This window comes from Cephaloticoccus capnophilus (assembly GCF_001580045.1).
GTDB classification, from domain to species: domain Bacteria; phylum Verrucomicrobiota; class Verrucomicrobiia; order Opitutales; family Opitutaceae; genus Cephaloticoccus; species Cephaloticoccus capnophilus.
Window position 1 is genome coordinate 1 of sequence record NZ_LSZP01000044.1, and the last position, 114,176, is coordinate 114,176.

The following is a 114,176-nucleotide window of genomic DNA, read 5'->3' on the forward strand; positions in this document are numbered from 1 at the left end:
GCTGGAGGCGAGTTTTGACCGTAGCGCACACGGGAAAATAATGGAGGACTTGCGCGAGGGTCGGCAGACAGCGGACACGCTGTTTTTAGCCTACTCCACGCTGGCTAACTTCCAACCGGTCTCAATGTCGGAGTATCCGCAAACCTACCTCAACCATCCCAATGGCCGGATTCTGTACCTGCTGAAGACTTTTACGCTCAAGGCGATGTCGGCTATGCGGCGCGAAGGGATTAGCAAAATCGTGAACGGCCAAACCTTCGCCGAGAAACGGGAGGGTTTTAAGAACCTGATGCTTCTGGGCGGGCTCATGTATCTGTTGGGTGTCCCAGTCGATGCACTGAAGGACTGGATAATGGGCCGAGATCCTCAGCTCGAAGACTTGCATGTAGACAACTTGCTTAAGCTCGTAGGCGTGAACCGCTGGGCCATGTGGCGCGCGCGTGACGGGCACTTGCTCCAAGCAGGCTGGGCCATCGTGGGCCCGCCGAAACCGTGGGCAGACTACCCCGCGAGCGACTGGCAGAAAATCCAGAGGGAGCAGCGCAAGGGCTACGGGGCTGATCTGTCGAAATTGGAGAGCTGGAAACTCGTACCGATCATTGGGCGGCCCTACTACTGGCACTTGGGCGGCGGTGCGGACAAGATCAAGCAGCGCAAGCTTAAGGAGTGGGGGCTGTACTGAGCAACTAGCGCGGCAAGCCGCCTACAAAAGATTAATCCTGTAATTGGCCACGCACTACACCGCCTTGCTTAGCCCAACAAAAAACCCGCCGTTGCGGGCGATAAGGTTGCAAGCTCAGGTTGCAACCTTCCTCGGCTCGGGTGCCTGCCATCGGTCGGACTACTTGGCCTGCCAGCCCGAACGCCTAGCCGTTAAGAGGGTTTGCGGCTCACCACGGCTTCGGCGGCGGCGGCGGCTCGGCTAGCGGCCATGATGACCGCGCGAACCTCCTCGCTGCTCTGGCGGTAGGCGTCCAGCTCTGGGGGGGCTACGTAGTGGCCGGATGGGTTAAATACCGCGTCACGCAGTTTTTCCGCGAAAGTGGCGGGGGCAGTTTGTGGAGTCTCTGGGAGCATTTCGGCCATCACGTGGCTGACGAGTGCCTCGCTTAGCCGCTCGCGAGGCTCGTGGTCGTTGTCCAACCAGCCCTGAGGCAAGCCCATGATTTCCTCAACCTCTCGGGCACTCGTGCTGCCGATTGAGCGGGCACAAGACGACTTCCCGAGCCATTGGCTCACTTGCTGATCAGATTTTTTGACGGCCTTTGCTAAATCCCTTATAAATCGGAATTTAGAACGAATTTCGAGGAGGTTTTTAAGGCGGATTTGTTCGATAGTTTTCACGCTATACCACTACTCGAAGATGACGCCGCTTCCCGTAGCAAGGTCTTGATCGAGCGGCGAAACACGGGGTTACTTGCACGGTAATCGGACAGCAATTCGGCTTCGTCAGCGCTCAACGCTACGCGCGGCGGCACAGGCGCAGACGGCACCGCCGACAACAGGGAAGCCGGAAGGCGCTGGCCGGTGAGGATGTAAAGCACGTCTGCGCCGTGTTGGGCCAGTCCTGCCAAAACATCCCCGGTAGGAGTTCCATTACCCCGTTCATATTGCCCCCATGTGACGCGACTAACGGCAAAAACATCAGCCGCTTCCTGCTGTGTGCCCCACAGCCGCGCACGTTCTTCAGCAAGACGCTTGTGGCCCTGAAAGAATTTCTTATTTTTTTTTCATGACACCCCTTGACTGATATAGAAATATTTATCAATGATTCGCTCCATGCAGTCACTAACCCCAGTCACTCGCCGCGCTTACAACAAGCCGTTTTCCCGAACCGAAATACACCCCGAGCAAATCAAGGCGCTGCTGCGCATGAAAGGCATCACGCCGACGGCGCTGGCCGATGAGCTGGGCGTTGGTCACAGCTCAGTCTCACAGGTTATTAGCGGCAAGTCGGTATCTGCCCGCATCCGCGCCAGCATTGCCGAGATTATCGGCATGTCCGTCGAAGAGCTTTGGCCGCATCCGCGCCCGGCGCTGCGCCGCACCCGCGAGCAGGTGCAGGCCATGCGGCAACGCGTCCCAGCCTAAAAGGAGCCTCGCCATGACGCCCACGCCCATACTCCGCGCGCTCGATGAGCCTGTGTCCCCAGAGCTGGCGATGCTGCTCAGTCTCGATGCGCGGCTAGCTCGGATAGAGCAGCGCGTTAATGCCGTAGTCCCGCCGCAGCGGCCTTTGCGCATTAATGAATTCGCCAAGCTGGTAGGGCTGTCGCGCTACGCCGGCCTCGATTCGGATCCGCACGCTTAAGCGGGAGGGTCGCGGGCCGACTCAGTTACTCGCGGGTAATGGTGTGACGGTTAAGATTGAGGAGTTAATCGGTGGGGTGTGGGTGCAGCGTGCTCTTGAGATGTTCTGGGGCGGTGATGGGCCGCATGTGCCGCATGCGGATGCTTGGGCTATACGGTTATCGCTGTACCGTGACAGCAGTCTAGGGGAGCTGCTTGACCAGCGGATTGTGCCAATCGCGGCGGATTCGGGGACTGCTGGGCCTCCGGGTATTCCCGGGCCGAAGGGCGACAAGGGCCCAAAGGGCGATCAAGGCGACAAGGGGCCTCCGGGCCCTCCTGGAGCAAATGCGCCAGCGCCAACGCTGCGGGGGCTATCGTTTGAGGCTAACGGGGATGTGAGTTTTACCGGTCAGGGGCCTTATGTGCACGGGACTGCTGCGGCGATTTCGTGCGCGGTTAACAACAACAACAAGCTTTTCGACAAATGGGAAAAGGCGGGAGGGCCGGGTAACATCAACCAAGTGTCGAATGTTAACGCGTCGAGTACGAGTGTCCTGATGACGGCGGAGATCAAGTTACGCGCGAAGTTGAAGAATAAAGAACCGCAGACTGTGGAAGAACTGCGAGCGACTGCTCAACACCCGCCTGATCAAGTTCGTCCATTTGGCCTTCTTGGGAATCTTGCTCAGAAGACTTTGAGCACGTTCTTAGATTTTTCCCGCCGGCCTCGCCAGCCCTAGATGCCCGCGCAGCGTACCCGCCTCGTAATCCCGCCGAAACAATCCCCGTGCCTGCAATACCGGTACCACGTGGTCCACGAAATCGTCCAAACTGTGCGGCAGCGACGGCGGCATCAGGTTAAAGCCGTCGGCGCCGCCTTCGCGCAGCCATTGTTCCATGCGGTCGGCAATCTGTTCGGGCGTGCCGACCATCGTGCAGTGGCCGCCGCCTGCGGCCAGCCGGCCCAGTAGTTGGCGCAGCGTGGGCCGCTCGGTGTCGATGATGCGCAAAATGGTGGCGTAGCGGCCCTTGGGCCCCTTGAATGCGTCCAGCGGCGGCAGAGGCGGCACGGGCATGACTCAACCGAACGTGTCCCAAGTCCGCCGCAACACGCTCCAGAACATTTCGCTGGAACGGCTGATGCAGGCACTGGTGTCGTTGGATCAGCGTGTGGAGATTGTGGTGCAGCCTGCGCGGCGTACTCATTCGGCGTGCATTAAGGTTGCTGCATGAGCCGGTGGGGTCTGCATAGAGGGGGATGGGGAGAATGAAGTTTGCTTATGAAGATTTGAGCGATGATCAGTTTGAGGTGCTGATCGTGCTCTTGTGCCAACGCTTGCTTGGTATCGCCGTTCAGGGTTTCGCAAAAGGGCCGGATGGCGGGCGTGATGCAAAATTCGTCGGCACGGCGGAACTGCATCCCAGTAAGGCCGCCTCGTGGGTGGGCACGGTCATTGTTCAGGCCAAGCATACAAACGGGTACAACCGCAGCTTTTCGGAACTGGATTTCTACAGCACATCTAGGAGCAACACGGTGGTCGGCGAAGAAGTGCCACGCATCAAGAAGCTGCGCGAGGCCAAGCAACTCGACCACTACATGCTGTTTTCGAATCGCCGCCTGGCCGGCAATTCCGAGACAGAAATCCGTGACCACATCGCCGCCGAATGCGGTGTCCCTGCTTCATCTATCTATCTTTGCGGCCTGGAACAACTGGAACTGTGGCTGAAGCGCTTTCCAGAAGTGGCTCAGGAGGCGAATTTGGATGCGGTGGACTCGCCGCTTATTGTCAGTCCAGATGATCTTGCCGAGATTGCCCAAGCGCTAGCGCGTCAGAAGGATGGCCTGACAGCGTTACTCGACGACCCGCCCACCGTGCGCGTGACGTATGAGGAAAAGAACGCGCTCAACAATATGACGGCAGCGTATGCAAAGGAGCAGAGGCGTAAATACCTGAAGGAAACTGCGCAAATTCATACTTTTTTGGCGGCACCAGAGAACATCGAATTGCTGCGCATGTACGAATCTGCGGTCGATGAGTTTCAACTCAAGATCCTTGCGAAGCGCAAGGACTACCAGACCTTCGACGAGGTCATGGAGTATCTGGTGTATCTGCTGTTCAATCGTGACCCGGTTCTTCGGCAGCGCGCCCACAAGCGACTGACGCGAGCCATTCTTTTCTACATGTATTGGAACTGTGACATTGGGGAGGTGGATGATGATGCGACCAACCAAACACTCACATCCTGATCGCACAATCATTAATGTTTCTCTGCTGCTCCTGTCGCGGCTGAAAGATCGTCGCATTGATGAATACGATGTGCTGCGCAAATTTGCAAAAAAACACGTTGTGGGCGGCGACGTGCTTTTCCTGCCCGCGCTCAACTTTCTTTATCTGATGGGCTTAGTTGAATATCGTCCCAAGACTGACGCAGTGGAATACGTGGGGCCAAATGAAGCTATCTAAACTCTATTCCAACAAGCCGGATGTGTTCGAGCCCGTGGACTTTGCTCCTGGACTGAACGTCGTCATGGCTGAAATCCGTCTGCCGGAGAATAGAAACAAGGACACCCATAATCTTGGGAAAACCACGCTGGGGCGTCTTTTGGACTTCGGCTTCCTGGCGGGCAAAGACCCTAAGTTCTTCCTCTTAAAGCATTTTGACTTGTTCAAGAATTTCGTCTTTTTCCTTGAAATTGAACTGGAGGATGGCTCTTTCATCACGATCCGACGCAGCGTAGAGGACGCAACAAAGATCGCCTTCAAGCAGCATGAAGCAGGTCATCAAGACTTGTCGGCGCTGGCGCTAGCGGAATGGGGGCATCGGGACGTTCCTTTTGAGCGTGCACGCAAACTGCTTGACGGCCTGCTCGACTGGCGTGCTCTCAAGCCGTGGTCGTACCGCAAAGCGCTTGGCTATTTGTTGCGGTCACAAGAGGATTTCCGCGAAGTTTTCCAACTTCGCAAGTTCGCTTCCAAACATGCTGACTGGAAGCCATTTCTTGCATATCTTCTGGGCTTCGACGCGAAGCTGATCGCTGACCACTATGCGAAAGAGCATGAACTTGCCAAAAAGCAGGCGACAGCGCAGACCATTAAAAATGAACTAGGAGGTTCGGTCGAGGACATCAGCAAAATTGAAGGCATTCTTCTGCTTAAGCAAAAGGACGCAGAGAAGAAGCAAGTGCTGCTGGATGCTTTCGATTTTCGTGCCCAAGACAAGGATCACACCAAGAAGGTGGTTGATGAAGTCGATGAGCGAATCGCCGCACTGAATTCGGAACGCTATTCCTTGAGTCAAAACAGGAAGAAGGTGCAAGCATCCTTGCAGGAAGATCAAATCCTTTTCAGCCCTGATGAGGCACAGCGGTTGTTTGGCGAAGTCGGCGTGCTGTTCCAGGGGCAAATCAAGAAGGATTTCCAGCAATTGATCGCTTTCAATCGGGCCATCACGGATGAGCGTCGTGGCTATCTTCAAGAGGAACTTGCGGAAATCGACGAGGAGTTAAAGCGGGTGAGTGCAGAGTTGAATGCACTGGGGAAAAAGCGTTCGGAAATGCTCTCCTTTCTGAGCGGAACGGATGTTTTCACCAAGTACAAACAGCTCTCGGATGAGATGGTGGCGTTACGCGCGGACATCACATCGTTGGAGCACCAAAAAGGCCATTTGCATCGCCTCCAGGCCTTGCGTACAGAGATTCGATCCTTGACGGAAGAGCGCGATCATTTGCAGGAACGGATTCAAGCCGACGTGGACAAGCAGAACTCCGATCAGGCAAGCCTGTTCTCCATGATCCGCATTTTCTTCAGCGAGATTGTTGAGGAAGTCATTGATCGCAAGGCGCTGTTGAGCGTGGCGATCAACCAGGCGGGTCATCTGGACTTCAAAGCGGAAATTCTCGATGAATCGGGTAATGCCACCAGTGCTGACCTGGGGCATACATACCGCAAGCTGTTGTGCGTTGCCTTCGATATGGCCGTGCTGCGAGCGCACTTGGGCGAGAAGTTTCCGCGCTTTGTCTATCACGACGGAGTGTTGGAGTCGCTGGACGACAGAAAGAAAGAGAACTTGCTGACGGTTGTATGCCGTTATGCAGATTTGGGATTGCAGCCGGTCATCACGCTGATCGACTCCGATTTGCCAGTACGAGCAGAAGATAAAGCTCCTGTTTTTACAGCAGGTGAAATCGTCGTCACGCTACATGATGAGGGGGATCACGGCCGAATCTTCAAGATGAGAGGGTGGTAATTCAATCCTCATTGGTTCACGCGATCAGTCAGGCCATCCTCCTGGCATTCAACGTGATGGCTTGTCCGCATTAAGCAGGCCGATTGTCGTATCACCGGTATGACAATTCAAATGCAGAAAATCTTCCTTCTATAAGTATCCGGGCGTTCCGGTGGCCCGGCGGCGTGCCCCGTCGTTGCGTAGCCAGCGAGCACAGCGCGACGAGCAACTCACGGTCAATATTCAACGGGTTTGGCAGGAGAATCACGGCGTGTATGGCGCGGACAAAGTATGGCGGCAACTGAACCGCGAGGGCATTTGTGTTAAGCGCTGCACGGTCGAGCGGCTGATGCGCAATCAAGGTCTACAGGGCATGCGCCCTGGAAAACCCGCGAAGCCCTCGAACTGGCAACGCTGGAATGGGTCGCCTGGTTCAACCCTCAACGCCTGCATTCTGCCATCGGCGACATCCCGCCTGCCGAGGCCGAGGCAAACGACTTCAATCGACTCAACAGCGCTGAACAACAGGCTGTTTTACTTTAGCCAAATAGCCTCCGCGAAACCCGGGGCGGTTCATCTTGGGAATCTTGCTCAGAAGACTTTGAGCACGTTCTTAGGTTTTGCGTACTGGCCTCGCCAGCCCAAGATGCCCGCGCAGCGTACCCGCCTCGTAATCCCGCCGAAACAGCCCCCGTGCCTGCAATACCGGCACCACCTGATCGATGAAATCGTCCAAACTGTGCGGCAGCGACGGCGGCATCAGGTTAAAGCCGTCGGCGCCGCCTTCGCGCAGCCATTGTTCCATGCGGTCGGCAATCTGTTCGGGCGTGCCGACCATCGTGCAGTGGCCGCCGCCTGCGGCCAGCCGGCCCAGTAGTTGGCGCAGCGTGGGCCGCTCGGTGTCGATAATGCGCAAAATGGTGGCGTAGCGGCCCTTGGGCCCCTTGAATGCGTCCAGCGGCGGCAGGGGCGGCACGGGGGCGTCCAGGTCCCAGTCCATGCAGTCTTGGTCGATGAAAGTCTGCAACTGGCGCAGCGACGACTCGGTCGGCAGCAGTGCGTCGAGCTCGGCCTGCTTGGCGCGGGCTTCGGCCTCGGTCGAACCCACATAAGTGACCAGGCCGGGCATGATGGGCACGGGGTCGCGCCGGCCCGCCGCGCGCACGCGGCGCTTGACGTCGCGGTAGTAAGCCTGGGCGGATGGCAAGTCGTAGGCGACGGCGTAGATGGCTTCGGCATACCGGGCGGCCAGATCGCGACCCTGTTCCGATGCGCCGGCCTGGAACATCACCGGATGCCCCTGCGGCGGGCGCGGTACGGTCAGCGGGCCATCGACGCGAAAATGTTCGCCCCGGTGGTCGATGCGCCGCACTGCGCCGGGGCGCACGTAGTCGCCCGCGCGGCGGTCCACGATCAGCGCATTGTCGTCCCACGAATCCCACAATCGCAGCACGGCCTCGACGAACTCCTCAGCGCGCGCGTAGCGCCAGGCGTGGTCGGGCATGGCCTCAAAACCGTGGTTGCGCGCCTCAGCGTCGAACATCGACGTCACCACGTTCCAACCCATGCGTCCGCCCGAAATATGGTCGAGCGAGGCCAGCATGCGTGCGGCGTGAAACGGCGTGAAAAAGGTGCTGGATACGGTGCTGACGAGACCAATGCGTTCGGTTGCGCGCGCCATGGCCGAGAGCATGGTCAGCGGCTCTAGATACCACAGCGGCCCGTCAGAGCCCATTCCAAACGCGCCCGCCGAATGGCCGTCGGCAAAAAACACGGCGTCGAGCTTGCCGCGTTCGGCCGTGCGCGCCAGCGACTCGTACCAGGCGATGTCGCCCAAGCGCTCGGCGGCAGAGTCCGGGTGACACCAGGCGGCGCGGTGATGACCGCAGCCGAATAAAAATACGTTCAGGTGCAGCACGAGCCTACCCCTTGACCAGTCCGCCGTCAACAATCAGGTTCTGCCCGGTCACGGCGCGCGACCAGGGCGAAGCAAAGAACAGCACCGCGTCGGCGAACTGCGCCGGCGTCGTCACCTGCCGCAGCGGCGTGTTGGCCGCGATCAGATCGAACACGGCCTCGGGCGTGGCCGCCGAGGCATCGGTGGTGCGCAGCAGCCCGCCCGACACCATATTGACCGTGATGCCGTCAGGCCCCAGATCGTTGGCCAGCGTGCGGGTCAAGGACAGCAGCGCCGCCTTGGCGGCGGTGTAGTCGTGGTACGGCACTACCGGGTTCTGGAACAGATTGGTGCCGATGTTGATGACGCGACCGCCCCCCGCCTCGCGCATGCCGGGCAGCGCCGCTTGGACGACATGCAGCGCGCCGCCCAGCACGCCTTGCATCTGCTGGTTCATGCGCGCCCAGTCCAGCGCCTCGGGGCGAGGCCGGGCGTCGCCGTCAAAGCGGAAATCCGGCAACGCGTTGTTGACCACGGTGGTGACGGGGCGGCCCAGTGCGCGACGCGCCGCACTGAGCATCGCAGCGACGGCTTGCGGGTCAGTCACGTCGGCTTGCAACGCGATCGCGCGTCCCGGTGCGTCGGCGGCCAGGGCGCGGGCGGCAGTCTCGCTGTGCAGGTAATTGAGAACTACTGTCGCGCCTTCGCGCAAGAAAGCGCGGGCAATTGCCGCGCCCAAGCCGCGACCTGCGCCGGTCACGAGGACGATCTGTTGATTAATCGGGTGTGTCATACGAGGTTCCTTAATTTTTCTACCAGAGTTGATGAAAATGATGTACCGGCCCGTGGCCGGAGCCCACCGACAGTTGTCCGGCAGCGGCAATCGCACCGGTCAACCAGTCCTTGGCGGCACGCGTCGCCTGCTGTAGCGGCTTGCCTTTAGCGAGCTCGGCGGCAAGGGCACTTGAGAGCGTGCAGCCGGTGCCGTGGGTGTTGAGCGTGGCAATGCGCCGCCCCTCAAACCAGGTAAGATTAGCGCCTTGCGCCAGCAGGTCAGGACTGTTCTCGCCCTCAAGATGCCCGCCTTTGAGCAGCACGGCGCGCGCCCCAGATTTGAGCAATTGGCAGGCTTGCGCGGCCATCTCGTCTCGATTGGCGGCAACGGGTTGCCCCAAGAGTGCCGCCGCCTCTGGCAGATTGGGGGTAATGACATGCGCCAATGGCAGCAAAGCCTCAATGAGGGTCGCGACGGCAGTGGGGTCGAGCAAGGTCGCACCCCCTTTCGCAATCATAACCGGATCCAGCACCAGCGGTATCTGGCGGTGCGGCGCAAGCGCCGCCGCAACAGCTTGGGCGATTTCGCTTGAGGCGATCATGCCGATCTTCACCGCATCGACCCGCACATCGGCAAAGATCATGTCAATCTGCTGGCGGACAAAAGCCGCCGGCGGCAGGTGGATGGCGGAAACCCCTTGCGTATTTTGTGCCGTCAGCGCGGTTATCGCCGCCATACCATAGACGCCGCGCGCTGAAAATGTTTTAAGGTCGGCCTGAATGCCGGCACCGCCTGAAGGATCGGAACCGGCGATGCTAAGAACGTTGTGAAGCAAGATTTTTTCCTCTTTGAATGGCTTGAGTGATAATCTCCGCAGCAGCGCCTGGGTCTGGTGTGCTGCAGATGGCTGAGACAACCGCTATGCCTTGAGCGCCAGCGGCAAAGACGGCCGGCGCGTGGATCGCCTTCAAGCCGCCGATGGCCACGCTTGGGACCGGACTGAGCGCCGCCAAGCGCGCCAGCCCGTCCAGCCCTAATGGCGGCTGGTGATCGGGTTTGGTTGGGGTGGCAAAAACTGGACCGATGCCGGCATAATCAACCCGGACTGGGTCAATGGCCGCAGCACGCTCAGCCGTTTCCACCGAGAGGCCGAGGATCATGCGCTCGCCGATGCGGCGACGCGCTTCAGCCACTGGCATATCTTGCTGGCCGATATGCAGCCCGTCCGCTTTAGCCGCGATAGCCGCCTCGACATCATCATTGATGATGAGCAGGGCCGCACTGCCGGCGAGCGCCGCCTTCAGACGTTGCGCCGTTTCAACCATGCGGCTTGTCGAGGCCTCTTTGTCGCGTAACTGCACCATGGTCGCACCGCCAGCGACAGCGGCGAGTGCTGTGCGTACTGTAGCCTCATAGCCACCACAAAGGGCGGGATCCAGCACCAAGTAAAAGGAGAGGTCGAAGGAAGGCCTCATAAATCGACAATCCTCGCTTCAGCATCGAGCGCCTCAGGCGTGAGGGCGGCCAGCGCATCAAGAAACTGCCAGGAAAAAGATCCCGGCCCCGCCGCCGATCGTGCGGCGCGCTCACCGGCAACGGCAAACAGCGCCAATGCGGCAAGGCTTGCGGTGAAAGTATCGTCAGGGGAAACGGCGGCGAAAGCGCCGATGAGGGCGGTCAAGGAGCAGCCAAGCGCCGTGACCTGGGGCATCAGCGGCGAGCCGCCATAGATGTGTGAGGCGCGCGCCCCATCGGTGACGAAATCAATCTCGCCGGTGACGGCGATAACTGCCTTATGGCGGCGAGCAAGTTCCCGTGCCGCCGCTTCCGCCGCTGCGACTGAGTCCCCACTATCGGCACCACTGCCATGGTTGGCTTGACCGGCAAGAGCGATAATCTCCGACGCATTGCCGCGAATGATGGTTGGCGATAGCGCGACGAGCTCAGCCACCACATCGCGCCTGAAAGGGCTGACAAAATGGGCGACTGGATCGAGCACCCACGGTTTGCCGCTTGTCTGCGCCGCTTTTGCCGCCCCGCGCATGCCCTCGACCCAGGACGGCGAGAGCGTACCGATATTGATAGTCAAGGCGGCGGCGAGGCGCGCAAAACCCGCCGCTTCCGCCTCAGCATGAACCATCGCCGGCGAGGCACCCGCGGCGAGCAGCACATTGGCGGCAGTATTCATCGCCACATAGTTGGTGATGCACTGGACGAGCGGCCTTTCACGCCGCAGCTTGGCAAGCAAGCTGCCTAGTGTTGGACTACTGGGAATTAGGGAATCAAGCATCTGCACTCCTTAAGTTAAAGCGGAGCGCGAGCAGACGGATGGCGGCTTTTCAAGCTGAGACATCCGATCGACTCCCTCCGCCGGCATTATCCGGTTCAGGTTTAAAGGGTATTTCTCAGCCCGCCTTGTGAGCGGGCACCCCTGTCGTTATCTGCGCGGACCCCGAACCGTTTCGGCAGGCTTGTCAAGCCTCACTCGCTGATGATTTTGCCCCGCGCGCCAGTGCTTACAGTGCCGTTTGCTTCCAGTTCATCCAGCGCCGCTGCGTGTTCTTGTCCCCAACGGTAAAGCATCTCGACCGCTCCGGCAAAGGTTTTACCCAACGTGGTCAACTCGTATTCGACCTTGGGCGGAACCACGGTATAGACGTGCCGCGCCAGCAGGCCGCGCATTTCCATATCGCGCAGCGTTTGCACCAGCATCTTTTTGGAAATGCCCGGCAGCGCCCGCTGCAACTGGCCGGTGCGGCAGCGTCCGCCCGGCCAGCGGTCGAGCGCGTGCAACACCATGCTGACCCATTTGACGGTGAACAATTCCATCACCCGACGCGGGGCGCAGTCGGCTTCAAACACCAAGCGCTCATCAAGCCTGTTCGACATTTTATGGTTCCCTATAGGTGCCTATGTTCCGTCATGGTAACTACTTTCCAAATAATATCAAGGCCACTATATTCCCCTTTATCTATATTTATACCTATGAAGAAGCCTGTCATGCCTGCTGCCATTTGGGCGCTTGCCATCGCCGCGTTTGGAATCGGGACGACCGAGTTCGTGATTTCCGGCCTGCTGCCCGGCATCGCTGCCGAGTTCGCCATTTCCATCCCCACCGCCGGATACACCGCCACCAGTTACGCGCTGGGCGTGTTCGTCGGCGCGCCGCTGTTGGTGGTGCTGGGGTTGCGCCTGCCGCAAAAAGCCATGCTGATGGGGTTGCTGGGCTTTTTTATCGCGGGCAACCTGCTCACCGCGCTGGCACCGGGCTTTGCCTGGGTGCTGGCTGGGCGTGTGCTGACCTCACTCACGCACGGCGCATTTTTCGGCATCGGCTCGATTCTGGCCGCCGACATGGTCGCCCCGAACCGCCGCACCACGGCCATTGCCCTGATGTTCAGCGGCCTGACGCTGGCCAATCTGCTCGGCGTGCCCGGCGGCACTTGGCTAGGGCAGGCGCTGTCATGGCGGGCGACGTTTTTCGCCATTACCGTGATCGGCGTGTTGGCACTGTCGGCAGTGGCCTTGTGGGTTCCCAAGAGAAAATCACATGAAGTCCCCAATTTGCGCCGGGAACTGGCGGCCTTTGCCGATGCACAGGTCCTGCTGGCGATGGGCATTACCATCTTCGGCCCGGCGGCGTTTTTCACCGCCATTACCTATATCGCGCCGATGATGACGGAACGGGCGGGTTACTCCGATCACGGCGTGAGCGGCATCCTGTTGCTATTCGGTCTGGGGCTGTTTATCGGCAATTTGCTCGGCGGCAAACTGGCTGATCGCGCCTTGATGCCGCTGCTGTACATCACCTTGGCTGGACAGGCGTTGGTATTGTTCGTATTTTTCTTCGTCGTGCAAAGCCGTCTGGCATCGGCCTTGTGCGTGCTGCTCATGGCCGGTTTCGGCTTTGCCACCGTCGCGCCGATTCAGCGGCTGGTGCTGGACAAGGCGCGCGCCGCCGGGGCATCCAGCAACCTGATTGCCTCGTTCAATATTGGCCTGTTCAACCTAGGAAATGCGATTGGCGCTTGGTTAGGCGGCTTTGTGATTGCGCAAGGCTTTGGCTACGCCGCACCGAATTGGGCGGGCGGCCTGCTGTCTACGCTGGCGTTGGGATTGGCGCTGTTGTCTGGCTGGGCCTCGGCGGCGGCGGCCTCCCGCTCATCCCGGTCTGTGAGACTGGAGTAATACCGATCCTATTGGAGAATAATGAGTAGGGGGAAACGGGTGTTTCTCTTGGTGGTTAATTGAAATTTTACACTATAGCTAACTAGAGGCTTGTTTTCTGCGTTTGGGCTGCTACCGCTCGCCGCCTGATGTTTAGAAAAACACCCACTGCCAAACCTGTTACTGATAGGGCGAAACTCGCTGCTCCCGCTGCCTTCGCCGCGCTCGCGCTTGCGCTTACTGCTGTGCCCCGCAGCTACGCGCAGAATGACGCTGCTGCGCTCGATTTGCCCGACTTGATCATTAACTCCTCGCGCGTCGCGAACCCCGAGCCGACTGGCACTTTTGCAATGCCGGTTTCTGCCTTACGCTACGAGCCACTCGTCGATGTGCAGGGACGCAATCTCGCCGAGAGCCAAGCGGACATCATCGTGCGTGGCGGCGTGTTTGAAAACACGGGCTTTCGTATTGGCGCGGCGACACTCATCGACCCACAAACTGGCCACTACACGGCCGAGCTCCCCATTGCGCCGCAGATGCTCGGGCTCCCCAGCGTGCGCACTGGCGCGGCCAACGCGCTCGGCAGCACCAATGTCGGCGTAGGCACGATCGACTACCGTTGGCGGGCGCTCTCGCCCAACCAGAGTAACGGATCGATTTCGCTCGGCGCGGGCGAGGACTCGCTCTTGCGCGGAGAGGTTTATCAATCGGGCGCGATTGAGCTCGGCGGGCTAAAGGGGCGCATTGGCACGCTGCTGGGCATCGGCGCGAGCCTTGGCGGCGACATCGACTATGCGCGCTCGTCGAGCGATGGCCCGATTACCTACGGCGACCACGACTTCGAGCGCGTCGCGGGCCGCGCCCAGCTGCGCACCGCAAACACGCAGACCGACCTTTTTGTGGCTTACCAAGCCAAGTTCTTCGGCTGGCCGAACCTCTACACGCCCTTTGGCGTCGCCGAGAGCGATAACCTGCAAACCAAGCTCGCCATGCTCAACCACCGCCGCGCTCGCAACGGAGGTGGGCATTTTGAGGTCAGTGCCTACACGCGGCGTAACAAAGACGACTACGAATACGACCGCCTGATTCCCGGCCTCTTTAACCCGTATCTGCACACGAGCCGGATGCGCGGCTTTGCCATCGACGGGCGTGAGGTGCTGGGCGACGGCCCCGCGGCAGGCGCGAGCGCGTGGGGCGGCGAGTGGTCGCTGCGTTACCGCGCTGAGTGGCTGAGCGACTCGCTTCAAAGCACTTCCCTCAACCAAGGCCACTACAACGACCGCGACACTTACAAACTCACGCTCGGTGCGACCCGCGAGTGGGCCGCGGCTTCGGGTGGCGAGTGGCTGGCGACGCTCGGCGGCACTTGGGACGACTCGAATCGCGACTCGGGCACCGCCTCGCCCGTTGTCGAGCTGGCCCATAATTTTGCGGCGGGTTCGCTCTGGCGAAGCGTGGCACTGGGGTACAGCGAGGCGACGCAACTGCCGACCTATACTTCGCTTAACGCCTCGCCCTCGGGCGGACTCTTTCGCGGCAACCCCGACCTGGGCCGCAGCACGAGCCGTAATCTCGAACTTAGCGCAAGCGCCGCCGCGCTCGCGGGTTGGCAGGCGAGTATCGCCGTCTTTCACCGCTGGGACGATTCGCTCGTGGATTGGACCTTTAACACCGCTTCGCCCGCTGCGCGCACGGCCAACGCGGTCGATATCCGCACGCTTGGTGGCGAACTCATCCTGCGCGGCGAGTGGGGCAGCGGCTCGCTGACTCTCGGCTACACCGCGCTCACCAAGGAGGCCGACTACCGCTCCGCCGCCGTCGATGCCAGTTTCTACGCGCTTAACTACGCGCGCCAACGCTTGACCGCGGCCTTCGTCTGGCAGTTTGCCGAAGGCTGGGAACTGCGGATGGACAACGATGCACGTATTCAGGCCAAGAATACGTTGCGCACGCGAGGTGGGCGGCACGCCCTGCGCAGCGCGCTCGGCCTCGTGTGGAAGCCCGCGGGGCTGCGCGGCGTGGAGCTCGCGCTCCAAGCCGACAACCTTTGGGACAGCGAGTACCAAGAGGTGCCCGCCGTGCCCGCCGCTCCCCGCCAACTCTCCTTTACCCTCCGCCACGCTTGGTAGCGGAACTGCCCGCAGCCAAAGTGCCCGCAGCCATTTGCGCTGCGGGCACTTTGTTTTCCTCCACTGCGCGCGGTCGGCAGGCTGCGCTTAATTTGGCAATAAGACGGAAACAGAGGGTACTAACTAAAATCGCGATTTGTGTTCGGACGCGAAGCGGCCAAGCCAAATCGCGATTTTAATGGGAGTGGCAGCATGCCAGCGGTGACTCACTGCGCTTTAGTAGTCGAGGTAGGGGGCGAGCCATTTTTCGGTGCTTTCTAGGGGCTCGCCCGAGCGGGTGGCGTAATCTTCGACTTGGTCGCGGGCGAGTTTGCCCACGGCAAAATACTTCGAGTCGGGGTGGTTAAAGTAGAAGCCGCTTACGCTGCTGCCGGGGGTCATGGCGCAGCTTTCTGTTAACTGAATGCCAGTTGCGGTGGTGGCGTCGAGGAGCGCGAAAAGCGGCGGTTTTTGCGTGTGGTCGGGGCAGGCGGGGTAGCCGGGCGCGGGGCGGATGCCTCGATAGCGTTCGCGGATGATGTCGGCCATTGTGAGCGTCTCGGCGCGTCCGTAGCCGCAAGCCTCTCGCGCTTTTTTGTGCATGAGTTCGGCGAGGGCTTCGGCGAGTCGGTCGCCGAGGGCTTGGGCCATGATGGCGTTGTAGTCGTCGCCTGCGGTTTTGAAGCGTGCGGCGCTTTCCTCGACTTCGGGGCCTGCGGTGACGGCAAAGCCGCCCAGATAATCAACGCGTCCACTATCGCGCGGTGCGATGTAGTCGGCGAGGCAGTGGTTGTGCTGGTCGGCGGGTTTTTCGAGTTGTTGGCGGAGGAAGTGAAAGGTGTGGCGGACTTGGGCGCGCGACTCGTCGGTGTAGATTTCGACCGAATCGCCGATGCGGTTTGCGGGCCAAAAAGCGAGGACTGCACGGGCGGTGTAGCGATTTTCGGCGATGATATCGGCGAGCATCGTTTGCGCGTCGCGGTAGAGTTTGGTGGCTTCTTCGCCTACGACGGGGTCGGTCAGGAGGTCGGGGAAGCGTCCGTGGAGTTCCCAAGTGGAGAAGAAGGGCCGCCAGTCGATGTAGTCGGCGATTTCTTGTAAGGTTAACGCAACTACGTCTTTGCTTCGTTTCTCTGCGGACGAGTAAACGCGGGTGCCTAAAAACTCGGGGCGCGGGATGTCGATGGTGGCCCAGTCGTAGCGGGGGGCGCGGCTGCGTGCGGTGGCGAGAGGGAGCAGTGCGCGCTTGCCGAGGCGGGCGGCGAAGTCGGCGCGTTGTTTGTCTTGTTTGGCGGCGTTTTCGGCGAGGAAGCCGGGTTTTTGGGTGTCGCTCAAAAGGGCACTGACGACGCCGACGACGCGTGAGGCATCGAGGACGTGGATGACGCCGTGCGCGTATTCGGGCGCGATTTTTACGGCGGTGTGCGCGGCGGAGGTGGTTGCACCGCCGATGAGGAGCGGGATGCGCAAGTCGGCGCGGGTCATTTCCTTGGCGACGTGCACCATCTCGTCGAGCGAGGGGGTGATGAGGCCGGAGAGGCCGATGATGTCCGCACCGGTCTCGCGCGCGGTGGCGAGGATTTTCTCGCAGGGCACCATGACGCCGAGGTCGATGACTTCGTAGTTATTACAGGCGAGGACGACGCCGACGATGTTTTTGCCGATGTCGTGCACGTCGCCTTTTACGGTGGCCATGATGACTTTGCCTTGGGCGCGGGCTTCGCCACCTCGGGCGAGGAGTTGGCGTTTCTCCTCATCCATAAAAGGGGTCAGGTAGGCGACGGCGCGTTTCATGACGCGGGCGGATTTGACGACTTGGGGGAGAAACATTTTACCCGCGCCGAAGAGGTCGCCGACGACGCGCATGCCATCCATGAGGGGGCCTTCGATGACGTCGAGCGGGCGGGGGAGGCTTTGGCGGGCTTCCTCGGTGTCGGCCTCGATGTAGGCGTCGATGCCTTTGACGAGGGCGTGGGAGATGCGGGCTGCGACGGGGGCGTCGCGCCACGCGTTGGCGGCAGCGGCGGCTGAGGAACTGGTTTCGGCTGTGGTGCCGCTGGCTTTGGCTTCGCTGGTGGCTTTGAGCTGGTCGGCGTGTTCGATTAGCCGCTCGGTGGCGTCGGCGCGGCGGTCGAGGAGGACGTCGTCGACGAGGTCGCGCAGCGTGGGCTCGATTTGGTCGTAAACACCGAGGAGCCCCGCGTTGACGATACCCATGTCGAGGCCGGCCTTTATCCCGTGGTAGAGGAAGGCGGTGTGCATGGCCTCGCGCACGGGGTTGTTGCCGCGAAAGGAGAAGGAGATGTTCGAGATCCCGCCGGAGACGCGGGCGTGGGGGAGCGTCTGCTTGATGAGGGCGGTGGCCTCGAAGAAATCGACGGCGTAGTGGTTGTGCTCTTCGATACCGGTGGCGACGGTGAGCACGTTGGGGTCGAAGATGATGTCTTCGGGCGGGAAACCGAGCTGTTCGGTAAGGAGGCGATACTCGCGGGTGCAGATGCGGACTTTTTCGTCACGGGTGGCGGCTTGGCCTTGCTCGTCGAAGGCCATGACGACGGCGGCGGCGCCGTAGCGTTGGATGAGGCGGGCGCGGCGGAGGAATTCGGCCTCGCCGTCTTTTAGCGAGATGGAGTTGACGATGCCTTTGCCTTGGAGGCAGCGCAGCCCGGCCTCGAGGACGCTCCACTTCGAGGAGTCGAGCATGATGGGCACGCGGCAGATGTCGGGCTCGGCGGCGATGAGGTTGAGGAGCGTGACGATGGTGGCCTCGCCGTCGATGAGGGCTTCGTCTACGTTGATGTCGATGAGGTTGGCCCCGTTTTCGACCTGCTGCTTGGCGATTGAGAGGCAAGTGTCCCAGTCGGCGGCTTTGAGTGCGCGGGCGAATTTGGGCGAGCCGGTGATGTTCGTGCGCTCGCCGATAACGATGAAGCTCGCAGACCTATTTTGGGGCTGCGGTGTCGCAGGCGCAGACTGAGTCAGCGCATCGGAGGGGGAAGGAGTAAGCTCGGGGGAAGGCACTTGGCGGGATGGTATGCGGTCAATTCAAGGGTCGTGCGGAGTGCCTGCGTTTGCAGTGCGGCGTAGGAGTGGATGGCGGCGGCATCCCAGTACCGTTTATTGAATGGTTAGCGGTTCGAGACCGCTGAGCCGGAGGGCGTGCGAGTGGGGCAGTGGTGTGCGGGGCTTGTGGGCGGCGGTCGCGGCGGCGATTGCGCGGATGTGATCGGGGGTGGAGCCGCAGCAGCCGCCTGCGATGTTGACAAAGCCGTGCGCGGCGAAGTCGCCGAGGATTGCGGCCATGTCGGCGGGCGTTTCGTCGTAGCCGCCGAAGGCGTTGGGCAGGCCTGCGTTGGGGTGGCAGGTGGTGTAGCACTCGGCGAGCTGCGCGAGCTCGGCGAGGTAGGGCCGCATTTGCGCGCCGCCGAGGGCGCAGTTGATGCCGACGGAGAAGGGCCTGGCGTGGCGGATGCTGTGGTAGAAGGCGGCGATGGTTTGCCCCGAGAGGGTGCGGCCCGAGGCGTCGGTGATGGTGACGGAAATCATCACGGGCAGGCGGTAGCCTAGGTCGTCAAAGAGTTGCTCTAGGGCGAAGAGCGCAGCCTTGGCGTTGAGCGTGTCGAAGATGGTCTCAATGAGGAGGAGATCGACGCCGCCTTCTACGAGGGCGGCGGCTTGTTCGCGGTAAGCGGCGGCGAGTTGGTCGAAGGTCACGGCGCGGTAGTCGGGCCGGTTGACGTCGGGCGACATCGAGGCGGTGCGGTTGGTCGGGCCGATGCCGCCAGCGACGAAGCACCTGCGAAGAGGCCGTTCGGCCTTGTTTCTTGGCGACGCACTCGTGGGTGCGTCGTCGCCCAACGCGGGCGTTTGGATCGCGGCGGCTTCGGCTTCGATGCGCCGGGCCGCGCGGCTGGCGAGTTGGGCGGCAGCGCGGTTGAGCTCGGGGACGAGGTGCTCGAGGTGGTAATCGGCTTGGGCGATTGTGGTGGAGCTAAAGGTGTTAGTCGTGGCGATGTCGGCTCCGGCGGCGAAATAGCGGTAGTGGATGTCCTCGATGACATCGGGGCGAGTGAGGGAGAGCAGGTCGTTATTGCCCTTTAGGTCTTGCGGATGGTCGGCGAGAGCGGGGCTGCGAAAGTCGGCTTCGGTGAGGCCGCGTTCCTGAATCATCGTACCCATCGCCCCGTCGAGGATGGCGATGCGCTCGCGCAGGAGCGCGTCGAGCGCGGCACTTGGGGCGGGGGGCTTAGTTTCGGGTGGCGGCTCCATGGGGCGGGGGATAGACCGGGCGAGGGCGGCGGACTACAGTGGCTAACTGGCTGCGGTTCAAAGGTAAAAACGAGTTGCCAAGCTAAGCTCCTTTCCCAAGCCCCGTGCTCTTTCTTAGTTCTATTTACCCAGATCCTAGGTAAAACCTGTATTGGGAAGTCCGCTTTTTTTGCACACCCCTGTTCTGCTGCTCGCGCCTTACGTGACGGTCGCCCCACGCGCGTTTCAGCTCCGGGTTGCTGCTCATGAAGCTTTCTTCCCGCTTCAGCATGACCAATTTGATTTATTGCGCTCGGGGCGTTCGATGAGCGATGCGACCGACCAGAGAGGAAACGAAAATGAAGATCACACGAATCGACACTTTGCAGATTGGGGAATTCCCATTTCTTCTCTGGCTCCAGGTCCACACCGACAGCGGGCTGATAGGGACTGGTGAAACCTTCTGGGCGCCGGGCCCAGTCGCGAGCTACATCCATGAAAACGTCGCCTCCTACCTACTCGGCAAGGATCCACGCGACATCGAGCTCCATGACCGGCGCCTTGCGAGCGTCTATGTCGGCGCGCGCGATTCAGGGGCAGAGCTGCGTGGCAATTCCGCGATCAACATTGCGCTATGGGATCTTTACAGCCAATCGCTTGGAGAGCCTCTCTGGCGCCTTCTTGGCGGGAGAACCCATCAGTCGGTCCCGGTCTACAACACCTGCGCAGGCTATGGGCATGTGCGTGCCACCGGTAGAAATGCGCTTTTCGAGCGAACCGAGGATTGGTCGCTGAAGCCCGGCGACATGGACGAAGGGCCTTACGAGGACCTTCTGGCATGGCGCTACGATGCGGGAGGACTTGCCAAGAGCCTTCTTCAGGAAGGCATCCGCGCGATGAAGATATGGCCTTTCGATATTGCCGCGGAGGCGTCGAACGGCGCTCGAATTACCCTGCGAGACCTCGACAAGGCACTGGAACCGTTTGCGAAGATCCGCCAAGCGGTCGGAAACGAGATGGAAATCATGGTCGAGATGCATGGCCTCTGGACATTGCCGCCTGCACTGAGGATCGCGGAGGCCTTGAAGCCTTTTTCCGTCGCCTGGCTGGAGGAGCCCATCCGCTATAACGAATTCGACGCGATGGCCGAACTGGCTCGCCATACGAATATCCCTCTCGCCGCAAGCGAGCGACTGGCCACGCGACAAATGTTCAAGCAGCTCATCGACAAGCGGGCCGCCTCCATCATCATGATCGATCTCGCTTGGTGCGGCGGGCTGAGCGAGGCCCGCAAGATCGCCAACATGGCTGAGGCCAGTGAATTACCGGTCACCCTGCACGACTGCACCGGTCCGGTTGTCTACGCCGCAAGTTGCGCACTGTCTGCGACTCTGCCGAACGTGACGTACCAGGAAATGGTGCGCGCATACACCACCGGCTGGTACAGGGAGATCGCCGACAATATCCCTGAGGTCGCCGATGGTGGAGTTTCGCCGCTGCCCGGACCCGGACTGGGGCTCCGACTGAAGCCCGAACTCTTTTCGCGGCCCGACGCCATCGTGCGCACGACCCGGCTCTAGGGGCGGCGAAATAGCGGTAGTGGATGTCCTCAATGACATCGGGTCGAGTGAGGGAGAGCAGGTCGTTATTGCTCTTTAGGTCTTGCGGATGGTCGGCGAGAGCGGGGTTGCGAAAGTCGGCTTCGGTGAGGCCGCGTTCCTGAATCATCGTGCCCATCGCACCGCCGAGGATGGCGATGCGCTCGCGCAGGAGCGCGGCATTTGGGGCGCTGGGCTTAGTTTCGGGGGGCGGCTCCATGCGGCGAGCGATAGGCCGGGCGAGGGCGGCTAACTGGTTGCGACTCAAAGGCAAAAAACGAGTTGCCAAGCCAAGTTCCTTTCCCAAGCTCCGCTCCCCTTACTTAGTTCTTTCACTTAGATCCTACGTAAAACCTGTACTGGGAAGTACGCTTTTGTCGCACACCCCTGTTCTGCTGCTCGCGCTTCTTTTTTCCTATAAAAAAGAGGCATCTCCGGGTGGCGGTTCGCGGCCCGCGCGTCTTTCCGGTGCCTTAACACAGCAAACAAACCTATGACCAAGCAACTCTGGCTGCCGAAACTGGCCGCCTCTCTCCTCGCGTTCGCGCCGCTCTCTTACGCGCAGACGCAAAAAGCTCCTAGCGAAGAGCCGCAGCCCACGCAGCTCTCGCCTTACGTGACGGTCGCCACGCGCGCGCCGCACTCGCAACGCACACTCGCCACCGTGGTCGATGTGATCACTCCCGAGGAGGCGCAACGCCGCCAACTCACCACCTTTGGTGATGTGATCGGCCAAGTCGTCGGTTCGCCCACGGTCGCCACTGGTGGCATAGGGGGCGTTAACTCGGTCTTCTTGCGCGGCGCCAACTCGAACCAGACGCTCTTCCTCGTGGATGGCATCCGGATGAACGACCCGAATACGGACTACAACGCGTTCCTCGGCGGTGCGGCAATCGGCGGTGGCGACACTATCGAAATCGCGCGTGGCCCGCAGAGCACGCTCTACGGTGCGGACGCGATTGGTGGCGTGATCTCGCTGCGCGCAGAGCGCGGCACGGCGGCTCAATCGGTGAGCCGTGCGGGACTAGAGGCTGGCACCTTTAAGAGCGTTGGCGGCTACTTCCACTCGCAAGGCGAGTCGGCGGGTGTCGGCTACAACTTCTCGGTGCGCGGAACCCACACGGACAACGAGCGTGAAAACAACGACTTCAACAGCGTTAACCTCTCGGGGCGTGTTGATATCGATGTCGATCCTTCGATCACTGTCGGTGCGACCGTTCGCTGGTTCAACGGAGACTTCGAGTCGCCCGGCGACCGTTTCGCCCCGACGCTCGACGAGGAAAACAATGAGCAAAACTTCCTTGGCACGCTCTTCTCCGAGTTTCGCAGCAGCGAGCGTTTCACTTCCCGCGTGACCCTCGGTGGGCAGAGCCGCCGCTTCGTCGCCGAACAGGCGGGCGCGACCACCAACGTCACCAAGAGCCGCCGCCTCGTCCTTGACTGGCAGAACATCTACCTCGCTTGCTGCGACACGTTGAAGATCACGGCGGGCGTCACCGGCGAGAACCTGCACGTGAAGAACAGCGGCTTCGGAAACATCAACAAGCACCAGGACCTCTTGGCCTTCTACATTAACCAAGAGTTTCACCCCGTGGAGAACTTCTACCTGACCGGTGGGCTCCGCCACGACGACTACGACACCTTTGGCGAGAAGACCACGGGCCGCGTGAGCAGCGCGGTGCTCTTTGCCCAAAAGACCATCAAGCTGCGTGCTAGCTATGGCAGCGGTTTCCGCGCTCCCTCCTTCCTCGACCTCTACGGCGTGGGCTTTGGCTACCAAGGAAACCCCAACCTCAAGCCCGAGAGCTCGCGCGGCTGGGATGCGGGTGTGGACTACTACCTGCCTAGCGACCGCGGCGTCATCGGCGTCACTTGGTTCGAGAACCGGATCACCGACCTGATCGCTTTCGACTTCTCCGGCTCGTTCGGCACGACCTACAACATCGAGCGCGCCCGCACTCGCGGCGTTGAGGTCAAGGGCGACGTGATGCTCGCCGAGCGCACTCGCGGTCAACTCGGCTACACCTACCTCGACGCGCAAAACCGCAGCCAAGAGGCGCGCCTCTTGCGCCGTCCCCGCCACGCTGTCACGGCTGACCTCGGCCAAGACTTCGGCAACGGGCTAAACGTCGGCGTCGGCGTGCGCTGGATCGTCGACCGTCAAGACATCGACGGGCAGACCTTCGCGCCCTTCAACGCAGAGGACTTCACCACGCTTCGCGTCTACGTCTCCTACGCCGTGACGGAGCAGCTCACGCTGCGCCTGCGCGTGGAGAACGCCCTCGACGAGCGTTACGAGGAAGTGCACGGCTACCCGTCGCTGGGCACCGGCACCTTCTTCGGTGCTGATTGGAAGTTCTAAGGCGCGTGTTCGCCTCTGGCACTAAATAGCTTCTTCTACTATGGCGGCGCACTTATGAGTGCGCCGCTTTTTGTTGGGACACTGGGTCGATTAAGCGACTGCCATTGCGGTTCCGGCGAGGTGGGCGGTGGTCCACGCGGCTTGGAAGTTGAAGCCGCCAGTCACGCCGTCGATGTCCAACACTTCGCCTGCAAAGTAGAGCCCCGGACACAGGCGGCTTTGCATGGTTTTGAAATCAACTTCGCTTAGGCGTACTCCGCCGCAGGTCACGAACTCGTCTTTGTTGGTGCTTTTGCCGCGTACGCGAAATTCTGCTGCGGCGAGCGTTTCGGCGAGTGTGGCGATTCGGGCCTTTGAGAGTTCTGCGCAGGGTTGAGTTTCGGGGATCCCAGAGCTTAAGACCAAGCGTTCCCAGAGCCGGGCAGGCAGTCCGAAGGGGTTGTGCGCACGGGCGATGCTGCGTCTCGGCTGGGTGCTGCGCAGCGTAGCTAGTTCGCGTTGGAGGGCGTCGCGATGCTGCGCGGGCACGAAGTTGATTTGCAGCGTAAAGGCGTACTCGCAGGCAGCGAAGGCGCGGGCTCCCCACGCGGAGAGTTTGAGGACGGCCGGGCCGCTCAAGCCCCAGTGGGTGATGAGGAGCGGGCCCTCGCTGGTGAGTTTCTTCATGCCGGCGTCGCCGCCTAAGATGCTTAGCGCGACGGGCTCGACGCTGAGCCCGGCTAGATCGCGCAGGCGCGAGTCATCGATGTGAAAGGTAAATAGCGAAGGGACGGGCGGCTCGATTGTGTGGCCGAGTTCGCGCGCAAACTTGAGCCCGCCGTTTTCGCTCCGGCCGCCACCGGTTGCCAGCAAAAGTCGGTCGCATTCGGGCTGCGTGCCGTCGCTTAATATGAGTCGGAGGGGCGCCGAGGCGGGGCTTGTTTCTGCGCTTGGCGGGCGGCGCTCGACGGAGCGGACGCCTGTTTTTATCCGGAGCACGACACCGGCCTCAGCGGCGGCTCGGCGCAAGCAGCTTACGATGTCCATCGAGTCATCTGATACGGGAAATACGCGCCCATCTGCCTCGGTTTTGAGCGGGACACCGCGTGTGGTGAGCCACGCCATCATGTCTCGTGGTTGCCAGCGGTGAAAGGCACCGAGGAGTTCTCGCGCGCCGCGCGGATAGTGACGGACGAGGTCGCGTGGCTCGTAGCAGGCATGCGTGACGTTGCAACGGCCTCCGCCCGAAATTCGCACTTTGGCGAGTGGGTGCGCAGTCGCTTCGTACAGGGCTACTCGCGCGTGTGGGTTTGCCTGTGCACAAGTGATCGCGGCGAAAAATCCGGCGGCTCCACCTCCGATGATTGCGACTCGTGGCACCTGGTTTGTTTGCATGGAGCTGGGATCTTGGGGCGCGGCTGAGGCGCAGTCGAAGTCTGTTTTGGCAGCTCAGGGCCGACACTCGCCTTTGCCCGCTCGACTCTACTGGTGAAGCCGCTATCGCTCTCGCGCATGACGATACGTTTTGAGGAGCTGGCACGGCGGGCGTCGCGAGTGGTCGCGCGCTTGCAAACGCGACTGCCGCCGGAGATCGCTCCGCTGGCGCGCGGCGTGCCTGTGCATTACGAATCGGCACCGAGTGAAAGTATCTTAGCAGAGGGATTCGAGCCGGACATTCTCGGGCTGTTTAGCGGGAATCCGTACGGCAGCGACTTTCGCGAGAGTGACCCTGCGCCGCCGCAGATTTTCCTCTACCTTGAAAATTTGTGGGACTTTGCCGAGGGAGATTTACGCGTGTTTAGGGAGGAGTTGCGGGTCACGTATTTGCACGAGTTGGGGCATTACTTGGGCTGGGATGAGGAGGAGTTGGCTGTGCGCGGGCTGGATTAGGCAGTTTGGGGGCGGGAAGCGCTGTCACTGGCTTGGCGGGGGGGGGCGCATGGGCAAGTGTAGCGGGTAGGGCTTGGCGTAGATGGGTGCAGCGTTGTTTGGAGTCGGCATTGCGCACGGCCATCGCGTAGGCGGCGGGATCGCCCACTAAAAAGACTTTTTTGCGACCTCGGGTGATGGCGGTGTATAGGAGGTTACGCTGGAGCATCATGAAGTGCGCCTTGAGCAGTGGGATGATGACGATGGGGTATTCGCTGCCTTGGGATTTGTGGATGCTGATGCAGTAGGCGAGGGCGAGGTCGCCGAAGTCGCTGCGGGTGAGGGTGTGGATCTCGCCGTCGAAATCGGTGGTGAGCGTGCCTTCGCGTCCGTCGATTGCGGTGATGGTGCCGATGTCGCCGTTGAAGAGGGATTTGTCGTAGTTGTTGCGCAGTTGGATGATTTTATCGCCGCGGCGAAACTCGGTGCTGCCCCAGCGCAGGGCTTCGCGTTGGGGGTTGAGCGCGGCTTGGAGCTGGGCGTTGAGGGCGGCGACTCCAGCAGTGCCTTTGTGCATGGGGGCCAGCACTTGAATGTCGCGGATGGACTGCGGCCAGCGCAGCGCGCGTGGGATGTGGTGGGTGCACAGGGCGAGGATTTTGGCGACGCAGTCTTGTGCGTCGGTCGCGGCGACAAAGCAGAGGTCGGGCCAGGCTTGGAGTTCGGCCGGGTCGTGGAGCACGAGTGGGAGCGTGGGGTCGCCGGCGTTGATGGTGTGCGCCGTGGTGACGATGGCGCTTTGGCCTTTTTGGCGGTAAATCGCAGAGAGCCGCGTAACGGGTAGAGTCGCGGACTCTTTTTTTTGCGCGCTGCTGTTATCAGCATGTCGCGCAGCCGTGTTAACAACAGGGCGACTCAATTCCCAATTGCTGGTTTCTGTGCTGAAAGCGATGAGGTCGTTGAGGACGTTACCCGCGCCGACGCTGGGGAGCTGGTCAGTATCGCCGACGAGGAGCAGGTGCGCGCGGGTGGGGACGGCGGCGAGGAGTGCGGCGGCGAGTCGCACGTCGAGCATGGAGGCTTCGTCAACAACGAGGAAGTCGGTCGCGAGGGGGTGGTCTTCGTTGGCGGCGAAGCGGCCTTTGGCCGGCTCAAATTTGAGGAGGCGGTGTAGCGTGGAGGCGTAGCCGCCGGTGGTTTCGGCGAGGCGCTGGGCGGCGCGGCCCGTGGGCGCAGCGAGGTGCACGCGGACTTTTTTTGCGCGGAGGATATCGACTAGTGCGCGCAGGATAGTCGTTTTCCCAGTTCCCGGGCCGCCGGTGAGGATGGAGACTTTGTTCAGAAGCGCGGCACTGAGCGCGGCAGCCTGGAGCGGGTGAAATGTGAAGCCGGCTTTCTCGGCGGCCCAAGCAATCGCTGCGTCGGTCTTGATCGGCGGGAGCCCACTAGGGCTGCGCGTGAGGCGAGCGATTGCCGCGGCAATCCGCGTCTCGGCGCGGTGGTTGAGCGGGAGCTGGATGATTTGGCCGCGTGCGTTTGCGAGCGGCGCGTCTGGCCGCGCGGGCGAAGTGTCCGGATGCGCGACGATTGCCTTGCTCGTAATGAGTGCGTCGATACGCGCTTCGATCCGGTCGAGTAAGGTGTTGAGGAGCGAGGCGGCGTGCGCGGCGAGTTCGGCGCGCGGGTAGGCACTGTGGCCTTCTTCTTGGAGCGTCTCTAGCGAGTAGAGGAGTCCGGCGTCGAGGCGCGGGGGGGCGTCGTTGGCGAAGCCGAGGTTGATGGCGATTTGGTCGGCAGTTTTGAAGCCGATGCCGTCGATTTCGCGCGCGGCGCGATAGGGGTTTTCCGTAAGGATTTGCTTAGCCTCGCTGCCGAAGCGGTTGACGAGTTTTAGGCAGCGCGCGGGGCTCACGCCGTAGGTTTGTAGGAAGATGTACAGCTCGCGCTCGGCGCGTTTGTCGTCCCAGGCCTGCTTGATGGAGGTGGCCCGCTTTTTGCCGATTCCTGGGACGTGGCGGAGGCGGGCGGATTCCTCGCTGAGGATCCTAAAGGTATCGGCGCCGAAGGCATCTACGATTTTGTTCGAGTAAACCTTTCCGATGCCGGGGACTAGCCCGCTGCCGAGGTACTTGCGGATGCCGTAGACGGAGGCGGGGAGCTGGCTCTTGAATTCGGCGATGCGAAATTGCGGGCCGTGTTGGGCGTGTAGGGTCCACTCGCCGCGCAGGTGGAGGGTCTCGCCGCACTCCACGCCGGGGAGCGCGCCGACGATGGTGACTTTGGGCGCGGACTCATCGGTGGCGGCGTTTGCGGCAGCGCGTCCACTCTGGCGTGTCCCGCCGTTTTCTGGGCGCAGCTCTGCGATGGTGTAGTGGTTTTCTTCGTTGAAAAAGATGATGCGCTCAAGGACCCCGACTAGGGTTTCGGTAGCGTGGGAAGCGACGGCGGACATGGGGCACAGGGTGAGGCGAGGGCGCGTCGGCGCGGTGGCAGCAAGTTGGCAGGTTGAGCGGCTGCGTCACGCTGGCGGACCTTGCCGCTTAGATAAACGGGGCCTCTGAGTCGGGCAGTGCTCGGCGCACTTCTAGGTGCAGCACGCGCAGCGATAGGTAGATGTCGCGCAGGAACAGGATGAGGGCCGAGATGAGCATCAGGATGCTTGCAGTAAAGAGCATCAGCATCAGCACGACCAAGTCTCGCTCTAGTAGCGCGGTGATGAAAATCACGATGACGAGGCAACAGGCGATGAGCATCGTCATCCCTGCGAAAGTGACGGCGCGGCGGATGAGTTTCGAGCGCGTCCACAAAATCACTAGCTGGCTTTCTAGGTACTTACGCTCTTCACCGGAGGCGGCCCACGCTTGCGCGGCGAGGTTGCGCGTGCGGTCGACGATGCGGGCCATCCGGTTGGTCAGAGTAATCATCAAGGCTCCGATACCCGAAATCAGAATCACCGGCGTAATCGCCAGTTGGATAATGGAAAGGACGGAGTTGCTGTGTAGGTGATCCATAAAACGCGCGTGTGATTTTCGCCGAAAGAGCAGGTGTGCGAAGTCCAAGGCCTTCGCAATCAATCTCGCGTGGATTTGCTATCCGATGCGGTAAAATGGGGGCGTATACCCAGTCCTCCGTCTCCCAGATTATGCGTAGGGCTTACCCCTTGATTCGCATAATCGGGCTGTGCGTCGTGAGAGCTGTTCGCACGTGGACGGCGCAGTGCCGCCCGCATGTTGACCTTAACCAACCAAACCCTGACGCGGGGCCTAAGGCGATTGCTGCGGGCTGCGCGCCAAAACGGAATAAATCCCGCCCAAGGGGTTTTTCTCCCAACCCTCGTACTATCCCCTCATGAAGCTAAGTTTTTGTAGTTCGCGGTTGCTAGCACTCGCAGCGGCGAGTGCTGCGGCTGTGCCGTTTACTCTCGCGCAGTCCGTGCCCGACTCGCCGCCGGCTGACGCTGTCGAGATCTCCGTCGCCCGCCCCCGGGCAGAGGCCGACACCGTCACGCTGTCGCCTTTCGAGGTTTCCGTAAACCAGCCGGCCCGCTACCAAGCCGATGAAGCGGCTTCCGGTGGCCGCATCCGTACTCAGGTCATGGATACGCCCTCGACCGTCACGGTGCTGACCAACGAGTTTTTGGAAGACGTGGGCGGCAACCGGATCATCGATGCCGCGCTCTATGTCGCGGGTGTTTCCGAGGCGACCTTCCCCAATGGGCTCGATGCGGTAAACATCCGCGGCTTCCAGTCCACGGGCCGCCGTATCGACGGCTTTTCGACCTTTGCGCAGGCAAACTTCGATCCCGCCGTCGTTGAGCGCATGGAGATCATCATGGGGCCTGATGCGCTGCTCTCGCCGACGGGCGTCCCGGGCGGCACGATTAACCTCGTCACCAAGCGGCCTCAATTCACTTCGGGCGGCTACCTCAAGCTGCGCGTTGGCCAATACGACGCCAACCGTATCGAGACCGACCTTACGGGCCCGATTGGCGAGCGTTTCGCTTACCGCGTCATTGCGGCTGTGCAGGACAGCGAGGGCTACGTGAACGATACCTTCACCAAGAGCTACCTCTTCTCGCCTTCGTTTACTTGGCAGCTCGCGCCGCAGTCGCAGCTCACAGTGCGCTACGAATACTACGATGCGGAGACCTCGAACCTCGAGGGGATTCCCGTCGATCCTGCGGTAGGGACGGATAGCGATTTCCGCACGCTGCCCGGCGTGCCGCGTGACTTTAACTCTGCGCCTGACGACAAGTACTCCTTCCGTCGCGGACTGACGCACGCGCTGAATTTCCTTTTCACCTCGACCGTGACGGACCGGCTCAGCGTGCGGCTTGCAGGCCGTATCGGCGAGGTCGATACGCCCAACTCAGATTTCCGCTGGGGGCTCTCCACGCCCGGCGGTAGCTATAATCCGTTTACGGGGCGTTGGGAAGGCGGCACGATTTGGACAAATACGTCGAGCGATCCCGCCGCGCCCAACTGGGTCTCGGCTCCCGCGCCTGCGCTCAGCGATACCATCCGCCACCAGGGTACTTACAGCGGTGCACGCCGTCGCGAGCGCGATTTGCAAAACGATTGGTCGTACATCGTGGACGCCGCCTTCGCCAAATCGACCACGCTCCTTGGCTTTGCCTACAGCTACGGGCACCAGAATTCGTACAACAACACGCAGAGGCTGCCTGACTTCACCGTGCCCGGCTTCGAGCGCCCGAGCGGCCCGCCCATCAGCAACCCCATCACGACAGACAGCCGTGGTGCGACCACGCGCTACCAGGCCTACCTCAGCGAGGTGCTTGAGCTGTTTAACCGGCGACTCGTGCTCTCCGGCGGTATCTCGCACGTGAGCTTTAACGGATTTAGCGGCAACAAGCTCGCGGCGGCGACCTCGACCACGGTCGCGGGCCAAGCCTTCCCCACTTCTGGCAGCAAGGCGACCTACAACTACGGCATCGTCCTAAAGCCGTTCAGTAAGCTCTCGGTCTATTACGGGCACAGCGAAAGTGCCGTCCCCTCCGGAGGCCGCGCGGTCTACGAAGGCACGCGCCCGCCCTTCTCGACGGGTAAGCAAGACGAGGTCGGCCTAAAGGTGCAGCTCTTCGAGAACCGCCTGCTCGCCTCGGTCGCCTACTACGAAATCGATCAAAGTGCCTATAGCGTCTTCAATCCAGAGAACCTCCGGGTGCCGCCTCCCCCAGTGCTGCTTCCCGACTTGGTGAGCTCGCGCGAGGCTAGCGGCTGGGAGTTTCAAGTCACGGGCAACATCACGCCCAATCTCTCGGTCGTCGCTAGCTATGCAGACACTAGGAATCGCACCCCTTACGGAGTGGTTCTGCGCGGCTCGCCCGAGGATAGCGCTGCAGTTTTTGTGCGCTACGGCGTCACGCACGGGGCGCTCGCCGGACTCTCCGCTGGCATCGGTGCAAATTACAGCAGCAAGCGTGCGGGCGATAACCCACCCAATCGCTTTGCGGTCGGCTCGACTCCCGAAAACCCGATCCCCTACCAGCCCTCGTTCTACTTGCCCGCGCGCACGCTGACCAACGCCTACGTGAGCTACCGCCGCGGGTCTTGGGACTACCGGCTCGAGGTGACCAACCTCACCGACGAAGACCACTACGCGAGCCTTTCGCGGTCAATCGTCCAAGTCGGCGCACCGCGTGCGTTCTCCGCTACCGTGACTTACCGGTTCTAAGAGGCTGGGGCTTTCTGCGCTATTTGGTAAGTGGGCTGCCCGCGCAGCTCCACTTTTTCCCCGAGGCCGTGTTGCGCTAACGCAATGCGGCCTTTTCGGTTTCAGTGACGTGCTGGCCGATGCTCAGCGGGCCGCAGTTCGCCCAGCCTGGGCTGGCCGATGGTTAGCGGCTGCTGTCGGGCGCGTGCCCACTGCTGGCTTGGGCGATCCTTTCGTCGAGCCGGGCGAGTACGGTGGGGATGTGTGCGGCGATTTCGGTGTCGGGGAAGTCCTTGGGGATGGCTGAGAGGAGCTCGATGGCGCGCTCTGCGTCGCCACGAAGCTCGAACAGCATGAAGGCACGAGCGAAGGCGACGTGGGCGACACCCTCCGAGCGGTCGCCCGCGTATTTTTCTAAAAGTTGGTCGATGCGTCCAAAAAATTCATCGACTAGTGCTCTACTCGCCTGCCCTTCACTCGCCTCGCGATTTCCGAATTCTTCAATAATAGCTTCTAGCTCAGCGACTGGCGGAGGGATTTCTGAGGTGTCGGCGGCTTCACCGGCCCCATCTTGGGCAAAGAGAGCGGGCGCACTCGGGCTGAGCAGCAGCGCCAGCACGAGGAGGAGCTGGGGGATGAGTTTTTTCATGGGGAGAGGAGGGGCGTTGAAGAGAGTTTTCTCGGGGGCGGCTGCCGTCGCTCAGGGTTTATATTTGGCAGCAATCATTGCCAGCAGCCAGCGGACGAGAAGAAGGGAGGTATTTGGCTTCATGTTAAGAACTCCTTTGCTGGGGCGAGGTGGATACTGAATCTCTGGAACGCGGGTGCTGGCAGGCATCGATGGCGGTGATGACGGCGTTTTCACTTCCGCCGTACTTCAATCTGATAACTGCCAGTGTTCCCGTTCCCGGATGAGGCTTCGATCACATACCCGCCCGGAGTCAGATAACGGACGATGCTGGCATCCGGTCCGAGATCATAGAGGCCGTAGATATGATCGTCATCAAGGAGGCTGGCGAAGAACTCGCTCTCTTCCGCGCTCTTTCTCTGGTGGCGAGTACCGTCTTCAGCGATTAGGGTACCATCCCCTCGGAGCAGGCGCAGACCACAGTTGATCTTATCAGAGCTCCTCTCGATCATATCTCTGAACGGCCCGGGCAGACCACTGTCGATCTTATCAGAGTTCATCTCGATCACATATTCGCCCGCCTCGCGCACCACAAACGAGTACTTATCAGTGGATGGGAACTTAATAAGACCGTCGCGCCCTTCGCGCGTCACAATTTCGCCCGTTCTGCGCTGGCCGATGGTCAGCAGGATGCTGTCGGGCGCGCGCCAACTGCTGATTTGGGCGATCGCTTCGTCGAGCTGTTTGAGTGTAGTGGGGATATGTGCGGCGACTTGGGTGCCGGGGAAGTCCTTGGGGATGGCTAATAAGAGTTCGCGGACGCGCTCTGCGTCACCACGAAGCCGGAACAGCATGAAGGCACGAGTGGCGGCGACGTGGGCGACACCCTCCGAGCGGTCGGCCGCGTACTTTTCTAAAAGTTGGTCGATGCGCTCAAAGAATTCATCGGCAAGTGCGCTACTCTCCTGGCCTTCACTCTCCGCGCGAGTTTCGAACTCTTTCATAAGAGCTTGTAGCTCAGCGACTGGCGGAGGGATTTCTGAGGCGTTCGCGACTTGGGCAAAGAGAGTGGGCGCACTCGGGCTGAGGAGCAGCGCAAGCACGAGGAGGAGCTGGGGGAGGCATTTTTTCATGGGGAAGGCGGGGCGTTGAGGAGAGTTTTCTCGGGGGCGGCTGTAGTCGATCAGGGTTTATATTTAGCAGCCATCACTGAGGATTTTGAGTTGTTGTTTTGGTGAACCAGAGTTGAAGCGCAGCTCACATTCTTTCAGGAACAAAGGGGGACGGTGTTCATGAATGCCATTGTTTTAGTGCCATTGTATCAGCACACGCTTGGCTTGGTTTTAAAAATTCTCAATCCCGTTGATGTATTTTTTCTTCGGCAAAGTCCGTGGAGTGATTGCTGCGTTCATGCTGCAAACGGCTCACATCAAGGTTGTTGTAAGCGCTGCATCTATACGGCGTATCTCGCGGCTGATCGGCGAGACCCAACGATTCCCGCTATTTAAGTTCCAACCTCAGCAAGGGACGGTCAAAACGACGACGACAGACCTCCTTAAATCCTTGCGCAAGAAAAACAGAAGTCTTGCCGACGAAAAGATCACTGGCCCCACTGCTGGCGATCGCATCACGCGGGCAGGCTTCAATCGCCCAAGCTCCCTTCTCCACCGCGTACTCAATGGCGTGACACAACAAGTGACTCATCGCACCTGATCGTCTGTGGCCGGCCTTGACAAAAAAACAGGAAATAAACCAATCATTTTTAATCAAGGAAGGTTTTGCTATGGAGGAACGACAGATCACTGGATAATCCTGCGAGGGAGCAAGCGCGCACCAACCATACGGCGCATCGCCATCAAAAGCCACAATTCCAGGCGACTGCCCTGTGTTCACAATGTGCTGGATGTATTGTTTTCTGCCATCGCGTCCCAGCTTCTCCCATTTGGGCCTCGGCAATCGCCACCAAGTACACCAGCAGCCGCTATTGCCACCTTGATTAGAGCCCATGACTTGCTCGAAATCTGACCAAGTTGCAGGCGAAAGCGCTTTAAAAGATGATTGCATCGCTATTGTTCTTTTCGTCCGGCATAAACTGCGACAACGATTAGCACCATCCCTGCCAGCATGGTCACTGTCGGCACCTCTCCAAGCCAAATAAAAGCGCCGGCAACGCCAAAAACGGGAATTAAAGTGAGCCACAGTCCTGCTGCGCCTGGGCGTAGATATTTTAATCCAATCAGATATAGCCAAAATGCCAGCGCATATTGAATAATCCCAGACAATGACGCATAAATAATCGTTCCCAGCCTCACCTCAAAGATGGACTGGTTGATCATCCCTGATACCGTTCCTGCAATATAAATAGAGATGGCGCACATTAATCCAATGAACTGTTGGCTGCTGGCAAGTACCGCGGCTGGAAAGCGATTTGCCCATTTTGCAGAGAGTACGACATAGCTTGCCGCAAATAGTGTTGATAAAACAATCAACAAATCCCCTGCCAGGCTCTTGTTGGCGTTGCTGGTGGCAGAATCATAAGAAACCAAGAGCAATCCTGTTACAGCAAATAAAATACAAGCAAAGAGATTCGCAGACGGTTTCTCTTTAAAAATTATCCATGCCAGCACCAAGATAAAGATGGGTTCTGTTGAGCCAATAATAGACGCACTGCCAGCCGATGTGAGACTCAAGCCCCACAAGCCCACGCTATAGGTAAGGCCGGGTTCCAAAATTCCGGTTAATGACGCTCTACCCAAAGAAGGCGAAATATATCTCCAAGGTTTATGAGGCATCGACAGTAGCAAGAGCGTCAATACACTTGCGATCAACTGGACAACCAAGAGCAGAGGCGCTGTAAAACTGTTTAGCAGATCTCGGCTCATAACGGTTGCGAATCCCCAACAAGCAGCAGATCCAATCATTGCTAGCGTTGCAATGACACCTACACGTTTATTTGCAGATTCTGTCGATGCACTCATTTTATCTAGGGATACGCTGGGATAAGCTATTCCGCGCATTTTCCCAAAAAGATCAGATATTCTTTAGATCACAAACAATATCTTAGAAGAAAAAACTGCCGAGGATGAGGGTAATGGTTATTCCGGAAAGCATAGTCGTCCAGGTTATGATGGAGGCCATCGCCTCAGAGTCACCGCCCATTTGCCGAGCAAGAATATAGGCGTTACCCGCACAGGGAACCGCCGCATACAATAGTGCGATATTTGCAGGCACGCCAGAAGCACCTTGAACTTTTAATAGAACCATTGTGCAGATTGGCATGATAAGCAGTTTTAGTGAAACGGCATAAATGGTGGCAATCGTCCGGCTGGCTTGCATGCTTAGCATCAGACCACTACCCACCGACATGAGGCTGAGCGGGGTCGCCGCGCTGCCGAGGTAGCTGAGAAACTGCTTTATAGCGCCTGTTATATTAAGGCCAATCACATTGATGGATAACCCAAGCAAGGCAGCAATAATCAGTGGATTTTTTACGATAGCGACCAGTGTGCCTTTGAACGATTTTTCCCCACCGTTGCCGTAGTGATTCATCACTAATACACTCATGACATTGGTTATAACTATCATGTAAGCGATGAAAATGCCTGATAGTGCTACGCCCTCTGCCCCAAATAAAGATTGAGAAAGGGCAATAAGCACATAGGAGTTGTAGCGAACTCCTCCTTGGGAAATAGAGGTAAATAAATCATTTCTTACTTTGATAACGTGCTGGCCGGCAAAGATAAGGGCAGCGACCATAAGAGTCCCGCCAATGGTGGCAACAATAGCTGTTGATGTGCCGGTATTATCGAAGTTTGCTCGGCTTATATCCAGCAGCAAGAGCGAAGGGAAAAATACATAGTAGACCAGCTTGTCTACCGATTTCCAGAAGCCGTCCTCCAGCAGGAAATAGTTTTTGCCAATATAACCGGCCACGATAAACAGAAAGATCGGCAGAATCGATAGAAAAGTGTTTAACATGCTACTGCCTCCACTCTTATGAAAAAAAGGGTCTTAGGAAGTAAATAGGTTTGTATGACATGTTAACTTTCTGATATGGGTAGTAAAAACAGGTACTTCAAGCGTTATTGACTATCTTAGTCTCAGGAGTGAATAACCCCGGCCTTGTTCCGGGGCTTCTCCGCCCCAGTTAGGGGAGCCTTTGGCTCGCTTGCTCTCGCCGTGAGTGGCGAGGCGTGCGCTTTGGCTCCTGAGACTAAGCGCAAAACCGATGTTTACCGCTCATCGGGCGCGGATGAGCGGTACGTCAATAAAACCGAAAAGGCCGGGTTGCTCTAAGGCAATGCGGCCTTTTGTATTTCAGGCTGATTACGCTACTCAAGTTCTGCCCATGACCGTTGCTCCGTCCGATAGCTCTCAAGCGCGCGCTGACTTCTCCCTCAATGAGGCGGCGGTGGGCGGGCGCGTGGCCACAGTCACGTTGTCAGGCCGGTGGAGTGTCATGGCGCGCAGGCCGAGTGCAGAGGACTTGCTCGCTGAAATGGCGCGGTCGTCGCCTCAGGTGACTACTTTAAAAGTGGTAGGCGCGTTCGATACGGAACGAGTGGCGGGGCCGGGTCTGCGCCCGCGACCCGCAGCCGAAATAAAAAGGGCTGTGGCTTGCTGGGACTCCTCGCTGCTCCTTTTCCTCTTTGACCTCAAGTGCGGCTGCGAGCGCGCAGGGATTGGCTGCGATCTTTCGCAAGTGCCGCCGCGCTTGTGCGAGCTGGTCGCGCAGTTTGCGGCGGCGCACGAAACGAGTGTGCCGCGCGACCGCTCGGAGCCTTTTCTAGCGACCGTGGGGCGCGAGACGCTTGATGCGCTGCGAAAAGGCAGGGAGTTTTTCGCGTTTGTAGGCGAGTGCGCGATCAGCCTCGGCGGGCTTGTCCGCCGTCCGCGAAGATTTCGCTGGGCCGACTGCCTAGAGCAGATGCAGCACTGTGGGGCGATGGCCCTGCCGATCGTGAGCCTCGTGAGTATCCTCGTCGGCATGACGCTCGGCTACACGGCGGCGCTCATTTTGCGCCAATATGGGGGCGACATCTACGTGGCCGACCTTGTAGGAATCTCGATGCTGCGGGAAATGGGCGCGCTGATGACAGCCATCGTTTTGGCGGGCCGCTCAGGTGCGGCCTTTGCCGCGCAGCTTGGTAACATGAAGGCGAGCGAGGAGATCGACGCACTGCGCACGCTCGGGCTCTCGCCGATCGACTTCCTCGTCATGCCGCGGCTGCTCGCGCTGTTTGTGATGATGCCGCTGCTCGCGCTCTATGCGAACTGCCTCGGCATCCTCGGTGGGATGCTAGTGGCCTCCGCGGTGCTCGATATTTCGCCCTCGGCCTACTGGGTCGAGATGCTGACGATTGTCGACTTATCCGACCTCGCCTCGGGCCTTATCAAGGCGGCGACTTTTGGCGTCATCGTGGGGCTGGCGGGCTGTTTGCGCGGGCTCCAAGCGGAGCGCAGCGCAGTCGGCGTCGGCATGGCGGCGACCTCCGCCGTCGTGACCGCAATCCTCTTCATCATCATCGCCGATGCGCTTTACGCGGTCGTTTTCGACATTTTGGGAATTTAAACAATGAGCGTTCCGGCTTCCAAGATTGGGTTCTCGCCAGAGTTGCTGCCGACCATCGCTGAAGCGCCGCCCGCGGTCGAAGTCGTCGGGCTGAGTTGCGGATACGGTGCTGAGGCGATTTTGGAAGACCTGCACTTCGCGGTGCGCACGGGCGAAATCTTTTTCATTATCGGCGCTTCGGGCTGCGGTAAGAGCACCCTGATGCGCAGCCTCATCGGGTTGAATCCGCCGCTCGCGGGGCAGCTGCGTTTCTTTGGGGAAGTGATGAGCGCGACTGCATCTGAGGCGCCTCGCCTTGCGGAAACGAACCCCTGCCAGCGTCACCATTTGGGGACGTCTTTCGGCGTGCTTTATCAAAGCAGCGCGTTGTGGAGCTCGCTGACGCTGCGCGAAAATGTGGCCTTGCCGCTGCGCGAGTACGGGCAACTGAGTCCGCGCGAGATCGACGAAATCGCGACGCTTAAACTTACCCAAGTCGGCCTGTGCGGCTTCGAGGATTATTACCCGTCCGAAATTAGCGGCGGTATGAAAAAGCGCGCGGGGCTCGCGCGCGCCCTCGCGCTCGATCCGCCACTCGTCTTTCTCGACGAACCCTCGGCGGGGCTCGACCCCATCAGCGCGCGCAAACTCGACGAGCTGATGCTGCAAATCCGCGACCTCTTTGGCACGACGCTCGTGGTGATTTCGCACGAGCTGGGCTCTATCTTCCGAGTTGCCGACCGACTCATCCTCCTCGACAAAGCCGCATGCGGGATAATCGCCGAAGGCGCCCCGCGCGAGCTTGCGCGCATGAGCACCGACCCAAGAGTGCGCGAGTTCCTCGGGCACGGCACAGCACACCAATGACACCGAATCAAAATCCCGCTCCCTCTGCCGCGGCGGCTCAACCTGCGACCGCGACACCGCGCCAAAAGAAAGGGTCCTCGACCCTGAAAACCAAGCTAAGCCCAGCCACTGTCGGAGCCTTTGTTATGGGAGCCTGTGCGCTCGGTATCATCGCGCTGCTCTCCTTTGGCGGGATGAGTTTCCTGTCGAAGCCGCAACGCTTTGTGGTCGATTTTGACGAAAGCATTCACGGGCTTGACCTCGGCTCGCCGGTCAAGCTGCGCGGCGTGCGTGTGGGCCGCGTGGCCGACCTAGGGGTGCGCTTCGATGCGCAGAGTGGGCGCGCGATAGCGACCGTGATTTGCGAGCTTAACCGCGACATCGTGAACGATGCCCAAGGTCAACCGCTCGACCTCTCCAGCCGCGCCGCGCTCGAAGCGCTTGTTGCCCAAGGGCTGCGCGCACAGCTCGGAATCATCGGGCTCGCGACCGGGCTGCTCTACGTGGAGTTGGATTTTTACGATTCGCCCGCCGCCGAGCAGTTCGCCTCGACTCGTCCGGATGGGCGTTATGCAAAGGTCCCCGCGCTGCGCTCCACGATTTCGGAGCTTCAAGCGAGCTTGAGCGACATCTTCGCCAATCTGCGTGAGGTCGATTTGGCGGCCCTGTCGAGCGAGTTACTCGCACTGAGCGCAAGCGTGCGTGGCCAAGTCGATACGCTCGACCTCGCCGCGCTCTCCACTGAGTGGGCGCAGGCGGGGGCCGCACTCAACGCGCTAGTGAGCAGCCCCGAGGCGGCGCAACTCTTCACCTCGCTCGACGAAACCTTGGCGGATTTGCGCGGAGTCCTCGACCGACTCGATACGCAACTCGAAGCCAGTGGGGCAGGGCTCGACACGACACTCCAGGAGGCGCGCAGCGCACTCGAGGGCTTCGGTGCCGCCAGCCGCGCTGCCGAAAAACTCATGACCGCGCCGAACGGCCTGGGCGAGGAAGCGACCGTCGCGCTGCGTCGCCTCTCTGAGGCGGCGAGCGCAATTGAGCGATTGGCTGACATGTTGGAGGAAAACCCGCGCGCTCTGATCTTCGGCAAAAAGAAGAAGCGACCTGCGGCGCCGCCAAAGCCCTAGGGTCTGTTCGCGTTTGAAACGCGAGGCATCTGGCTCGCGGCTCGCCACTCACGTGTGCTGCGCACGCTCGCCGCTGGCTGATACGCTTTTTTCCCACTGCGCGTGGGGCGGCAGCGTGTCGCTGCACCCATTTACCGAACGCTTGGCTGCCGTGCATACGCACGGCAACCAAGCGTTCGGTAGAAAGGAGGCCAAACTTGGAGGCGGGCGTTTATTAGTGATTTTCCCCATCTCACCCGAACGGGTTATCACTCTACTTTCCCCTCCCTGTCGCGACGCGACAGGGAGGAGTGCTTTCCAATTTGGGATTTCGCTTTCGCGCGATAGCGCGATGAGAAATCCCAAATTAAATGGAAGCGGTCACTGACCGCCGCACCACGCGTAGTGGAGGTGTCTGTGAGCGCTGACATTTACTTTGCGCGCAGCGCGGCGTGTAGGGCCGGTAGGCCGTCGAAGACGCGGGCGGCGCCCGCAGCGAGGAGTGCGTTGGCGGAGTGCGTGCCGGTTGTTACCGCCCAGCAAAGGAAGCCGCCGTTGTGCGCGGCTTCGACATCGAAGGGCGAGTCGCCAACCAAAAGCGTCGATTTGGGACTCGCCCCCAGTTCGCGCAAAACGTGCGCAGCGAGTTCGGGCTCGGGCTTTAGCCAAGGCGTGTCGCCCGCCGCATAGATGCCGGCGAGCAGTGGCGTCAGCCCGAGGTGCGCGCAAACGCGCCGCGAGGTCGCGCTATCTTTATTGGTGTAAACGGCGAGTTGTACGCCACGCGTATGCAAGTCGCGGACCAACTCCAGCGCGCCGGGCATCGGGCGCAGGTCGTCGAGCAGGATTTTTTGGGTAAAGGCGCGGTGGATGGGTAAGGCTGCGTCGATTTGATCTTGGGGCAGGAAATGGCCCATCGCATCGCGGAGCCCGCCGCCTACTGCGCGGCGGACTTCGTCAAGTGTCGGTGCAGGTTTCCCAAACTGCGGCAGCGTATGGCAGTAGGCGCGGTGAATCGTCGTAAACGCATCTACGAGCGTCCCATCAAGATCCAGTAAAATCGTTTTAAAGCTCATAGTGTTTTCCTAAAATTATTTTTTTGAAGAAGGGCGGTAATGTCTTTGGCAAGATAGCAGCCCGTATCTTGTGGGATTATTTGATAAAGTCGCTGATTCGTCGTTTCCGAATCAAGCGGGCCTCTTTCTTTTATATAGGGGCCGACTTTAATGTATTCAAAATACGCGAAAATTTCCTGGGGTAACTCGCTTCGCCCTGAATACCAGGCTCGCTTAAGCTCGTGTGCGAATACCGCGCGTGATAATTTCTTAAGTTCGTCCAAGCTTCGGTCTCCACCCATGAAACAGACACAAGTGATACCCGGATTTTGGGCGATCAACTCAACAAGCCTCTCGACAGTGAGCGGTTCGCCCGAGTCTTCCTGTAGCTCGGGCGAGTGGCAGCCTTCGCAGCGAAAAGGGCAATTCGAGAGATTAATCGCGAGAGTGACCTCGCCGGGAATTTCGCGAAATACGATGTCGTAGGTCGTATAGTTCATTTCTCTTTTCCGAGTGAGACTCTGCCCTCTCCTAAATAGTATCTGCGGCGAGCCTCGGTTTGGCGGCCAACTGAGAAATTACTCACGCGTTTCAGGTAGCCGATTACGCGGGTCAGATAATCGACGTCGTGGCTAGCGCATTTGGGGCACGTGTCGAGATACCGTTTGTCGATATGGTTACAGTTATTACAAAGCGTATTTGGGATATTGAATGTAAAGTAATTAGTCCCGTAAACGGTCGCGATACGCAAGATTTGGCGGTATTGCTCCTTCGAGAGGTGATGATCGAGATTCATATGGAGCGCGGAGCCTCCATCTAGATATTTGGTGAAATCTCGGCCATGGAGTCGGAATTTGTCGAGTAGCGTTAAAGACTCATCTTCGCTGGCGTAGTAATAGGAGTTATAACAATTTCGTGTCGGGGGCACCACATAGCCCGCCTCTTTGTCCCACTTGTAATGTTTGACGCCCAAGTTTTCTGCCGGGACGAACTCGGTGTTAAACATTAACTCTTTCGTCCGGGCTTTCCGGTTTTCTTCATAGAAAACCTTAAGAATGCTGTCTGCAAATTGCCTATACTCCTCGCAGGGTTTTATTGGAATGCCCAAGAACTCTGCGGCCTCGACCATGCCGTTGATTCCGATGGTAAGGTATTGTTTCTCCATACTAATCAACCCCGCCTTATAAATCGGAAGTGCATCGTCCTCATAGTATTCCTTAAGAATCTCATTAAAGGCGCTTTGGTATTTGTGGATTTTTAGCACCTGCGCGCGCAGATAATCGACATGATTAAGATTTTGGCGCGTGGCATTTTGAACGAGGCGGTTGATATTGAGCGTCATTACCGATTTTGAGCCCGTTGCGATGCCACCTGCGCCCAGCGTGTAGGAGAAGGTGTTGTCCTGGATTTCGTTACGCAAGCGGCAGCACGACGCGAGCGAGTCGGGATTATCGGATAGGTAGGTAAAGAAGGAATGCCCTTTTGCATACATTTGTGCGCTAAAATCGGCATACTCGGTGTCGATAATATCCTGCCCATCCGTGAGCATGGCCATCGTTTCTACCGGGAAGGTGAGGACGTTTTTTCTACGTTCCTCGTTAAGCCACTCCATGTGTCGTTTCTGAAGCCAAGAGACAGATTCCCATTGCGGAGTGCTCCCGTCGGGAAATACGAAGCTCTCAAACATTCCCCTAAAATAATTCTTATCGAAATACGAAATGTTCCAAAAAGTGCTTTGGTAGTTTCGCGCGGCGGCAGGCTGGTTGAGTGAATAGACGACCTGTTGGAACTTTTGAGTGAGGTGCGAATCGATTGTGCGCGTGCCATCACTCAAAGTGCCGGGGTGGATTTGGGCTTCGTATAGGAGTCTCTCTTTGAGTGTATTCAGCTCTTTTTCGGCGAAGTCGTGATTTTGCAGTTCACTGATGTTTTTGAACCATTTGCCCGAACGGGTTATCAGCTTTCTAAGTTCGCTGCCTACGATAAGAAAGTTATCATGACTTTTGTGATAGTCGGGGCCGAGGTCTTTTCGAGCGAAGTAATCAAAGTAGAGTAGATACTCTCCGGTGGCGACTGCGCCTGCGAACTGGGCCGATACGGCGAAGACCAGATTAATAAACGTCCCGCAAAATGAATCGAGGTTTTTAGGTTTTGCGGAGAGCCCTCCAATCTCTTTTAACCCGTTATTAAGATACGGATACATGGAGATAGTGACGCAGTAGGGGTAAATAGAGGACTCGTCGTGTTTGTAGAGTTCGTGCGTTTCGAGTTGGCGGAGATATTCTTTGGCGAGTGATTCGCCATATAGCGCTTTGATCTTTTGACTCAGCCGGTAGCGGTTGAGCTTGATTATTTCTCCTTTGAAAAGTTCGCCGCTAAGTGTGGCTAGGTTCTTTTCTGTGACGTTAGCGTTGGCATCGTATTTACTGCCGGAGGCCGCATTTATTGCGGATAAGTAGTCGCCAATAAATTTAACCTTATGGCTTAGGTAACTTTCGTGAGTGGCGTTATGGCGGGGGAGCGAGTGGCTCGGCTGAGCTTGAGGCGGCATCTGGACGGCGTAGGGACGGTTTTGGTTTTAGGCGAAACGTTACCGGATAGGAGAAGTGTTTGCGCCGTCCTAGAGAAACTCACCGCTGCTGCCGAACTATGGCTGGGGCTCATCCAGCAGATAAGGGCCGACGATTATTTGAGTATAATCGTCGGCATTTTTTGCGCAGGGCTGTGGACAAGAACGATGCCGCCGTGCGCAAAATAATAACGCTTATGAGGCCAATGCCTTCGCGATGCGGTCGAGCGCGGTCTCGACATTTTCGCGCGAGTTAAAGGCACTGATGCGCACATGGCCTTCGCCGCATTTGCCGAAGCCTGCGCCGGGCGTGCACACGACTTGTGCTTCGTTGAGGAGCTTGTCGAAGAAGGCCCACGAGTCGGTGCCGGTGTTGATCCAGATGTAGGGCGCGTTGTCGCCACCGATACAGGGCAGCCCCAGCGATTCGAGGCGGGAGCGAATGAGCTTTGCGTTGCCCAAGTAAAACTCTGTCAGCGCGCGGGTTTGTTGTTGGCCTTCCGCGCTGTAAACGGCGGCGGCGGCACGCTGGATGGGGTAGGCGACACCGTTAAACTTGGTCGTGTGGCGGCGGTTCCAAAGTGCGTGCACGCTGTGCGGCGCACCGGCCGAGTCGTAGGCGTGTAGGGACTTAGGCACTACGGTGTAGGCGCAGCGCGTGCCGGTGAAGCCGGCGATTTTGGAGAAGCTGCGAAACTCGATGGCGACTTCGCGGGCTCCCTCAATTTCGTAAATAGAGTGCGGGATTTGCGGGTCGCGGATAAAGGCTTCGTAGGCGGAGTCGTAGAGGATGATGGCGCGGTGCTCGCGTGCGTAGGCGACCCAAGCGGCGAGTTGATCGCGGGTGGCGACGGCACCGGTGGGGTTGTTGGGAAAGCACAGGTAAATGAGGTCGGTCGGCGTGTCCGGGATGGCGGGCACGTAGCGGTTGGCAGGGGTGCAGTCGAGGTAGGTGATTCCTTCGTAGCGGTCGTCGATGTTTGCCCCGGTGCGCCCGGCCATGACGTTGGTGTCGACGTAGACGGGGTAAACGGGGTCGGGAATGGCGAGCCGGATGTCGGCTCCGAAGATTTCTTGGATGTTGCCCGAGTCGCACTTTGCGCCGTCGGAGACGAAGATCTCGTCGGCCTCAATCGCGCAGCCTCGCGCCGCGTAGTCGTGGGCGGCGATCGCCTCGCGCAGGAAGGGGTAGCCCTGCTCGGGGCCGTAGCCGCGAAAGGTGTCGCGCGCGGCCATCTCGTCGGTCGCCGCGTGCAGGGCGCTCACGCAGGCGGGCGGGAGCGGCTCAGTGACGTCGCCGATCCCGAGGCGGATGATTGGCTTGTCGGGATGCGCGCTGGCGTAGGCAGCGACGCGCTTGGCGATGTCGCTAAACAGGTAGGAGGCTTTAAGCTTAGTGAAGTTTTCGTTGATGCGGATCATGGCTAATAAAAGAGCTCGCCGTGGGCAAAAAGGATAGACGCCCAAGGGCTCGCAGCACCTTTCTAGGCGCATGCAAATCGTCGAGAGTATTTCGGACATGCAAGCACTGGCTCGTACATGGCGCGCAGAAGGACGGCGCGTCGCACTCGTGCCTACGATGGGCAGCCTCCATGCGGGCCAAGCTGCACTCATCCGTGCTGCGTGCAGCGCGGCTGATGTCGTGGTCGTGGCAACGTTTCTCAACTCGCTGCAATTTTCGCCCAACGAGATTGTGGAGCACTACCCGAGCGACCCTGCAGGCGACCGGCAGCTTTGCGAAGAGGCCGGTGCCACCGTGATGTTTGCGCCGCGTGCTGCGGAGATTTACCCGAGTGACTACTCGACCTATGTGAGCGAAGAGCGCATTGCCGCGCCGCTGTGCGGAGTGTCGCGCCCGGCGCATTTTCGCGGCGTGGCGACGCTGACCACCAAGCTGCTCAACATCGTGCAACCGCAGGTCATCTACTTTGGCCAAAAGACCGTGCAGCGCGCCGCTGTCGTGAGAAAGCTGATACGCGACCTCGGTTACTCAATCGAGGTGGCCGTCGTGCCGACCGAGCGCGAGCCCGACGGCCTGGCCTACGGGCTCGTCAATCGCGAGTTTACCACCTCGCTTCGCGCTCAAGCCCTCGCCGTTTATCGCGCGCTGACTAAGGCGCGCGAAATGGTCGCAGCGGGCGTCCGCAGCCCTGACCGGCTGATTGCCGAGGCGACGCACATCCTTGGCGAGGAGCGGCGGTTGCGCGTCATTTACATCGCAATCGTTGACCCTGAAACGATGGAGGCCGTGCGCGAAGTGCTGCCCGGCAAGAGTCTCCTAGCGATTTCTGTGTGGGTCGATGAGCACCGATTGCTGGATAATATCCTCTTGTGAGCGTGGCGAGTTAGCTGGTGCATCGTGCGGGCAGCTAGCGCGTGTGCGTCCACTGCGAGTCACTCTGCGAACCCGCACTGTCAGGCCTGTGTGCGTAGTGTCACCGATTGACAGGGTTTGGGCGGAATCTAGCAAAACCGCCTACGCATGCCTCGCCCCGCAAACGCCCCCGAATCGACGCTCGAACCGCTTTTAACTCTCGCTCACGAGTTGGGGCGCGAAGCGCGAAACCTCGCGATTCTCGGCGAGGGAAATGTGTCCATGAGGCGCTCGCAGTCCGCCCTTTCCGAAACCCGTGCGGGCGAAGAGGCGGGACGCACGTTTTTTGTAAAGGCGAGCGGGTCTTGCCTCGCCACCTTGGGCGCTGAGGGGGTGGCGGAGTGCCGTGCGTGCGAGCTGATTGCTGCGCTCGACTCACGCGCGATGAGCGATGCGGAGGTCGAGGCCGCGTTGCTCGGTTCGCGCGTTGCGGGCGACGCCGCGCGAAAGCCCTCGGTCGAGGCGATGTTTCATGCGTGGCTGCTTACGCTGCCGGGGGTGAATTTTGTGGGGCACACACATCCGGTCGCAGTGAATGCGATTTTGTGTTCGGAGCGTGCGCGTGACTTCGCCGCGTATCGGTGTTTCCCCGACGAAATCGTGTGCTGTGGCGCGGCATCGGTCCTCGTCCCCTACGTCGATCCTGGGCTAAAACTCGCTCAGGCGATTCGCCGCGACGTGCTGGCCTTTATCGAGAAAAACGGCCGCGCGCCGCGCGTCATCCTACTCGAAAACCACGGTCTCATCGCACTCGGTGCCACCGCGCCCGCTGTGCTCGCAGCGACACTCATGGCGACCAAGGCCGCCGAGATTTTCCTCGCTGCCGCTGCGCTCGGCGGGCCGCGCTTTCTTAAACCCGAGCAAGTCGCTCGCATCGCTGGTCGGCCCGACGAGCACTACCGCGAAAAGGTGCTCGGATTGCGCTGATTGGCATGGATTTTGCCCACTCGCCCAAACGGAAGCCCCCCTTTTTCGTCTCGCGCCCTTACCTCTGCTTTTACGCACACCACCTTTCATGAAGCCCTACACGCATGTGAATTATCTCTGGGACGAGGCGAAGGCCGCTGCACTCGATCCGGTGGAGCGGCTCGTTTACCGCTCCAATCTGCTCGGTAGTGACCAGCGCATTACAAACACAGGCGGCGGTAACACGTCGTCGAAGCTCATCGAGCGCGACCCACTTACGGGAGAGCCTGTCGAGGTGCTTTGGGTGAAAGGATCGGGCGGCGACTTGCGCACGAGTAAGCGCGAGAATTTTGCGTCGCTCTACCAGTCCAAGCTTCTCGGGCTTCAGGCGATCTATGCGGCGGCGAACCCAGAGGGCGAGCGCGGGCTAAAGTCGCAAGCTGAGGACGACATGGTCGGCATGTATACGCACGCGACGTTTAACCTAAACCCGCGCGCCTCTTCGATTGATACGCCGCTGCACAGCTTCTTGCCGGGCAAGCATGTCGACCACATGCACCCAAATGCGATTATCGCGATTGCTGCGAGCGAGCGTTGTGAGGAACTCGTGCGCGAAATCTTTGGCGGCGAAATGGCCTACGTGCCGTGGATGCGGCCCGGCTTTGAGCTCGGGCTTGCTATGCAGGAGATCGCCCGCGCGAACCCAGGGCTGCAGGCGATCATGATGGGCCAGCACGGTTTCATTTCGTGGGCGGATGACGACCGCGCGTGCTACACTTACACGCTCGATTGTATCGAAAAAGCGGCCGCCTACATTGAGAAAAAGTATGCCGAGAAGGGCGGCGATGCGGCCGCGTTCGGCGGGGCGAAATACCACGCACTGCCCGAGGCCGAGCGGCGTGCGACGCTCGCCGCACTCTTGCCTTGGCTGCGCGGGCAGGTCTCGCAGCAACGCCGGTTCATCGGCACGATTCAGGAAGACGCAGCGATTTTGCGTTTCGTTAACTCACACGATGCGCCGCGCCTCGCCGAGCTTGGCACGAGTTGCCCAGACCATTTTTTGCGGACGAAAATCAAGCCGCTCTACGTCGATTGGAATCCGCAGGCCGAGGATCTCGCTGCGCTCAAAGCGAAGCTGGCGGAGGCCTTGGAAAGCTATCGCGCGGACTACGCGGCGTATTACGCGGCCTGCAAACGCCCGAACTCGCCCGCCATGCGCGACCCGAACCCGACGGTCGTTCTTATCCCAGGGCTCGGGATGATTGCGTGGGGCAAGGACAAGTCGGAGTCGCGTGTGACGGCCGAGTTTTACAACTGTGCGGTCGAGGTCATGCGCGGGGCCGAGGCGATTGACCGCTATATCGCGCTCCCGCAGCAAGAGGCATTCGACATTGAGTATTGGCTATTGGAGGAGGCGAAGCTCCAGCGCATACCTGCTGAAAAAGAACTCGCGCGGCAGACGATTATCGTCGTCGGCGCGGGCTCCGGCATTGGTAAGGAGACGGCGGCTCGGCTTTCTCGCGAAGGCGCAAACATCGTCTGCGTCGATATGAGGGCGGAAGCCGCGCAGGCGACCGCTGCGGAAATCAGTGCGCGGCTCGGGAGCGGAATCGGCGTTGCGGGCAGCGGGATTTCCGGCTGCGGTCCGGCGATTGGGCTGGCTGCAGACATCACCGACCGTGCGAGCGTCCGCACGATGCTCGATGCCGTTGCGCTCGCTTACGGCGGTTTCGACTCGATCGTGGTCACGGCGGGCCTCTTTTGGCCGAGCGATACCAGCGGGCGCATCCCCGACGACAAGTGGGCACTCACCTTCGGCGTTAACGTGACCGGCAGCTACATCGTCGGTGACGAGGCGGCGAAGACGTGGCGCGAACAGGGGCTTAAGGGCCAACTCGTGCTGACCACCTCGGCGAATGCGGCGGTGGCGAAAAAAGGCTCGCTCGCCTACGACACTTCGAAGGCGGCGGCCAACCACCTCGTGCGCGAGCTGGCGATCGAGCTTGCGCCACTCGTGCGCGTCAACGGCGTCGCGCCTGCGACAGTGGTGCAGGGCTCGGCGATGTTTCCGCGTGACCGCGTCATCGGCTCGCTCGCCAAATACGGGATAGCTTACGCGGAGGACGAAGCGACCGAGTTGCTTGTCGCCAAGCTCGCTCAATTTTACGCCGACCGCACGCTTACCAAGTCACCCATTAAGCCCGCTGACCAAGCCGAAGCGTATTTTCTCTTAGTAAGCCAACGGCTGAGCAAAACGACCGGTCAAATCATAACCGTCGACGGCGGCCTCCACGAAGCCTTCCTCCGCTGAAGCAGGTCGGTGGTGAGCTGTGCCATTTGCGTGTGAGTGATGCAGCAAGGGCCTCCCCGTCGCTTGGCGGCGGGGGCTGATTAAATAATGAGTATTGTGGGTATCGATTTTGTATCCTGACGAGTCGCTTGCTGGCGATTCGTCAGAATACGAAGACTAGCGGTTATAATTAACTGCGTTCAGTCTCTGCCTCTCTCAACGGAATAACATCGCCCGCCTGCCAAATTACCCAGCCATCGACCTCATAACTCGTCCACTCTTCGGGATCGTAGTCCTTAAAACTTTCGCGGATGATAGGCGCACGCTCAAGATCTACCCCTTCAGCTCTCATCGCAAAGGCGAGCCGGGGCGCTCGCCCATGCCTTTCTATCGGATTTACTATATCGATTAACATGAACCGCGTTGTCGGGTGGCGACTCCGATTTGTAATTAAAATATCTCCAGGGTCAGTTGCTACGATTATAGAGTTTTCCTCTCCTGCGAGGCGTTGTAATATTTTTTGTACCGGCTGAGGTAAGTCGCACATTATATTCTCCGCCTTGGCATACGATAAATGGGTTTGGGGTGATGCCATATTCAGGTGTCGCTGCAACAGGGTAGCACAGCCAAACAGTACGATCGACGTGAGAATTACCCGGCTTCCCCAAGAGAGTAGGCGATTGGGATCGGTAAGTCTGAGCCCAAGCGCTAGCAATAACAGCATAGCTACTGGCTGATAATGACGACTTTCATAGCTGATAGCCCCTCCACTCCATAAGAGAGCGAAAAATATCAAACCCACTATTAAGGCAGTGATGCCTGCAATGCGATCTACCAGCGCTCGCCTCAAAGTGAGCCAAACATAGAGTGCAAGTGGGAGAGGCGATAGTAAGCTCAATGTTGGGCTGAACTCGGTCCATGCATCCTCACTTTTTATTCCGAAAAAATGATACGATAGGTAGCCTACGATTCTATCGATTCCCAATAGCCCAAAAATCGGCCCGAAGAAACTAAAGCCTAAGGACTCCCAGAAGTTTCGATCTGTCATTCCCTGCGTTCCTGGAGTATGGCTAGTGTCTATCAAGAAGTGTCTTCCAAGTATGAACAAAATGCCGACGCACACTATGGGGTAACTCGCTGACCATAAGAGTCTGAGTGATGTCGGCGAGTAACCTCTGGCTTTTGCATCTCTGAGTGCCTCAGCCCACAAGAAAACAAGTATTGCCAAGGAATAGATAGCAAAAGAGTGCTTTCCAAATGCGCCAATAAGAAAAACAAGAGGGAGCACTATAATGAATGGGATCGTGCGTTTGCGCAGTGTCCATGCAGTAAAGGCTGCCCAAGGCCAGACCGCAATCTGTGCGGTCTCACCGCCGATAAAATGCCCAAATGAATAAAGCATGTAATGGGTGGAGCACGCTACCGCTGTAACCCAAGGAAGACTCTGGTTTGGAATCTCCATACTGCGTGCCAGCGCGGCGAAGCCTAGCCCGAAGAGTAATAGCCCGAGGGCAGAAACGATGATGCTCGCTGTTCCGAGTGAGAATCCCAAGGTGTGGAGAATCCCGATTGGGATATACTGCCCCGGTGCCCACCAAGTGACGGGATATTCGATATTCTCAGCGATGTTGTTGGAGTCTGGGGTAAGAATCGTGTTCCAAGTTCCTCCTTCAACAAAGTTTAGCCACGACATGAGCCCAATAGCGGGGTCAGCGTTGATCACCGGCGGGGCGATGAAGAGTGCGCAGGCACTGCCCAATAAGGCAGGAATAAGTACTGCCAAAAGTACTGCGCGCAGCGGAAAGGGTTCTTTTGAGGTAGGCGGAAGCGGTTCTGTGTGTGCTGTCGCTGTGGCAATCGTGTGGGGCATGCGTGGTGGCGGTTTTACGGTCAATTGGGGAGGCGGCTCTTCTTCGTATTAACTTGTAGTAATAGTGTTTGCTTGTGGCTGAATCAGATCGAGGTAGAGGTGTAAACCCTAGCTTCCCTATTTCTATGCGCGTTGCTGTTTTTTCTGATACTCATGATCGGTTCCCTTTGGGGCTGGCGGAGCGGTTTTCAGTGGGGTCGGCGGACGAGATTTGGCATTTGGGCGATGTCTGCGAGCCGAGTGGCTTAGTGGAGTTTGAACAGCTCGGGGTGCCGTTGCGTGTAGTGCAGGGAAACTGCGACTGGGATGTGCGGTGGCCGCTTTCGCTTACCTTGGAACGAGCGGGGCTGAGGTTTTACCTGACGCATATCCCGCCGAGCCCGAGTGAGGTGAGGCGTGATGTGCATGCGGTTTTGCATGGTCATACGCACCAGCCGCGCGACGAGATGATCGGAGGGCTGCGTTGGCTAAACCCGGGGAGTGCTTCTCAGCCGCGTGGGGGAAGTCGTGCGGGTTTTGCGTGGCTGGAGGTCGAGGGAGGGCGGTTGACGCGCTGGGAGCGGGTTCTCATCTAAGCTCTCGGAGTCATGAGCATGCTCGGGCAGAACACTGTTAATCTTTCGCCTGAAGAGGCGGTGCAGGGAGACTTGTTTGAGTTGTGGAGACAGGGCGACGCAGAGGTGAAGGCAGTTGTGGCCCCTGATGGGCGAGCTGCTTCGGGGGGGCAAATAAAGGGAGCTGCGGGGGCAATCCGTTTTGAGCGCAGTGTGCGGGCGCGGCACTACCGGCTGACTTTGCGGCGTGATGGCACGGCCCTGGTCACGATTCCGGCACATGGATCGCAGCGCGCGGCGGAGAAGTTTGCCGCGCAACATGCCGAGTGGTTGGCGCGTGCTCGCGAGCGGCAAGCGCAGCGTCCCCAAGTGCCTACTGTGTGGGCCTTGGGGACTGCGGTTTTGTGGAGGGGCAAGCCGTGCGAAATTCGTGTGGCCAGCGCGGCAGAGCTAGGCTCGTCGAAGTGGCGGGTGCAGCTGAGTTTGGGCGGGGAGTTGTTTCGGGTCGCGACGTTAGCGGGCGATTTGAGGCCGACTTTAGAGGCGCATTTTGCGCGGATTGCGCGTGCTGAGTTGCCGCTGCGGACTGCGGAGCTGGCGGCGAGTGTCGGGCTAGCGGTGAGGCGAGTTACGGTGCGCGACCAGCGTTCGCGTTGGGGGTCCTGCTCTTCGCGAGGGACGATTTCGCTGAATTGGCGGCTAGTGCAGACTCCGGCCTTTGTGCGCGACTACATCATTTACCACGAGTTGATGCACCTTAAGGAGATGAACCACTCGGCGCGATTTTGGGCGCGAGTCGAGGAGGTGTGCTCGGTGTGGCGCGAAGCAGAGGCTTGGCTAAAGCAAAATGCCAGCCTCCTAGCTGCGGCTTAGCTTTTTCCCATTCGCCTTTCCGATCCGTATCGAGCGAGGCGCCGGGGGGGCGTGCTGCGTATCGCGTGCCGCTTTCAGTTTCGGATTTCGAGCAGCTCGACGTCGAAGACGAGAGTGGCCCGGGGCGGGATGCGCGGGGGGCGGCCTTGGATGCCATAGCCGAGCCAGTGCGGGATGATGAGTGTGCGCTTGTCGCCGACACGCATGTTGAGGAGGGCTTCGTCCCAACCCTTGATGACTTGGCCGAGGCCGACGCGGAAGTGCAGCGGCTCGCTGGCACTGGCATCGGCCCGTTTGCGCGAGCTATCAAAAACGCTGCCGTCGAGGAGGCGGCCTTCGTAGTGGACGAGGACTTCGTCGCCGATGTTGGGCGTGGGGCCTTTACCCGCGGCGCGGGGCACGTACATGAGGCCGGACTTCTGGGTGTGCTTGCCCGGGAACTGCGTGTCGACGAGGAGCGTGTCTTCGGCACTGAGTTCGAGTTGGCCGGTGCCTTCGAGGGCTTGGCGCATCGCGCTATTGATGGGCCGGCCCGGGTTGGAGCGTGCGAAGATTCCAGTGCGCACGACGATGGCGATAGCGAGGAGTGAGAGCCCGAGGAGGACTGGGACTAAAAGATTCCGCATGAGGGGGCAGAGGCTAAGGGACGGTATCTGCCCTTCGCGAATCAATTTAAGGTAAATTGAGCTACGCAGTAGTTTGGCGGGGGGAAATCTTAAAATCCCCCTTTGAAGACGAGCGTTCATAGGGCCGCTTGGCGGTAGTGGTACTGCACTGGATTTTGCTTTTATGAAGCCGGGCGACACGCGCTATCTTGAGGCCATCAGCAGGGCCGAACCCGATATTGCCATTTACTTATTGCAACAAGGTGCAGATTTCAATGCAGCACACACTGCCCATAATGAAATATAAACAAGCAAGGAGATATGAAAATGAGATATGAGCAAGCAAGGGTCAATATGCAGATTGAAGTCCTTGGGCTTCTTAATGTTGCTGACTTATTTTCAATTAACAAAAAATAGCTGCTTATATTAAGTCTATTTTGCCAAGAGTAAACATGGAGGACTTATCGGGGTGGAGGCTAACTTTCTTCATTAACTACGTATGCACAGACTTCATTGGAGTTGATAAAAAATTTAGGCGGTATCCTTCAGATAGAGAACTCATATCGCCTTTCAGCGACGAGGGTTTTTTTGGTAAAGCGTAGAAAATAGCCGCAGCACCAAGTCGGCCTGCTCTGTGTATTTGTCGCCGCCGCACAGCAGCAAAATCACCGTCTGCCCGTCGCGTGCGCAATACACGGTAGCCCGTTGCTGGAGAGCGGCGGATGAAACGCCTTGCATCGTGTGGTGGCAGGCCACGCTTTGGGTGGGCTGTGACTTTGCGACCGATTTTTAATGAACTGCGTACGACGCTTGCGCTGGCTTTCCCGATTATCATTGGGCAGCTCAGCCAGATGCTGATGGGGGTGGCGGATAGTGTGATGGTGGGCCGCCTAGGGGCGGTGCCGCTAGCGGCGTCGGCGTTTGCCAATGTGCTTTTCACCGGTGGCTTCATGCTGGGGCTGGGGATTCTCGCTTCGGGCTCGATATTAATCTCGCGGACACATGGGGCGGGGCAGTCGCGCGAGTGTGCAGAGTATTTGCGGCATGGGGTCTGGCTGGCAGCGGGGCTCGGGGTGCTGCTTGCTGGGGTGACTTTTTCCCTAATCCCGTGGCTCGATCATTTTGGCCAGCCGGAGGAGGTGTTGGCGGCGGTGCGTCCGTATCTAGAGCTGATTACGCTGTCGCTCGTGCCTACGCTGCTTTTCCAAGTGGTAAGGCAGTTTAGTGAAGCGACGGGTCACCCTTGGGGGCCGATGGCGATTTTGCTTTCGAGTGTCGCGCTCAATGTCCTGCTCAACTGGATACTGATTTATGGGAACTGGGGGGCGCCTGCGCTGGGACTGGCGGGGGCCGGCTGGGCGACGCTGGCCGCGCGAGTCGTGTCACTGGTTGCGTTGTGGGCTTGGTTGCGGGCGCAGCGGGAGTTGCGTGCCGAGTGGCCGGGAGGACGGCGTGCCAGTGGTGGTAGACGTATGGGGAGTGTCGCAGACGCTAACCCTGCATGGTTTGCGCGGCTGTCTTGGGCGCACTTGCGCGCGATGGTTGTGCTGGGGATTCCGATTGCGGGGCAGCTCGTTTTTGAGGGCGGTTTTTTTGCGATGTCGGCCTTGATGATGGGGTGGATTGGCACGGTGCCGTTGGCGGCGCACCAGATTGCGCTCAACTGTGCGGGTGTCGCTTTCATTATTCCGCTAGGCCTATCGATGGCATTGAGTGTGCGTGTGAGTCGGGCGCTTGGTGAGGGGCGCGTGAAGCTGCTGCCGAGCATCGCCTTGGGGGCACAGGCGGCAGGAGTGGCTTACGCGGTCTTGTCGGTTTTGACCTTTGTCTTTGCGGGCCGGGCGATCGCGGGGGGCTTTACCCCGGAGCTGCCGGTGGTCGAGCTGGCGTCGCAGCTTTTGATTTTTGCGGCCCTGTTTCAGGTTTTCGATGGGGGCCAAGTTATCGCCTCTGGTGCGCTACGCGGGCTCGCCGATGTGAAGGTGCCGAGCGTGATTACGTTTATCAGCTACTGGGTGATCGGGCTGCCGTTCGCTTACTTGTGGGGCGTGCGAATGGGCCAGCCTTTAGCGATCTGGGGGAGCATGGTGATCGGGCTTGCGCTGGGTGGCGTGCTGCTTGTGCGGCGGCTCTATGTGCAGATTCGGCGAATGACTAGGCACGCTTAAGGTGGGGCGGGTTGGCCGTTTGCGATCAATAGCGCCGCGATTTTCTCGCCGACTTGCTCGAGGGAGATTCCGGCGATGCGCACGCGCTTCTCACGGGCGGCGGCTCCGGTGGCGAGCGTCACTGCGCCGCGTGGCAGGTGGAGAATCTCGGCGAGGAAGCGGCAGAGTTCGGCATTGGCCTTGCCGTCAACTGGGGGCGATTTGAGCCGGACTTTGAGTGCGTCGCCCAGCCAGCCAACGAGCGCGCTTTTGGGCGCATTGGGCACGGCTTTTATTGTGAGTAGGCAGTGCGGCTGCTGCGCTGAATCACGGCTAGCCGGTTTTTTGAGATCAGCCATCAGCGGGAGCTTGGGAGAGTGCGGCGTCGAGCGCAGCGATGAGGTCTTCGACGGGCTCGCAGCCGACCGAGAGGCGCAGGAGTTCGGGCTCAAGGCCACTGGCCGCGAGTTCGCGCCGACCTGCCTCGCTCGTCACGAGGTCGTAGTGGGCGAGGTAGATGAAGGGGCAAAGCAGCGTGGTCTGCATGCCGAAGCTCGGGCCCTTGGGCAGGGACACGGCATCGTAAAAGGCTTCGATAGGTCCGCGCAGCGTGAAGGAGATGAGGCCACCGACTGCGTCGGGGTGGCGCGCGAGTTTTTGGTAGTTGGCGCGCGACTCGGGAGAGTGGGCCCAGGCGACGCGTTTTACGCTGGGGTGCGCTTCGAGCCACGCGGCGACAGTCGCCGTGCTGCGTTCAACTTTGGCGAGGACATCGGGGGTGGCGGCGATTTGGTGAGCGAGGCGCGCGAGGTCGCGCGGGTATACGGGGTCGAGGCGCGTGGAGATTGATTTGTGCAGTGAGTCGGCGTTTGCGCAGTGCGGGTTTACTACGACGAGTCCGGCGACGAGGTCGCCTTCGCTTGCAGTGTATTTGGTTAAACTCGAGCAGACGACGTCGGCGTAGGGAAGCACATCGACCGAGTAGATTGAGGACACGGAGGGATCGACGATGACCGCGGCGCCGTGCTTTTTCGCGAGCGTATAGATCGCGGGGAGGTCGGGAGTTTGGATGAGCGGGTTTGTGGGGGCTTCGATAACGAGGCCGGCGATTTGCGCGCCACGCTGGGCAAAGAGGGTTTCGAGCGCGGCGAGGTCGAAAACATCGGGCAGATAACAGTAGTGCTGTGCGTTGTCGCGGGCGTGGTGTTTGAGGAGCGCGATGGTGTCGAGGTACAGCCAGCCAAGCTGCACCCAAGTGTGGCGTCCTTGTGCTGCTTGGGCTTCGGCGAGTGCGCTAAATGCGGCGTAGACTGCATTCATCCCGTTGGGGGCGAGCATCAGCGAATCGGGCGAGTTTTCTGGGAAGAGCGGGGCGAGCTGGCGGCGGATTTCGACGAGTGCGCGGTCGGGGGCGCCGTTGCCGAAGGCGGCTTCGGGCTGTGGTGCGGGCACGAGGCCGAGCTGGGCCAGCCGGTCTTCGGCAGCGCGCGAGGCGAGAAAGCCGCCAGTGTTTTGCAAGAAAAGGCGGGCGAGTTGGGCGATCGCGGGCGAGTCGTCGTGCGAGACTCCGTCGATCCCGTCGAAGTCGTGGACTTGGGCGGTATGCCCGCTACGCGCGAGTTCGCGGCGGACTTGCTCGGCCATTTGCGCCGAACTCGTGAGCCACAAGTAGCGTGCGCTGCCGCAGGCTTTGGCGTAGTGGTCGGTGAGTTTTTTGACGAAGCGGTGTAGGACGAAGCGCGGGTAGCCTCCGCGCATCGCGGCGATCACTTCGGGGGCCTTGACTTCGTAGCCGCAGACGGCGCGCATGGTGGGCAGGCTGCACGAGACGGCGTGGGGCAGGTCGGGGATGGCGTGGCCTAGCGGTATGGGCGAGAAGGGCATGTGTGGTGGGAAAGGGGGCGGACGCGTAGGGGCGGGGCGCACTTGCGAGTGCGTGCCCGTGCCATGGGCGCAACTGTGAATGACCGTCCAGCTTCGCGAGACGGCGGGGCGCGAGGCAATCCCCTCTTGCGTCATAGTGCGGGTGGGCGCCAGCCTGCGCGCTTTATGAAACTCGTCTCGTGGAATGTGAATGGCGTGCGCGCTGCGCTGGGTAAGGGCCTGCTCGACTGGATGCAGGCCAGCGATGCCGATGTGATTTTCTTGCAGGAAGTGAAGGCTCTCCCGGGCGATGTGCAGGGCGTGTCGTGGCCTGATGGATACAGGCTCTACTGGAATGCCGCGCAGAAAAAGGGCTACAGCGGGACAGCCCTTTTTACGCGCACTGAGCCGCTCTCGGTGCAAATGGGCATCGGCTCGGCGGAGCACGATACGGAGGGGCGGGCGATTTGCGCAGAGTTTGCAGAGTTTTGGTTCGTCGGCGTCTACGTGCCCAACGCGCAGGATGGGCTCGCCCGCATCGGGTTTCGCCAAGCTTGGGATCGCGCCTTTCTCGACTACGTGCGGGACTTGGAAAAAACCAAGCCGGTCATTTTTTGCGGTGATCTCAATGTCGCGCACGAGGAGATCGACCTCGCTCGTCCCAAGGAAAACGTGGGAAATCCGGGCTTTTCCGACGAGGAGCGCGATGGGTTTCGCGATTATATTGCTGCGGGCTTTGTTGATACGTTTCGCCACTTCGAGAAGGGCGGGGACCACTACACATGGTGGAGTTACCGTGCGGGCGCGCGTCCCAGAAATATCGGGTGGCGTATTGATTATTTCATGACGTCGGCTTCTCTCTCGCCGCGCCTTAAACGGGCGTGGATTGAGCCCGAGGTGATGGGTAGCGACCATTGTCCGGTAGGGCTGGAGATTAACTGATGCACTCTGAACTCGAACTGGCTCGTGAGCTGCAGCGGCTGCTTTTGCACGACGGGGCGACGCTCGCGGTGGCCGAGAGTCTGACTTGCGGGCGCATGCAGGAGGCGATTGGCGCGGTCTCGGGCGTATCCCCGTTTTTCCTAGGTGGAGTGACGGCTTACAGCGGCGAGCAAAAGGTCAGGCTGCTGGGGGTTTCGCGTGTCGAGGGCGAGGCGGTCAACTGGGTATCGGCGGCAGTGGCCGAGCAAATGGCGCGTGGTGCGGCGCAGCTTTTCGGGAGCGATTTTGCGCTGGCGACGACCGGTTACGCGGAGCCTGCGCCTGAACAGGGAGTGCCTGTGCCTTTTGCGTGGTGGGCTCTCGCGCAGCGTGTGCGCGGGAGTTCGGAGGATGGCGTGGGTGATGATAATGCCAGCGCCGAGCTTTTCGTGCGCAGCGAGCGGGTGGAGTGTCCCGGTTGCTTGCGGGTGGAGGTGCAGCGGGCAGTCATGGCTGCCGCGCTCATCGGGCTGTGCGAACACCTGCGTACGTGCGCGTAAAACGAGACAGGCCGCCAAAAGGCAAAAGGCGGCCTGCGCAACTAAGCGGGTCGAGTGATCGTGACTACGAACCAAAGCGCAGGCCTCGCCGTTCACGGCGAGGTCAAGCGAGGTCATCGTCATAGGGAGCCGAAGGCTCCCCTAGCTTATGGCGGAGAAGCTCCGACCGCAGGGTCGGAGTTCTTCACTGTCGCCGCGCTTGCGGGACGGGTCACTTTTTTAAAAGAGGGCTGCCCCTTGCCCGGCCTTATTGCGCGAGAGAGCTGACGTAGTTCATGAGCGGGCGGACTTCGTCGGGCACCGTTATCCAGTTGCTGTAGAGGATTTCGGGGAGCGAGTGCTGGGTGGCGTAGAGCACGCGGTTAGCCTTGTCGTTGCTGCTCAAGTGTCCGGCCTTGAAGGCGGCTCCGGCGTACAGCCCGCGGTTTTTGGAGTACACGAGGATGGGCTGTGCGACGGCGTCGGCCAGCGTGTACTCGTTGGCGGCGGTCTTGGGGCCGCCGACGGCTTTGGCATCGGCCCCGATGTGGAAGCGGCCTTTGAAGAGGAGCCGTGGCGTGCTCTCGTCGTTGAGGATAAAGATGGTTTCGTTAGCACTGGCCCCGACTTGCAGGCCGAGGCTGCCTTCGCCAGCGGTGAGCAGGGCGGGGACGCTCCAAGTGCCATCGGTGCGGCGCACCATGATGACTCCCCAGCCGTCCTTTACGCCCAGCAGGAAGCCCGCGCTAAACTGATTTACGATGATGATGCCCTTAGCGTGGCGCAGCACTTCGCGCGGGATGCCGTAGTCGGGCGAGGTCATGAACTCCTGCAAGATCGCTTCGCAGGTCTCGACGCGGCGCACGTAGTCTTCGCGCGTAGGCAGCGCGGCGTGGAGTTCGCCAAGGAGCGGCGCGGCAAAAAGCAGAGTGAGTAACAGGAGGCGGAAAGGGGAACGGATAGTCTTCGTGTTCATAAGCGGCATGGGCGCAGTGGGCAGCAGTTGAGTTCTGCACTGGGGGAAGCGCAAGGTATCTTCGATACTCTGTTTACGCTCCCGCGACATGGGGGCACGCAAGCTCGTCTTCCTGCGTAGCGGGGAGAGCAAAAACTGCGTTTTATTTGCGCGTTATTCTCCGCCGAAAGGACAGGCCTGTGGTGGCAGCGAAAAGGGCTTCTCATTATGAGTGTAGTGTCTTTGTTGCGCACCATGCAGCCCGCTAACGTCGTTACCCTTCACTATACTTTGCGCGACCCTGAGGGGCGAGTGATCGATAGTTCCTCCGGCGGCGAGCCCATCACGTATTTGGAGGGCGCGGGGCAAGTGATTGACGGGCTCGACGAGGCACTGCGCGGTGTGGCGGCGGGCTCGCGCCAACGCGTATCAGTACCCGCGGCTCGGGCCTACGGCGCGCACGACCCCTCACAAGTGCAACGGTTGCCGCGTGCGCAGATCCCTTTTGCCGGCGACATTAACGTGGGCGACCGCTTCCAAACCGATACCGATCCGCACGCGCCGGTGGTCACAGTCGTCGCCGCCGATGAAGAAAGCGTGACGCTTGATGCCAACCATCCGCTGGCGGGGATGGATTTGGACTTCGACGTGGAGGTGTTGGCCGTGCGCGAAGCGACTTCTGAGGAGTTGCGCCACGGGCACGCGCACGGTCGGGATGGGCAGGCGCACTGCCATTAAGCCGGTATTTGATTGTTTTTTTTCCGGCCGTCGCGCTGCCGGCGCAGTGTGACGTATCGAGTGAAGCCCCCGAAACGCTCGCATGCGGTGAGGCATTTCGGGAAAACGAATACTCCGGCACCGGCTCGGAACGCTATATCCAGCGCCGCGATAGCCTTTCCGACTGTATTCATTACTACTGGCTAAATGAATAGGTTGCCGCGGCAGTAAATTACTTATCGGCAAAATTAAAATGGGTAATAATACCCGCTCTGCCGATTTGTAAATATACTCTTGGGATAATACAACCTAATGAGTATTTGTCCTCTGCTAATGTCGCAACTCCTCGCCTGGAGTAAGCGGTAATGGTATTGCTGATTAAGTATAAACGCGCAGCAAAAGCCTATAAATGCGTATTAAAGCGAATTCACAACCTACATTCAAACTCTATATGCTGAATGCTAGGTTTGGGGTTCTTTGTCCCAAAAGTGTAGCATGCCCCATGCCGTAACCAAGCATAACCAAGAAAAACAATGAAACCAAACACCAAGAAGAGAGTGAGTATTGGTATTCTCAGCGCATTCTGTGGAATTTTTTCGGCGGCATTTACAAATGTCTCAGCCGCAGAAGCCGCGCACTGGGATGCCGACCTGAAAGCGTATTTCCGCACAGGAATGATAGAGGGAATGAGCCCGAATAGAGCCTTCCAACTTCCGGGAGCACTCGCTAAATATCGATTGGGTAATGAGTTCGACCAACATTTTGAAGCATCCCTTCGTCAAGATATTGCCCGCTTTAGCAATGACTCTATCCTGAGTGCGACGGTAGGTGGATTTTTTAATCACCCTTATGGTGTGCATAATTATTCGAAGAGCGGGCCGGGGCACACGCGATTGGCCGAAGCACTGCTCACTTGGCGGAACCTATCGTGGCTAAATGGAGGTGCCATAATCGCCGGGCGTAGCATGCTGCACTATAAGTCTGCTGATGTGCATATTAACGATTTCTTTTATCGTGATATGCAGGGTGTCGGCTTTGGTGTCCAAGATGTGCAACTCGGAAAAGTCAAAGCGACCTACTTCCTCTCGCGTAAAGACAACCCCTACCAAGAGTATTATGTAAATCGCCATGATCTCTTCTTTGAAGGGTTAGAAACCAACAACGGTGGTACCTTAGAGTTTGGGCTGAACTATGTCGAAAAAGACACGCACCGTGCGGATACGACTTGGGGCTGGTCGACTCATGTGCGCCATATACAAAAAATTGGCGAGACAGGGAATAACTCGCTCGCGCTGCAATATGGTGAAGGCCCGGGCACAGCGCTTGGTTACACAGGTGACCTGTATCTCAACCGCAGCAACAACCGCTGGCGCGTGGTCGAGGCCTATGACTGGCAAGGCGAGAAGCTCGGCGGGCAAGTGATTGGGATTTGGCAGCGCGATCGCTTCAACACTGGCGATACCCAAGACTGGGTATCTGTCGGTGGACGCGCGACGTACAGCCTCAGCGAGCGCATCAAGCTAAGCCTCGAAATCGGTCACGATGCCGTAAAGCCCAGTGGCGCCGCGCAGCGCAACATGACCAAGTACACCTTTGCGCCGAGCTTTTCGCCAAAAGGGACGAAGTTCTGGAGCCGCCCCGATATTCGCGTGTTCTACACTTGGGCGCACTGGAATGGTGCGGCGCAGTCCGCCGCCGACTTTGTCGTGCCGGGTGGCGCGCTTTCCCGCACGGGTGTCTTTGGTTCGGCCCGTCACGGCGGAAGCTTTGGTGTCCAAATCGAATACTGGACCGACGGCTACCAACCTGTGAGAGAAACGATTAAATACATGGGCTGGTAACGTACTACGCTCCATTAAACCCCAGCGGAGTGTTGCGGATAGCAAAGGCTCGGCAACACTCCGTTTTAACCCCAAAAACGATGACAAAACTATTATCAGGAAAAATCGCTGCCGTGACTGGCGCGGCTTCTGGAATCGGGCTAGCCACCACCCAAGCCCTGATTAAGGCAGGTGCACAGGTCGTACTTATCGATAAAGATGAGCGTGCACTAAACGCCGCGTGTGAAGGCCACAGCGGCTCCGCGATTCCGCTTGTTGCCGACTTACTCAATGTGGAGCAATGTAAGCAGCTAGCGGATAATATTCTAGCCCTTGTTTCTTACGTTGATATATTCCATGCGAATGCAGGCATCTACATCGGGGGCGATCTAGTTGATGCAGACCTCGACCATATCGACCGGATGTTGCAGCTTAATATCAATGTAGTCTTTAAAAATGTACGGTCGATCATTCCACATATGATTGAGCGTAAGACTGGCGACATTATCGTAACGAGTTCTCTCGCGGGCCATAGCGCGGTACTCCATGAGCCCGTCTACTCGCCCTCGAAATGGGCGACTCATTCGTTTGTGCAAATTATGCGCCGCCAACTCCTCCCGCACGGGATTCGCGTCGGCTCGGTTTCGCCCGGCCCAGTGAGCAGTGCGCTCTTGGCGGATTGGCCGGAAGAAAATCTCCGCAAAGCAAAGGAAAACGGTAGCCTCATCGAGCCCTCTGAAATTGCCGATGCGGTGCTCTACATGCTTACGCGTCCGCGCAATGTCACCATTCGCGACATGGTCATTATCCCCAGCAGCTTTGACCTGTAAAAACTAAGCCGAGGAAGACTTTGAAACTCTCACTGCTTACCCTATGCGCCTAGGCGCAGCATTTTTCAGTTCTTTAGCGAGTGTACCGTCACAGAAAGTCGGTGCACCGCTCCTCACTCAGTAACACGCTTTCTGTTAGTTCAGTCCAAACCCCCAACCCCAATAGATCAGCTGACGGCACGTTGGGGATTCGGCCCGAGTCCTTGCGCGTGCTGCCAGAGGTGGGCGCGGAGGGCGGGCAGGCTGTGGCTCCGCGCGGTTCGGTGGCGGGTCGCGTGGAGCTGGTGGAGTCGCTCGGCGCGGAGACTTTGATTTATGTGGAGGTGGCTGGCGCGGCGGCGACGCTCGTCGCGCGGCAGAGCGAGCGTAGCGCACTCCGGCCGGGGGATCGGGTCGCCGTCGCCATTGAGGAGGGTGTGCCGCTGCATCTGTTTGACGCGGGCGGTCGGCGTGTGGGCGGCGGTTAGTGCTGGCGGCCAAAATGGAACCGCCTGCGGCTGTGCGTGTGCGCGGCCGCAGAGCGCTTTCGTTGGCGTATCGGCGCTATCGATACGTTGAGGTCTGTAAGTAACGGCGACTTCGCCTCGACTGTGGCGTGTGGGCGGGTTTTGAGGGCTGCTCTGGCGCGTGTGTGGGCACTCGTTTATGACTGGGCTAATATGCCCAAGCAGCGGGGCTGCGACTCGCAGTTACCGCAGGCTAGGAAGGCTTGACGGGGATTGCGCGCGTGCGCGACATAGTCCGCACTTTTGCTCCCCTTCTTTTCTCGTAGCTCTTTCTCTATGAACACGATTCTAGGCATTGATATTGGCGGATCGGCGCTCAAGGGCGCACCAGTCGACTTGGTGAGTGGCAAGCTTTTGACGGAGCGCGAGAAGTTGGAAACTGCCGATAAACTTTCGCCCGAAGCGATGGCGGAGGCAGTGGCGGAGATGGTGCGTCGGTTTGACTGGCGTGGGCCGGTGGGCGTGGGCTTCCCCGGGGTGGTGCATGGGGCGCGCATCGCGTGGGTGGCAAATGTGCACAAAGGCTTTTGCGACTGCGATGCGGGGGCCTTGTTTAGCCAGGCGAGTGGCTGTCCGGTGACGTTGATCAACGATGCGGATGCGGCGGGCTTGGCAGAGCTGCGTTTTGGCGCGGGGCGGGGCGAGTCGAATACGGTGCTCGTGTTGACGCTGGGAACGGGGGTGGGCTCGGCACTGTTTCACAACGGGCGGCTGCATCCGAATACGGAGTTGGGGCACATCATAAAGGAGGGCCAGTCAATCGAGTGCTATGTGTCGGCTGCGGCGCGCGTGCGGCGTGGGCTCGATTTCGAGGCGTGGGGCCGCGAGCTCAGCGACTACCTGATCCAGCTCGAAAAGATCCTCTACCCTGACCTGTTTATTTTAGGCGGCGGGATTAGTCGCGAGCACGACAAGTTTTTCCACTGCCTCAAGCCGCAGGCGCGTGTCGTTCCTGCAGAGTTTCGCAACACGGCGGGCATTGTGGGTGCGGCGTTGGCCGCTGCCGGTGTGTGAGCGCGGAGGGGGGCTCCGCTCTCACGCAGGGCAAAGCTTTATTTTGCGTGCGGTGACCAGTCGTAGTGCAGAGGCTTTGGCCACTATGGCTTCCCAACCGATCCCGGGCTCGACTGGTGTGATTTTGCGCGAACTGCCCTCGGCCTACATCCCGCATGCGGCGACGGGCTTGCTGCACTTGCCGCGTTTCATCGCGAAGGCCAGCTACGTGAAGACTCACGGCGCCCTGCCTCCGAGCTATGCGAAGAATTACAAGCGCGGGATGGATGGGTTTTTGTGCCTGCACTTGGGCATCGAGCCGGATGCAGTCGAGCGCGCCGTCCACGAGTCGGCGAGCGATGCGGAGATCGACGCGCGGCTGCGCGAGATTTTTCCGACCGAGTTGCGCGTCGCGGAGTGGAACCGGTTTTATGTGCAACGCGGGCTGAGCGGCCCCGGTCGCGATTTTTTAAAAGAGGCACTCACCAATATGGGCTGTGCAGACCGCTTAAGCGATATTCTGACGGTAGCCGACCTCATCGAATTCGATGAGGGGCGTATTCTTTAGGCCGCCGCGTCCACTGCTGTGCTTCTAAAATGAGTAGAGCCGCTCCTGTGGGGAGAGCGGCTCTGCTTTTGGGGGAAGCGCGAAACTGGAACGGGGCTTCTTACTTCTTCTTTTTTGCCGGTGCTTTTTTCGCGGCGGGAGCTGCCTTTGTTTTCGCAGCGGTAGGTTTTTTGGCCGCGGGTGCCTTTTTCGCTGGGGCCTTCTTAGGGGCCGGTTTCTTTACGGCGGGAGCCTTCTTGGTGACGGGTTTTTTCGCTACCGTTTTTTTGGCGACTGCCTTCTTGGCGACAGGGGCTTTTTTTGCTGTCAGTTTTTTTGTGGCGGCAGGTTTCGCAGGAGTCGCTTTTTTAGGGGCTGCTTTTTTGGCCATGAGGGGGCTCCAGTTCTTTGGGAGTTGTGTTGTGTAGTGGACTCATCGTGACGGAAGAGTGCCGCCTCGTACGAGTGTTGTTGCGGCAAGTTCGAAGATCTCTCTAGGCCGCGCAATCTAAATGGATGTGGGTAGTCGCGATTGAGATACACTGTGCGGCGATGTGTTGGGATGAAGTGCAGTGAGAGGTGGTTTTATACGAAGCTTTCGAGGTCGATGGGCGGCGGGCTATGGCGGGCGATTGTTTCGCGCAGGGTGAGCAGGTTTTGCTGAACGAGGGCGCCCATCGATTCGCAGTGGAGATATTCGCTGCGCTGGAAGTGCTCGGCGAGTTCAGCGCGTAGGTGGTGGATTTTTTCGCGCGGGGCGATCGCATCGGCACTCATTTCGTGGAGTAGCTCGGCGAGGCGCACGCGGGCGAGTTCGGCGCGTCCGACGATGAGTGTGTGTTCTTCGCGTTGATATTGGAGTGCGGTTTCGACGTGCAGGTGTTTGGTGCAGTAGCGGACGAGTGGCGCGTTTTCCTTAAAGAACTGCGGTAGGTAGAATTTTTTGCGGCCATTGTAAGACTGCTGGTCGAAGTCCATCGCGCGGATGCGGACTTGGGCGGCCTCGAAATCGGGAGTGATGACGAAGACAAAGTTGTACGCGCGCATATCGCCGAGCAGTCGCAGAAAGCAGCGCTCGTTGAATTTTACGAGTTCCTTGGCGACGCGCACAGGGAGCAGCTCGGGCGAGCGCAGCCAAGTGTTGATGAAGACGTCACCCGGAATGCCGGCGATGTGTTCTTCGATGAGCGTGCCGCCGTGGGTGATGAAGTTGAGACGGCTAGGAGAGAGGAGGTGTTCGAGTTCGAGCCCGTACACCCGCGAGGCGTCGGCGCGTTTTACATAAAAATAGTCTTGGTTGTCGTTAAAGGAGTTCACGATGCGCACGCGGAAGGGCATCGAGTTTCCGAAGCTGCAATAGTCCACGCGGTCGATGTAGAGGTGGCGCACGACGCGGGAGTCGCCATCGACTTTGAGAAGCGCATAGGTCGCTTTGAGCTCTTCGTAGAGCGGGCCCATCTCGTCGTGGCGGTAAATGACGGTGTCCCAGAGCGTGGGCTGGCCGTCGCGATCCACGAGCGGGATGGTTTCGTGGAAGTCGCAGAGCCGTTCGTAACTGATGGGTAGGAGCCGCTCGCGTTTGTAGTTGGCGAGGTAGCCGCGAAGTCCATCGCAGATGGCAAAGCTGGGTTTGCGTGGAGTCGGGGTTTCGGCGGATTGCGCGGGGCCATCTGCGTGGTGTGCGGCATCAGTCATCGACGCAGAGCATGGCGTGGCGGTCGGCGCTCCGCCAATCTCCAACGTGTCCTCTCTTACTCGTCACTCTTAGGGTCTGTTCGCGTTTCAAACGCGAGCCGCGCTGCTGCTTACGGCGCAGCCCGAAGGGACGGGACATCTGGCTCGCGGCTCGCCACTCACGTGTGCTGCGCACGCTCGCCGCTGCGTTACTCGTCGCTCATTTGCATGAGCAAACTTCGCTTCTCGCGCCTTGCTGCACACAAAATCTGCCTCCGTCGCGACCACGTTTGAAACGGGAACAGACCCTTAGGCGGCTCGCCTGCTCGGGTATCCGAGCAGCGTGCTCGCCCGCGCTACTCTGCCGTTATGCGCCGCCGTTTTCAAAAAATCGCGCGAGCGCGGCGTTGGGGGGCGGGACTTTTAGGGGGATGCCGCCGCTGCGCAGTGATTCGGTGGCGAGGCAGCCTGCGGCGATGCTTTCGCGCGCAGCGAGGGGGGAGGTGTCGGTCGTGCCGCCTTCGCGCACGTAGCGGAGAAACTCGGCAATGATGAGGGGATCGGCCCCGCCGTGGCTGCCGCGTGTTGTGGGGATTTTGTAGCTGGCGTCGCCCGCTGCGTTGTAGCCGGAGCGTTTATTCCAGAGTCGTACGACGGTGCCCGCGCCGCCGTTGCCGAAGTTTTCGAGACGGCCCTCGCTGCCGATGATTGTGTAGCTGCGCCAGTAGTCGGGTGTGTAGTGGCATTGGGCATACGTGGCATAGACGCCGTTGCTGAGCCGCATTTGCATAGTGCTTAGGTCTTCGACGTCGATGCGGTGGTTGAGCCCGCGTTGGCGCGTCGGTGGGAAGGTCGTGAAGTCCATGCCTCGCAGGGCGATGCCGGGCGGTGGGCCTTTCGTTGCCGGTGCGCGCTCGGGGAGATCGCCGTAGAGGGTGAGCCCGCCGAGTGCGTTGACGAGTCGCGTGTAGCCGCCGCAGAGCCAGTGAATAATGTCGATGTCGTGCGCGGCTTTTTGCAGGAGGAGGCTGTTGGAGTAGCGGCGGTCGGCGTGCCAGTCGCGGAAGTAAAAATCGCCGCCGTGGCCGACGAAGTGACGGCACCAGCAGGCTTTTACTTCGCCAATCGCGCCCGCATCGATGAGCGCCTTCATCTTTCGCACAAAGCCCATGTGGCGCATGTTGTGGCCGAGGTAGAGGCGGGCGCGGTGCGCTTTGGCGGTAGCGAGGATTCGGTCGCAGCCCGCGATGGTTAGTGCCATCGGTTTTTCGAGATAAACGGCGAGCCCACGTTCGAGCGCGGCGACGGCGTGCGTCTCGTGCAGATAGTCGGGCGTGGCGATAATGACGGCGTCGAGTGCGGCGGAGTCGGCCAGGGCTATCAGCTCGCGGTAATCGCGGGTCGTAAAGGGGGGCGTGCCTTTGTGGGTGTAGGCGGCGCGGGCTTCGTCGAGGGCGTGTGTTGCGACGTCGCAGCAGGCGACGATGCGCGCGCCTTTGCTCGGGCGGTGGGCGAGCGTGCCGAGGCTGGCACCACGTCCAGCAGAGCCGATGAGGCCGAGTTTGAGATCAGGGGAGGGCATGGGGTGAATGAGTGAGGGGGGCGTCTTTTTGGGGCAGTGGCTATGTCCTCGAAATGGCGGCGCGTTGTCATGGGGAAAATCGTACGGATGATACGAAGGCGCGCGGTGAGGGCTTCCCGATTGGGCGGGGCTCTCGTTGGAGTCGCGCCCGTTGTGTCCGCTGCCATTTTTTGGAGGCCGTCATTACCGCATATGGGGCCGCAGAGTTGTGAGGACACATCGCTTATGAGTTGCTGCGCGTGAGCTTTGGCTCTGCGCTTCGCCGCACTATGCCGACTGAGTGGACGCCCGTAAAAAGCTACAGCGATATCCGTTACGAGAAGTGTGCGGAGGGGATTGCGAAGATTACGATCAACCGGCCTGAGAAGCGAAATGCGTTTCGGCCCGAGACGGTTGCACAGCTTTTCGAGGCGTTTTCGGATGCGCGCGAAGACCAGCGGGTGGGCGTGGTGCTGCTCACGGGCGCGGGGCCGCACACGGATGGGAAGTATGCGTTTTGCGCGGGTGGCGACCAGAGTGTGCGCGGGCCTGCCGGCTATGTGGGAGGGGATGGAGTGCCGCGGCTCAACGTGCTCGATTTGCAAAAGCTGATTCGCTCGATGCCGAAGGTCGTGATTGCGCTCGTGGCCGGTTACGCGATTGGCGGCGGGCATGTGTTGCACCTCGTCTGCGACCTGACGATTGCGGCGGATAACGGGATTTTTGGCCAAGTGGGCCCAAAGATGGGCAGCTTCGATGGCGGTTTTGGCGCGAGTTATTTGGCGAGAATCGTCGGGCAAAAGAAGGCGCGCGAGATTTGGTTTTTGTGCCGCCAATACGACGCGCAGCAGGCCCTCGACATGGGGCTGGTGAACGCGGTCGTGCCGATTGCCGATCTCGAAGAGGAGGGGATCAAGTGGGGGCGTGAGATTATGCAGCAAAGTCCGCTGGCGATTCGTTGCCTGAAGAGCGCGTTTAATGCCGATGTTGATGGGCAGAGCGGGCTCCAAGAACTCGCCGGAAATGCGACGTTGCTCTACTACATGAGCGAGGAGGCGCGCGAGTTTCACCAAGCGCAGCGCGAGAAACGCCCGCCCGACGCCAGCAAGTTCCCGTGGCTCCCTTAGCGGTGGGCGCGCTGCTTTTCGGTTGCGAAATGGGGCGTCTGGCTCTCGATGCCACTCAGGCTCGCTAGCGATCAGCTTTAGGGGTCGCGACCTGCGCGGCCCACTAGCGACCCCAATCAGTGAACTCTATTGTCTTAGAACTTTTCGTTATTTTCCTCCTCCTGCTCGCCAACGGAGCCTTTGCAATGGCGGAGATTGCGATCGTGTCCTCGCGCAAAGCGCGGCTGCAAGCACTGGCGGATGAGGGGGCGGCCCGCGCGAAAATCGCGCTCAAACTGGCGAACGAGCCGACTCGCTTTCTTTCGACGGTTCAGATCGGGATTACGCTCGTGGGCATCTTAGCGGGTGCCTTCGGTGGAGCGACGCTCTCGGAGCACTTGGCCGGGCCGATCGCGAGCGTGCCGCTGCTCGCGCCTTATGCGCGGGCTATCGCGATTTTCGTCGTGGTTAGCGCAATTACGTTTTTCTCGCTCATCGTGGGCGAGCTGGTGCCCAAGCGGATCGCGCTGGGGAACCCCGAGGCGCGGGCGATGCTGGTTGCGGGGCCGATGCTGCGGCTCTCGCAGTTTGCCGCGCCCTTTGTGTGGCTGCTCACGGTATCGACTAATGCATTACTGCGCGTGATCGGTATCGGCAAGGAGCAGGAGCCGCCACCCTCGGAGGAGGAAGTCGCCAACCTCGTCGAGCAGGGGATGAATGCGGGCGTTTTCCACAAAGCCGAGCGCGCGATGGTCGAGGGCGTGCTCAACCTCGACGAAATGCCCGTGACCGAAATCATGACGCGCCGCCCGCAGATGGTGTGGCTCAATGTCGAAGATGAGGAGGAGATTAACTGGCGCAAAATCGTCGCGAGTGGACATTCGCACTTCCCCGTTTACGAGACTACGCGCGACCAAGTGATCGGCATCGTGAGCGTAAAATCGCTCTGGGCGAACGCCGCTATCGGCATCTCGAATAAGCTGCGCGACCACCTCACTACGCCGCTGCTCGTGCCCGAGAGCGTGAGTGCGATACAGCTCCTCGAAACGTTTAAGAAAACGGGTCGCCACCTCGCGCTCGTGACCGACGAGTTTGGCGGTATCCAAGGACTGGTGACGCTCATCGACGTCATGGAGGCGATCGTCGGCGACATGCCCCAGCTCGGCGACCGCAAAGACCCGGGGATGGAGCCGCAAGATGACGGCGCGTGGCTCGTGGATGCGGCGTTGCCAATCGAAGATCTCGACCAAGCCCTCGCGCTCGGCGCGGCTTCGCCCACGGCTAGTTACGAGACCGTCGGCGGCTTCATGATTCACCACTTTGGACATGTGCCGACAGTCGGCGACTCCTTCCTTTGGAAAGGCTGGACGCTCGAAGTCGCCGAGATCGACGGGCACCGCATCGATAAAGTCCGTGCGCAACCGCTCGTCGCGCCTGCACCGCGCGCGGCCTCCGCTCCGGAGCCGGGGCTGGGCTCTTCTTCCGACGCGGCTGTGAGCATGGCTTCAGTGGCATCCTCCGTGAAGCAAAATGCCGCGACTGCGGATTTGGGATTAGGTGGATTTCCCGGGAAACAGTGAGGACGCTGAGCCTGCCCTTCGCTCCGCTTCATCATCCGTGTTGCCGCATTCCTGCAATCGCGTCTCCTGCATCGTTACATGGCGGTTTCCCCACCTAGCGACCTGTTCACGGATGAGTGCGGCCATGTGCGCTGTTATTGGTGCCATGCCTCGCCGCTGTATCGCGATTACCACGACAGTGAGTGGGGTTTTCCGGTCAGCGATGATCGCCGCTTGTTTGAGAAACTCTGTTTGGAAGGCTTTCAGGCGGGGCTGTCTTGGCTGACCATCCTCAACAAACGCGAAGCCTTCCGCGCAGCGATGGCGAACTTTGAGGCGGAAGAGCTGGCGCGCTTCACGGCGGTGGATGTGGAGCACCTGTTGGGCAACGCGGGCATCGTGCGCCACCGGGGCAAGATCGAGTCGGCGATTAACAATGCGCGGCGTGTGTTGGCGTTGCGGCAGGAGTATGGCTCGTTCGCGCATTATATCTGGAGCTACGCGCCGCAGGCAGCGCAGGGCCGGCCACCGCGCCTCACGGGTGCCGCGCTGCGCACGCTCACTACGTCAGCAGCGTCCACGGCACTGTCCAAAGATTTGAAAAAGCGCGGCTTTAGCTTTGTCGGGCCTACAACCCTGTATGCCTTCATGCAGGCGATGGGGCTGGTCAATGACCACATCGAAGGCTGCGACACACGCGCCGCCGCCGAAGCCGCCCGCGCCCGATTCGTGCCGCCTGCTTAATGCGCTCACGCGACACTATGCTGCGGCGACATCTAGCTCGCGGCTCGCCACTCACGTGTGCTGCGCACGCTCGCCGCGCAGTTTTCCCGCCGCCGGCGGGGCCAGTTAGGGTAATCGCTTCCGTTTACGCCAAACGAAAAAGGCCGCTCGAAAGAGCGGCCTGAAAAAACGGGGAGACCTCGTTAAGCTTAAGCTTAGTGGAATTTTGGGCGGAGGCCGCCGCTACCGGAGTTAACCCGTCCTCTCACGTGATTCGCTTTGTAGCTGGGGGCGTGGTTACTGCGATAGTTCGGCGCGTAGTGGCGCGGGGCCGTGGGGCGCACCGGATAGTGCGGCGTGTAGTGGCGTGCGGGCAAGGGGCGCACCACCGGATAGTGCGGGCGATAGTGGTTACCGTAGTATCCGCTGTTGTAGTAATAAGGCCGGGGCGCGACGATTATCGGGGCGGGCGCGACGACTACCGTCGGCTCAAAAATGCCGGGCCCGTAGCCGACTGTGGCTACGCCACTTACCCAGACTCGCTCTACGTGTGTTTGGTAGTAGCCCGGCACATAACGCCGAACCGGAAACCCGTAGTGGTCGTAGGTCGTAATCCATCGGGCGGGCATCCACGTTTGGACGGGCCGCTCTTCCCAGTGGCCGGGTACGCCATTTCGCGTGACGGTCGTCGTCGTCGTCGTGGTCTCGGGGGCCGCCTGCTCTGAGGCGGTGCCAGTCGTGCGCTCGACGACGACTGTTTCAGTCGTGTGCGTATGGGTGCTGCCAATGTGGCTGCCGATAATCATACCGCCGATGAGGCCGGCGACTGCGGCAACGCCTTCGCCACCTGCGACTGCGGCGCGCGGGCTGGCAACAAGCAGGGCGGCGGCAGCAAGGGCGAACAGGGGGGGAGTTTTCGTTTTCATGGGGAGGATCTCCTTTTTTGAGGTGAGGGGTAAATGGGGGGATTTGCGGACTTGGACGCCTGCGTTTTTGAAATGTTTCAAAAATTGTGATTTTGGGCGAAAACGAGAAACGCGTATCAGGGCGAACTGATACGCGTTTGGGAGAGTAGGGCAAGTCGGCGGTACTTCGCGGGGCGATGGGCGCCGCGCGTAGTGCGCTTAGCTAGCGGCGAGCGATTTGCGCAGGTCTTCGAGCTGGCCGGCGCTGCCGAGGAGTTCGTTTCGCGAAGCGATGAACTTCGCATACTCGGCCATGAAGATTTTGCCCGGGGGGCGGAAGTCGAATTGCTCGGGATTGTTGCGGAAGAACTCACGGTGGACGCGCGTCCAGACGAGGCGGCCATCGGTATCGATATTGATCTTGGTGACCCCGAGCTTGGCGGCGGGAAGGTATTCCTTGGGGTCTACGCCCATGGAGTCCTGGATGGTGCCGCCAGCGGCGTTAATCTTGGCGACTTCGTCTTGGGGGACGGAGGAGGAGCCGTGCATGACGAGCGGGAAGTTGGGTAGGCGGCCCTTGATTTTCTCCAAAACGTCGAAGTGCAGCGACTGGCGGCCCTTGAACTTAAAGGCTCCGTGGCTGGTGCCGATTGCGCAGGCGAGCGAGTCGCAGCCGGTTTGTTTCACAAATTCTTCGGCTTCGGCGGGGTCGGTGAGGCAGGCGTTTCCTTCATCGACTTGGATGTCTTCCTCGACGCCGCCGAGCATGCCGAGCTCGGCTTCGACGGAGATGCCCTTAGCGTGGGCGCGCTCGACGACGCGCTTGGTGATGGCGACGTTTTCGGCGAAGGGGTCGTGCGAGGCGTCGATCATGACCGAGCTAAAGAAGCCGGAGTCGATGCAGTCGTAGCAGGTTTGCTCGTCGCCGTGGTCGAGGTGTACGGCGAAAATCGCTTCGGGGTAAATCTCGCCTGCGCTGCGGATGATGGCTTCGAGCATCCGCTTGTCGGTGTATTTGCGCGCGCCTTTGGAGATTTGGATGATGAAGGGGGCTTGGGAGTCGATTGCGCCTTGGAAGAGCCCCATCGCCTGTTCGGCGTTGTTGATATTATAGGCACCGACGGCATATTTGCCGTAGGCGTGCTTAAAGAGTTGGGCGGTCGTTACGATCATGGAGCGGGTAGGCAGCCGGATTCTCCAGAATCAGACAAGGTTATTGTAGGCGTGGCTACGATTCGTGTAGCGCCGCTTTTGTGGGGCAGTAGGCAGGGCAATAGGGGAGGGTGGGCACGCGCAAAAAAGCCGCCTTCGTCGAGAAGGCGGCTTTCGGGGCTACGCGGGTAGCCGGGGGCGCGCGGCGCGGCGCGGCCTTGGTTAGTGCGTTTCGCGTTACTCGTTGGCAATCGCCGCTTGAGCGGCGGCGAGGCGGGCGACGGGCACGCGGTAGGGCGAGCAGCTCACGTAAGCGAGGCCGATGCGGTGGCAGAATTTCACCGAGTCGGGGTCGCCACCGTGTTCGCCGCAGATGCCGAGTTTGATGTCGGCGCGGGTGCGGCGGGCTTTCTCAATGGCGATTTCCATGAGCTGGCCGACGCCGCTTTGGTCGACCGAGGCGAAGGGGTTCTTCGGCATGATCTCGGTTTCTTGGTAGGCACCGAGGAAGGAGCCGGAGTCGTCGCGCGACATGCCGAGGGTGGTTTGGGTGAGGTCGTTGGTGCCGAAGCTGAAGAACTCGGCGGTCTCGGCGATTTCGTCGGCGGTGAGCGCGCCGCGTGGCACTTCGATCATGGTGCCGACTTGGTAGGAGAGTTTGACTTTTTTCTCCTTCTCAATGGCGGCGGCGACCTCGTGGACGAGCGCGACTTGTTGATCGAGCTCCTTCTTGAAGCCGACGAGCGGAATCATGATTTCGGGCTTGGCCTTAAAGCCTTTCTTGGTGGCTTCGGCGGCGGCTTCGAGGATGGCGCGAACCTGCATCTTGGTGATCTCGGGGTATTTGACGCCGAGGCGGCAGCCACGGAAGCCGAGCATGGGGTTGAACTCGTGGAGTTCGTGCACGCGGGTCATGACTTTCTCGACGGCGACGCCGATTTTTTTGGAGAAGTCGAGTTGCTGCTCCTTGCTGTGCGGGAGGAACTCGTGGAGCGGCGGATCGAGGAGGCGGATGGTGGCCGGGAAGCCCTTGAGTGCCTTGAAGATGCCGAAGAAGTCTTTGCGTTGGTAGGGGAGGAGCTTGGCGAGGGCGGTTTCGCGGTCGGCCTGGGTTTCGGCGAGGATCATCTCGCGCATGGCGTCGATGCGGTCGCCCTCGAAGAACATGTGCTCGGTGCGGGTGAGCCCGATGCCTTCCGCGCCGAAAGCGAGTGCTTGGGCGGTCTGCTCGGGGGTGTCGGCATTGGTGCGGACTTTGAGCTTTGTGGCTTTTTTGCACCAGTCCATGAGCTGGACGTAGTTTTTAAACTTCTCGGTCTTCTGGGCGGCTTTGTTGCCGTTGAGCAGGCCGTCGATGATTTCGGAGGGCGCGGTGGGGATTTGGCCCGCGTAAACGGTGCCCGCCGTGCCGTCGATGGAGAGGTAGTCGCCTTCGGCGAAGTTTTGCCCTTTGACGGTGGCGACGCGGCGTTCGTAGTCGATTTGGATGTCGGCTGCGCCGCAGACGCAGACTTTACCCATTTGGCGGGCAACGAGTGCGGCGTGCGAGGAGACGCCGCCTCGGGCGGTGAGGATGCCCTCGGCTGCGATCATGCCGCGGAGGTCTTCGGGCGAGGTTTCGACGCGGACGAGGAGGACTTTTTCGCCTTTCTCGGCGGCGGCGGCGGCGCGGTCGGCGTTGAAGTAGATCTTGCCGGAGGCGGCACCGGGGCCAGCGGGGAGGCCGGTGGCGATGGCTTTGGCCTTCTTGATTTCGGCGAGGTCGAAGATCGGCGCGAGGAGTTGCTCAAGCTGGTCGGCGGGGTTGCGCAAGACGGCAGTCTTCCAGTCGATGAGCCGTTCCTTGACCATGTCGGCGGCGAACTTGAGCGCGGCCGCGGCGGTGCGTTTGCCGTTGCGGGTCTGGAGCATGTAGAGCTTGCCGTCTTGGACGGTGAACTCGACGTCCTGCACGTCCTTGAAGTGTTTTTCGAGGGTTTTGCGGACTTTGAGCAGCTCGGCGTAAGCCTTGGGCATGGCGGCCTTGAGCTTGGAAACGGGCTCGGGAGTGCGCACGCCGGCGACGACGTCTTCGCCTTGGGCGTTGATGAGGAACTCGCCGTAAAATTCGTTTTCGCCGTTGGCGGGGTTGCGGGTAAAGGCGACGCCGGAGCCGGAGGCTTCGCCGGTGTTGCCGAAGACCATCGCTTGGACGTTAACGGCGGTGCCCCACTCGGTGGGGATGTTGTACTTGCGGCGGTAGACGATGGCGCGGTCGTTCATCCAAGAGCCGAAGACTGCGCCGGCTGCGCCGCGGAGCTGCGCCCACGGGTCGTGCGGGAAGACTTTGCCGGTGCGCTCTTTGACGAGGGCTTTGAAGCGTTTGACGAGTTCTTGTTGGTCTTCGGCACTGAGTTCGGAGTCGATGATGTCGCGGCCGTAGACTTCGTGTTTGTAGTGCTCGATGACGCTTTCAAATGGCTCGTGGTCTTCGCCTTCGCGTTTTTGCACGCCGAGGACGACGTCGCCATACATTTGCACGAAACGGCGGTAACAGTCCCAGGCGAAGCGGGCGTTACCGGTGGCTTTTTCGAGCGAGCGGACGGTGTCGTCGTTGAGCCCGAGGTTGAGGATGGTGTCCATCATGCCGGGCATCGAGTCGCGCGCACCGGAGCGCACTGCGACGAGGAGGGGGAAGCCCTTTGCGTCGCCGAATTTGTGGCCCATGACTTTCTCCATGTTGGCGACGCCAGCCTGCATCTGCGCTTCGAGCTCCTTGGGGTAGCTGCGTTTGTTGGCGTAGTAATAGGTGCAGACTTCGGTGGTGATCGTGAAGCCTGCAGGGACGGGCAGCCCGATACGTGTCATCTCGGCGAGGTTGGCTCCTTTGCCGCCGAGCAGGGCCTTCATCGTGCCGTCGCCGTCGGCTTTGCCCGCGCCCCAAGTGTAAACGTATTTGGGGGACTTGGTGGCTTTGCCGGTTTTGGCCTTTGCGGCACTGACCTTAGCCGCAGCGGGGCTGCCGCTGTTTTTCTGAGTCGCTTTAGGTGCGGCTTTTTTGGCCGGTGCTTTCTTCGTCGTTTTCGATGCCATGTGTAGTTTGCAGTTTGTGTGATTAGAAACGGTGTGTGACGCGGACGGGGATCGGAGAGAGTGCGGCGCGGGCCGCGCGCGCAAAGGGTGCGGAGGTAGAGAGCCACCGGTGGGAGTGTCAACGGCGGGCTATACGGTTTATTGAGAGGGGCGGCGTCTGAGGCGAGTGAAGGAAATGCGAGTGAAGGAAATGCGGATTTTGCGTAACGAGGCTTGCCGAAGCTCAGCTTGTGCCTCTCATCGGGACTAACATGACGAACCCCACGACTATTCCCCTAATTACCCTAAACGATGGCCGCCAGATTCCGCAGGTCGGGCTTGGTACTTTCGGGCTTCCTGACGAGAAAGTCATCTTGAGAGCCCTTGAAATCGGCTACCGGCATATCGATACCGCCCAGTGTTACCACACTGAGGGAATAGTCGGGCGTGCTGTGCGCGAATCGGGCCTGCCGCGCGAGGAGGTCTTTGTAACGACCAAGCTTTGGAACCCCGATCACGGGCGGGCGCGCGAGGCATTGGAGGGGAGCTTGGAGAAGCTCGGGTTCGACTACGTCGATCTCTACCTGATCCACTGGCCAACGGTGGAGCTCAATAAACGCGCGGAGGCGTGGGCGGCTATGGAGCAGGCACGCTCCGAAGGACTGATCCGCTCCATCGGCGTGTCGAACTTTACGCCGCCCTTTTTGAACGAAATTTTAGAAAAAGGCACGATTGTCCCTGCGGCGAACCAAATGGAGTGTCACCCGACCTACCGGCAGGAGGCAGTCGAAGCCGCCAATACGGCGGCGGGCGTAGTGACAGTAGCGCATACGCCGCTCGGACGAACGGACGGTGTCAACAACCCTGTCATTCAACGAGTCGCCGCAGAGCTCGGCCGCACGCCCGCGCAAGTTATCCTCCGTTGGCACCTGCAAGCAGGCCGCGTCGTCATCCCTAAAACCTCGAACCTAGCACGACTAGAAGAGAACTTTGCGGTGACCGACTTTGCTCTCTCCGCTGAGCAAGTCGCCGCCATTAACGCGCTAGATGGTGGCAGCACCGTCAGCACCATGAACGGGGAGCCCCGACTCGCGGATGCCAAAGCGTTTGATGAGCGTGAGGGGATTTAGTGTGCCGCCGCCTCAGGGAGGCAGATTGTGACCACGAACCAGAGCGCGCACCTCGCCGTTCACGGCGAGGTCATCGTCATATGGAGCCGCAGGCTCTCCTAGGGTCTGTTCCCGTTTCAAACGCGAGTCGCGACGGAGCCAGATTTTGTGTGCAGCAAGGCGCGAGAAGCGAAGTTTGCTCATGCAAATGAGCGACGAGTAACGCAGCGGCACGCAAAATCTGGCCCGTCCCTTCGGGCTGCGCCGTAAGCAGCAGCGCGGCCACGTTTGAAACGGGAACAGACCCTCGCTTGTGGAGGAGAAGCTCCGACCGCAGGGTCGGAGTTATTCACTTTCGCGCGCGATTACCGTAAATATCGGCGATATACAGGCCAAAGCGCCTCGCGCGTTGTTGGGGGCTGCTCGCGTTTGAAACGGGAACAGCCCCCCTGTCCGCTATGTGCACAGGGGGATAAGGATGCGTAGTTGTGCCGCGTGCGGTGTGGGCTGGACAATGAGCAGTACTTCGTTGCGGCTTAGCGGTCTGCCGCTACCCACCCTCGCGCCCTACGCTTTTGAAAAAAGACCACAACATTTTCTCCGACTCTGCCGCCGAAGCCGAGGTGTTGCGCGGTAAGCCGATGGGCTTCTTCGATCACCTGGAGGATCTGCGTTGGACGCTGATTAAGAGCGCGGCGGCGTTTTTGGTGTTTGCGGTGCTAATCGGGCTCTTCATGCGGCGCTTTAACGAAGTGCTGCTGTGGCCGTTGCGCTCGGTGCAGGCGGGAAATCCTGCGCTGCAGCTCGACCTGGGCACTGTTTCGATCATGGAGGGGTTTACCGTCGTCCTCCAAATGTGCTTTATGGGCGGTATCGTGCTGGCGGCACCGTTTATCCTGCTGTTTGTCGGGCAGTTTGTGAGTCCAGCCCTGACGGAGCGCGAGTATAAGGTCGTGCTGCCGCTGTGCGTCGCAGCGATGGTGCTGTTTTTGTGCGGTGCATGTTTCGGCTACTTCGTGCTGGTGCCCAGCACGCTCGCGGTGTCGGTCGGGCTAAACGAATACTTCGGCTTCGTGATGCGGTGGACGCCCGGGAGCTATTACGGGCTGCTGACGTGGCTCGTGCTCGGCGTGGGCGCGTCGTTTGAGTTTCCGCTGCTGATTGTGCTGCTCGTTTACTTGGGGCTTATGACGACGGCGACGTTAACCAAATACCGGCGGCATGCGGTCGTGGCGATTTTCGTTATCGCGGCAATCGTGACGCCGACGCCGGATTTTGTGACGCAAACGCTATTCGCCGCGCCGCTTTACCTGCTCTTCGAGGCGGCGGTTTTGGTGGCCAAGCGGGTCGAGCGAAGGCGCGAGGCGATGATGCGCGGCGAAGCGGTGGGCGACTAATCGAGCTTGGGCGGCTGCTCCGCTCCCTCGGCCTCGGTCGTACTCTCGCTCTCACTACTTGGTTGGGGCTCTGCGCTGCGCGTTGGCTGTTTGTACTCACAGCGCACGACCGAGCCCATCAGCATAATACCAAGGATGATTGCGAGGAGCTGAACGGGCAGGGCGACCCGCTGCCAATGTGAACGCAGCGGCGGGGGCGGTGGAGTGCTGAGCGGCGAGGGGACGGGCTGCATAGTGGACTTACTGTGAGGACGGCTCGACGACTATTCAATGCAAGTTGCCGAGCCATGTAAGCTAGTCCCGAAGTGCTTAAGACGTACCAAATGGCCTCAAAGCGGGAACCGCCTTGGGCGACTATAGTCATACGCTCGGCCACAGTTGATACATGCCGCACTCCAATTCATTGAACGAGCGATTGAATTCAAAACCTCAGTTAGGTTTTTTTATTTTTTGGAGACTTTTGTCTTTTCGCTGTGTTTCTGTCTGAATGACTTTAGGCGTTATGTGAGAGCGGCTACTCTCTCCTTTTTCTTAATGGTTTTTTCGGTAAATTTTATCTCTAAGGGGGGGGGTTATAGGACAGCATTATGGAGCTTTGATGCGCATACCGAGGAGATACTTAATCAAATCAATGAGGTCGTGAAACAAAGAGGGGCAGTAGTCCGCTTTGCGTGTACGCTCGTGATTTATTCCGATCATTTAGCCACCGCGCGTGCTTGCAAAACGACCCCTCCCTGTTTCCTCTCACCCTAGGTTCACTCGGATTGTTCCCTGAGTCAGTTGCTCCCTTCGTACCCCACATTTTGCTTTTGCAAGTTTGTTGTGCCCTCACGGCGAACTGCTTCACCTCCAAACCCCTAAAATACTGTAGCTATGCCCTCCAAAACCGGGAAAACGTTAGATTTCGCTGCCCTGCCTGATAAGCGATGGCCCGGGCGGCTGGTTGTCGGCGGTCAAACGCTCGATGATTTTGTTGCTGTCGCAGAGGAACCGTCCCCGGACGCTTCATGGACGGTGCGTGTGTTCCAGTCAACTTCAGTGCCAACGCTGCAAATCCGTGAGCAGTGGCGAACGATTGGTGCGGTTACTGAGTGGATCCCCACGCTCGTCAATAACAGCGCAGAACTCTCCGGCAAGATAACCGGGGTGCGCTCGCTCGCGGCGTCATGGCAAACGCGCGGCCCGGTGGATTTTTATGGTAACAAAGGCTCGGAAGCCGAGCTTGATGACTTTGAAGACCGCACGGAGCTCGACATTGACACCATTACACTGATGCCGAAAGGCGGCCGTTCGTCGGACGGTATTTTCCCCTTCTTCGCGCTGACGGACAGGAATGACGCCCTCGCCATCGGTATTGGCTGGAGCGGGCGCTGGGATGCCACGCTGCGTCATGCTTCCGGAAACCTTGAGGTTGATGTCGGGTTGCCACAGGTCGGGTTTGTGCTGCGACCTGGGGAGTCGGTGAGGCTGCCTTCGATCCTGTTGGCGCAGGCATCAGGCGCGAGTGCCGAGCAAATCCGCCGCGTGGTCCGTGCGCACTTGGCAAACCACGTCGTGCCAAAGCATCCCGCCGGGAAAATCCACAATTTCATCGCGCACGGAATGATGCATCAGTATCATGTGACCAAGGACGTCAGCGAGCAGATCGAACTCGAAGCGCTGGAGCGTGCTGCCGCACTGGGTTTTGAAGCGCATTGGGTAGATGCCTGTTGGTATGGGGACACGCCTGATTGGTCTGGGGAGGTGGGAAGCTGGAATGTCAGACGCAGTGATTTCCCGCGCGGTCTACGCCCGCTCAGTGACCGTGCGCATGAGCTCGGGATGAAGTTCATCTTCTGGATGGAGCCGGAACGGGCTAAACCGCACACCGAGTGGCCGCGTGCCCACCCTGACCTGTTCCTCAGTTTTCCGGGCGATCCGAGCGAGCATGTTGGGAACTTCTGGAAGGAAAATGTTCTGCTGCTGAACCTTGGCGATCCGCGCGCGGTGGATCTGGCCTTCGAGAAGATTTCCGCGCTGATTACCGAGTTCAACGCGGACATCTATCGTCAGGACTTCAACACGACTCCACTCGACGCCTGGTACGCTGCCGATGCCCCTGACCGGGTGGGGATGACGGAAATCCGGTATGTTGAGGGGCTTTACGCACTGTGGGATCGGATACAGGCTACGCACCCCGGTATCGTGATCGACAATTGCGCCTCGGGCGGGCGCCGAATTGATCTGGAAACCCTGCGCCGTGCGGTGGTGCTCACGCGCACCGATGCCGTTGATGTGGGTTGTAGAGCCACTCAAGAAGGCAAAATAGATATCGTTAACCAGGTTGAGTGCTGGGGGCTTGGGCACTGGCTCGCAGACCATGCGGTGCTGAACCACACCTTTGATGCCTATGGCGTCCGCGGTGCTCTCTGCACAGGGTTCATGGCCTACCGCGTGCTGCCGAAAGACGAGCATGACCCTGAGTATGCCGATGCTATCGCGGCAGTGGCCGAAATGAAACGCCTTCGGTCTTTCATGGCCGACGAGCGGATCGGCCTGATCGCCCCGGACTTGGAGAAGGAGGCTTGGATGGCCTACCAGCATCATCGCCATTCAAACTCAAGCGGGATCATCGTCGCGTTGCGCGGTCCGGGAGCCGACACGGATTCCGTCACCCTGCACCCGGAGTATATTGATGCCAACGCCACCTATCAGGTGACAAAATGGAATGACTATCGCGCAGATCCCCTCGTCCAGCTCTCCGGAGCGGCACTCAAGGAACTGGCCATAACCATCGCCCAAACACGCAGCAGCGTGCTGGTTGAATACCAGCGCGTTGACGGATAGAAGTTCGCGAGCCTCCTCTCGCTGCGCGCGACGAGGAGGCCGCTAAGGGGTAAGGGCGCGCGAGGGCTGCGTAGTATGACGGAGGCGAGTCCGGCCCCCTCGTGTTGTGCGCAGGTAGTTGGGGCGCTAAGGGGAAAAGGGCCTAGGCCGTTTCGGCCTCGCGGGCGAGCAGCCAAAGCAGATCGGAGAGCCGGTTGAGGTAGCGGAGGAGCAAGGGCCTTATTGCGTGGTGTTGTTCGGCGAGAGTGACGAGTCGGCGTTCGGCGCGGCGAGCAGTGACACGGGCTTGGTCGTAGGCGATTGCCAGTGCGTTGGCCCCGGGGCGTGCCCAGCCGTCGAATATGAGCCCGCGTGATTCGAGTTCGGCGATTTGCGCGTCGAGCCGGTCGAGGTCGTCATCGGTGAGTTTCTCGAACTTCGATTTTTCGTAGCGGGCGACTGCATCCGCCGCACAGGCGACCTCGCCCATGAGAGCGACGAGTGTTTGCTGAATCGCATCGAGTCGCATGCGGGGGGCGTTACTCGCGTTGGGCGACTGGTCGCCGTTTGCTGCATCGGCGACCGGTGGATGGGCGCGGGTGGCGAGCTTAGCTGCGCCGATTGCGACGTTGAGCTCGTCGAGTGTGCCGACGGCTTCAATTTGCGGGTGCGCTTTGGAGACGCGCTGGCCGTAAAGGAGGCCGGTGGTGCCGCCGTCCCCGCTGCGCGTGGTGATTGATGTCGGGCGTGTCACTCCTTGGCAGGCTTTGCCGCTTCGGCGATCGTGGCGGCGGTCTTTGCTTCGTCAGTTGAGGCGGCGAGTTGCTTGAGAGATTGGTCGATTTTTGTCCGAGTGCGTCGGTCGAGCCGATCGATGAAGAGGGTGCCTTTTAGGTGATCGGCTTCGTGTTGGATACAGCGCGAGAGGATTCCGGTGGTCGTGAGCGTATGCGCGACGCCGTGTTCATCTTGGTAAGAGACGGTAATTTTGTCGGGCCGCTCGACGTCGCCGCGAATTGGCTTTGCGCCGACTTTGGGGAAGGAGAGGCAGCCTTCCTCGTAAATCATGATTTCGTTTTGTGGGGCGAAGCTGATTTGCGGGTTGGCGATAACCATCGGCATGAAGAGGTCGAGCGGGGGGCTCGCTCCGTCGAGCTCCCAATCAAAATCGATCTTCGATTTGCGCACGTCGACGACGCAGAGCTGGATGGCGCGGCCGACTTGCTGGGCGGCGAGCCCGATGCCGCCGGACTGGTGCATGGTCTCGATCATCGCTGCGGAGAAGTCGCGTAGGGCGGAGTCGAATACAGTGATGGGTGCACCTTTCTCGCGGAGTAGCGGGGAGTTATAATAGACGAGGTCGAGGAGCATTAGGTGTAGTTTTTAGTATTTGTAGCGTTGTGTTCGCGCTGGGAGCGCGGCAATGCAATTACTCGATTTCGATCACCCTGCTTATGAGTAAAGCTACGCAAAGAACTGCTTTGGCTGCCACCGCGACTGCGCTGGTAGGCGCGGGGCTGGGCATTTTGGCGTGGCTTCTGCCAGTGAATTTGAAGTCGCTATCGCCTGCGCAGCTCGCTGCAGCAGGGCGGGGGACGACCGCACTTGAGGTACTCGGCGAGCGGTTCATCCACACCGAGAAGCTCGGGCCTGCGATGCTCGTTTTGGCGGCGGCGCGCGATTTGGGTGCTCCCGCGGCTGAGTCGCTTGCTGATCAGGCCGCTGCGCTCGCAGCAGCGCAGCCTGCGCTCGTGCCTTGGGGGGGCTGGGCCCCCGCGTTGGAGCCGATTTTGGGGCTTGGGCCGAGCCTGACTTTGAGCAGTGCGGAGGAGGCGGGGGACGGGGAGGATGCGGCGATAAAGACGACTCCTGTGCTGCAGTTGCTGATTTCTGAGTCGGCCCGTGCGGCTTTGCGCGCGTCGCTCGCGAGCTCTCGCTCGGTTGGCGTACAGACCGTTTTGGCAACGCGCGAGGTGGCGCAGACGGGCCGTTTCGTGCCTGCGCACCAGCCGGGGGGGCAACCGTTGGATGCAGTGATTTTGCTTTCGGCCCTGCTTTACCAGAGCGAGCAGTTTTCACCGGAGCTGCGTCGCGAGTTGCGTGAGCTTGCGGCAGTGGCCAATGAGCAGGACGGGCTTGGGCATTTGGAGGAGTTTTATATCGACCTGCTATCGCTTGCGCAGCGGCTGGACTGGGTGCAGCTCGCCGAGCTGGTTAGTCGTAGTGGCGGCAGCACGACGCTCGGTGAGTACGCGCATTTGGCGCGTATCGCCCCCAGCGAGTTGCCCATCATTTACACGGCAGCATTTTTCGCGGGCTCGGCAGACCGGGTGGCGAGCTACTTGATCCGCTACGGGAAGGTAGGCTCGGAGGATTTGCGCTTAGCACTTGGGCTAGGGGGTGGCGCGGTGCAGCAACTCGTTTTGCGCCAAGTGCCGATTAAGCACGCGACGACGCCTGCGCTCAGCGAGTTGGCGGACTTTAGTATACGGCATCCCGATTTCACGCTCGCGCTGAAGTACTTTGGCTATCTTGCGGCGGCCTTCCTTATTTTTCGCGGTGTCGAGCGCGGGCTACTCGCTCCTTTTTTGGGTAGAGGAGCGGTCGAGACCGACGGGCGAAAGTCCCTTGTCCAAAGTGGCTTGCTCGCTGTCTTTGCGGCGGGGCTTCTGATCCTCGCGACTGAGCCCTATTTGTTGGCTGCGACCGAATCGCTTTCCGAATACCGCTTTCGCATCTCAATCCCGCTGTTGGCCAATATAGCGATGCCGGTCGCTGACTCGGCTGAGGCCAGCGCGTCCACTACTCCCTCTATGAATACCTCTACTGTCGTTTCCATTGCTGTCTTCGCCCTGTTGCAAGTGGCGATCTACTTTGTGTGTCTGCGAAAGATTGCGGAAATCCGTGCGCAGACTCTCGCCCCGTTGCTCAAGCTGCGGCTGGTCGAAAATGAGGACAACCTCTTCGATAGCGGCTTGTACGTCGGGATGATGGGGACGGCGACTGCGCTCGTCCTCCAAGTGCTGGGCGTAATCGACCACAACTTGCTCGCCGCCTACGCCTCAAACCTCTTTGGGCTCGTTTGCGTGGCCTTGGTAAAAATCCGCCATGTGCGCGGGTTTAAAAACGCGCTCATTATCGAGGCCGAGACCGCCGCCGCCCGTGCAGTGCCTTCACCCGCGCCGGTGAGTGCCTAGTGGCTACTCATTTTCACCCCGCCCTATCGACGATGAGTTTTGTCGAATACTTAACCCTCTGACGATGCGCCAACGAGCGCGTCGCTGATAAAACCAGTCGAAGACTGTGAATAAGACGCTGCTACTAATCATTATCGATTTCCTCTTTTTAAACCTCATTGCGCTCACGCAGTGGGAGAAGGTGGAGGTGTCGCGCCCGCCGGTACCGCTGGGCCCGCAGATTGTTGCCGAGCCGGGCGATGGGCCGAGCCCGATTGAAAACGACTTGGTCGCTGCCATGCAGCTCTCGCTTGCCGATGAGGCAGCGCGGCGCGCGGCGCTCGCTGCCGAGCTTGGCACGCTTTCTGAAAACCTTGCGGAGCGCGAAGCCCAACTCGTGCAAACCGAGAGTGCGCTTCAGCAGCGCGAGCAAAACCTTTCACTACTCACCGAAGAGCAACGCGCCGCCGAGCTTGCGGCACGAGAACGCGAAGCCGAGGCGGCCCTGCTCGCCGAGGAGATTCAGCGTGCGCTCGCGCAGGCCCAGCGCGACGCCGCGCTCTCGCGCGAGCAAATGGAGCGGCTCCGCCGCGAACTCGAAATGAAGGAGGCCGAGGCCCAAGCCCAAGCTGCCGAGATGGCTCGACTCGAACAAGAACGTGCCGCCGAAGCGGCCCGAGTCGCTGCCGCGCAACAGGAAATCCAAGGACTCACCGTTGCCGTGCAAGTGGCCGAGCAAGAAAAGCAATTCCTCCAGCAAATGGCGGAAAACTTTCGCGGTCAGGCCGAGCTCGAACGCGAAGACCGCGTGCGCGTGCAAGAGCACACCGTGCGGCTGGCCCAAGGGATCGGCGAACTGGCTGAAGAGGCGGACGGACTTAAGCGCGAGATCCGTGAGAACCGCCCGATTAATGCGAACATCATCTTCGACGAATTCCTTAAAAACCGCGTCACGGTTTTCTTGAGTGCGTCGCGTCCTGGCGTCCTTGGCCAAGTGAAGCGCAACCGGCACCCGCGCAGCATCCTCGTTAACGATGGGGAGCAAATCTTTATCCTCCTGCACATTGAGGACAGCCCCTTCTCAGTTGCCGAACAGGCCTCGGACTGGGATCGCCTCAGAATTGCAGTTTCCAACTACGGGAATAACCGGGCGGAAGTTGAGCGGATTAGCTTTTTGGACTCCGACCCACGGCTCGTCGCGCTGCCGCTGACCCAAGAGCAGGCTGAGGCATTGGGCATGAAAATTTATAACCTCGCGAGTGATCCGTTTAAATTTCCCGAGGCGGTTTTGGTTTCAGGCGGCGGCGCAGGTTACGGGGAAACACCCTTTAAGTTGAATCCGGCCTACGCGAATTACGTGAAACTGGATAACCGGCTCATCAATCGACTTATGGGAAATTTTTCTCCTTCGCGCGGCGATTTGGTTTTTAGCAAAAGCGGCGAGCTTTTAGGGATCATGGTAAATAAAGACTACTGTGCGATCGTGACGAAGCTGGAGGCGCGGCATAGCATAAAGACGGGCGACAACATCCGCGCGCAGCAGACCCGCCATGTACTCAACTTTGTCGGTGGCCGCTACCGCGCCCTGCCTGTGCAGTTGTATTAGTGCGGGCTTTGAAATTCGGGTGACCACGAACCCAAGCGCAAGCCTCGCCGTTCGCGGCGAGGTCAAGCGAGGTCGTCGTCATATGGAGCCGAAGGCTCCCCTAACTTGTGGCGGAGAAGCTCCGACCGCAGGGTCGGAGTTCTTCACTCTATTTAAGCAGGCCACACGTAAGAAGCCCCGCTTTTACACAGACTCCCAAAGGAGCAGGGCGGGGCGGCATAATGATCTCTTGATTCAATAGAAGGTTCTATTTAAATTTTATTTATCCTTAGCGATAGTCTTTGAGTATTTTGTAGAGTTCTATTGGTGCTTTAAGGAAGTCGATAGGCTTAACTTTTGATGCAGATATATCTTTCCATCTCGTAAGTGAAAGCTCGTGGGTTTTTTCTAAAAATATAGCCTCTCCAAACTCTCGTTTTAGCCTCAAAAATAGTTCAACATAAAAAAGATAGTTGCTGATGAATTTTTCATTGAAGATTGTTTTAGCGATATCCTGTTTGAAAAATTTACTGCTGCATTGAGTGTCATAAATGAGAAGGCCAGTTGTGACTTTGACCACTGTGGCAAATAGACGCCCTAGGATATGACGATACCAGATTCTTTCTACTTGTGCTCCAGCGCGACGAACTCTTGATCCTAAAACAACCCATGGGGACTCCTCTTGGATGAATTTCTCAAAGCGACAGATTTCTGAAAGAGGAGTTGTGAGATCCGCATCCCAATACCCTAGGTAGTCGTAACTCGTGTGAGAAAGTGCCTCCCCTATCCCTCGTCTTACTGCCTCAGCTTTTCCACTGTTTTTCTCTAGAGAAAGCACAATTACTCTACCTACATATTGAGCAGAAAATCGCTTCAGAATGCTTAGCGTTTGATCAGTACTCCCATCATCTACAAAGAAAAGAGTGAAATTTGGATTACTAACAATGAAGTTCTCGTAACTTTCGATAGAAAGTCGTGACGCTTCGTTATAGCAGGGAATGATTAGTGCAAATTTCATTTTAATCTGAGATGGGACTCTCTGCCTGATGGTGCCCCAGGCAGAGAGTCAGGAGTGCCGATCTGGCTAGGGAAATGACTACGCTTCCGGCCAAGAAGGTCAGTAGGCTAACGTGTCATATTTTGATGGAGCCCCAGAGCGGCTTGCGCACAGCCGGCGTGACTGGCGCCACTGGCTGAACGGAGCTTTGTGCGGGGCGAATAAATGGGAGCCTCTGGGCAAACTGGGAACGTAGTCCAATATCATCCTATAGCCCATGGACCCGCATGCCTCGCTCTTTAAAAACTATAACGAGATATTATGGCTGTAGTTTTCAGGAAGTTGTAGGGATTTGGAGTGGATTTCTGGATGATCTGGGGTATGGACTCCGGCGGAATCCAGTTATCTCATGCCCCCACAAACACCCGGAAAAGAAACTCCTGTTAAGGAATACTCGGCGACTCAGCCTGCCGTGCTAGATGTCGTTAACGTAAATGAAGCCGACCTCGCTGCGGCGGCCGAGGCTTATCACCGTGATGGATATTTCATCGCCCGTGGCCTTTTTTCTCCTGAAGAGATTGCAGATATCAATGCAGTCTTTCACAAGATGCACGCCGACGGGGGAGTGCCCGGCTTTTATGAGCCTGGTAAGCCTTCGTATGCGGAGGTGCCGCTTGCTAACTATAAGGAGGATCCACTCGTGGTATGGACGCGTGTGATGCTTCCTCATCGGTTTAATGAGACAGCGCGTGCTTATATGCTGCATCCGAAAGTCCGCGTGTATCTGGAAAAGTTTATGGGTGGGGAACCTGTCGCAGCTCAGAGCATGTATTTTTTTAAGGCTCCCGGCTCACGAGGCCAGGCTATGCACCAAGACAATTTTTACCTCATGGTTGAGCCTAGCACTTGTATGGCCGCATGGACTGCGTGTGATGACGCCGACCCTGAGAATGGCGGCCTGATGGTCGTTCCAAATAGTGAAAGTAACGAATTGGTCTGCCCCGATGTTGCTGACACTACTGTGAGTCTGTCCGCACAGCGGGTGCCTATTCCTAAGGGGCAACGGGTGGTTCCTGCGGTGATGAAGGCGGGCGACACACTCTTTTTTAATGGAAATGTGATTCACGGTTCTGGCCCAAACCGGTCAAAAGACCGTTTCCGCCGTTCCTTCATTTGTCACTACGCGAAGGGAGACTTAGCCCGTATATCGCAGTTTTTCAATCCCCTTGTTTCGATGGATGGCCACGATCTTACGGTGGAAGGCAATACTGGTGGCGGCCCTTGTGGTGGCGCATGGGAAGGGGCAGCGGGGGCGTGATGCTGCCTGCTCTGCTCCCTTAGAGTTCGCTGAGCCTGTGTCTTGTTTCGTTAATTGGCAAAGCCACTCTTCGGAGTGGCTTTTTACTGCCTTTGTGAGACTCGTAAACTTACGTACAGCCCTCGCTTTTTAAAGAACTATAACAAGACCTTATAATTGTAGTCTTTAGGAGTTTGCAGGGATTTGGAGTGGATTTCTGGATGACTTGAGGTATGGACTCCGGCCGAATCCAGTTATCTCATGCCCCCACAAACACCCGGAAAAGAAACTTCTGTTAAGGGATACTCGGCGACTCAGCCTGCCGTGCTAGATGTCGCTAATGTAAATGAAGCCGACCTCGCTGCGGCGGCTGAGGCGTATCACCGTGATGGATATTTCATCGCTCGTGGTCTTTTTTCTCCTGAAGAGATTGCAGATATCAATGCAGTCTTTCACAAGATGCACGCCGACGGGGGAGTGCCCGGCTTTTATGAGCCAGGTAAGCCTTCGCCTGCGGAGATGAAGCTTGCTAACTATAAAGAGGATCCACTCGTGATATGGACGCGTGTGATGCATCCTCATCGGTTTAATGAGAAAGCGCGTGCTTATATGCTGCATCCGAAAGTCCGCGTGTATCTGGAAAAGTTCATGGGCGGGGAGCCTGTCGCAACTCAGAGCATGTATTTTTTTAAGGCTCCCGGCTCACGAGGCCAAGCTATGCACCAAGACAATTTTTACCTCTTGGTTGAACCTGGCACTTGTATGGCCGCATGGACGGCGTGTGATGACGCCGACCCTGAGAATGGCGGCCTGATGGTCGTTCCAAATAGTGACAGTAACGAATTGGTCTGCCCTGGTGTTGCTGATAATACTGTCAGTATGGCTCCGCATCGGGTGCCTATTCCTAAGGGGCAACGGGTGGTTCCTGCCGTGATGAAGGCGGGCGACACGCTCTTTTTTAATGGAAATGTGATCCACGGTTCGGGCCCAAACCGGTCAAAAGACCGTTTTCGACGCTCCTTCATTTGTCACTACGCGAAGGGAGACTTAGCTCGTATATCGAAGTACTATGACCCCGTCGTTGCGATGGATGGCCGCGATATTACGAAGGAAGCCAATAACGGTGGCGGCCCTTGTGGTGGCGCATGGGAAGGGGCAGCGGGGGCGTGACGCTGCCTGCTCTGCCCCCTTAGAGCTTGCTGAAGCTGTGTTCTGTCTCGTTAATTGGCAAAGCCACTCTTCGGAGTGGCTTTTTTACTGCCTTTGTGAGACGCGTAACTCACGCACAGCCTAAACTGTGTCGTTATTGAGAGTTTTAATAACTCGCTTTATGACGCAGAAAGAGGTTTTTTGGGCGGCTAATTCCCGCAAGATCACTTCACCGTAAGTTTATTGACACGAATGCTAACTACTCCTGTTTATTTAAACTAGGACTATTATGGAACTAAAAGAATACGCCAACATGGACCGTGTGGAGAAAGCCCACTGGTATAACGTTGGGAAGCGTGAGTTTGTACGCCGCTGGATAGCTAAGGTGCGCCCACCCAACAAAGATGACGTACTGCTGGACTGCGGGGCGGGAACTGGCCTTTTTGCCAAGGAAATGGAGGCGTATTGCCAAGTGCTCGCGCTTGATGCGCTAGAGCCCGCACTAGAGCTTTTGCGGCAACGTTTTCGCCCCGATCAGGTTATTGCCATGACGGGGAAGGATATCCCACTGCCCGGCGATTCGGTGAACTATCTGACCGCGCTCGATGTGGTAGAGCACATTGAGGATGACGTGACTGCCGTTCGGGGCTTTCATCGAGTACTGAAGCCCGGCGGGGTGGCTGTCATCACTGTGCCTGCCAGTATGCTTTTGTGGAGCGAGTGGGATGTCTCTTTGCATCACTACCGCCGCTACAACCGCAGGGGGCTGCTCGCTCTCTTTCCGAAGAGCGACTGGGAGATTCTGCACAGCAACTACACCAACTCGCTTGCGTTTCTCCCTGCCTTACTCCTTCGCAAGCTCCGTGGGCGTAAGCCTCAAACCGAGAAAGAAGAGTCGCGAACCGAGTTCCGCATCCCCCCGAGTTGGCTAAATAAGCTGCTAAAGTGGATTTTCGTAAAAACCGCCATGTCGCGCTTTCCTATGCCTTTCGGACTCTCACTAATCCTAGTCGCTCGCAAAAAAGGCTAGGGGGCCGTTCCTATTTCAAACGGGAGGCATCTGGCTCACGGCGCAGCCCGCAAAAGAGAAGCGGTTCACGACCGTCCGCGCGGTCAGTGACCGCTCTCTCTGAGCTTCCACTGCGCGTGGTGCGGCAGCGTGTCGCTGCACCCATTTACAGAGCCGCTTGGTTGCCGTGCATTCGCACAGCAGCCAAGCGGCTCTGTGAAAAGGACCCCAAACTTTGGGACGTGGACTTATCCGTGATTCTTCCCACTTCGGCCAAACGGGTTATCGCTCTACTTTCCCTTTCCCTACTCGTCCTGTCGCAACGCGACAGGGGGGAGTGCTTTCAAATTTGGGAATTGGTTTCGTCGCGAAGCGACGAGGCCAATTCCCAAATTGAACGGGTGCAGGCACAGCCTGCCGCCCCACGCGTAGTGGGAAAAAAGCGTATCAGCCAGCGCTAGGCGAGCGGCGCTTTCAGCGCTGCTCGCGTTTCAAACGCGAACAGACCCTAGGGAGCTGTGAAGCAGGGGAGAACGCTGTGCTATGAGGTGTTTTATGTGGCGTCGCGGTGAGTAGGGCTTTGGTTTTTTGTCAAACTGGGCATGCGTGATCGGCTTCCGAATATCTTGTGGATTGTGACCACGCAGTGGCGTGGGCAGGCCTGCGGGTTTGCGGGGGATGTGAATGCGCGGACGCCGTATCTCGATGCCTTGGCGGCGCAGAGCGTTGACTACACGCAGGCGGTGACGCCGCATCCGTTTGGGCCTTTTGCGCGGGCGGCGCTGCTGACTGGAGTCCCTTCGCCTGAAAATGGGGTGGGGACTTACTACGACCCGTTGCCGAGCGACGCGCGGACGATTGCGCATGAGCTGGGCGAGTGCGGCTACCATACGGCCTTTTTCGGGAAATGGCATTTGGCCGGTCGCGACCCGAATGAACCGCTCGTGGGCGAGGCACATGCGCGGATGCTGGTGCCGCCGGAGTCGCGCGGGGGTTTTGCGTTTTGGGAAGGGTTTGAGAGTGGTTTCCTGCTCAATGATCCGTGGTTGCATGGGACTGGGTTACCGGAGTCGCAGCAGTTTGCGGGTTACCAGAGCGAGGTTTTGTGCAGGCGCGCCGCGGCGTATTTGGGGGAGTCTTACGCGCATCGGCCGTATGCACCGTGGTTTGCGGTGGTGAGTCTGGAAGCGCCGCATCCACCGTATGCGGTGGCGGCTAACGGCTTTGAGCCGCTGCGGCCTGAGCAGGTCGAGCTCGCGCCGAATGTGCCGCGTGGCGGAGCGGTCGAGGCGCGAGCGAGGCGAGAGCTCGCGGGCTACTATGCCCATATTACCGCGACGGATGCGGCGATCGGGCGGCTGATTGCGTCGCTGCCGGATGGCGGAGCCGATACGGTCATCGTTTTTGCGAGTGTGCACGGCGATATGCATGGGGCACACGGGCTCTTCCGAAAGGGGTGGCCACACGAGGAGAGCGTGCGCGTGCCGTTACTTGTAAGGCATCCGCGTGAGGCCGCTCGCCGCGATGAGACGATGGCGGTGTCGTTACTCGATTTACCTGCGATGGTGCGGGCTTGGTCGCGGGGCGAGTTGTGGGAAGAGCGGCCTGTAACTGCGCAGATTTCGATGCCGTGTGTGGTGGACTTGCCCGAGCAGTGCGACCGGGTGTGGCGCGGGTGGCGCAGTGCTAGGGAGAAGCGAGTCTATAACGCGGATGGGTCGCTTTGGCCTCTCGGGTTCATTTAATTAGCCGGAGGTACCGTGGGCATTTCTTGTGGCGGAGCACTTGGTGGTGGTCCGTTGGCGGGCGGGGAGGGGGAGCTTGCGGGGGCATCCGAGGCTTGCTCTTCGGGGTTAGCGATTTCCTCGCTGGGCTGCGCGCTTTCGGGTGCGAGTTGAGCGGCTTCGCTTGTATCCCCGTTCCGTTTATCCGGGTTGGGGCTGAAGTGCAGGAAGCTCCATTGCGGCTTATCAAGTGGCCCGGTGAGCCGGACTTCGAGGGCATTGGAGACGGGAGTAAGCATCAGCCCGACGATGGACTTGAGGATGAATTTGCTCTCGCCGAAGGGGTTTACTCGGGCGCGGAAATCGAGGTTGCCGCGATCCATCGCGTAATGGCCGCTAGCGGTGATGGCGGAGTTGGAGCCGGTGATGTTGACCTCGGGGAAGACGAGTTTTTCACGCTCAACGGAGAAGCTCGTGAGCAGTTGGTTAAAGTTTAGCGAGGTGAAGCTGAGGAGTTCGGAGAGTAGGCCGAAGAGGTGGATTTGGCCAAGGCCGCGGCCCTTTAGCTCCATGTTCCCCGAGCCGATGAAGCTTAGTGGATCGTGCGGGTTGCCCTCGGCGGAGAGGTCGAGGGCGAGGGTGACATTGGTGTTTTTCTCGACGTTTGGGGGCGGGTCTTCTCCGCGTCGCCGTGCGAAGTACTGGCTTAAAATGCCTGTCCAGCGGTAAAACTTTCCCTCTGCGAGGCTGAGGTCGAAACCGAGTGTTTGCGAATCGCCTTGGCCTTGGAGGTGTACGCGGCCCGAAACGATGCCCTCGGCGAGCCCTGCAGAGAGCGAGTCGACGAGGAGAGTGTCGTCGTCGATCGTCGCCGTAAAGTTGAGCCCATTGAGCGGGAAGTCGTAGAGCGAGAAGTCGCCGCGCGTTCTGCCGTGTAGGGTGAGGTGCCGCTTGCCGTGTGCGGCGACGTAGCCTGCCGCTTCAAGTGTGATGGGCTCGGCGAAGTGGAAGGGGGCAATCGCAGCCTGTACTTCGGGGCCGCTGAGCGCGCCGACTCGTTCTAGGTCGAGCGTCGAGGTAAAGTCGAAGTCCTGCCGTGCGAGCTGCTTCGTAGTTGGGTCGTTGCGACGAGTGAACCAGCCGCGTGCGGACTGTGCGCCGTAGCGTACCGCGACTTCCATCGCGTCGTAGTAGTTGGGCCGCACATAAATGCGCGTACGGACGTGGTGGAGGGCTGCCCCGTTGATGTTTGCATTGGGTACATCGGCGTAGACGAAGACACGGCTGTAGTGGGGATCGCCCCAACGGCCTTGTACGTCGACCGAGGCAGTCGGCGGGTTTTTGGGGAAATTAAATTTTTGCCAGAATTCGCTCCACCAAGGCCGAAACCAAGCGGCGATGTTGAGTGGGTCGAGTTGACCGCTTAGGAGGAAGCGAAAGTCGTGAGTGGCGAGGTTATGGGAGTAACTGCCGCGCGCGTGGTTGGGGCCGACTGCGGCGTAGGCGAGCGGTGCCTCGAAGCGGCCATCGGCTAGGCGTACATGCCCACCGATTTGGTCAAAGGTGACACCGCGTGCGAGGACGGCTTGGGCGTCGAAGTCGCCTTCGAGCGCGGTGAAGTGTCCGTCAGCGAATCGAGCTTCGAGGTCGATATCGGGAGGAGTGCGAAGTGTGAGGAATCGGCCAATATCGGCTGCCGTCCACTCGCTGATGAGAGCGATAAGGCTCGGTGCAAGCTGTCCGCTGGCATTCACTACAGCGCTGTGGTCAGCAGTATCGACTGTGGCGGCGAGGCTGAGCGGCGTGGCCTCAACTTCGAGTCGTGCACTGGCGCGGAGTTGAGGCCAGGCGTTGAAATCGGCGCGCAGTGAGAGGTTTTGTGCAGTGAGGGGCGCAGCACCGGCGAAGTGGAGCGCGCGCAGTTCGGCCTCTGTAGTGTCTGCGCTAAAGCGAAGCTGGGCGGTGTCGATTTTCCCGAAGAGCTTGGCACGTAGGCCGACGAGCTCGATGTCGCGCTCAGCTAGTGCGGGTGCGCGAGCGCTTGCATTTTCCGTGAGCAGCGGCAGCGCGCTGAGCGGCAGCGCGAGTGAATCAAGCTCAAGCGAGAGTTCGGCTGGACTGGGCTCTTCGCTGTGCAGCGGGATGCGGGTCGTCGCACGAAAGCGTTTTAGGGAAAAGGGGAGTGCCGCTTCTTCGGGGGCTTCGTAACCGCTGCCGCTAAGGGTGAGTCGCGCGACTGCGCCCGCTGTGCTGGAGGGCGCGAGATCAAGATCGAGCCGAGCCTCGCTCAGGCCGGCAGTCCACTGCGCGAGCTCGCCAAGCCGCTGACAAAGCTGCGGATAGTAACGAGCAAAGAGCTCCACGCTGAGTGGGGCTTCTCCCCGTGGTTTGGCGTGGCGAAGGAGCAGACGTGTGTCGACGCTGCCTTTTGCGGAGATGGCCAGTCCGTTCAGCCCGCCGATGCGCGCGCTGAGTTGAGTAATATCGAGCTGGTGAGCGTGTGTACTGAGGGCGAGTTCGGCGTGTTCAATGAGCGGTTCGCGCGTACCGCTGCCACTGAGTGAGGCGGGGATGTAGAGCGCGAGGTCGCTGGCGCGCATGCTGTCGGCTTTGAAGCGGCGCGTGAGCAGGGCCCATGGATCGAGCTGGATGTAGACGGAGCCGATGCGGGCGACGGGCTCGGAAAACTGGGGGAGCGAGAGCCGCAGGTCCTCAATGACGATTTGGCCCGTGGGGTCGAAGCGGGTTTTACCGAGTTGCGCGGTGATGTCTGCGCGTGCGAGTTGCCGCTCCAGCGAGTGCAGCAAAAAAGCAGGCATCGGCATTTGCTTGGTTGCGGCGGCATAAATCTGAAAGCCGAGCAAGCCCAAGAGCCCGAGCCAGAGCGTCCAGCAGCAGAAGCAGGCTAGGCAGTAGCGGCAGAGCTTTAAGCCTTGGGCAAACACAAGTGGAGCAGCGGGGACTTAGTCTTCTTGATTTGGCGACGCGTTCGCGGGTGCCTCCTCTGTGGAGGAGGAGGGAGCCGCTTCGCTCACAGGGTGAGCTTCGCCCGTAGAAGGCGGCTCGGCTGGAGTCGTTTCCTCAGTGCTGCGCTCGCGGTAAGTGAGTGGCCAAAGCGCGTCGAGGAGGGCTTGGTTAATTGCGAAGACGAGGCCGAGCTGGGGTGAGCCCGCGAGTTGGAGGTCGCCACCGAGTCGTTCGGTGAGGAATAGGCTGCTTGTTTCGCTTTGCTCGTCGCCGTGTCCACTGGGGAGTCGCACGGTAGTATCGAGCCGCCAACGCCAGGGGCGCTCGGCTCCGGCGGCGAAAACGGTTTCCGAGAAGTGGTCTTGGATGAAGCTCGCCGCTTCGAGTCGGCGCAGTGTGGCGAAGAGGCGAGTACGTTGGCTCGCAGGCGGAGTCTCGCCGTCGCCTTTAGCGGGCGTTTCAGCCGCTGCAGCTTCATCGTCCACACTCGTTTCAAACACGATCGCTCCACTGTTTAGATCGGTGAGGGTGAGCGAGTGGAAGCGGGCGGTTTCGGGGAGTTCGCGCAGGAGGTGTTGGCGATAGTTGAGCGGATCGGGTGCGGTTTGTTCGAGGAGTTCGGCAGGGATTGCGTAGACGAAGCGCGCGTTACTCAGCCGAGCGTAAACCTGTGGGCTGGGCTCGGTGGGGCGCCCGATTTGTAGGTGTAGGGTTTGGGGTTCGGCCACGGGGCCGAGGGCACTTTCTCGCTCTGTGTTTAGCGAGTTTGCGGGGGGATTGAGCGTGAGTGTGATTTTGCGCTCGGGGCGGTTGAAGCCCCAGTTTTCCAGGTCGGCGTCGCTGGGTGCGTCGCTTACGAAGCGTTGTGCGGAGAGGCGACGCAGCGTTTGGATGAGCTCTCGCATGCGCTGCGGATCGACGGGTTGGAGTTGTGGCCCTTGGGCGGTGTTGCTGCGGATGATCTGCCAAGTGTGCTGTCCGTCGGCACTGCTGCGCAGTTGTTGGAGCGTGAGTGGAGCTTGGTTGGGCGCGCTGAGGGTGACTGCGGTTAGGGCTTCGGGCGCAAAGTCGAGGATGCGCGGTTCGCGCAGCGTATCTTGCGCGTTGCGCAGCGTGTTTAGCAGTGGCTGGGGAACCTCGACGACGAAGCGGGTCGTTTTGCCTTCGAGCGCGGCGACGAAGGAGACTGTGCGCGCTTCAGCCTCGCTGGCGGCGGTGGGGGCGGCGGCTTCGATTTCGTTTAAGAGGATGAGGGTTTCTTGGCGGTTGTTACCCACGAGGCTGATGCGCAGCTCGGCATTGGTGGTCGGAGTGCTGGGGCTGGCTGTCCCGGTGGGCAGGAAGTGGTGAACGCGCAGGGCGTTGAGGGCAGCGATGGTGAGCTCGACTTGGGGTTTATTGGCGCGGGCGATGATGGGGGCTTCGAAGCTCCAGTGTTTGCCGTCTTGGCGGATGCGCACGCGGGAGGCGGAGGCGTTTTGGAGGGTTAGGCTGCGCGCTTCGAACAGTGGGATGGAGAAGACATCGTCGGTGCGCAGTTCTTCGAGTGGGAGGTTGAGGCTGCGCGCGAGGCTTAGGCCGACGACGTGCACGCGGTCGCGCTGAGGGGAGAGCAGGTAGAGCCGGTTGCCGACCTTGGTCTCGTCGCCGACTTGGAGGGTGATGCGTTGTGGCTCGGTGTGGGTGGCAGGGATGCTGCTGATCGGTGTGCTGGCGGGAGTAAACTCGATGGTGAGGCGCGGGGGCTCTAGGCCGTAATCAGCGAGCGATTGCTTGTTTTTCTCCAACTCGGCGACGCTGAAGCTGGTCTCATGTTCCAGAAACTGGAGTTCGTTAAGGATGCGGTTAACGGCGTGGGGATTGGCGGGCCAGTCGATGGGGGAGGTAAGTGACCATTGTGCGCCGCTGCGGACGAGTTCGATGGTGGTGAGGCTGGGGCCGCTGATGCGCAGTTGTTGAATGCTTGCAGTTTCGGGGCCGAGCACGCGGCGGCGCGCCTCGCGTTGGGCTTGGTCAGTGCGCCAACCGCGCTCGAATTTAAAAATAAAGACGAAGAGCGCGGCGTTTAGGAAGATGAGGACGAGGGTGACTTTGGTGCGCATGTCGGAGTGGCAGGGGCGGGCTGGTCGTTATTCAATTTCGCCGCGACCAGTAGACGATGAGGCCGAGTGCGGCGGTGGCGAGGGGCAGTGCAAAGACGAGCAGGCTGCGCAGCTTGAGCAGTTCGCGTTGGTCGAGCGAGAGTTGGAAGCGCTCAATCGGGCGCGGCGGGATGTTGAGTTGTGCGTCGCGGTCGATGCTCCATTTTACAGCGTTGAGAAAGAGGCTTTGGTTGCCGGGCGTGGCGATGCGGTGGTTGGCGACGAGGTCGCCGGTGCCGATGACGACGATCCGCCCGCTGCGTACGCTGAAGGGCAGGTTCCCGCGTGCTTGCACACGCTCGGAGGCGGCGACGAGGCCGAGGCGATCTGCGGGCGCGAGGTTGGGTTGGCCTTTTAGGTCAATGCCTGGGTTGTAGCCCATCGGGCCGCGTTGGCGGTAGCTGACTTCGCCCCAAGCGGTGGGGGCAGTGGCCGCGAGCACGGAGACTTCGAGCCCGCCGCCGATGCTGCGGCCCGGGTCGGGGCGTACGCTGCGCGCGGCACCGATGCGCAGCGGCAGTCGGTAGTCGATGAGTGTACGGGTGATAGGGTGTGGGGCGAAGTGGCGGACGATTAAGTCGCCATTATCGGTGTAGCTGGAGGCTGCGGAATCGCGCACGAGGACGTCGTCAACGAGGATGCCCCAGTCGTAAAATAAGTCGTCGAGCCCGTGTGCGATACCTGAAGCGCAGAGCACGATGAGGCGGCCTTCGCGTAGGCTGAGGTAGTCGCGCAATTGCTCTTGGGTGTGCGGGTCGTAGCGGCCTTGAGGCGTGGCCGCGATGACGAGGTCGGCGTCTTCGGGGACGCCACCGGGGGCCGGAAGGGCGAGGAGCTCGATGGCGTAGTTGCGCAGTTTGAGTTCGCTGGCGAGGCCGGAGAGGCCGCGCGCGGGGTCTACATCGTCGGGGCGTAGCTCGCCGTTTCCGGTGAGGAAGTAGATTTTTTTGCGCGCCGGGTTGGAGACGCTGAGGATTGCGGCGGTGAGGGCTTGTTCGCCACGAAAGTCTTTTCGCTCGCGTTCGGAGACGCCGTAGAGGTCGGAGAGGGCGACTTGTTGGCGGGCTTCGCCGCAGAGCAGTAAGATGGTGTTGGGCTCGGCGAGGCCGAGCTGGCCGGCGATGTGGTGCTGGCGGTAGATGTCGATGAACTCGGCGGTGATCGGGCCGTTTGGGTTGTTTTGGCTGGCGTAGCTGTACTCGCGCAGAAGGCCGCGCAGGTCGCGATAGGCTTGGGCGATTTCGGGGTTTTCGTCGTTCTCGCTGAGCGTGACGACGATGCGGACTGGGCGCTGGAGTCCGGCGAGGTAGGCGCGCGTTTCGGGTGAGAGCGAGTGGAGTTGCTGGGCGGTGAGGTCGAAGCGCCAAGCGTAGCTGCGCGCGAGGTAGTTGAGCCCGCTAAAGAGGCTCACGAAGAGCAGGGCTTGGAGCAGGAGGTTACAACTGCGGAGCCAGCGTGCGGCGCGAAAGCTGTCGGGCGAAAACATGGCGGGCGTGTTTGGGCTTTCGTTAGTTGTGCAGGAGCTTCGCCTCGACGCCGAGGATGCTGAAGATGAGGGCGAGCGTGGTGCCGCTTAGGTAAAAGAGGAGCTGGCGGGTGTCGACGATGCCGCGTGCGAAGTCTTCGCGATGTTGGATGATCTGCGCGTAGTGTAGGGCTTCGCGTGCGGGGTTGAAGAGTTCGCGGTCGAGCCAAGAGGCGTTTTGCAAGAGCCCGCTGCCAAAGATCAGCGCAAAGAGCAGTGTGAAGCCGAGGATGCCCGCAACGGCTTGGTTGCGCGAGAGCGAGCTGGCGAAGACGCCGATGGCGATAAAGAGCAGGCCCGATACGGCGATGAAAAGGTATCCGCCGATGAGCGCCCCCGGGTCGATGAAGCGCAGGTCGCTAGCGAAGCGGTGTAGGATGTAAAAGAAGCCGCCGGTGCTCGCCCAGAGCGCTAGGTAGAGTAGGTACGCGGCGGCGTATTTGCCGAGGACGACCTCGGTGGTGGTGACGGGGGTCGTGAGCAGCGTTTCGAGCGTGCCGAGGCGACGTTCTTCGGCGAGGCACTTCATGGTTAAGAGCGGCACCATGAAGAGCACGGGGAACCAGAAGAGTTGGAAAAAGATTTGGGGCGGTGGGACCTCTTGGGCGGCGTTGCTGTAGTCCTGCAAGATGCTGGTGAAGAAAAACCCCATGACCGCGAGGAAGAGCGTCGCCGCGACATAGGTACTGGGCGCGACCAGTAGCATGCGGACTTCATGGCTGAGGATGGTGAGGAAATGGCGCATGGTCAGTGCGTAGGCTGGGCGGGTACGGAGCAGTTAGCGTTTTAAGTCTTCAGCGGTGACATCCCAACTGCGGCGGGTGGCGGCGAGGAAGACGTCTTCGAGCGTGGGCTGCGAGCGGCTGAGCGAGCGCACGCGAAAGCCTGCCTCGCCGAGCGTTTTGAGTAAGCCTTCGCCGAGCGGGTCTTCGCGTTTCGTGGTGAGGAGCCAGCGGCGAAAGCCCGTCGCGTCGGGTTCGCCGCGCGCCTCAATTTGGAGCGATTCGTCGCAGGCGCCGCAGGCTTCGGAGAGGCGGCTCGGGTCGCCTGCCGCTTCGAGTTCGTAATGCGAGTGGCCGATGACGCTGCGGCGCAGTTCCTCGGGAGTGCCTTGGGCGACGATACGGCCTTGGTTGATGATGAGCACGCGGTCGCAGGTCATCTCGATCTCGGGGAGGATGTGGCTGGAGATGATGACGGTCATCCGTCCGCGCAGGCTGGCGATGAGGTCGCGTACGATGAGGATTTGGTGCGGGTCGAGCCCGATGGTGGGCTCGTCCATGATGATGATGGGCGGCTCGGCGAGGATGGCTTCGGCGATGCCGACGCGTTGGCGAAAGCCTTTGGAGAGTTTGCCGATGATTTTGTGGCGCACGCGTTTCAAGTCGCACAGTTCGAGGACTTCGTCGATGCGCGGGCCGAGCGTGCGGCGTGGGACTTCCTTTAGCCGCCCGCGAAAATACAGGTACTCGTGTACGCGCATGTCTTCGGGTAGCGGGTTGTTCTCGGGCATGTAGCCGATGAGTTTTTTGACCTCGGCGAGTTGCGAGGTGAGTGAGTGCCCGCAGACGCTCACGCGGCCCGAACTCGCGGGGAGGTAGCCGGTGAGGATGCGCATGGTGGTGGACTTGCCTGCGCCGTTGGGTCCGAGGAAACCGAGGATTTCGCCGCGCGGCAGCGAGAAGCTGATGTGATCGACGGCAGTCGTGCCCGCGTAGGTTTTGACTAGGTCGTGAACCTCAATCGCGGGGGCTTCGCCTCTTTCTATTGGCGTGCTCGCGTCGGTCGCACGTCGCGCAAGAGTGTTTCGGGCGGCTGTGTCGGCTGCTGTATTTTCGCTGTCGGCGGACATGTCGGCTAGGTGTTAGCGGTGCGGGGCTCAGCCGTTTCGAGTGTGACTTCGCCGGCTGCGAAACGCAGCAAGGGGGCTTCCGCCTCCCCGACCTGCGTGCTTGGGCGCAGGAGTAAGTTTCCGCTTTCGTCGATGCCGCTGGCGGTGCCTTCGATGCGTTGGGTGCCGTTTAGCACTACGACTTTCTGGCCGTGTAGCGCGTCATGCTTGGCCCAAAGCTCGGTGAGTTGCGGGCGGTAGTCGTCGGCGATGAACTGGGTGTAGGCGAGGTGGATGCGCCCGATGAGGGCAGCGGTCAGGTGGTTAATGTCGATTGTTCGCCCGGCCTCGATCCGCAGCGAGGTGGCCGGGCGGCGTAGGTCGCTATCGGCCCAAGTGCCTGCGGCTTGGTTCACATTGAGCCCGAGGCCGAAGACGAGGTCGCGCATCTGGTCGGCATCGATGCGCGCTTCGGTGAGGATGCCCCCGCACTTGCGATTACCGAAGACGAGGTCGTTGGGCCACTTGATTCGTGCGGGCAGCCCGAGGAGCGTGTGGATGAGTTCGCAGATGCTTACACCCAGCCAGAGGGTAAAGGTGGGCATGCGCTGCGGTGGGAGTTCGGGGCGAAAGACGAAGCTGGAATACAGGTTGCCGTGCTTGCCGCTTTGCCAGCGGCGTTTGAAGCGGCCTCGTCCCTGGGTTTGCTCGCGCGCGAGGATGACGAAGGGCACGGGGGCGCCTCGTGCGAGTTGGCGTGTGGCTTCGTCGTTGGTGCTATCGACTGAGTCGTGAACGCTGAAGGGGAGGGCGTCGCGTCCGTGTGAGCGCAGGAGGTGCTCAATGTAGGTGGGGTGGAGTTCGAGCGGGGTCGCGGCGATGCGGTAGCCGCGGGCGTGCTTGGCTTCGAACTCAAAGCCTTGGGCACGCAGCTTTTCCATATGCTGCCAGACGGCGACGCGGCTCATCCCCAGCGTGCGCGCTAAAGACTGGCCAGAGAGGTAGTCGGGCGAGGCCGTGAGCAGCTCGTGCAGGATGACGAGTTCGGGCGAGTCAGAGTCGTGGTGGCGTCGTGGCATGCGAGTGGCTGGTCGGGGGTGGCAGACGAGTAAACGCCGACTCACTTCCCTCCCGCAAGGGGTCTTCGCCTCTTTTTTCGCGTAGGGCGCGCGCCCGTATGATTTGGCTTATCGGGCTAATTGTGTATGGCATGCCGAGCCATGCGTTACTCCGACTTTAAGGCTTCGCTCGCTGCTGCTGATTCGCCGCCCGCTGCTTTGTCCGCAGAGTTGCGTGCACTCTGGCACGATGCGAAGGGAGATTGGGAGGCGGCGCACAAGTGGGTGATGCACTCGGAGTCGCGGGCGGCGGCGTGGGTGCATGCGTACTTGCACCGTAAGGAGGGTGATCTAGCCAACGCGTCGTATTGGTACGCGCGTGCGCTCCAGCCGGTGGTCGAGGCTCCGCTGGAAGAGGAGTGGGAGCAAATCGCCCGGGCCTTGTGCGAGCTTGTTGAAGAGTTGTGAGGCGAGCGCGTGGCCCTGTTTACCTGTGCGGCGTGTAGGTCGTGGTTTTGAGTTGGGCGGCGAGCGTTTGGCGAAAGTGGCTCAAGTCTTTTACGGCACCGAGGGCGATTAACTGGCGGGCGAGATTGCCGACTGCGGTGCCTTCGAGGCTAAAGGAGAGCACGGGGATGCGCGCGGCATCAGCGGTCGCTTGGCACAGGAGCCGATTTTTGGAGCCGCCGCCGACCATGAGGATGCGCTTAAAGCGTTCGCCGGTTAGGCTTTCGAAGAGCCGCATCGAGTCAGCATGGCCTTGGCCGAGCGAGTCCCAGATGAGGCGTGCGTAGCCGACGAGGCTGCGGGGGAGGGAGAGCTTGCGCTTGCTCAACTGGGCGTCGATCGCGGTGCGCATGGAGGGCGGACTGGCGAAGCTGCCGTCGTTTAATCGGAGGCGCGACTCGCTTGGGGTTTCGCTTTGGGCAGCGGTTGCGTTGACGAGCGCGGCCCAGTCTTTGTCGTTTCTGGGGCGGTCGGCGAACTCCGCCATGAGTTGTTCTAAAAGGAAGAGTCCGTCGATGTTGGTGAGTGGGCGGAAGTGGCCGTTGCCTGCGCGTTCGTTGGAGATACGCGCTTTTTGCGCAGCGGGGCCGAGCAGAGGGCGCGGACTTTCAAACCCGACGAGTGACCAAGTGCCGGAGCTGAGGAACAGGTCGCCTTCACCATCGGTGGGCATCGCGTCGTACGCGCAGGCGGTGTCGTGGCCGGGGACGGCGATGACTTGAGTGCCGCGCAGTTCGGGGATTGCGCGCACCGGGCCGAGTATCGCTCCCGGGACTACGGGTGGGCGAAACCAATGTTGCGGTATGCCGAACTGGGCGAGCGCGGCGGGCGACCAATTGGCATTTTCGCTTACGTCGAGTAGCTGCGAGGTGCTGGCGATGGTGAGCTCGTTTTCGGCTCTGCCGCTTAAGAGGAAGTTGAAGTAATCGGGGAGAAAGAGGCAGCGGGTGGCGAGCTGGGAGATAGCCGGGTAGCGGGTCAGCGTCTCGGCGAGTTGCAGGCTCGTGTTGTAGAAAATATTGGGAATGCCGGTCGCCTCATAGAGTCGTGCGGAGGAGTCGCGGTCGCGATTGAGCGCACGCAGAGCGGGCTGCACGCGGTTGTCGCGGTAGGCGTGCAGCGGGAAGACGAGGCGGCCTGTATCGTCGAGCAGCACATGATCACAGCCCCAAGTATCGACGCCCAGGCTGGCAAGTTTCGTGCCACTGGGAAGACGCGCAGCCGCTTTGAGCAGGCCGCTGCGGACCTCGTGCCAAAGGGTGCCGATGTCCCAATAGGCATGTGGCCCGAGCTCGCGGTAGGTATTCGAGAAGCGGTGGGCTTCGCACAACGCGAGCCGCTCGCCCGACCAAGTGCCGAGGATCACGCGGCCACTGGTTGCGCCTAAATCCACTGCGGCGACGCTCACAGGCCGTTCTGCTTTACGTGCGGGTGCGCGGCGCAAGGGGCTTTGGGGCAGCCCGTCGCGGCGCAAGGGGATTTTAGGCGACGCGTCATCAGAGCGTGTTTTTTTGAGAGGCATTTCTTTGGGGTAGGTATTGGGGTGAAAGCTGTAGGGCGTTTCCCTTACACGAGTCGGAGTCGCTGAAGGGCTTGTGCGTGTAGGGTGCGAAACTCCCCCGCGTTTTCGGGTAAGCTGAGGTCGATCGCGGTGCTCGGAATCATCTCGGCGAGTCGTGCGCGGGCGCTGGGCTGGCTGAGCGTTTCCGCAAAACAGTTTTTCAACACTTGGAGGACGATCGCGACACTGGTTGAGGCTCCGGGCGAGGCACCGAGCAGTGCGGAGATAGTCTTGTCGGAGTTGGTGATGACTTCCGTGCCGTAGTGGACGATACCGGCCTCGCCGTCGGTTTTCTTAATTGCCTGTACGCGGATACCGGCGTCGATGAGCCGCCAGTCCTCGAGGCGTGCGCCGGGGTAAAAGACGCGAAGCACGTCGAGCCGGTCTTTCATTGATTGGGTGCTTTGTTGGATGAGGTAGCGGATGAGCCCGAGGTTGCTCACGCCGATTTTGAGGAGCGTCGCGAGGTTGTGTGGGCGGATGGAGCGGGGCAGGTCGCTCCGGCGTCCGCTCTTGTGCAAAAACTTCGTCGTCCACGAGCCGAAGGGGCCGAAGAGCAGTGTCTGCTTCCCGTTGAGGATACGGGTGTCGAGGTGGGGGACGGCCATCGTGGGCGCGGTGTCGAGCGGCTGGCCGTAAACTTTGGCGCAGTGGCGGGCGACGATGTCGGGATTGTCGCAGACGAGCCATTGGCCGCCGATGGGGAAGCCGCCCAGTCCGCGTTGCTCGGCGATCCCGGCTTTTTGTAGGAGCGGGAGACTGCCGCCGCCCGCGCCGACGAAGACAAATCTCGTGTGAACGTGCCGGACTGTGCCGCTGCGCAAGTCGCGTACCGTCACGCGCCAGCCCTTGCCCGCGTGCCTCCCCCTGTCGGGTTTCGCAGTGATTTTTTCGAGGTCGGTGACGCGTTGGGAAGGGGTGACGGCGCAGCCTTCTTGGGCGGCGAGCCAAGCGAGAAGCCCGCGTGCAATCTCGCCAAAGTTGACGTCTGTGCCGTGTGGCGTGCGGGTCGCTGCGATGGGCGTATCCCCGCGCGCGTCGAGGAGCAGTGGGGCCCACTCGGCGATTTTTGCGCGGTCGCTCGTAAACTGCATCTCGCTAAAGAAGTGATGTCGCGAGAGCCCGCGGTGCCGCGAGGCGAGGAAGTCTACCCATTCTGAGCCGTGGACGAAGCTGATGTGCGGCACGGGGTTTATGAAGGCGCGCGGCTCGGGCAGCATGCCGTGTGCGGCGGCGTAGCCCCAAAACTGGAGCGAGTGCTCAAAGTCGCTGAAAATGCTGATGGCTTTGGCGACATCGACTTCGCCGCTCGCGCCGCGTGTGGGCGTGTAGCTTAGCTCGCAAAGTCCGGCGTGGCCTGTGCCGGCGTTGTTCCAGCCGTCGGAGGCTTCTTGGGCGAGCCCCTCGGTCGCTTCGTAGACTTGGATACGCAGCGTGGGGTCGAGGCACTTGAGGAGCGCGGCGAGGTTGGCCGACATGATGCCGCTGCCGACGAGGAGCACATCGGGCGAGTCGATGTGAGTAGTGGTGGCAGCTATGGGAGCGCGACGAGCAGACGACATGGTGGAGGGAAAAAATCTCGGCTCGCCAAAAATACGAGCCCAAGCCTGCCTTCCGCGTCGCCTTGTGACAAAGTTTTCTCTCTTCACCACTCCATGACCTCGGCTCCAATTTCGGCAGGGTCTTCTCCTGTGCCTGCTTCCCAAGCGCGGCTGCGCCTAATCGCGAGTTGCCCCGACCGAGTGGGAATTGTCGCGCGTGTGGCGACGTTTTTGGCAGAGCGCGGGGCCTCAATCACTGAGGCCAACCATTACCACGATGCGTCCAGCCAGTGGTTTTTCATGCGCTCTGAGTTTGCGATTTCCGTGGGCGGGGCGGAGCAGCGCCAAGCTCTGCTGGCAGGGTTGGCCGATGAATTTCGCCCAATTGCCGAAGGGTTTGATATGGAGTGGCGTTTCACTGACGCGCAGCGGCCTCAGCGTGTCGTCATCCTGGTGAGTCGTTTCGACCATTGTTTGGCGCACCTGCTGCATCGGTGGAAGTCGGGCGATTTACCCTATGACTTGCCGTGCGTCATCTCCAATCACGATGACCTGCGCTCGCTGGTCGAGTGGTACGGAGTGCCGTTTCACCATGTGCCTGTGCCGCGCGACGCCGCGGGGAAGGAGGCGGCCCTGAAGCGCACGGCGGCTCTCATGGACGAGGTCGCGCCCGATACGATCGTGCTCGCGCGCTATATGCAGGTTTTCCCGCCTTGGCTCTGCGCGCGTTATCCGAGTCGGATTATCAATATCCACCACAGTTTCTTGCCTTCGTTTGTGGGTGGGCGGCCTTATCATCAGGCGGAGGAGCGCGGAGTGAAGTTGATTGGTGCGACTTGTCACTATGTGACCGAGCAGCTGGATGCGGGGCCGATTATCGAGCAAGACGTCGTGCGTATCCGGCATAGCGATACGATTAAGGACATGATGCGATTGGGGAAAGACGTGGAGAGCGCGGTATTGGCGCGCGGACTACGGCTGCATCTCGAAGATCGTGTGCTCGTCCACGGGCACAAAACTATCCTCTTTTCGGAGTAGGTAGGCGTTTAGCGGAGTAGGCGCTCAGTGAGCGTTTCCCGAGTAGGCGCAAAAAAGCCGCGACGGGGAGGGAGCATCGCGGCTTTTGGGATTGGCCAAGTTTTTTTGGCGTAGTCGAAAACTCCTTACAGCTTGGGGAACTTCAGCCACTTGGCTCCGAGTTTGGAGCTTTTGACCGTGGTCTCGATGAAGGCCATGCCGTAGACGCCGTCGGCGATCGTGGGGAAGTCTAAGTCCTTCGGCTGTTTTTTACCCGACACTTCGGCGCGGATGGCGCGGAAGGCTTCTGCGTAAACGTTTGCGAAAGCTTCGAGGTAGCCTTCGGGGTGGCCGGAGGGAGTGCGTGTGAATTTCTTTAGCCCGTCGGAAATGTAGCCGTTACCGCGTCCCCAGATTTCCGTAGGTTTGTCCGGGTATTTTACGATGAGTTGGTTGGGGTGTTCTTGGTGCCACTCAATGCCGGCCTTGGTGCCGTAGACGCGGATGTTGAGCGCGTTTTCTTCGCCGACGCTGATTTGCGAGGCGTGGAGTAGGCCCTTGGCCCCGCCTTTGTAGCGGACGAGGATGTTGCCGTCGTCGTCGAGTTTACGGCCTTTTACAAAGGTGGTGAGGTCGGCGCACAGCGAGTCGATTTCGAGGCCGGTGATGTAGCGGGCGAGGTTTTCGGCGTGGGTGCCGATGTCGCCGATGCAGCCGGCTGCGCCGCTGCGTTTCGGGTCGGTGCGCCAACCGGCCTGTTTGTTGTCGCCTTTTTCGGCGAGGGTGGAGAGCCAGCCTTGGGGGTATTCGGCGACGACCTTACGGATGTCGCCGAGGTGGCCCGAGCGGACGAGTTCGCGGGCCTGCTTGACCATCACGTTTCCGGTGTAGTTGTGCGTGAGCACGAGGACTTTACCGGTCTTTTCGACGATCTTCTTGAGGGCCTTGGCTTCGGCGAGGTCGAAGGTCGCGGGCTTTTCGAGGACGACGTTGAAGCCTTTTTCGAGGAAGAGTTTCGCGGGCGGGAAGTGCTGGTGGTTGGGCGTGACGATCGAGACGAAGTCGAGGCGTTCACCGGCGGGGAGCTTGGCCTCTTTTTCGGCCATTTCTTTGTAGGAGCCGTAGGCTCGGTTGGGCGCGACGAAGAGGTCTTCGGCGGAGGCTTTGGCGCGCTCGGCTTCGGAGGAGAAGGCCCCGGCGACGAGATCGGCTTGGCCGTCGATGTAGGCGGCGCAGCGGTGCACGGCGCCGATGAAGGCACCGCGCCCGCCGCCGACCATTCCATAGCGTAACTTACGTTTGCTAGCAGACATGATAGGTGTGGGGAGGCAGGGAGTTGAGTTTAACGGTTGGGGAACAAGAACTACTGGTTCTTCTTATCAAAGGCGGCATCGAAGGCGACGTCGTTGCGCGGGAAGTCGAGGCGGCGCACAAAGGCCGCGCTTTCGGTCGCGCCGTGGACGCGATCCATGCGGATGTCTTCCCACTCGACGGAGAGGGGGCCTGAGTAGCGAATGTCGTTTAGCGCGACGATGACGTCTTCAAAGCGGATGTCGCCGCGGCCGACCGAGCGGAAGTCCCATGCGCGGCGCGCATCGCCAAACTCGGTGTGTCCGCCGAAGACGCCGACGGTGCCGTCGCCGTGGCCCCACCACACGTCTTTCATGTGGGCGTGGTAGATGCGGTCGGCAAAGCGGCGGATAAAGCCGACGTAGTCCACGCCTTGATACCCGAAGTGAGAGGGGTCGTAGTTGAAGCCGAAGCGGCGGTGGCCTTTGACCGCGTCGAGGGCCATTTGTGCGCTGGCGGCGTCGAAGGCGATTTCGGTTGGGTGGACTTCGAGGGCGAAGTTTACGTTGACCTTGTCAAAGGCTTCGAGGATCGGGCCGAAGCGTGCCGCGAAGTCGGCGAAGCCTGCGTCCCAATACGATTTGGGCGTGGGCGGGAAGCTGTAGAGGCTGTGCCAGATGGAAGAGCCGGTGAAGCCGTTGACGACGGCGGTCTTGCCTTTATCGGCGTCGCTGAGGCCGGGTTTGGCGTCGAAAAATTTCCGCGCGGCTTGGCCGGTCACAATCATCTTAGCGGCGGCGCGTTGGCGGACGCCTTCGGGGTCGCCATCGCCCCAGACGTCGGGCGGGAGCACGGCTTGGTGGCGCTCGTCGATGCGGTCGCAAATCGCTTGGCCGAGCAGGTGGTTGGAAATGGAGTAGGAGGAGAGCCCGTTATCCAGGAGCAGCTGCCATTTCTCGGCGACGTATTTGGGGTTGTTCAGGGCTTGATCGACATCGAAGTGGTCGCCCCAGCAGGCGAGTTCGAGTCCATCGTAGCCCATTTTTTTGGCGAGCGGTGCGAGCTCGGCGATCGGGAGGTCGGCCCATTGGCCGGTGAATAGTGTGACAGGTCTCGGCACGTTCTTAGATCGCTTTATTCTGGCGAGCCATGCGTTGGCGGCTCGTCGGATAAGAGGCGGTATTTAGGGTTCTTTGTTGTGGGTGGGTAATTTTCGGCGGTATTGCGGCCACCGAAGCGATTGCGCGCGTTTTTTGAGTGAGTCTGCTTTGTGCGGCAAGTACCGATAGGCCGCAGTGGCGTTTATTTAGGAACTCAGGCGGGGATGCACAGCGCGCTTAATAAGTGCAGCAGCCGCAGGCTGTTTTATTTGGCGGCGGGCTCGTTGGCCCGCCGTCCATCGCTGCACCCATTTACCGAACGCTTGGAGGCGGGAGTTTATTGGTGATTTTTCCCACCTCGCCCAAGCGGGTTATCACTCTACTTTCCCCGCCTTGTCGCAACGCGACAAGGGAAGGGACTTCAAATTTGGGAATTGGCTCCGTCGCGAAGCGACGGGACCAATTCCCAAATTAAATGGAAGTGGTCACTGACCGTATAACCAGTATTTGCGGGAGTGGCGTTGGTAAACGAGGGCGCGGGCGCGCCAGTCGCGCAGGAGGGCCTCGATGTTGGTGCGCGCGCCGTGACGTTGGAGTTCGGCGAGCAGAGCGGCGGATCCGGGGTGGATAAGGAAGCGGCGTTTGTCGGCGGCGTTTAGCCCGACGAAGGGGTTCTTTGCTTCGTATTTTGCGGCGAGCCGCATGAGGTGAAAGTTGAGCTCGGTGGGGCGCCAGGCGTCCCAATCCGTCACTTCGACATAGAGGGCTTTGGCGGGCTTACCTTGGCGGTTTTTTACGTCGATTAGGGTAAAGCGCAGTCCGGCGAGTCGCAGGGCGGCGAGCTCTTTTTGAAGCACTTCGAGTTTGATGTCGGGGTGGGCGAGCGTGCGAAAGGGATAGCGTGGGCCGGGGAGTCCGTGGGTGAATTTCCCGATTTCGGTGCCGAGCCCGAGCATCGGGTAGCCGACGACAGAGGCGAAGTCTTGGATGTATTGCGAGGTGGGCACCCACTTTAGGCCGGTTTCGGGCCAGCGCATCGTGCGCCGCCAGCCGCGCATCGGGATGACGGTGAGGCGGCCTTTTTGTCGGTGTGCTTCGGATACATTTATGCCGTTTGCGCCCGGCACGCGCATGATACCGGGGGCGGATTTGGCCATGTGGGCGAGTTCACCGATAGTCAGGCCGTGGACGTAGGGCACGCGAAAGGCGCCGACGTAGCTTTTCCACTCTGTGTCGAGCGGTGGGCCATCGACCTTTAGGCCGCCGAGCGGGTTGGGGCGGTCGAGGACGATGACTTCGACGTCGTTTTCAAAACACGCGGCCATCGTGTAGAGCATGCAGCTGACAAAGGTGTAGCTGCGTGTGCCGATGTCTTGCAGGTCGATGACCATCGCATCGAGGCCGGCGAGCATCTTGGGAGTCGGTTTGCGGTGGGTGCCGTGCAGCGAGTAAATGGGTAGGCCGGTGCGCGTGTCGGTCGAGTCGCCTACATCTACGGCAGCCTTGAAGTTTCCATAAATACCGTGCTCGGGCCCGAAGAGGGCGACGAGCTTTGCGCCACTCGTGCGCTGCGCGCGAAGGAGGACGTCGATTGTGCTTTCGCCGCGGCGATTGACGCCCGCCGGGTGGGTGAGGAGCCCGATGCGTTTTTGCCGAATCGCCTTAAAGCCCTGCTCCTCCAATACATCAATCCCGAGCATAATGGGGGCCCCGGTCGGCTTGTTGTGTGAGCGGGGCACTTGTGCGTGTGCGCGTTGGCCCTGTGCTGCGAGAAGTAATAACACCGTGCAAAGAAAACCGATCCAGACGCGTAATCGGATGATCGAGAGAGTGAGAAAGGAGTCGCAAAAGCAGCCTGCGCTGCGGAGGGCACCGAGCATGATAAACGCGGACACTGCGCCCCGCTCGCCCAGCGTCTACCTTTTACGGTCAGTAAGGCGTGTCGATTCGGCCAAGGGCTTCCTTTTCTCCACTGCGGCACGCGTCGTGGAGAAAGGGAAGTTGGGCGCTGCCCGCTTCAGAATTTGGAGCCGTCGGCTTTGGTGCCGCAGAGGGAGACTTCGAGGCCGAGTTCCTTGGCGAGCGCGGCCTTGGTATAGAGGGCGAGGTCGGCGGAGGCGGCGTCTGTCGCGTAGGCGACTTGGATGTGGTTGGCTTTGTGACGGGCCATCATTTGGTCGCGGGAGACGCCGTAAGTCACCGCGTGCATGATGGGCCACTGGGGGGTGGTCTCGCGCCAGCGGCGTTCGGTTTCTTCGCGGGGCAGCTCGACGACTTTGGCGCGGCCAAGGTCCATCTTGAGTTTTCCGTTTTCGATAAAAATACGGCTCCAGACGATTTCGCCGGGCTTGGCGATGCCGCGCAGGGTGCCGCCGCCGAGCCGGAAATACATAGGCGGTTGGCGGTGTGAGTCGCTGCCTGCGTATCCGCCGATGTGATGCGCGGGGGGCGTGGCCCCAGAGATGAGGAAGACCCACACGTAGTCGTCGACCGTGCCGGTGTGGGCGGGGGCGCCCCAGCGCAGGTCATGGAGGGTGTTTTCGACGGGTTGTTTGAGGGCGCGGTGGACGCGGGCGGTGAAGATGCCGTCGAGGCCGGCGCATTCGTCGACTTCGTTGAAGTGCGTGAGCGGTTGGCCGGGTAGGATTTCTTTGCCTGCGGCGTTTTTGACTGGGGGGCGATCGGAGTTGTTGAGCAAGCCTTCGACGAGATCGGAGGCGGGGAGCAGGTCTTTGAGCCCCTGTTGGTATTGGATGCCGATGGCTTCGCAGCCAAACTCGTCGGCGATGCGCAGCGCGGCGATGTAGAGCTTACACTGGGAGAGGACTTGGGCCTCGGTGAGTTCGGTCGCGGGGTCTTCGCCGAGGTGGAATTTGAGGCCCTTTTCCTTCAGCCAAGCGTAGACGTCGCGCGCTTCGGAGTCGCTGATTTGGGTGGTTTCGTAGTAGAGCGCGGATTGGGAGAGGCGCTCTTTGTAAACGCCCGTTTGGAAGAGGAGCTCGTCGGGGATGATGGCGTTATACATGCCCATGCAGCCTTCGTCGAAGATGCCCATGATGGACTTTCGCTGGCGGAGTTCGGCGGCGAGTTTTTTCCCGAGGGTCTTGGCGCGGGTGGGGAGGGTGCAGCGGGCGAGCGGGCGGACGTGGTTTTGCTTGTGGACGACTTTGCCAGTTTTTAGCCACTGCTCTAGGTTCTTGAGGAAGAAGGCGTCGGTGAAGGCTTCGCTCCAAAGGGTGGAGTAAGGGACGCCGGCTTTGGTGAGCGAGCCGTTGAGGTTGAGCATGCCGACGAGGCCGGGCGCGCTGCCCGACCAGTTAGCGACTATGAGGATCGGGCCTCGATGCGAGATGAGGCCGTGCAGGATGTGGTGCGAATATTGCCAAACAGACTCGGCGACGATGAGGGGGCGGCGTGGGTCGATTTTGGCGAAGACTTGCATGCCCTCTTTTTGCGAGCCGATGAAGCCGTGCCCGAGTTTGGGTTTGTAGGGGTGCGCACGGAGGAGTTTGTAGCCGAGCGCGGCGACGGCTTGGGTGAGCTGCTTTTCCATCGCTGCTTGGAGCGGCCAAGTGGCTTGGTTGGCGGACTGGCGCAGGTCACCGTTGGCGATGAGTTGGATGGTTTTGGCGGGGAGTTTTTTCATCGGGGGCTAGTGCTCCGCTCACTTTGCGGGCTGCGTGTTGGCGGCCCGTCAAGGCGGGGCGTTGTTGGGGTTGGGGTAGAGGGCGGGCCTTCGGAGGCGCGACGGGGGCTAGTGCGAGCGAAAAGCTCGGCGAGGTCGATTTCCTTTGTGTGCGGTGAATTGGGGGATTTGGGTCGGCTGCGTATGACGACGCTAAAGACTGCCTTGGTGACGGGGGCTTCACGGGGGATCGGTCGCGGGGTCGCGATTGAGCTCGGGCGTGCGGGCTACCGTGTGGCGATTAATTACGCGGGGAACGTGGCGGCTGCGGACGAGGCGCTCGCGCTCGTGCGCGCTGCGGGCGGCGACGGGGTTACGGTGCAGGCCGATATTGCGAGTGCTGCCGACCGCGAGCGGCTCGTTGAGGAGGCGAGTGCGGGGCTCGGCGGGCGGATTGATTTGTTGGTTAACAACGCGGGCGTGGCACCGACGCTACGGGCCGACTTGCTTGAGGCAGGCGAGGAGAGCTTTGACCGGCTTTATGCGATTAACCTGAAAGGGCCGTTTTTCCTGACGCAGCGCGTGGCTAAGCAGATGCTTGCTCAGGAGGCGGACGCGGAAGGGTTTCGCGGTCGGATTGTCAATGTGACCTCTATCTCGGCTTACACGGCGAGCACTAGTCGCGGCGATTATTGCATGCTGAAAGCGGGACTGGCGATGATGACGACGCTTTTTGCCGACCGGCTGGCGGCGGATGGGATCAACGTTTATGAAATCCGCCCCGGCATTATCGCGACCGATATGACTAGCGCGGTGAAGGACAAATACGACCAGTTGATTCTGCGCGACGAGCGCGGGATCACGCCCATTCGTCGCTGGGGTCGCCCGGAAGACATCGGGCGTGCCGTGCGCGCAATCGCCGAAGACCGGTTTCCCTTTTCAACGGGGGCAGTTTTCGACGTTGACGGCGGCTTCCACCTGCAACGGCTCTAGGGCCTGTTCCCGTTTCAAACGCGAGGCCTCTGGCTCGCGGCTCGCCACTCACGTGTGCTGCGCACGCTCGCCGCCGCGTCTGACGGGCCGCCAACAAGCGGCCCGCAAAATGGAAGCGGTCACTGACCGCCACTGTGCGTGGGGCGGCAGCGTGTCGCTGCACCCATTTAGATTTTGGTTTCGCCTCTGCGCGACGCGCAGAAACGAAACCAAAATCTGAAAAGGCTCCCAAACTTGGAGAGGGGAGTTTATTAGTGATTTTTCCCACCTCGCCCAAACGGGTTATCACTCTACTTTCCTCTCCTTGTCGCAACGCGACAAGGCAAGGGAATCAAATTTGGGATTTCGCTTTCGCGCGATAGCGCGATGAGAAATCTCAAATTGAATGGGTGCAGCGATGGACGGCGGGCCAACGAGCCCGCCGCCAAATAAAACAGCCTGCGGCTGTGCCGCCCCACGCGTAGTGGAGGTCTGTGACCTCTGATGTGCCTTACTCGTGAGCTGCGATGCTGCGCGTGCGGTGGGCCCGCCGCGTTCGTCACGGGTAAGCCAGAAAGGCCGCGGGGGCGCTTATGACACAGAGCAGGTGAGAATAGGGCTTGTGCAGTGCGACTCGGGTTCTACGGTGTGCGGCGTGTCTATAGGTGATTACATTAGTAATGAATTAATCTTAATGCCTGTCGCGGGTTTGCTGCGCCGAGCAGGGGCCTGCGTGGAGTCGCGTGCCCGGAGGCTTGGCGCGCGATGTTGTGGCGAGGCGGCCTAGCTGCAGGTTTCG

Annotated in this window: 93 protein-coding genes, 7 pseudogenes and 1 riboswitch; of the genes and pseudogenes, 48 read left to right on the forward strand and 52 right to left on the reverse strand. The window is 59.9% G+C overall.

Features of this window, described 5'->3' with window-relative positions:
* Positions 1-682 (forward strand): hypothetical protein (locus tag AXK12_RS09290; protein ID WP_197456997.1); only part of this gene is annotated, 682 nt, incomplete at its 5' end.
* A gap of 191 nt (positions 683-873) precedes the next feature.
* On the opposite strand, the gene AXK12_RS05075 is transcribed toward AXK12_RS09290, so the two are convergent.
* Positions 874-1,239, reverse strand: a complete 366-nt coding sequence (locus tag AXK12_RS05075; protein ID WP_156468885.1) for a hypothetical protein — start codon at positions 1,237-1,239, stop codon at positions 874-876.
* 540 nt (positions 1,240-1,779) lie between these two features.
* On the opposite strand from AXK12_RS05075, the gene AXK12_RS05080 reads away from it, so the two are divergent.
* The 3 genes and pseudogenes from AXK12_RS05080 to AXK12_RS09045 all read left to right on the forward strand — a co-directional run.
* A complete protein-coding gene (locus AXK12_RS05080) occupies positions 1,780-2,091 on the forward strand; it encodes a helix-turn-helix domain-containing protein (protein WP_197456998.1) in 312 nt (103 codons plus the stop codon).
* Positions 2,092-2,104: 13 nt separating this feature from the next.
* On the forward strand, positions 2,105-2,311 hold the full coding sequence (locus tag AXK12_RS05085) for a hypothetical protein (RefSeq protein ID WP_068712119.1): 207 nt from the start codon (positions 2,105-2,107) through the stop codon (positions 2,309-2,311).
* A 578-nt stretch (positions 2,312-2,889) separates the two neighbouring features.
* Positions 2,890-2,991, forward strand: a pseudogene (locus AXK12_RS09045) (IS5/IS1182 family transposase); the annotation flags it as partial.
* Positions 2,992-2,999: 8 nt separating this feature from the next.
* Here the strand turns inward: AXK12_RS09045 and AXK12_RS05095 are convergent.
* Positions 3,000-3,365 (reverse strand): annotated as a pseudogene (locus tag AXK12_RS05095) (LLM class flavin-dependent oxidoreductase); the annotation flags it as partial.
* Here AXK12_RS05095 and AXK12_RS08520 point away from each other — a divergent pair.
* The 5 genes and pseudogenes from AXK12_RS08520 to AXK12_RS09585 all read left to right on the forward strand — a co-directional run.
* Positions 3,361-3,525 (forward strand): annotated as a pseudogene (locus AXK12_RS08520) (XRE family transcriptional regulator); the annotation flags it as partial. The pseudogenes AXK12_RS05095 and AXK12_RS08520 overlap by 5 nt on opposite strands.
* Positions 3,526-3,559: 34 nt before the next feature.
* Positions 3,560-4,540: an ABC-three component system protein gene (locus AXK12_RS05100; protein WP_068712316.1), complete on the forward strand. Its 981-nt coding sequence runs from the start codon at positions 3,560-3,562 to the stop codon at positions 4,538-4,540.
* Positions 4,509-4,757, forward strand: coding sequence for an ABC-three component system middle component 8 (locus tag AXK12_RS05105; protein WP_068712122.1), 249 nt, complete (start codon positions 4,509-4,511; stop codon positions 4,755-4,757). The genes AXK12_RS05100 and AXK12_RS05105 overlap by 32 nt, the downstream gene beginning before the upstream one ends.
* Positions 4,744-6,540 carry a DUF2326 domain-containing protein gene (locus tag AXK12_RS05110; RefSeq protein WP_068712124.1) on the forward strand — a complete coding sequence of 599 codons (1,797 nt, stop codon included), beginning with the start codon at positions 4,744-4,746 and terminating at the stop codon, positions 6,538-6,540. The genes AXK12_RS05105 and AXK12_RS05110 overlap by 14 nt, the downstream gene beginning before the upstream one ends.
* 157 nt (positions 6,541-6,697) lie before the next feature.
* A pseudogene (locus tag AXK12_RS09585) lies at positions 6,698-6,907 on the forward strand (IS3 family transposase); the annotation flags it as partial.
* A 225-nt stretch (positions 6,908-7,132) separates the two neighbouring features.
* On the opposite strand, the gene AXK12_RS05115 reads toward AXK12_RS09585, so the two are convergent.
* The 6 genes from AXK12_RS05115 to AXK12_RS05140 form a co-directional block, all read right to left on the reverse strand.
* On the reverse strand, positions 7,133-8,437 hold the full coding sequence (locus AXK12_RS05115; protein WP_068712126.1) for an LLM class flavin-dependent oxidoreductase: 1,305 nt from the start codon (positions 8,435-8,437) through the stop codon (positions 7,133-7,135).
* A 4-nt stretch (positions 8,438-8,441) separates the two neighbouring features.
* Complete coding sequence (locus tag AXK12_RS05120; RefSeq protein ID WP_068712128.1) at positions 8,442-9,209, reverse strand: 3-oxoacyl-ACP reductase; 768 nt, start codon at positions 9,207-9,209, stop codon at positions 8,442-8,444.
* Between the two features lie 19 nt (positions 9,210-9,228).
* A complete protein-coding gene (thiD, locus tag AXK12_RS05125) occupies positions 9,229-10,026 on the reverse strand; it encodes a bifunctional hydroxymethylpyrimidine kinase/phosphomethylpyrimidine kinase (RefSeq protein ID WP_068712130.1) in 798 nt (265 codons plus the stop codon).
* On the reverse strand, positions 10,007-10,666 hold the full coding sequence (gene thiE / locus AXK12_RS05130; RefSeq protein ID WP_068712132.1) for a thiamine phosphate synthase: 660 nt from the start codon (positions 10,664-10,666) through the stop codon (positions 10,007-10,009). The genes thiD and thiE overlap by 20 nt, the downstream gene beginning before the upstream one ends.
* A complete protein-coding gene (thiM, locus tag AXK12_RS05135) occupies positions 10,663-11,481 on the reverse strand; it encodes a hydroxyethylthiazole kinase (RefSeq protein ID WP_197457002.1) in 819 nt (272 codons plus the stop codon). The genes thiE and thiM overlap by 4 nt, the downstream gene beginning before the upstream one ends.
* 55 nt (positions 11,482-11,536) lie before the next feature.
* Positions 11,537-11,634, reverse strand: a riboswitch (TPP riboswitch).
* Between the two features lie 38 nt (positions 11,635-11,672).
* A complete protein-coding gene (locus AXK12_RS05140) occupies positions 11,673-12,080 on the reverse strand; it encodes a winged helix-turn-helix transcriptional regulator (protein ID WP_068712134.1) in 408 nt (135 codons plus the stop codon).
* A 111-nt stretch (positions 12,081-12,191) separates the two neighbouring features.
* On the opposite strand from AXK12_RS05140, the gene AXK12_RS05145 reads away from it, so the two are divergent.
* On the forward strand, positions 12,192-13,379 hold the full coding sequence (locus AXK12_RS05145; protein WP_068712139.1) for an MFS transporter: 1,188 nt from the start codon (positions 12,192-12,194) through the stop codon (positions 13,377-13,379).
* 128 nt (positions 13,380-13,507) lie between these two features.
* A complete protein-coding gene (locus AXK12_RS05150) occupies positions 13,508-15,487 on the forward strand; it encodes a TonB-dependent receptor plug domain-containing protein (RefSeq protein ID WP_082782662.1) in 1,980 nt (659 codons plus the stop codon).
* A gap of 216 nt (positions 15,488-15,703) precedes the next feature.
* On the opposite strand, the pseudogene metH reads toward AXK12_RS05150, so the two are convergent.
* A pseudogene (metH, locus tag AXK12_RS05155) lies at positions 15,704-18,457 on the reverse strand (methionine synthase); the annotation flags it as partial.
* Positions 18,458-18,583: 126 nt separating this feature from the next.
* Positions 18,584-19,735 carry a homocysteine S-methyltransferase family protein gene (locus AXK12_RS05160; RefSeq protein ID WP_068712145.1) on the reverse strand — a complete coding sequence of 384 codons (1,152 nt, stop codon included), beginning with the start codon at positions 19,733-19,735 and terminating at the stop codon, positions 18,584-18,586.
* 338 nt (positions 19,736-20,073) lie between these two features.
* Here AXK12_RS05160 and AXK12_RS05165 point away from each other — a divergent pair, with 338 nt between their 5' ends.
* On the forward strand, positions 20,074-21,294 hold the full coding sequence (locus AXK12_RS05165; RefSeq protein ID WP_068712146.1) for a mandelate racemase/muconate lactonizing enzyme family protein: 1,221 nt from the start codon (positions 20,074-20,076) through the stop codon (positions 21,292-21,294).
* A 13-nt stretch (positions 21,295-21,307) separates the two neighbouring features.
* On the opposite strand, the pseudogene AXK12_RS09495 reads toward AXK12_RS05165, so the two are convergent.
* A pseudogene (locus AXK12_RS09495) lies at positions 21,308-21,532 on the reverse strand (homocysteine S-methyltransferase family protein); the annotation flags it as partial.
* Positions 21,533-21,805: 273 nt separating this feature from the next.
* Here AXK12_RS09495 and AXK12_RS05175 point away from each other — a divergent pair.
* Positions 21,806-23,674 carry a TonB-dependent receptor plug domain-containing protein gene (locus tag AXK12_RS05175; RefSeq protein ID WP_068712148.1) on the forward strand — a complete coding sequence of 623 codons (1,869 nt, stop codon included), beginning with the start codon at positions 21,806-21,808 and terminating at the stop codon, positions 23,672-23,674.
* A gap of 90 nt (positions 23,675-23,764) precedes the next feature.
* On the opposite strand, the gene AXK12_RS05180 is transcribed toward AXK12_RS05175, so the two are convergent.
* Positions 23,765-25,048: a BaiN/RdsA family NAD(P)/FAD-dependent oxidoreductase gene (locus AXK12_RS05180; RefSeq protein ID WP_068712150.1), complete on the reverse strand. Its 1,284-nt coding sequence runs from the start codon at positions 25,046-25,048 to the stop codon at positions 23,765-23,767.
* A 117-nt stretch (positions 25,049-25,165) separates the two neighbouring features.
* Between AXK12_RS05180 and AXK12_RS08530 the strand changes: the two genes are divergently transcribed.
* Positions 25,166-25,543 carry a metallopeptidase family protein gene (locus AXK12_RS08530; RefSeq protein ID WP_082782664.1) on the forward strand — a complete coding sequence of 126 codons (378 nt, stop codon included), beginning with the start codon at positions 25,166-25,168 and terminating at the stop codon, positions 25,541-25,543.
* On the opposite strand, the gene AXK12_RS05185 is transcribed toward AXK12_RS08530, so the two are convergent.
* Positions 25,470-27,974 (reverse strand): AAA family ATPase, encoded by a 2,505-nt coding sequence (locus tag AXK12_RS05185; protein WP_068712154.1) that lies wholly within the window; start codon positions 27,972-27,974, stop codon positions 25,470-25,472. The two genes, AXK12_RS08530 and AXK12_RS05185, sit on opposite strands and share 74 nt — an antisense overlap.
* A gap of 88 nt (positions 27,975-28,062) precedes the next feature.
* Positions 28,063-28,533, reverse strand: a complete 471-nt coding sequence (locus tag AXK12_RS05190; protein ID WP_068712322.1) for a DUF2721 domain-containing protein — start codon at positions 28,531-28,533, stop codon at positions 28,063-28,065.
* Between the two features lie 337 nt (positions 28,534-28,870).
* On the opposite strand from AXK12_RS05190, the gene AXK12_RS05195 reads away from it, so the two are divergent.
* Positions 28,871-31,216: a TonB-dependent siderophore receptor gene (locus AXK12_RS05195; RefSeq protein WP_068712156.1), complete on the forward strand. Its 2,346-nt coding sequence runs from the start codon at positions 28,871-28,873 to the stop codon at positions 31,214-31,216.
* 163 nt (positions 31,217-31,379) lie between these two features.
* On the opposite strand, the gene AXK12_RS05200 is transcribed toward AXK12_RS05195, so the two are convergent.
* The 6 genes and pseudogenes from AXK12_RS05200 to AXK12_RS05220 form a co-directional block, all read right to left on the reverse strand.
* Complete coding sequence (locus tag AXK12_RS05200) at positions 31,380-31,844, reverse strand: hypothetical protein (RefSeq protein ID WP_068712160.1); 465 nt, start codon at positions 31,842-31,844, stop codon at positions 31,380-31,382.
* A gap of 212 nt (positions 31,845-32,056) precedes the next feature.
* A complete protein-coding gene (locus tag AXK12_RS05205; protein ID WP_068712161.1) occupies positions 32,057-32,956 on the reverse strand; it encodes a hypothetical protein in 900 nt (299 codons plus the stop codon).
* A 63-nt stretch (positions 32,957-33,019) separates the two neighbouring features.
* Positions 33,020-33,269, reverse strand: a pseudogene (locus tag AXK12_RS09405) (IS1595 family transposase); the annotation flags it as partial.
* Between the two features lie 54 nt (positions 33,270-33,323).
* Positions 33,324-33,887, reverse strand: coding sequence for a GNAT family N-acetyltransferase (locus AXK12_RS08535; RefSeq protein ID WP_082782666.1), 564 nt, complete (start codon positions 33,885-33,887; stop codon positions 33,324-33,326).
* A gap of 2 nt (positions 33,888-33,889) precedes the next feature.
* Positions 33,890-34,801, reverse strand: coding sequence for a DMT family transporter (locus AXK12_RS05215; RefSeq protein WP_082782667.1), 912 nt, complete (start codon positions 34,799-34,801; stop codon positions 33,890-33,892).
* 82 nt (positions 34,802-34,883) lie between these two features.
* Positions 34,884-35,801 carry an AEC family transporter gene (locus AXK12_RS05220; protein WP_068712167.1) on the reverse strand — a complete coding sequence of 306 codons (918 nt, stop codon included), beginning with the start codon at positions 35,799-35,801 and terminating at the stop codon, positions 34,884-34,886.
* 634 nt (positions 35,802-36,435) lie between these two features.
* Here AXK12_RS05220 and AXK12_RS05225 point away from each other — a divergent pair.
* From AXK12_RS05225 to AXK12_RS05235, 3 genes are read left to right on the forward strand one after another with little or no spacing between them, the layout of a single operon-like run.
* Positions 36,436-37,395 (forward strand): MlaE family ABC transporter permease, encoded by a 960-nt coding sequence (locus tag AXK12_RS05225; RefSeq protein WP_068712168.1) that lies wholly within the window; start codon positions 36,436-36,438, stop codon positions 37,393-37,395.
* A 3-nt stretch (positions 37,396-37,398) separates the two neighbouring features.
* Positions 37,399-38,241, forward strand: a complete 843-nt coding sequence (locus AXK12_RS05230) for an ABC transporter ATP-binding protein (protein ID WP_082782668.1) — start codon at positions 37,399-37,401, stop codon at positions 38,239-38,241.
* Entirely contained in the window at positions 38,238-39,350 is a 1,113-nt protein-coding gene (locus AXK12_RS05235; RefSeq protein WP_231863550.1) for an MlaD family protein, read from the forward strand. Before AXK12_RS05230 ends, AXK12_RS05235 begins: the two co-directional genes overlap by 4 nt.
* 410 nt (positions 39,351-39,760) lie before the next feature.
* Here the strand turns inward: AXK12_RS05235 and AXK12_RS05240 are convergent, their stop codons facing one another.
* From AXK12_RS05240 to AXK12_RS05255, 4 genes are all read right to left on the reverse strand, one after another.
* Positions 39,761-40,405 (reverse strand): HAD family hydrolase, encoded by a 645-nt coding sequence (locus tag AXK12_RS05240; protein WP_068712173.1) that lies wholly within the window; start codon positions 40,403-40,405, stop codon positions 39,761-39,763.
* Positions 40,402-40,884: a 4Fe-4S cluster-binding domain-containing protein gene (locus tag AXK12_RS05245; RefSeq protein WP_068712177.1), complete on the reverse strand. Its 483-nt coding sequence runs from the start codon at positions 40,882-40,884 to the stop codon at positions 40,402-40,404. Before AXK12_RS05245 ends, AXK12_RS05240 begins: the two co-directional genes overlap by 4 nt.
* A complete protein-coding gene (gene nrdD / locus AXK12_RS05250) occupies positions 40,881-42,935 on the reverse strand; it encodes an anaerobic ribonucleoside-triphosphate reductase (RefSeq protein ID WP_068712179.1) in 2,055 nt (684 codons plus the stop codon). Before nrdD ends, AXK12_RS05245 begins: the two co-directional genes overlap by 4 nt.
* Positions 42,936-43,148: 213 nt before the next feature.
* Positions 43,149-44,375, reverse strand: a complete 1,227-nt coding sequence (locus AXK12_RS05255; protein WP_068712180.1) for an LL-diaminopimelate aminotransferase — start codon at positions 44,373-44,375, stop codon at positions 43,149-43,151.
* A 70-nt stretch (positions 44,376-44,445) separates the two neighbouring features.
* Here AXK12_RS05255 and panC point away from each other — a divergent pair, with 70 nt between their 5' ends.
* The 3 genes from panC to AXK12_RS05270 all read left to right on the forward strand — a co-directional run bounded on the left by panC (position 44,446) and on the right by AXK12_RS05270 (position 48,544).
* Positions 44,446-45,288: a pantoate--beta-alanine ligase gene (gene panC / locus AXK12_RS05260; protein ID WP_068712182.1), complete on the forward strand. Its 843-nt coding sequence runs from the start codon at positions 44,446-44,448 to the stop codon at positions 45,286-45,288.
* 147 nt (positions 45,289-45,435) lie between these two features.
* Positions 45,436-46,254 (forward strand): class II aldolase/adducin family protein, encoded by an 819-nt coding sequence (locus AXK12_RS05265; protein ID WP_068712184.1) that lies wholly within the window; start codon positions 45,436-45,438, stop codon positions 46,252-46,254.
* 88 nt (positions 46,255-46,342) lie between these two features.
* A complete protein-coding gene (locus AXK12_RS05270; protein ID WP_068712192.1) occupies positions 46,343-48,544 on the forward strand; it encodes a bifunctional rhamnulose-1-phosphate aldolase/short-chain dehydrogenase in 2,202 nt (733 codons plus the stop codon).
* Positions 48,545-48,713: 169 nt separating this feature from the next.
* Here the strand turns inward: AXK12_RS05270 and AXK12_RS05275 are convergent, their stop codons facing one another.
* Positions 48,714-50,393 carry a hypothetical protein gene (locus AXK12_RS05275; RefSeq protein WP_156468887.1) on the reverse strand — a complete coding sequence of 560 codons (1,680 nt, stop codon included), beginning with the start codon at positions 50,391-50,393 and terminating at the stop codon, positions 48,714-48,716.
* A 125-nt stretch (positions 50,394-50,518) separates the two neighbouring features.
* Between AXK12_RS05275 and AXK12_RS05280 the strand changes: the two genes are divergently transcribed.
* On the forward strand, positions 50,519-50,968 hold the full coding sequence (locus AXK12_RS05280) for a metallophosphoesterase family protein (protein ID WP_068712196.1): 450 nt from the start codon (positions 50,519-50,521) through the stop codon (positions 50,966-50,968).
* An 18-nt stretch (positions 50,969-50,986) separates the two neighbouring features.
* The gene (locus AXK12_RS05285) at positions 50,987-51,820 is read left to right on the forward strand and encodes a M48 family metallopeptidase (protein ID WP_231863551.1); all 834 of its coding nucleotides are present in this window, start codon (positions 50,987-50,989) and stop codon (positions 51,818-51,820) included.
* Positions 51,821-51,894: 74 nt separating this feature from the next.
* On the opposite strand, the gene AXK12_RS05290 is transcribed toward AXK12_RS05285, so the two are convergent.
* On the reverse strand, positions 51,895-52,446 hold the full coding sequence (locus AXK12_RS05290) for an FKBP-type peptidyl-prolyl cis-trans isomerase (protein WP_068712204.1): 552 nt from the start codon (positions 52,444-52,446) through the stop codon (positions 51,895-51,897).
* A gap of 392 nt (positions 52,447-52,838) precedes the next feature.
* Here AXK12_RS05290 and imm9 point away from each other — a divergent pair, with 392 nt between their 5' ends.
* On the forward strand, positions 52,839-53,027 hold the full coding sequence (gene imm9, locus AXK12_RS09590) for an Imm9 family immunity protein (protein ID WP_425479079.1): 189 nt from the start codon (positions 52,839-52,841) through the stop codon (positions 53,025-53,027).
* On the opposite strand, the gene AXK12_RS09295 is transcribed toward imm9, so the two are convergent.
* Positions 52,996-53,163, reverse strand: coding sequence for a type II toxin-antitoxin system RelE/ParE family toxin (locus AXK12_RS09295; protein WP_197457008.1), 168 nt, complete (start codon positions 53,161-53,163; stop codon positions 52,996-52,998). The genes imm9 and AXK12_RS09295 overlap by 32 nt on opposite strands.
* A 32-nt stretch (positions 53,164-53,195) precedes the next feature.
* On the opposite strand from AXK12_RS09295, the gene AXK12_RS05295 reads away from it, so the two are divergent.
* Complete coding sequence (locus AXK12_RS05295; RefSeq protein ID WP_231863552.1) at positions 53,196-54,593, forward strand: MATE family efflux transporter; 1,398 nt, start codon at positions 53,196-53,198, stop codon at positions 54,591-54,593.
* Here AXK12_RS05295 and AXK12_RS05300 read toward each other — a convergent pair.
* On the reverse strand, positions 54,590-54,931 hold the full coding sequence (locus AXK12_RS05300) for a DUF167 domain-containing protein (protein WP_068712206.1): 342 nt from the start codon (positions 54,929-54,931) through the stop codon (positions 54,590-54,592). The two genes, AXK12_RS05295 and AXK12_RS05300, sit on opposite strands and share 4 nt — an antisense overlap.
* A complete protein-coding gene (locus AXK12_RS05305) occupies positions 54,924-56,456 on the reverse strand; it encodes a PLP-dependent transferase (RefSeq protein ID WP_068712328.1) in 1,533 nt (510 codons plus the stop codon). The genes AXK12_RS05300 and AXK12_RS05305 overlap by 8 nt, the downstream gene beginning before the upstream one ends.
* Before the next feature lie 165 nt (positions 56,457-56,621).
* On the opposite strand from AXK12_RS05305, the gene AXK12_RS05310 reads away from it, so the two are divergent.
* Positions 56,622-57,377, forward strand: a complete 756-nt coding sequence (locus tag AXK12_RS05310; RefSeq protein WP_068712212.1) for an exodeoxyribonuclease III — start codon at positions 56,622-56,624, stop codon at positions 57,375-57,377.
* Positions 57,377-57,916, forward strand: coding sequence for a CinA family protein (locus AXK12_RS05315; RefSeq protein WP_068712214.1), 540 nt, complete (start codon positions 57,377-57,379; stop codon positions 57,914-57,916). The genes AXK12_RS05310 and AXK12_RS05315 overlap by 1 nt, the downstream gene beginning before the upstream one ends.
* A gap of 247 nt (positions 57,917-58,163) precedes the next feature.
* Here the strand turns inward: AXK12_RS05315 and AXK12_RS05320 are convergent, their stop codons facing one another.
* A complete protein-coding gene (locus tag AXK12_RS05320) occupies positions 58,164-58,871 on the reverse strand; it encodes a lipid-binding SYLF domain-containing protein (protein WP_231863553.1) in 708 nt (235 codons plus the stop codon).
* A 234-nt stretch (positions 58,872-59,105) separates the two neighbouring features.
* Here AXK12_RS05320 and AXK12_RS05325 point away from each other — a divergent pair, with 234 nt between their 5' ends.
* From AXK12_RS05325 to AXK12_RS05355, 6 genes are all read left to right on the forward strand, one after another.
* Complete coding sequence (locus AXK12_RS05325) at positions 59,106-59,588, forward strand: FKBP-type peptidyl-prolyl cis-trans isomerase (RefSeq protein WP_068712332.1); 483 nt, start codon at positions 59,106-59,108, stop codon at positions 59,586-59,588.
* 512 nt (positions 59,589-60,100) lie between these two features.
* Positions 60,101-61,408 (forward strand): carbohydrate porin, encoded by a 1,308-nt coding sequence (locus tag AXK12_RS05335; RefSeq protein WP_082782672.1) that lies wholly within the window; start codon positions 60,101-60,103, stop codon positions 61,406-61,408.
* A gap of 80 nt (positions 61,409-61,488) precedes the next feature.
* Complete coding sequence (locus AXK12_RS05340) at positions 61,489-62,217, forward strand: SDR family oxidoreductase (RefSeq protein ID WP_068712218.1); 729 nt, start codon at positions 61,489-61,491, stop codon at positions 62,215-62,217.
* A 101-nt stretch (positions 62,218-62,318) separates the two neighbouring features.
* Positions 62,319-62,684, forward strand: coding sequence for a TOBE domain-containing protein (locus AXK12_RS08540; protein ID WP_269446581.1), 366 nt, complete (start codon positions 62,319-62,321; stop codon positions 62,682-62,684).
* 315 nt (positions 62,685-62,999) lie between these two features.
* Positions 63,000-63,737, forward strand: a complete 738-nt coding sequence (ppgK, locus tag AXK12_RS05350) for a polyphosphate--glucose phosphotransferase (RefSeq protein WP_068712222.1) — start codon at positions 63,000-63,002, stop codon at positions 63,735-63,737.
* 85 nt (positions 63,738-63,822) lie between these two features.
* Positions 63,823-64,284, forward strand: a complete 462-nt coding sequence (locus AXK12_RS05355; protein ID WP_068712225.1) for a DUF5069 domain-containing protein — start codon at positions 63,823-63,825, stop codon at positions 64,282-64,284.
* Positions 64,285-64,384: 100 nt separating this feature from the next.
* On the opposite strand, the gene AXK12_RS05360 is transcribed toward AXK12_RS05355, so the two are convergent.
* The 3 genes from AXK12_RS05360 to AXK12_RS05370 form a co-directional block, all read right to left on the reverse strand.
* Complete coding sequence (locus tag AXK12_RS05360; protein WP_068712228.1) at positions 64,385-64,654, reverse strand: hypothetical protein; 270 nt, start codon at positions 64,652-64,654, stop codon at positions 64,385-64,387.
* A gap of 194 nt (positions 64,655-64,848) precedes the next feature.
* Positions 64,849-65,958 (reverse strand): hypothetical protein, encoded by a 1,110-nt coding sequence (locus AXK12_RS05365; protein WP_068712229.1) that lies wholly within the window; start codon positions 65,956-65,958, stop codon positions 64,849-64,851.
* Positions 65,959-66,304: 346 nt separating this feature from the next.
* Positions 66,305-67,519: a Gfo/Idh/MocA family protein gene (locus tag AXK12_RS05370; protein ID WP_068712230.1), complete on the reverse strand. Its 1,215-nt coding sequence runs from the start codon at positions 67,517-67,519 to the stop codon at positions 66,305-66,307.
* Between the two features lie 269 nt (positions 67,520-67,788).
* On the opposite strand from AXK12_RS05370, the gene menB reads away from it, so the two are divergent.
* From menB to AXK12_RS05385, 3 genes are all read left to right on the forward strand, one after another.
* Positions 67,789-68,625: a 1,4-dihydroxy-2-naphthoyl-CoA synthase gene (gene menB / locus AXK12_RS05375; RefSeq protein ID WP_068712336.1), complete on the forward strand. Its 837-nt coding sequence runs from the start codon at positions 67,789-67,791 to the stop codon at positions 68,623-68,625.
* A gap of 119 nt (positions 68,626-68,744) precedes the next feature.
* Complete coding sequence (locus tag AXK12_RS05380) at positions 68,745-70,184, forward strand: hemolysin family protein (protein ID WP_068712232.1); 1,440 nt, start codon at positions 68,745-68,747, stop codon at positions 70,182-70,184.
* Positions 70,185-70,262: 78 nt separating this feature from the next.
* Positions 70,263-70,907, forward strand: a complete 645-nt coding sequence (locus tag AXK12_RS05385) for a DNA-3-methyladenine glycosylase I (RefSeq protein WP_068712236.1) — start codon at positions 70,263-70,265, stop codon at positions 70,905-70,907.
* A 194-nt stretch (positions 70,908-71,101) separates the two neighbouring features.
* Here AXK12_RS05385 and AXK12_RS05390 read toward each other — a convergent pair whose 3' ends face one another.
* The 3 genes from AXK12_RS05390 to ppdK form a co-directional block, all read right to left on the reverse strand.
* The gene (locus tag AXK12_RS05390; RefSeq protein WP_156468889.1) at positions 71,102-71,812 is read right to left on the reverse strand and encodes a hypothetical protein; all 711 of its coding nucleotides are present in this window, start codon (positions 71,810-71,812) and stop codon (positions 71,102-71,104) included.
* 198 nt (positions 71,813-72,010) lie between these two features.
* A complete protein-coding gene (locus AXK12_RS05395; protein ID WP_068712238.1) occupies positions 72,011-72,964 on the reverse strand; it encodes a class II fructose-bisphosphate aldolase in 954 nt (317 codons plus the stop codon).
* A gap of 216 nt (positions 72,965-73,180) precedes the next feature.
* On the reverse strand, positions 73,181-76,015 hold the full coding sequence (ppdK, locus tag AXK12_RS05400) for a pyruvate, phosphate dikinase (RefSeq protein WP_068712240.1): 2,835 nt from the start codon (positions 76,013-76,015) through the stop codon (positions 73,181-73,183).
* Positions 76,016-76,266: 251 nt separating this feature from the next.
* Between ppdK and AXK12_RS05405 the strand changes: the two genes are divergently transcribed.
* Positions 76,267-77,124, forward strand: a complete 858-nt coding sequence (locus AXK12_RS05405; protein WP_068712242.1) for an aldo/keto reductase — start codon at positions 76,267-76,269, stop codon at positions 77,122-77,124.
* A gap of 554 nt (positions 77,125-77,678) precedes the next feature.
* The gene (tatC, locus tag AXK12_RS05410) at positions 77,679-78,500 is read left to right on the forward strand and encodes a twin-arginine translocase subunit TatC (protein WP_068712245.1); all 822 of its coding nucleotides are present in this window, start codon (positions 77,679-77,681) and stop codon (positions 78,498-78,500) included.
* Here the strand turns inward: tatC and AXK12_RS05415 are convergent.
* Positions 78,497-78,733 carry a hypothetical protein gene (locus tag AXK12_RS05415; protein ID WP_068712247.1) on the reverse strand — a complete coding sequence of 79 codons (237 nt, stop codon included), beginning with the start codon at positions 78,731-78,733 and terminating at the stop codon, positions 78,497-78,499. The genes tatC and AXK12_RS05415 overlap by 4 nt on opposite strands.
* Before the next feature lie 640 nt (positions 78,734-79,373).
* Here AXK12_RS05415 and AXK12_RS05420 point away from each other — a divergent pair.
* The gene (locus tag AXK12_RS05420) at positions 79,374-81,326 is read left to right on the forward strand and encodes a glycoside hydrolase family 36 protein (RefSeq protein WP_068712249.1); all 1,953 of its coding nucleotides are present in this window, start codon (positions 79,374-79,376) and stop codon (positions 81,324-81,326) included.
* A 142-nt stretch (positions 81,327-81,468) separates the two neighbouring features.
* Here the strand turns inward: AXK12_RS05420 and AXK12_RS05425 are convergent, their stop codons facing one another.
* Both AXK12_RS05425 and def read right to left on the reverse strand, forming a co-directional pair.
* Positions 81,469-82,059 (reverse strand): ATP:cob(I)alamin adenosyltransferase, encoded by a 591-nt coding sequence (locus AXK12_RS05425; protein WP_068712251.1) that lies wholly within the window; start codon positions 82,057-82,059, stop codon positions 81,469-81,471.
* Complete coding sequence (gene def / locus AXK12_RS05430) at positions 82,056-82,676, reverse strand: peptide deformylase (RefSeq protein ID WP_068712253.1); 621 nt, start codon at positions 82,674-82,676, stop codon at positions 82,056-82,058. The genes AXK12_RS05425 and def overlap by 4 nt, the downstream gene beginning before the upstream one ends.
* 83 nt (positions 82,677-82,759) lie before the next feature.
* On the opposite strand from def, the gene AXK12_RS05435 reads away from it, so the two are divergent.
* Entirely contained in the window at positions 82,760-84,502 is a 1,743-nt protein-coding gene (locus AXK12_RS05435) for a hypothetical protein (protein WP_156468890.1), read from the forward strand.
* A gap of 106 nt (positions 84,503-84,608) precedes the next feature.
* Complete coding sequence (locus AXK12_RS05440) at positions 84,609-86,087, forward strand: hypothetical protein (RefSeq protein ID WP_068712257.1); 1,479 nt, start codon at positions 84,609-84,611, stop codon at positions 86,085-86,087.
* A gap of 268 nt (positions 86,088-86,355) precedes the next feature.
* Here the strand turns inward: AXK12_RS05440 and AXK12_RS05445 are convergent, their stop codons facing one another.
* Positions 86,356-87,084: a glycosyltransferase gene (locus tag AXK12_RS05445; protein ID WP_068712258.1), complete on the reverse strand. Its 729-nt coding sequence runs from the start codon at positions 87,082-87,084 to the stop codon at positions 86,356-86,358.
* A gap of 388 nt (positions 87,085-87,472) precedes the next feature.
* Between AXK12_RS05445 and AXK12_RS05450 the strand changes: the two genes are divergently transcribed.
* The 4 genes from AXK12_RS05450 to AXK12_RS05465 all read left to right on the forward strand — a co-directional run bounded on the left by AXK12_RS05450 (position 87,473) and on the right by AXK12_RS05465 (position 92,263).
* Positions 87,473-88,381, forward strand: coding sequence for a phytanoyl-CoA dioxygenase family protein (locus tag AXK12_RS05450; RefSeq protein ID WP_082782674.1), 909 nt, complete (start codon positions 87,473-87,475; stop codon positions 88,379-88,381).
* Positions 88,382-88,621: 240 nt separating this feature from the next.
* Positions 88,622-89,530 (forward strand): phytanoyl-CoA dioxygenase family protein, encoded by a 909-nt coding sequence (locus AXK12_RS05455; RefSeq protein WP_082782675.1) that lies wholly within the window; start codon positions 88,622-88,624, stop codon positions 89,528-89,530.
* A 268-nt stretch (positions 89,531-89,798) separates the two neighbouring features.
* Complete coding sequence (locus AXK12_RS05460; protein WP_068712265.1) at positions 89,799-90,539, forward strand: class I SAM-dependent methyltransferase; 741 nt, start codon at positions 89,799-89,801, stop codon at positions 90,537-90,539.
* A 581-nt stretch (positions 90,540-91,120) separates the two neighbouring features.
* On the forward strand, positions 91,121-92,263 hold the full coding sequence (locus AXK12_RS05465) for a sulfatase-like hydrolase/transferase (RefSeq protein WP_068712267.1): 1,143 nt from the start codon (positions 91,121-91,123) through the stop codon (positions 92,261-92,263).
* Here AXK12_RS05465 and AXK12_RS05470 read toward each other — a convergent pair.
* The 6 genes from AXK12_RS05470 to AXK12_RS05495 all read right to left on the reverse strand — a co-directional run bounded on the left by AXK12_RS05470 (position 92,260) and on the right by AXK12_RS05495 (position 101,785).
* Complete coding sequence (locus tag AXK12_RS05470) at positions 92,260-95,061, reverse strand: AsmA-like C-terminal region-containing protein (protein WP_231863554.1); 2,802 nt, start codon at positions 95,059-95,061, stop codon at positions 92,260-92,262. The two genes, AXK12_RS05465 and AXK12_RS05470, sit on opposite strands and share 4 nt — an antisense overlap.
* Positions 95,062-95,205: 144 nt before the next feature.
* Positions 95,206-97,311, reverse strand: a complete 2,106-nt coding sequence (locus tag AXK12_RS05475) for a DUF4340 domain-containing protein (RefSeq protein WP_068712271.1) — start codon at positions 97,309-97,311, stop codon at positions 95,206-95,208.
* Positions 97,312-97,342: 31 nt separating this feature from the next.
* Complete coding sequence (locus AXK12_RS05480; RefSeq protein WP_068712273.1) at positions 97,343-98,836, reverse strand: GldG family protein; 1,494 nt, start codon at positions 98,834-98,836, stop codon at positions 97,343-97,345.
* A 22-nt stretch (positions 98,837-98,858) separates the two neighbouring features.
* On the reverse strand, positions 98,859-99,620 hold the full coding sequence (locus tag AXK12_RS05485) for an ABC transporter permease (protein ID WP_068712275.1): 762 nt from the start codon (positions 99,618-99,620) through the stop codon (positions 98,859-98,861).
* A gap of 33 nt (positions 99,621-99,653) precedes the next feature.
* A complete protein-coding gene (locus AXK12_RS05490) occupies positions 99,654-100,727 on the reverse strand; it encodes an ABC transporter ATP-binding protein (protein WP_082782676.1) in 1,074 nt (357 codons plus the stop codon).
* 5 nt (positions 100,728-100,732) lie between these two features.
* A complete protein-coding gene (locus tag AXK12_RS05495) occupies positions 100,733-101,785 on the reverse strand; it encodes a biotin--[acetyl-CoA-carboxylase] ligase (protein ID WP_068712277.1) in 1,053 nt (350 codons plus the stop codon).
* Between the two features lie 141 nt (positions 101,786-101,926).
* Here AXK12_RS05495 and AXK12_RS05500 point away from each other — a divergent pair, with 141 nt between their 5' ends.
* Positions 101,927-102,232 carry a hypothetical protein gene (locus AXK12_RS05500; protein WP_068712279.1) on the forward strand — a complete coding sequence of 102 codons (306 nt, stop codon included), beginning with the start codon at positions 101,927-101,929 and terminating at the stop codon, positions 102,230-102,232.
* A gap of 19 nt (positions 102,233-102,251) precedes the next feature.
* On the opposite strand, the gene AXK12_RS05505 is transcribed toward AXK12_RS05500, so the two are convergent.
* Together AXK12_RS05505 and mqo are read right to left on the reverse strand one after the other, a co-directional pair.
* Positions 102,252-103,793 (reverse strand): rhamnulokinase, encoded by a 1,542-nt coding sequence (locus tag AXK12_RS05505; RefSeq protein ID WP_082782677.1) that lies wholly within the window; start codon positions 103,791-103,793, stop codon positions 102,252-102,254.
* A 44-nt stretch (positions 103,794-103,837) separates the two neighbouring features.
* Positions 103,838-105,394 (reverse strand): malate dehydrogenase (quinone), encoded by a 1,557-nt coding sequence (gene mqo / locus AXK12_RS05510; RefSeq protein WP_068712281.1) that lies wholly within the window; start codon positions 105,392-105,394, stop codon positions 103,838-103,840.
* Between the two features lie 93 nt (positions 105,395-105,487).
* On the opposite strand from mqo, the gene purU reads away from it, so the two are divergent.
* A complete protein-coding gene (gene purU, locus AXK12_RS05515; RefSeq protein ID WP_068712283.1) occupies positions 105,488-106,411 on the forward strand; it encodes a formyltetrahydrofolate deformylase in 924 nt (307 codons plus the stop codon).
* 125 nt (positions 106,412-106,536) lie between these two features.
* Here purU and AXK12_RS05520 read toward each other — a convergent pair whose 3' ends face one another.
* The 4 genes from AXK12_RS05520 to AXK12_RS05535 form a co-directional block, all read right to left on the reverse strand.
* Entirely contained in the window at positions 106,537-107,703 is a 1,167-nt protein-coding gene (locus AXK12_RS05520) for a Gfo/Idh/MocA family protein (protein WP_068712284.1), read from the reverse strand.
* Positions 107,704-107,753: 50 nt separating this feature from the next.
* Positions 107,754-108,800 carry a sugar phosphate isomerase/epimerase family protein gene (locus AXK12_RS05525; RefSeq protein ID WP_068712286.1) on the reverse strand — a complete coding sequence of 349 codons (1,047 nt, stop codon included), beginning with the start codon at positions 108,798-108,800 and terminating at the stop codon, positions 107,754-107,756.
* A 465-nt stretch (positions 108,801-109,265) separates the two neighbouring features.
* Positions 109,266-110,660: an exo-beta-N-acetylmuramidase NamZ family protein gene (locus AXK12_RS05530; RefSeq protein ID WP_156468891.1), complete on the reverse strand. Its 1,395-nt coding sequence runs from the start codon at positions 110,658-110,660 to the stop codon at positions 109,266-109,268.
* A gap of 137 nt (positions 110,661-110,797) precedes the next feature.
* Complete coding sequence (locus AXK12_RS05535; RefSeq protein WP_068712290.1) at positions 110,798-112,426, reverse strand: fucose isomerase; 1,629 nt, start codon at positions 112,424-112,426, stop codon at positions 110,798-110,800.
* A 183-nt stretch (positions 112,427-112,609) separates the two neighbouring features.
* Between AXK12_RS05535 and AXK12_RS05540 the strand changes: the two genes are divergently transcribed.
* Positions 112,610-113,398 carry a 3-ketoacyl-ACP reductase gene (locus tag AXK12_RS05540; RefSeq protein ID WP_068712292.1) on the forward strand — a complete coding sequence of 263 codons (789 nt, stop codon included), beginning with the start codon at positions 112,610-112,612 and terminating at the stop codon, positions 113,396-113,398.
* Positions 113,399-114,176: the final 778 nt, after the last annotated feature.

Excerpts from the sequence above, each read along its gene's own strand:
- AXK12_RS05080 (WP_197456998.1), top strand. The coding sequence starts at position 1,780 with ATGCAGTCACTAACCCCAGTCACTCGCCGCGCTTACAACAAGCCGTTT.
- AXK12_RS05085 (WP_068712119.1), top strand. The coding sequence starts at position 2,105 with ATGACGCCCACGCCCATACTCCGCGCGCTCGATGAGCCTGTGTCCCCA.
- AXK12_RS05100 (WP_068712316.1), top strand. The coding sequence starts at position 3,560 with ATGAAGTTTGCTTATGAAGATTTGAGCGATGATCAGTTTGAGGTGCTG.
- AXK12_RS05105 (WP_068712122.1), top strand. The coding sequence starts at position 4,509 with ATGATGCGACCAACCAAACACTCACATCCTGATCGCACAATCATTAAT.
- AXK12_RS05110 (WP_068712124.1), top strand. The coding sequence starts at position 4,744 with ATGAAGCTATCTAAACTCTATTCCAACAAGCCGGATGTGTTCGAGCCC.
- AXK12_RS05120 (WP_068712128.1), bottom strand. The coding sequence starts at position 9,209 with ATGACACACCCGATTAATCAACAGATCGTCCTCGTGACCGGCGCAGGT.
- thiE (WP_068712132.1), bottom strand. The coding sequence starts at position 10,666 with ATGAGGCCTTCCTTCGACCTCTCCTTTTACTTGGTGCTGGATCCCGCC.
- thiM (WP_197457002.1), bottom strand. The coding sequence starts at position 11,481 with ATGCTTGATTCCCTAATTCCCAGTAGTCCAACACTAGGCAGCTTGCTT.
- AXK12_RS05140 (WP_068712134.1), bottom strand. The coding sequence starts at position 12,080 with ATGTCGAACAGGCTTGATGAGCGCTTGGTGTTTGAAGCCGACTGCGCC.
- AXK12_RS05145 (WP_068712139.1), top strand. The coding sequence starts at position 12,192 with ATGCCTGCTGCCATTTGGGCGCTTGCCATCGCCGCGTTTGGAATCGGG.
- AXK12_RS05150 (WP_082782662.1), top strand. The coding sequence starts at position 13,508 with ATGTTTAGAAAAACACCCACTGCCAAACCTGTTACTGATAGGGCGAAA.
- AXK12_RS05160 (WP_068712145.1), bottom strand. The coding sequence starts at position 19,735 with ATGGAGCCGCCACCCGAAACTAAGCCCCCCGCCCCAAGTGCCGCGCTC.
- AXK12_RS05165 (WP_068712146.1), top strand. The coding sequence starts at position 20,074 with ATGAAGATCACACGAATCGACACTTTGCAGATTGGGGAATTCCCATTT.
- AXK12_RS05175 (WP_068712148.1), top strand. The coding sequence starts at position 21,806 with ATGACCAAGCAACTCTGGCTGCCGAAACTGGCCGCCTCTCTCCTCGCG.
- AXK12_RS05180 (WP_068712150.1), bottom strand. The coding sequence starts at position 25,048 with ATGCAAACAAACCAGGTGCCACGAGTCGCAATCATCGGAGGTGGAGCC.
- AXK12_RS08530 (WP_082782664.1), top strand. The coding sequence starts at position 25,166 with ATGACGATACGTTTTGAGGAGCTGGCACGGCGGGCGTCGCGAGTGGTC.
- AXK12_RS05185 (WP_068712154.1), bottom strand. The coding sequence starts at position 27,974 with ATGTCCGCCGTCGCTTCCCACGCTACCGAAACCCTAGTCGGGGTCCTT.
- AXK12_RS05190 (WP_068712322.1), bottom strand. The coding sequence starts at position 28,533 with ATGGATCACCTACACAGCAACTCCGTCCTTTCCATTATCCAACTGGCG.
- AXK12_RS05195 (WP_068712156.1), top strand. The coding sequence starts at position 28,871 with ATGAAGCTAAGTTTTTGTAGTTCGCGGTTGCTAGCACTCGCAGCGGCG.
- AXK12_RS05200 (WP_068712160.1), bottom strand. The coding sequence starts at position 31,844 with ATGAAAAAACTCATCCCCCAGCTCCTCCTCGTGCTGGCGCTGCTGCTC.
- AXK12_RS05205 (WP_068712161.1), bottom strand. The coding sequence starts at position 32,956 with ATGAAAAAATGCCTCCCCCAGCTCCTCCTCGTGCTTGCGCTGCTCCTC.
- AXK12_RS08535 (WP_082782666.1), bottom strand. The coding sequence starts at position 33,887 with ATGCAATCATCTTTTAAAGCGCTTTCGCCTGCAACTTGGTCAGATTTC.
- AXK12_RS05215 (WP_082782667.1), bottom strand. The coding sequence starts at position 34,801 with ATGAGTGCATCGACAGAATCTGCAAATAAACGTGTAGGTGTCATTGCA.
- AXK12_RS05220 (WP_068712167.1), bottom strand. The coding sequence starts at position 35,801 with ATGTTAAACACTTTTCTATCGATTCTGCCGATCTTTCTGTTTATCGTG.
- AXK12_RS05230 (WP_082782668.1), top strand. The coding sequence starts at position 37,399 with ATGAGCGTTCCGGCTTCCAAGATTGGGTTCTCGCCAGAGTTGCTGCCG.
- AXK12_RS05235 (WP_231863550.1), top strand. The coding sequence starts at position 38,238 with ATGACACCGAATCAAAATCCCGCTCCCTCTGCCGCGGCGGCTCAACCT.
- AXK12_RS05240 (WP_068712173.1), bottom strand. The coding sequence starts at position 40,405 with ATGAGCTTTAAAACGATTTTACTGGATCTTGATGGGACGCTCGTAGAT.
- AXK12_RS05245 (WP_068712177.1), bottom strand. The coding sequence starts at position 40,884 with ATGAACTATACGACCTACGACATCGTATTTCGCGAAATTCCCGGCGAG.
- nrdD (WP_068712179.1), bottom strand. The coding sequence starts at position 42,935 with ATGCCGCCTCAAGCTCAGCCGAGCCACTCGCTCCCCCGCCATAACGCC.
- AXK12_RS05255 (WP_068712180.1), bottom strand. The coding sequence starts at position 44,375 with ATGATCCGCATCAACGAAAACTTCACTAAGCTTAAAGCCTCCTACCTG.
- panC (WP_068712182.1), top strand. The coding sequence starts at position 44,446 with ATGCAAATCGTCGAGAGTATTTCGGACATGCAAGCACTGGCTCGTACA.
- AXK12_RS05265 (WP_068712184.1), top strand. The coding sequence starts at position 45,436 with ATGCCTCGCCCCGCAAACGCCCCCGAATCGACGCTCGAACCGCTTTTA.
- AXK12_RS05270 (WP_068712192.1), top strand. The coding sequence starts at position 46,343 with ATGAAGCCCTACACGCATGTGAATTATCTCTGGGACGAGGCGAAGGCC.
- AXK12_RS05275 (WP_156468887.1), bottom strand. The coding sequence starts at position 50,393 with ATGCCCCACACGATTGCCACAGCGACAGCACACACAGAACCGCTTCCG.
- AXK12_RS05280 (WP_068712196.1), top strand. The coding sequence starts at position 50,519 with ATGCGCGTTGCTGTTTTTTCTGATACTCATGATCGGTTCCCTTTGGGG.
- AXK12_RS05285 (WP_231863551.1), top strand. The coding sequence starts at position 50,987 with ATGCTCGGGCAGAACACTGTTAATCTTTCGCCTGAAGAGGCGGTGCAG.
- AXK12_RS05290 (WP_068712204.1), bottom strand. The coding sequence starts at position 52,446 with ATGCGGAATCTTTTAGTCCCAGTCCTCCTCGGGCTCTCACTCCTCGCT.
- AXK12_RS09295 (WP_197457008.1), bottom strand. The coding sequence starts at position 53,163 with ATGCAAGGCGTTTCATCCGCCGCTCTCCAGCAACGGGCTACCGTGTAT.
- AXK12_RS05300 (WP_068712206.1), bottom strand. The coding sequence starts at position 54,931 with ATGGCTGATCTCAAAAAACCGGCTAGCCGTGATTCAGCGCAGCAGCCG.
- AXK12_RS05305 (WP_068712328.1), bottom strand. The coding sequence starts at position 56,456 with ATGCCCTTCTCGCCCATACCGCTAGGCCACGCCATCCCCGACCTGCCC.
- AXK12_RS05310 (WP_068712212.1), top strand. The coding sequence starts at position 56,622 with ATGAAACTCGTCTCGTGGAATGTGAATGGCGTGCGCGCTGCGCTGGGT.
- AXK12_RS05315 (WP_068712214.1), top strand. The coding sequence starts at position 57,377 with ATGCACTCTGAACTCGAACTGGCTCGTGAGCTGCAGCGGCTGCTTTTG.
- AXK12_RS05320 (WP_231863553.1), bottom strand. The coding sequence starts at position 58,871 with ATGAACACGAAGACTATCCGTTCCCCTTTCCGCCTCCTGTTACTCACT.
- AXK12_RS05325 (WP_068712332.1), top strand. The coding sequence starts at position 59,106 with ATGCAGCCCGCTAACGTCGTTACCCTTCACTATACTTTGCGCGACCCT.
- AXK12_RS05335 (WP_082782672.1), top strand. The coding sequence starts at position 60,101 with ATGAAACCAAACACCAAGAAGAGAGTGAGTATTGGTATTCTCAGCGCA.
- AXK12_RS05340 (WP_068712218.1), top strand. The coding sequence starts at position 61,489 with ATGACAAAACTATTATCAGGAAAAATCGCTGCCGTGACTGGCGCGGCT.
- ppgK (WP_068712222.1), top strand. The coding sequence starts at position 63,000 with ATGAACACGATTCTAGGCATTGATATTGGCGGATCGGCGCTCAAGGGC.
- AXK12_RS05355 (WP_068712225.1), top strand. The coding sequence starts at position 63,823 with ATGGCTTCCCAACCGATCCCGGGCTCGACTGGTGTGATTTTGCGCGAA.
- AXK12_RS05360 (WP_068712228.1), bottom strand. The coding sequence starts at position 64,654 with ATGGCCAAAAAAGCAGCCCCTAAAAAAGCGACTCCTGCGAAACCTGCC.
- AXK12_RS05365 (WP_068712229.1), bottom strand. The coding sequence starts at position 65,958 with ATGACTGATGCCGCACACCACGCAGATGGCCCCGCGCAATCCGCCGAA.
- AXK12_RS05370 (WP_068712230.1), bottom strand. The coding sequence starts at position 67,519 with ATGCCCTCCCCTGATCTCAAACTCGGCCTCATCGGCTCTGCTGGACGT.
- menB (WP_068712336.1), top strand. The coding sequence starts at position 67,789 with ATGCCGACTGAGTGGACGCCCGTAAAAAGCTACAGCGATATCCGTTAC.
- AXK12_RS05385 (WP_068712236.1), top strand. The coding sequence starts at position 70,263 with ATGGCGGTTTCCCCACCTAGCGACCTGTTCACGGATGAGTGCGGCCAT.
- AXK12_RS05390 (WP_156468889.1), bottom strand. The coding sequence starts at position 71,812 with ATGAAAACGAAAACTCCCCCCCTGTTCGCCCTTGCTGCCGCCGCCCTG.
- AXK12_RS05395 (WP_068712238.1), bottom strand. The coding sequence starts at position 72,964 with ATGATCGTAACGACCGCCCAACTCTTTAAGCACGCCTACGGCAAATAT.
- ppdK (WP_068712240.1), bottom strand. The coding sequence starts at position 76,015 with ATGGCATCGAAAACGACGAAGAAAGCACCGGCCAAAAAAGCCGCACCT.
- AXK12_RS05405 (WP_068712242.1), top strand. The coding sequence starts at position 76,267 with ATGACGAACCCCACGACTATTCCCCTAATTACCCTAAACGATGGCCGC.
- AXK12_RS05415 (WP_068712247.1), bottom strand. The coding sequence starts at position 78,733 with ATGCAGCCCGTCCCCTCGCCGCTCAGCACTCCACCGCCCCCGCCGCTG.
- AXK12_RS05420 (WP_068712249.1), top strand. The coding sequence starts at position 79,374 with ATGCCCTCCAAAACCGGGAAAACGTTAGATTTCGCTGCCCTGCCTGAT.
- def (WP_068712253.1), bottom strand. The coding sequence starts at position 82,676 with ATGCTCCTCGACCTCGTCTATTATAACTCCCCGCTACTCCGCGAGAAA.
- AXK12_RS05435 (WP_156468890.1), top strand. The coding sequence starts at position 82,760 with ATGAGTAAAGCTACGCAAAGAACTGCTTTGGCTGCCACCGCGACTGCG.
- AXK12_RS05445 (WP_068712258.1), bottom strand. The coding sequence starts at position 87,084 with ATGAAATTTGCACTAATCATTCCCTGCTATAACGAAGCGTCACGACTT.
- AXK12_RS05450 (WP_082782674.1), top strand. The coding sequence starts at position 87,473 with ATGCCCCCACAAACACCCGGAAAAGAAACTCCTGTTAAGGAATACTCG.
- AXK12_RS05455 (WP_082782675.1), top strand. The coding sequence starts at position 88,622 with ATGCCCCCACAAACACCCGGAAAAGAAACTTCTGTTAAGGGATACTCG.
- AXK12_RS05460 (WP_068712265.1), top strand. The coding sequence starts at position 89,799 with ATGGAACTAAAAGAATACGCCAACATGGACCGTGTGGAGAAAGCCCAC.
- AXK12_RS05465 (WP_068712267.1), top strand. The coding sequence starts at position 91,121 with ATGCGTGATCGGCTTCCGAATATCTTGTGGATTGTGACCACGCAGTGG.
- AXK12_RS05470 (WP_231863554.1), bottom strand. The coding sequence starts at position 95,061 with ATGCCTGCTTTTTTGCTGCACTCGCTGGAGCGGCAACTCGCACGCGCA.
- AXK12_RS05475 (WP_068712271.1), bottom strand. The coding sequence starts at position 97,311 with ATGCGCACCAAAGTCACCCTCGTCCTCATCTTCCTAAACGCCGCGCTC.
- AXK12_RS05480 (WP_068712273.1), bottom strand. The coding sequence starts at position 98,836 with ATGTTTTCGCCCGACAGCTTTCGCGCCGCACGCTGGCTCCGCAGTTGT.
- AXK12_RS05485 (WP_068712275.1), bottom strand. The coding sequence starts at position 99,620 with ATGCGCCATTTCCTCACCATCCTCAGCCATGAAGTCCGCATGCTACTG.
- AXK12_RS05490 (WP_082782676.1), bottom strand. The coding sequence starts at position 100,727 with ATGTCCGCCGACAGCGAAAATACAGCAGCCGACACAGCCGCCCGAAAC.
- AXK12_RS05495 (WP_068712277.1), bottom strand. The coding sequence starts at position 101,785 with ATGCCACGACGCCACCACGACTCTGACTCGCCCGAACTCGTCATCCTG.
- AXK12_RS05500 (WP_068712279.1), top strand. The coding sequence starts at position 101,927 with ATGCGTTACTCCGACTTTAAGGCTTCGCTCGCTGCTGCTGATTCGCCG.
- AXK12_RS05505 (WP_082782677.1), bottom strand. The coding sequence starts at position 103,793 with ATGCCTCTCAAAAAAACACGCTCTGATGACGCGTCGCCTAAAATCCCC.
- mqo (WP_068712281.1), bottom strand. The coding sequence starts at position 105,394 with ATGTCGTCTGCTCGTCGCGCTCCCATAGCTGCCACCACTACTCACATC.
- purU (WP_068712283.1), top strand. The coding sequence starts at position 105,488 with ATGACCTCGGCTCCAATTTCGGCAGGGTCTTCTCCTGTGCCTGCTTCC.
- AXK12_RS05520 (WP_068712284.1), bottom strand. The coding sequence starts at position 107,703 with ATGTCTGCTAGCAAACGTAAGTTACGCTATGGAATGGTCGGCGGCGGG.
- AXK12_RS05530 (WP_156468891.1), bottom strand. The coding sequence starts at position 110,660 with ATGCTCGGTGCCCTCCGCAGCGCAGGCTGCTTTTGCGACTCCTTTCTC.
- AXK12_RS05535 (WP_068712290.1), bottom strand. The coding sequence starts at position 112,426 with ATGAAAAAACTCCCCGCCAAAACCATCCAACTCATCGCCAACGGTGAC.
- AXK12_RS05540 (WP_068712292.1), top strand. The coding sequence starts at position 112,610 with ATGACGACGCTAAAGACTGCCTTGGTGACGGGGGCTTCACGGGGGATC.